Origin of the sequence: Xenorhabdus ishibashii (assembly GCF_002632755.1) — a bacterium.
Classification (GTDB): domain Bacteria; phylum Pseudomonadota; class Gammaproteobacteria; order Enterobacterales; family Enterobacteriaceae; genus Xenorhabdus; species Xenorhabdus ishibashii.
This window is the reverse complement of the sequence record NZ_NJAK01000001.1, coordinates 980,416-1,095,758: the sequence shown is the minus strand read 5'-3', so window position 1 is coordinate 1,095,758 and position 115,343 is coordinate 980,416. Positions and strand designations below refer to the sequence as shown.

The 115,343-nt window shown below is 42.7% G+C and carries 110 protein-coding genes, 1 tRNA gene and 7 pseudogenes (2 of these 118 only partly in view); 72 read left to right on the top strand and 46 right to left on the bottom strand.

Translation table 11 applies throughout. The annotated features are described in order from the left end of the window. From metA to aceK, 4 genes are all read left to right on the top strand, one after another. On the top strand, positions 1-709 hold the 3' portion of the coding sequence (gene metA / locus Xish_RS05125; RefSeq protein ID WP_099116989.1) for a homoserine O-acetyltransferase MetA. Its footprint begins 221 nt before the window's first position; the window shows 709 of its 930 coding nt (coding positions 222-930); the start codon falls outside the window, past its left edge; the stop codon is at positions 707-709. 310 nt (positions 710-1,019) lie between these two features. Then, on the top strand, positions 1,020-2,615 hold the full coding sequence (aceB, locus tag Xish_RS05120) for a malate synthase A (RefSeq protein ID WP_425274987.1): 1,596 nt from the start codon (positions 1,020-1,022) through the stop codon (positions 2,613-2,615). A 57-nt stretch (positions 2,616-2,672) separates the two neighbouring features. Then, positions 2,673-3,980: an isocitrate lyase gene (gene aceA / locus Xish_RS05115; RefSeq protein WP_099116988.1), complete on the top strand. Its 1,308-nt coding sequence runs from the start codon at positions 2,673-2,675 to the stop codon at positions 3,978-3,980. Positions 3,981-4,065: 85 nt separating this feature from the next. Continuing rightward, entirely contained in the window at positions 4,066-5,814 is a 1,749-nt protein-coding gene (aceK, locus tag Xish_RS05110; RefSeq protein ID WP_099116987.1) for a bifunctional isocitrate dehydrogenase kinase/phosphatase, read from the top strand. A 124-nt stretch (positions 5,815-5,938) separates the two neighbouring features. Here aceK and iclR read toward each other — a convergent pair whose 3' ends face one another. Together iclR and lysC are read right to left on the bottom strand one after the other, a co-directional pair. After that, positions 5,939-6,769, bottom strand: a complete 831-nt coding sequence (gene iclR, locus Xish_RS05105) for a glyoxylate bypass operon transcriptional repressor IclR (RefSeq protein WP_099116986.1) — start codon at positions 6,767-6,769, stop codon at positions 5,939-5,941. A 213-nt stretch (positions 6,770-6,982) separates the two neighbouring features. Continuing rightward, positions 6,983-8,356, bottom strand: coding sequence for a lysine-sensitive aspartokinase 3 (gene lysC, locus Xish_RS05100; RefSeq protein ID WP_099116985.1), 1,374 nt, complete (start codon positions 8,354-8,356; stop codon positions 6,983-6,985). Positions 8,357-8,633: 277 nt separating this feature from the next. Here lysC and pgi point away from each other — a divergent pair, with 277 nt between their 5' ends. The 3 genes and pseudogenes from pgi to ubiA all read left to right on the top strand — a co-directional run bounded on the left by pgi (position 8,634) and on the right by ubiA (position 11,872). After that, positions 8,634-10,280, top strand: coding sequence for a glucose-6-phosphate isomerase (gene pgi, locus Xish_RS05095; RefSeq protein ID WP_099116984.1), 1,647 nt, complete (start codon positions 8,634-8,636; stop codon positions 10,278-10,280). Positions 10,281-10,458: 178 nt separating this feature from the next. Continuing rightward, entirely contained in the window at positions 10,459-10,971 is a 513-nt protein-coding gene (gene ubiC, locus Xish_RS05090) for a chorismate lyase (RefSeq protein WP_099118675.1), read from the top strand. 47 nt (positions 10,972-11,018) lie between these two features. Beyond that, positions 11,019-11,872: pseudogene (gene ubiA, locus Xish_RS05085) on the top strand (4-hydroxybenzoate octaprenyltransferase). Positions 11,873-11,945: 73 nt separating this feature from the next. Here ubiA and plsB read toward each other — a convergent pair. Next, positions 11,946-14,414 carry a glycerol-3-phosphate 1-O-acyltransferase PlsB gene (gene plsB / locus Xish_RS05080; RefSeq protein ID WP_099116983.1) on the bottom strand — a complete coding sequence of 823 codons (2,469 nt, stop codon included), beginning with the start codon at positions 14,412-14,414 and terminating at the stop codon, positions 11,946-11,948. Positions 14,415-14,551: 137 nt separating this feature from the next. On the opposite strand from plsB, the gene Xish_RS05075 reads away from it, so the two are divergent. Together Xish_RS05075 and lexA are read left to right on the top strand one after the other, a co-directional pair. Then, on the top strand, positions 14,552-14,923 hold the full coding sequence (locus tag Xish_RS05075; protein ID WP_099116982.1) for a diacylglycerol kinase: 372 nt from the start codon (positions 14,552-14,554) through the stop codon (positions 14,921-14,923). Positions 14,924-15,041: 118 nt separating this feature from the next. After that, the gene (gene lexA / locus Xish_RS05070) at positions 15,042-15,659 is read left to right on the top strand and encodes a transcriptional repressor LexA (RefSeq protein WP_099116981.1); all 618 of its coding nucleotides are present in this window, start codon (positions 15,042-15,044) and stop codon (positions 15,657-15,659) included. A 148-nt stretch (positions 15,660-15,807) separates the two neighbouring features. On the opposite strand, the gene zur is transcribed toward lexA, so the two are convergent. Continuing rightward, a complete protein-coding gene (gene zur / locus Xish_RS05065) occupies positions 15,808-16,320 on the bottom strand; it encodes a zinc uptake transcriptional repressor Zur (RefSeq protein WP_099116980.1) in 513 nt (170 codons plus the stop codon). 465 nt (positions 16,321-16,785) lie between these two features. Here zur and Xish_RS05060 point away from each other — a divergent pair, with 465 nt between their 5' ends. Both Xish_RS05060 and Xish_RS05055 read left to right on the top strand, forming a co-directional pair. After that, positions 16,786-17,847: a DUF1266 domain-containing protein gene (locus Xish_RS05060; protein WP_167383223.1), complete on the top strand. Its 1,062-nt coding sequence runs from the start codon at positions 16,786-16,788 to the stop codon at positions 17,845-17,847. 29 nt (positions 17,848-17,876) lie between these two features. Beyond that, on the top strand, positions 17,877-18,875 hold the full coding sequence (locus Xish_RS05055) for a PDDEXK family nuclease (RefSeq protein WP_208614809.1): 999 nt from the start codon (positions 17,877-17,879) through the stop codon (positions 18,873-18,875). Positions 18,876-19,154: 279 nt separating this feature from the next. Here the strand turns inward: Xish_RS05055 and Xish_RS05050 are convergent, their stop codons facing one another. Beyond that, positions 19,155-19,406 carry a hypothetical protein gene (locus Xish_RS05050; protein ID WP_099116978.1) on the bottom strand — a complete coding sequence of 84 codons (252 nt, stop codon included), beginning with the start codon at positions 19,404-19,406 and terminating at the stop codon, positions 19,155-19,157. An 86-nt stretch (positions 19,407-19,492) separates the two neighbouring features. Here Xish_RS05050 and Xish_RS18545 point away from each other — a divergent pair, with 86 nt between their 5' ends. From Xish_RS18545 to Xish_RS05030, 4 genes are all read left to right on the top strand, one after another. After that, positions 19,493-19,936 carry a hypothetical protein gene (locus tag Xish_RS18545; RefSeq protein WP_167383222.1) on the top strand — a complete coding sequence of 148 codons (444 nt, stop codon included), beginning with the start codon at positions 19,493-19,495 and terminating at the stop codon, positions 19,934-19,936. 299 nt (positions 19,937-20,235) lie between these two features. After that, positions 20,236-20,745, top strand: a complete 510-nt coding sequence (locus Xish_RS05040) for a hypothetical protein (protein WP_244185934.1) — start codon at positions 20,236-20,238, stop codon at positions 20,743-20,745. A 532-nt stretch (positions 20,746-21,277) separates the two neighbouring features. After that, positions 21,278-22,708 (top strand): site-specific DNA-methyltransferase, encoded by a 1,431-nt coding sequence (locus tag Xish_RS05035; RefSeq protein ID WP_099118674.1) that lies wholly within the window; start codon positions 21,278-21,280, stop codon positions 22,706-22,708. Between the two features lie 39 nt (positions 22,709-22,747). Further along, a complete protein-coding gene (locus tag Xish_RS05030) occupies positions 22,748-23,065 on the top strand; it encodes a hypothetical protein (RefSeq protein ID WP_141553921.1) in 318 nt (105 codons plus the stop codon). 4 nt (positions 23,066-23,069) lie between these two features. Here the strand turns inward: Xish_RS05030 and Xish_RS05025 are convergent, their stop codons facing one another. Further along, entirely contained in the window at positions 23,070-23,291 is a 222-nt protein-coding gene (locus Xish_RS05025) for a hypothetical protein (protein WP_038193254.1), read from the bottom strand. Positions 23,292-23,452: 161 nt separating this feature from the next. Between Xish_RS05025 and Xish_RS05020 the strand changes: the two genes are divergently transcribed. The 6 genes and pseudogenes from Xish_RS05020 (at position 23,453) to Xish_RS04995 (ending at position 25,134) form a co-directional block, all read left to right on the top strand. Further along, positions 23,453-23,773: a phage holin, lambda family gene (locus Xish_RS05020; protein WP_244185927.1), complete on the top strand. Its 321-nt coding sequence runs from the start codon at positions 23,453-23,455 to the stop codon at positions 23,771-23,773. Further along, entirely contained in the window at positions 23,773-24,096 is a 324-nt protein-coding gene (locus tag Xish_RS05015) for a hypothetical protein (protein ID WP_099116975.1), read from the top strand. The genes Xish_RS05020 and Xish_RS05015 overlap by 1 nt, the downstream gene beginning before the upstream one ends. Continuing rightward, positions 24,093-24,296, top strand: coding sequence for a hypothetical protein (locus tag Xish_RS05010; protein WP_099116974.1), 204 nt, complete (start codon positions 24,093-24,095; stop codon positions 24,294-24,296). The genes Xish_RS05015 and Xish_RS05010 overlap by 4 nt, the downstream gene beginning before the upstream one ends. 4 nt (positions 24,297-24,300) lie before the next feature. After that, positions 24,301-24,558 (top strand): annotated as a pseudogene (locus Xish_RS05005) (structural protein); the annotation flags it as partial. 8 nt (positions 24,559-24,566) lie between these two features. After that, on the top strand, positions 24,567-24,767 hold the full coding sequence (locus tag Xish_RS05000; protein WP_167383221.1) for an Rz1 family lipoprotein: 201 nt from the start codon (positions 24,567-24,569) through the stop codon (positions 24,765-24,767). Between the two features lie 43 nt (positions 24,768-24,810). Continuing rightward, on the top strand, positions 24,811-25,134 hold the full coding sequence (locus Xish_RS04995; protein ID WP_099116972.1) for a hypothetical protein: 324 nt from the start codon (positions 24,811-24,813) through the stop codon (positions 25,132-25,134). An 88-nt stretch (positions 25,135-25,222) separates the two neighbouring features. Here Xish_RS04995 and Xish_RS18540 read toward each other — a convergent pair whose 3' ends face one another. Beyond that, positions 25,223-25,369 (bottom strand): hypothetical protein, encoded by a 147-nt coding sequence (locus tag Xish_RS18540; protein WP_167383220.1) that lies wholly within the window; start codon positions 25,367-25,369, stop codon positions 25,223-25,225. 156 nt (positions 25,370-25,525) lie between these two features. On the opposite strand from Xish_RS18540, the gene Xish_RS04990 reads away from it, so the two are divergent. The 20 genes from Xish_RS04990 to Xish_RS04900 all read left to right on the top strand — a co-directional run bounded on the left by Xish_RS04990 (position 25,526) and on the right by Xish_RS04900 (position 45,898). Then, positions 25,526-26,101, top strand: coding sequence for a Rha family transcriptional regulator (locus Xish_RS04990; RefSeq protein ID WP_099116971.1), 576 nt, complete (start codon positions 25,526-25,528; stop codon positions 26,099-26,101). Between the two features lie 31 nt (positions 26,102-26,132). Continuing rightward, positions 26,133-26,498 carry a hypothetical protein gene (locus Xish_RS04985; protein WP_244185925.1) on the top strand — a complete coding sequence of 122 codons (366 nt, stop codon included), beginning with the start codon at positions 26,133-26,135 and terminating at the stop codon, positions 26,496-26,498. Positions 26,499-26,650: 152 nt separating this feature from the next. After that, positions 26,651-27,523 (top strand): DUF2213 domain-containing protein, encoded by an 873-nt coding sequence (locus Xish_RS04980; protein ID WP_099116969.1) that lies wholly within the window; start codon positions 26,651-26,653, stop codon positions 27,521-27,523. Positions 27,524-27,532: 9 nt separating this feature from the next. Then, entirely contained in the window at positions 27,533-28,021 is a 489-nt protein-coding gene (locus Xish_RS04975) for a structural cement protein Gp24 (protein WP_099116398.1), read from the top strand. 78 nt (positions 28,022-28,099) lie between these two features. Continuing rightward, positions 28,100-28,225 (top strand): hypothetical protein, encoded by a 126-nt coding sequence (locus Xish_RS19125; protein ID WP_279625600.1) that lies wholly within the window; start codon positions 28,100-28,102, stop codon positions 28,223-28,225. A gap of 131 nt (positions 28,226-28,356) precedes the next feature. Further along, positions 28,357-29,946, top strand: a complete 1,590-nt coding sequence (gene prfC, locus Xish_RS04970; RefSeq protein ID WP_099116968.1) for a peptide chain release factor 3 — start codon at positions 28,357-28,359, stop codon at positions 29,944-29,946. Between the two features lie 206 nt (positions 29,947-30,152). Beyond that, complete coding sequence (locus tag Xish_RS04965) at positions 30,153-30,554, top strand: BON domain-containing protein (RefSeq protein WP_099116967.1); 402 nt, start codon at positions 30,153-30,155, stop codon at positions 30,552-30,554. Positions 30,555-30,849: 295 nt separating this feature from the next. After that, positions 30,850-31,968, top strand: a complete 1,119-nt coding sequence (locus tag Xish_RS04960) for a patatin-like phospholipase family protein (RefSeq protein ID WP_099116966.1) — start codon at positions 30,850-30,852, stop codon at positions 31,966-31,968. Next, positions 31,969-32,739: a TatD family hydrolase gene (locus Xish_RS04955; RefSeq protein ID WP_099116965.1), complete on the top strand. Its 771-nt coding sequence runs from the start codon at positions 31,969-31,971 to the stop codon at positions 32,737-32,739. 297 nt (positions 32,740-33,036) lie between these two features. After that, a complete protein-coding gene (locus tag Xish_RS04950; RefSeq protein WP_208614840.1) occupies positions 33,037-34,302 on the top strand; it encodes a NupC/NupG family nucleoside CNT transporter in 1,266 nt (421 codons plus the stop codon). A 108-nt stretch (positions 34,303-34,410) separates the two neighbouring features. Continuing rightward, complete coding sequence (deoC, locus tag Xish_RS04945) at positions 34,411-35,190, top strand: deoxyribose-phosphate aldolase (protein ID WP_099116963.1); 780 nt, start codon at positions 34,411-34,413, stop codon at positions 35,188-35,190. 84 nt (positions 35,191-35,274) lie between these two features. Continuing rightward, positions 35,275-36,630, top strand: coding sequence for a thymidine phosphorylase (deoA, locus tag Xish_RS04940; protein WP_099116962.1), 1,356 nt, complete (start codon positions 35,275-35,277; stop codon positions 36,628-36,630). Between the two features lie 77 nt (positions 36,631-36,707). Beyond that, positions 36,708-37,931, top strand: coding sequence for a phosphopentomutase (deoB, locus tag Xish_RS04935; RefSeq protein ID WP_099116961.1), 1,224 nt, complete (start codon positions 36,708-36,710; stop codon positions 37,929-37,931). Between the two features lie 73 nt (positions 37,932-38,004). Further along, positions 38,005-38,721 carry a purine-nucleoside phosphorylase gene (gene deoD, locus Xish_RS04930; protein WP_099116960.1) on the top strand — a complete coding sequence of 239 codons (717 nt, stop codon included), beginning with the start codon at positions 38,005-38,007 and terminating at the stop codon, positions 38,719-38,721. 726 nt (positions 38,722-39,447) lie between these two features. Further along, positions 39,448-39,987 carry a fimbrial protein gene (locus Xish_RS04925; RefSeq protein ID WP_099116959.1) on the top strand — a complete coding sequence of 180 codons (540 nt, stop codon included), beginning with the start codon at positions 39,448-39,450 and terminating at the stop codon, positions 39,985-39,987. Positions 39,988-40,485: 498 nt separating this feature from the next. Next, positions 40,486-43,128: an outer membrane usher protein gene (locus Xish_RS04920; RefSeq protein WP_099118672.1), complete on the top strand. Its 2,643-nt coding sequence runs from the start codon at positions 40,486-40,488 to the stop codon at positions 43,126-43,128. A 128-nt stretch (positions 43,129-43,256) separates the two neighbouring features. Further along, the gene (locus Xish_RS04915) at positions 43,257-44,015 is read left to right on the top strand and encodes a fimbria/pilus periplasmic chaperone (protein ID WP_099116958.1); all 759 of its coding nucleotides are present in this window, start codon (positions 43,257-43,259) and stop codon (positions 44,013-44,015) included. Positions 44,016-44,133: 118 nt separating this feature from the next. Beyond that, positions 44,134-44,697 carry a fimbrial protein gene (locus Xish_RS04910; protein ID WP_099116957.1) on the top strand — a complete coding sequence of 188 codons (564 nt, stop codon included), beginning with the start codon at positions 44,134-44,136 and terminating at the stop codon, positions 44,695-44,697. 64 nt (positions 44,698-44,761) lie between these two features. Then, positions 44,762-45,604, top strand: a complete 843-nt coding sequence (locus tag Xish_RS04905; protein ID WP_099116956.1) for an MrpH family fimbial adhesin — start codon at positions 44,762-44,764, stop codon at positions 45,602-45,604. A gap of 18 nt (positions 45,605-45,622) precedes the next feature. Further along, positions 45,623-45,898 (top strand): helix-turn-helix domain-containing protein, encoded by a 276-nt coding sequence (locus tag Xish_RS04900; RefSeq protein ID WP_099116955.1) that lies wholly within the window; start codon positions 45,623-45,625, stop codon positions 45,896-45,898. A gap of 108 nt (positions 45,899-46,006) precedes the next feature. Here the strand turns inward: Xish_RS04900 and carB are convergent, their stop codons facing one another. The 3 genes from carB to dapB form a co-directional block, all read right to left on the bottom strand. Next, positions 46,007-49,231, bottom strand: coding sequence for a carbamoyl-phosphate synthase large subunit (gene carB, locus Xish_RS04895; protein WP_099116954.1), 3,225 nt, complete (start codon positions 49,229-49,231; stop codon positions 46,007-46,009). Positions 49,232-49,247: 16 nt separating this feature from the next. Beyond that, positions 49,248-50,408: a glutamine-hydrolyzing carbamoyl-phosphate synthase small subunit gene (gene carA, locus Xish_RS04890; RefSeq protein ID WP_099116953.1), complete on the bottom strand. Its 1,161-nt coding sequence runs from the start codon at positions 50,406-50,408 to the stop codon at positions 49,248-49,250. 437 nt (positions 50,409-50,845) lie between these two features. Next, positions 50,846-51,667, bottom strand: a complete 822-nt coding sequence (gene dapB / locus Xish_RS04885; protein ID WP_099116952.1) for a 4-hydroxy-tetrahydrodipicolinate reductase — start codon at positions 51,665-51,667, stop codon at positions 50,846-50,848. 438 nt (positions 51,668-52,105) lie between these two features. Here dapB and Xish_RS04880 point away from each other — a divergent pair, with 438 nt between their 5' ends. Further along, complete coding sequence (locus tag Xish_RS04880; protein WP_099116951.1) at positions 52,106-52,762, top strand: GNAT family N-acetyltransferase; 657 nt, start codon at positions 52,106-52,108, stop codon at positions 52,760-52,762. Positions 52,763-52,912: 150 nt separating this feature from the next. On the opposite strand, the gene ispH is transcribed toward Xish_RS04880, so the two are convergent. From ispH to ribF, 5 genes are all read right to left on the bottom strand, one after another. Next, complete coding sequence (gene ispH / locus Xish_RS04875; protein WP_099116950.1) at positions 52,913-53,866, bottom strand: 4-hydroxy-3-methylbut-2-enyl diphosphate reductase; 954 nt, start codon at positions 53,864-53,866, stop codon at positions 52,913-52,915. Further along, on the bottom strand, positions 53,847-54,317 hold the full coding sequence (gene fkpB / locus Xish_RS04870; RefSeq protein WP_099116949.1) for an FKBP-type peptidyl-prolyl cis-trans isomerase: 471 nt from the start codon (positions 54,315-54,317) through the stop codon (positions 53,847-53,849). Before fkpB ends, ispH begins: the two co-directional genes overlap by 20 nt. 115 nt (positions 54,318-54,432) lie before the next feature. Continuing rightward, complete coding sequence (gene lspA / locus Xish_RS04865) at positions 54,433-54,945, bottom strand: signal peptidase II (RefSeq protein WP_099116948.1); 513 nt, start codon at positions 54,943-54,945, stop codon at positions 54,433-54,435. Next, complete coding sequence (gene ileS, locus Xish_RS04860) at positions 54,945-57,758, bottom strand: isoleucine--tRNA ligase (RefSeq protein WP_099116947.1); 2,814 nt, start codon at positions 57,756-57,758, stop codon at positions 54,945-54,947. The genes lspA and ileS overlap by 1 nt, the downstream gene beginning before the upstream one ends. A 26-nt stretch (positions 57,759-57,784) precedes the next feature. Further along, the gene (gene ribF, locus Xish_RS04855) at positions 57,785-58,729 is read right to left on the bottom strand and encodes a bifunctional riboflavin kinase/FAD synthetase (protein WP_099116946.1); all 945 of its coding nucleotides are present in this window, start codon (positions 58,727-58,729) and stop codon (positions 57,785-57,787) included. A gap of 348 nt (positions 58,730-59,077) precedes the next feature. Between ribF and rpsT the strand changes: the two genes are divergently transcribed. Further along, a complete protein-coding gene (rpsT, locus tag Xish_RS04845; RefSeq protein ID WP_038240544.1) occupies positions 59,078-59,338 on the top strand; it encodes a 30S ribosomal protein S20 in 261 nt (86 codons plus the stop codon). A 103-nt stretch (positions 59,339-59,441) separates the two neighbouring features. Here the strand turns inward: rpsT and nhaR are convergent, their stop codons facing one another. After that, positions 59,442-60,368 (bottom strand): transcriptional activator NhaR, encoded by a 927-nt coding sequence (gene nhaR, locus Xish_RS04840; protein WP_074023431.1) that lies wholly within the window; start codon positions 60,366-60,368, stop codon positions 59,442-59,444. Positions 60,369-60,599: 231 nt separating this feature from the next. Continuing rightward, positions 60,600-61,778, bottom strand: coding sequence for a Na+/H+ antiporter NhaA (gene nhaA / locus Xish_RS04835; protein ID WP_099116945.1), 1,179 nt, complete (start codon positions 61,776-61,778; stop codon positions 60,600-60,602). Between the two features lie 208 nt (positions 61,779-61,986). Between nhaA and Xish_RS04830 the strand changes: the two genes are divergently transcribed. Next, on the top strand, positions 61,987-62,832 hold the full coding sequence (locus Xish_RS04830; RefSeq protein WP_099116944.1) for a DMT family transporter: 846 nt from the start codon (positions 61,987-61,989) through the stop codon (positions 62,830-62,832). A gap of 111 nt (positions 62,833-62,943) precedes the next feature. On the opposite strand, the gene dnaJ is transcribed toward Xish_RS04830, so the two are convergent. Next, on the bottom strand, positions 62,944-64,080 hold the full coding sequence (dnaJ, locus tag Xish_RS04825; RefSeq protein ID WP_099116943.1) for a molecular chaperone DnaJ: 1,137 nt from the start codon (positions 64,078-64,080) through the stop codon (positions 62,944-62,946). 104 nt (positions 64,081-64,184) lie between these two features. Further along, positions 64,185-66,095 carry a molecular chaperone DnaK gene (gene dnaK / locus Xish_RS04820; protein WP_099116942.1) on the bottom strand — a complete coding sequence of 637 codons (1,911 nt, stop codon included), beginning with the start codon at positions 66,093-66,095 and terminating at the stop codon, positions 64,185-64,187. Positions 66,096-66,442: 347 nt separating this feature from the next. On the opposite strand from dnaK, the gene satP reads away from it, so the two are divergent. Beyond that, the gene (satP, locus tag Xish_RS04815; protein ID WP_099116941.1) at positions 66,443-67,015 is read left to right on the top strand and encodes an acetate uptake transporter; all 573 of its coding nucleotides are present in this window, start codon (positions 66,443-66,445) and stop codon (positions 67,013-67,015) included. 125 nt (positions 67,016-67,140) lie between these two features. Here satP and purK read toward each other — a convergent pair whose 3' ends face one another. The 4 genes from purK to ppiB form a co-directional block, all read right to left on the bottom strand. Then, positions 67,141-68,214, bottom strand: coding sequence for a 5-(carboxyamino)imidazole ribonucleotide synthase (gene purK / locus Xish_RS04810; RefSeq protein WP_099116940.1), 1,074 nt, complete (start codon positions 68,212-68,214; stop codon positions 67,141-67,143). Further along, positions 68,211-68,735: a 5-(carboxyamino)imidazole ribonucleotide mutase gene (purE, locus tag Xish_RS04805; protein ID WP_244186105.1), complete on the bottom strand. Its 525-nt coding sequence runs from the start codon at positions 68,733-68,735 to the stop codon at positions 68,211-68,213. The genes purK and purE overlap by 4 nt, the downstream gene beginning before the upstream one ends. Before the next feature lie 181 nt (positions 68,736-68,916). Beyond that, positions 68,917-69,639, bottom strand: coding sequence for a UDP-2,3-diacylglucosamine diphosphatase (locus Xish_RS04800; RefSeq protein WP_099116938.1), 723 nt, complete (start codon positions 69,637-69,639; stop codon positions 68,917-68,919). 17 nt (positions 69,640-69,656) lie between these two features. Beyond that, the gene (gene ppiB, locus Xish_RS04795; protein ID WP_099116937.1) at positions 69,657-70,151 is read right to left on the bottom strand and encodes a peptidylprolyl isomerase B; all 495 of its coding nucleotides are present in this window, start codon (positions 70,149-70,151) and stop codon (positions 69,657-69,659) included. A gap of 274 nt (positions 70,152-70,425) precedes the next feature. On the opposite strand from ppiB, the gene cysS reads away from it, so the two are divergent. After that, complete coding sequence (cysS, locus tag Xish_RS04790) at positions 70,426-71,808, top strand: cysteine--tRNA ligase (RefSeq protein WP_099116936.1); 1,383 nt, start codon at positions 70,426-70,428, stop codon at positions 71,806-71,808. Between the two features lie 136 nt (positions 71,809-71,944). Here the strand turns inward: cysS and sra are convergent, their stop codons facing one another. The 3 genes from sra to folD form a co-directional block, all read right to left on the bottom strand. Beyond that, positions 71,945-72,181: a stationary-phase-induced ribosome-associated protein gene (gene sra, locus Xish_RS04785; protein WP_099116935.1), complete on the bottom strand. Its 237-nt coding sequence runs from the start codon at positions 72,179-72,181 to the stop codon at positions 71,945-71,947. A gap of 406 nt (positions 72,182-72,587) precedes the next feature. Further along, positions 72,588-72,800, bottom strand: a complete 213-nt coding sequence (ybcJ, locus tag Xish_RS04780) for a ribosome-associated protein YbcJ (protein ID WP_099116934.1) — start codon at positions 72,798-72,800, stop codon at positions 72,588-72,590. Next, a complete protein-coding gene (gene folD, locus Xish_RS04775; RefSeq protein ID WP_099116933.1) occupies positions 72,800-73,675 on the bottom strand; it encodes a bifunctional methylenetetrahydrofolate dehydrogenase/methenyltetrahydrofolate cyclohydrolase FolD in 876 nt (291 codons plus the stop codon). The genes ybcJ and folD overlap by 1 nt, the downstream gene beginning before the upstream one ends. 190 nt (positions 73,676-73,865) lie before the next feature. On the opposite strand from folD, the gene Xish_RS04770 reads away from it, so the two are divergent. The 4 genes from Xish_RS04770 (at position 73,866) to Xish_RS04755 (ending at position 78,291) form a co-directional block, all read left to right on the top strand. Continuing rightward, positions 73,866-73,942 (top strand) — tRNA-Arg (locus tag Xish_RS04770). A 164-nt stretch (positions 73,943-74,106) separates the two neighbouring features. Then, positions 74,107-75,321, top strand: coding sequence for a tyrosine-type recombinase/integrase (locus Xish_RS04765; protein ID WP_099116932.1), 1,215 nt, complete (start codon positions 74,107-74,109; stop codon positions 75,319-75,321). A 216-nt stretch (positions 75,322-75,537) separates the two neighbouring features. Beyond that, complete coding sequence (locus tag Xish_RS04760) at positions 75,538-75,744, top strand: helix-turn-helix transcriptional regulator (protein WP_099116931.1); 207 nt, start codon at positions 75,538-75,540, stop codon at positions 75,742-75,744. A gap of 108 nt (positions 75,745-75,852) precedes the next feature. Next, positions 75,853-78,291 (top strand): DUF5906 domain-containing protein, encoded by a 2,439-nt coding sequence (locus Xish_RS04755; protein WP_099118671.1) that lies wholly within the window; start codon positions 75,853-75,855, stop codon positions 78,289-78,291. Positions 78,292-78,537: 246 nt separating this feature from the next. On the opposite strand, the gene Xish_RS04750 is transcribed toward Xish_RS04755, so the two are convergent. After that, the gene (locus Xish_RS04750; protein ID WP_099116351.1) at positions 78,538-79,437 is read right to left on the bottom strand and encodes an IS982 family transposase; all 900 of its coding nucleotides are present in this window, start codon (positions 79,435-79,437) and stop codon (positions 78,538-78,540) included. Between the two features lie 512 nt (positions 79,438-79,949). On the opposite strand from Xish_RS04750, the gene tssI reads away from it, so the two are divergent. The 7 genes from tssI (at position 79,950) to Xish_RS04715 (ending at position 88,015) form a co-directional block, all read left to right on the top strand. Then, a complete protein-coding gene (tssI, locus tag Xish_RS04745) occupies positions 79,950-81,983 on the top strand; it encodes a type VI secretion system tip protein TssI/VgrG (RefSeq protein ID WP_099116930.1) in 2,034 nt (677 codons plus the stop codon). Next, positions 81,980-82,810, top strand: a complete 831-nt coding sequence (locus Xish_RS04740; RefSeq protein WP_099116929.1) for a DUF4123 domain-containing protein — start codon at positions 81,980-81,982, stop codon at positions 82,808-82,810. The genes tssI and Xish_RS04740 overlap by 4 nt, the downstream gene beginning before the upstream one ends. A 20-nt stretch (positions 82,811-82,830) precedes the next feature. Continuing rightward, positions 82,831-83,100 (top strand): type VI secretion system PAAR protein, encoded by a 270-nt coding sequence (locus Xish_RS04735; protein ID WP_099116928.1) that lies wholly within the window; start codon positions 82,831-82,833, stop codon positions 83,098-83,100. Between the two features lie 11 nt (positions 83,101-83,111). After that, complete coding sequence (locus Xish_RS18885; protein WP_244185923.1) at positions 83,112-84,704, top strand: hypothetical protein; 1,593 nt, start codon at positions 83,112-83,114, stop codon at positions 84,702-84,704. Continuing rightward, positions 84,625-85,596, top strand: coding sequence for a hypothetical protein (locus Xish_RS04725; protein ID WP_141553948.1), 972 nt, complete (start codon positions 84,625-84,627; stop codon positions 85,594-85,596). The genes Xish_RS18885 and Xish_RS04725 overlap by 80 nt, the downstream gene beginning before the upstream one ends. Before the next feature lie 1,023 nt (positions 85,597-86,619). After that, positions 86,620-87,489 carry an integrase domain-containing protein gene (locus Xish_RS04720; protein WP_099116927.1) on the top strand — a complete coding sequence of 290 codons (870 nt, stop codon included), beginning with the start codon at positions 86,620-86,622 and terminating at the stop codon, positions 87,487-87,489. 256 nt (positions 87,490-87,745) lie between these two features. Then, positions 87,746-88,015, top strand: a complete 270-nt coding sequence (locus tag Xish_RS04715) for a helix-turn-helix domain-containing protein (RefSeq protein ID WP_141553947.1) — start codon at positions 87,746-87,748, stop codon at positions 88,013-88,015. A 315-nt stretch (positions 88,016-88,330) separates the two neighbouring features. Here the strand turns inward: Xish_RS04715 and Xish_RS04710 are convergent, their stop codons facing one another. Together Xish_RS04710 and Xish_RS04705 are read right to left on the bottom strand one after the other, a co-directional pair. Continuing rightward, entirely contained in the window at positions 88,331-89,368 is a 1,038-nt protein-coding gene (locus tag Xish_RS04710; protein WP_141553946.1) for an IS630 family transposase, read from the bottom strand. A gap of 32 nt (positions 89,369-89,400) precedes the next feature. Further along, positions 89,401-89,799, bottom strand: a complete 399-nt coding sequence (locus tag Xish_RS04705) for an NAD(P)H-dependent oxidoreductase (RefSeq protein WP_099116925.1) — start codon at positions 89,797-89,799, stop codon at positions 89,401-89,403. Positions 89,800-89,915: 116 nt separating this feature from the next. On the opposite strand from Xish_RS04705, the gene Xish_RS04700 reads away from it, so the two are divergent. Further along, on the top strand, positions 89,916-90,275 hold the full coding sequence (locus Xish_RS04700; protein WP_099116924.1) for a winged helix-turn-helix transcriptional regulator: 360 nt from the start codon (positions 89,916-89,918) through the stop codon (positions 90,273-90,275). A 242-nt stretch (positions 90,276-90,517) separates the two neighbouring features. Here the strand turns inward: Xish_RS04700 and Xish_RS04695 are convergent. The 4 genes and pseudogenes from Xish_RS04695 to Xish_RS04680 form a co-directional block, all read right to left on the bottom strand. Continuing rightward, positions 90,518-90,868, bottom strand: a pseudogene (locus tag Xish_RS04695) (site-specific integrase); the annotation flags it as partial. A 60-nt stretch (positions 90,869-90,928) separates the two neighbouring features. Beyond that, on the bottom strand, positions 90,929-91,120 hold the full coding sequence (locus Xish_RS04690; protein ID WP_141553945.1) for a hypothetical protein: 192 nt from the start codon (positions 91,118-91,120) through the stop codon (positions 90,929-90,931). Beyond that, the gene (locus Xish_RS04685; protein WP_099116922.1) at positions 91,107-91,379 is read right to left on the bottom strand and encodes a hypothetical protein; all 273 of its coding nucleotides are present in this window, start codon (positions 91,377-91,379) and stop codon (positions 91,107-91,109) included. The genes Xish_RS04690 and Xish_RS04685 overlap by 14 nt, the downstream gene beginning before the upstream one ends. Continuing rightward, positions 91,376-91,648, bottom strand: coding sequence for a zinc-finger-containing protein (locus tag Xish_RS04680; protein ID WP_279625654.1), 273 nt, complete (start codon positions 91,646-91,648; stop codon positions 91,376-91,378). The genes Xish_RS04685 and Xish_RS04680 overlap by 4 nt, the downstream gene beginning before the upstream one ends. A gap of 27 nt (positions 91,649-91,675) precedes the next feature. Here Xish_RS04680 and Xish_RS04675 point away from each other — a divergent pair, with 27 nt between their 5' ends. Further along, complete coding sequence (locus Xish_RS04675) at positions 91,676-93,064, top strand: hypothetical protein (RefSeq protein WP_141553944.1); 1,389 nt, start codon at positions 91,676-91,678, stop codon at positions 93,062-93,064. On the opposite strand, the gene Xish_RS04670 is transcribed toward Xish_RS04675, so the two are convergent. Continuing rightward, positions 93,048-93,911 (bottom strand): hypothetical protein, encoded by an 864-nt coding sequence (locus tag Xish_RS04670; protein ID WP_141553943.1) that lies wholly within the window; start codon positions 93,909-93,911, stop codon positions 93,048-93,050. The two genes, Xish_RS04675 and Xish_RS04670, sit on opposite strands and share 17 nt — an antisense overlap. 467 nt (positions 93,912-94,378) lie before the next feature. On the opposite strand from Xish_RS04670, the gene Xish_RS04665 reads away from it, so the two are divergent. Continuing rightward, entirely contained in the window at positions 94,379-94,762 is a 384-nt protein-coding gene (locus tag Xish_RS04665; RefSeq protein ID WP_099116918.1) for a hypothetical protein, read from the top strand. Between the two features lie 350 nt (positions 94,763-95,112). Here the strand turns inward: Xish_RS04665 and Xish_RS04660 are convergent, their stop codons facing one another. The 5 genes and pseudogenes from Xish_RS04660 to Xish_RS04645 all read right to left on the bottom strand — a co-directional run. Continuing rightward, complete coding sequence (locus Xish_RS04660) at positions 95,113-95,628, bottom strand: serine O-acetyltransferase (RefSeq protein WP_208614808.1); 516 nt, start codon at positions 95,626-95,628, stop codon at positions 95,113-95,115. Positions 95,629-95,966: 338 nt separating this feature from the next. After that, on the bottom strand, positions 95,967-97,106 hold the full coding sequence (locus Xish_RS04655) for a tyrosine-type recombinase/integrase (RefSeq protein ID WP_244186102.1): 1,140 nt from the start codon (positions 97,104-97,106) through the stop codon (positions 95,967-95,969). Next, positions 97,007-97,345, bottom strand: coding sequence for a helix-turn-helix domain-containing protein (locus Xish_RS18880; protein WP_141553942.1), 339 nt, complete (start codon positions 97,343-97,345; stop codon positions 97,007-97,009). Before Xish_RS18880 ends, Xish_RS04655 begins: the two co-directional genes overlap by 100 nt. Before the next feature lie 101 nt (positions 97,346-97,446). Further along, positions 97,447-97,632 carry a hypothetical protein gene (locus Xish_RS04650; protein WP_099116916.1) on the bottom strand — a complete coding sequence of 62 codons (186 nt, stop codon included), beginning with the start codon at positions 97,630-97,632 and terminating at the stop codon, positions 97,447-97,449. Continuing rightward, positions 97,629-97,982, bottom strand: a pseudogene (locus Xish_RS04645) (phage N-6-adenine-methyltransferase); the annotation flags it as partial. The gene Xish_RS04650 and the pseudogene Xish_RS04645, both read right to left, overlap by 4 nt. A gap of 14 nt (positions 97,983-97,996) precedes the next feature. On the opposite strand from Xish_RS04645, the gene Xish_RS04640 reads away from it, so the two are divergent. Next, positions 97,997-99,319 (top strand): phage tail tape measure protein, encoded by a 1,323-nt coding sequence (locus tag Xish_RS04640; protein ID WP_341865765.1) that lies wholly within the window; start codon positions 97,997-97,999, stop codon positions 99,317-99,319. Here Xish_RS04640 and Xish_RS04635 read toward each other — a convergent pair. After that, on the bottom strand, positions 99,316-100,200 hold the full coding sequence (locus Xish_RS04635) for an IS982 family transposase (RefSeq protein ID WP_099116568.1): 885 nt from the start codon (positions 100,198-100,200) through the stop codon (positions 99,316-99,318). The two genes, Xish_RS04640 and Xish_RS04635, sit on opposite strands and share 4 nt — an antisense overlap. A gap of 90 nt (positions 100,201-100,290) precedes the next feature. On the opposite strand from Xish_RS04635, the gene Xish_RS04630 reads away from it, so the two are divergent. Beyond that, entirely contained in the window at positions 100,291-101,229 is a 939-nt protein-coding gene (locus tag Xish_RS04630; RefSeq protein WP_141553941.1) for a phage tail tape measure protein, read from the top strand. Continuing rightward, positions 101,229-101,561 carry a phage tail protein gene (locus Xish_RS04625; protein WP_099116912.1) on the top strand — a complete coding sequence of 111 codons (333 nt, stop codon included), beginning with the start codon at positions 101,229-101,231 and terminating at the stop codon, positions 101,559-101,561. The genes Xish_RS04630 and Xish_RS04625 overlap by 1 nt, the downstream gene beginning before the upstream one ends. A gap of 117 nt (positions 101,562-101,678) precedes the next feature. Here the strand turns inward: Xish_RS04625 and Xish_RS04620 are convergent, their stop codons facing one another. Beyond that, a complete protein-coding gene (locus tag Xish_RS04620) occupies positions 101,679-102,563 on the bottom strand; it encodes an IS982 family transposase (protein ID WP_099116568.1) in 885 nt (294 codons plus the stop codon). Between the two features lie 317 nt (positions 102,564-102,880). Between Xish_RS04620 and Xish_RS19315 the strand changes: the two are divergent. Continuing rightward, positions 102,881-102,988 (top strand): annotated as a pseudogene (locus Xish_RS19315) (IS481 family transposase); the annotation flags it as partial. Next, positions 102,974-103,079 (top strand): annotated as a pseudogene (locus tag Xish_RS04610) (IS1 family transposase); the annotation flags it as partial. The pseudogenes Xish_RS19315 and Xish_RS04610, both read left to right, overlap by 15 nt. Before the next feature lie 54 nt (positions 103,080-103,133). On the opposite strand, the gene Xish_RS04605 reads toward Xish_RS04610, so the two are convergent. Beyond that, a complete protein-coding gene (locus Xish_RS04605) occupies positions 103,134-104,249 on the bottom strand; it encodes an acyltransferase family protein (RefSeq protein WP_167383218.1) in 1,116 nt (371 codons plus the stop codon). Positions 104,250-104,626: 377 nt separating this feature from the next. Here Xish_RS04605 and Xish_RS04600 point away from each other — a divergent pair, with 377 nt between their 5' ends. The 6 genes and pseudogenes from Xish_RS04600 (at position 104,627) to Xish_RS04575 (ending at position 109,726) form a co-directional block, all read left to right on the top strand. After that, a complete protein-coding gene (locus Xish_RS04600; protein ID WP_099116405.1) occupies positions 104,627-104,950 on the top strand; it encodes an IS630 transposase-related protein in 324 nt (107 codons plus the stop codon). After that, positions 104,919-105,464 (top strand): IS630 family transposase, encoded by a 546-nt coding sequence (locus tag Xish_RS04595; protein ID WP_341865764.1) that lies wholly within the window; start codon positions 104,919-104,921, stop codon positions 105,462-105,464. The genes Xish_RS04600 and Xish_RS04595 overlap by 32 nt, the downstream gene beginning before the upstream one ends. Positions 105,465-105,555: 91 nt before the next feature. Then, positions 105,556-105,723: pseudogene (locus Xish_RS04590) on the top strand (IS5/IS1182 family transposase); the annotation flags it as partial. Between the two features lie 160 nt (positions 105,724-105,883). Continuing rightward, the gene (gene dnaB, locus Xish_RS04585; protein ID WP_099116910.1) at positions 105,884-107,293 is read left to right on the top strand and encodes a replicative DNA helicase; all 1,410 of its coding nucleotides are present in this window, start codon (positions 105,884-105,886) and stop codon (positions 107,291-107,293) included. A 103-nt stretch (positions 107,294-107,396) separates the two neighbouring features. Continuing rightward, on the top strand, positions 107,397-108,476 hold the full coding sequence (gene alr, locus Xish_RS04580; protein WP_099116909.1) for an alanine racemase: 1,080 nt from the start codon (positions 107,397-107,399) through the stop codon (positions 108,474-108,476). Positions 108,477-108,529: 53 nt separating this feature from the next. Then, a complete protein-coding gene (locus Xish_RS04575; RefSeq protein ID WP_099116908.1) occupies positions 108,530-109,726 on the top strand; it encodes an amino acid aminotransferase in 1,197 nt (398 codons plus the stop codon). A gap of 386 nt (positions 109,727-110,112) precedes the next feature. Here Xish_RS04575 and Xish_RS04565 read toward each other — a convergent pair whose 3' ends face one another. From Xish_RS04565 to uvrA, 3 genes are all read right to left on the bottom strand, one after another. Further along, the gene (locus tag Xish_RS04565) at positions 110,113-110,679 is read right to left on the bottom strand and encodes a disulfide bond formation protein B (RefSeq protein ID WP_099116906.1); all 567 of its coding nucleotides are present in this window, start codon (positions 110,677-110,679) and stop codon (positions 110,113-110,115) included. A 12-nt stretch (positions 110,680-110,691) separates the two neighbouring features. After that, positions 110,692-110,850 carry a DUF5993 family protein gene (locus tag Xish_RS18535; protein ID WP_167383217.1) on the bottom strand — a complete coding sequence of 53 codons (159 nt, stop codon included), beginning with the start codon at positions 110,848-110,850 and terminating at the stop codon, positions 110,692-110,694. A 255-nt stretch (positions 110,851-111,105) separates the two neighbouring features. After that, a complete protein-coding gene (gene uvrA / locus Xish_RS04560) occupies positions 111,106-113,937 on the bottom strand; it encodes an excinuclease ABC subunit UvrA (protein WP_099116905.1) in 2,832 nt (943 codons plus the stop codon). Between the two features lie 250 nt (positions 113,938-114,187). Here uvrA and Xish_RS04555 point away from each other — a divergent pair, with 250 nt between their 5' ends. Next, complete coding sequence (locus Xish_RS04555) at positions 114,188-114,703, top strand: single-stranded DNA-binding protein (RefSeq protein ID WP_099116904.1); 516 nt, start codon at positions 114,188-114,190, stop codon at positions 114,701-114,703. 111 nt (positions 114,704-114,814) lie between these two features. Here the strand turns inward: Xish_RS04555 and Xish_RS04550 are convergent, their stop codons facing one another. After that, on the bottom strand, positions 114,815-115,343 hold the 3' portion of the coding sequence (locus Xish_RS04550; RefSeq protein WP_099116903.1) for an aminoglycoside adenylyltransferase family protein. Its footprint extends 254 nt past the window's final position; only the last 529 of its 783 coding nucleotides appear in the window; its start codon lies beyond the right edge, outside the window; its stop codon occupies positions 114,815-114,817.

Below are 115,343 nucleotides of genomic sequence, written 5' to 3'. Positions count from 1 at the left end.
TCGTCAATGTAAAAATACTCCTGCTGAACATTTAGATACCTTTTATTGTGATTTTGATTCAATAAAAGATCAAAATTTCGATGGATTGATTGTCACGGGCGCCCCTTTAGGACTCGTTGAATTTGAGGATGTGATCTATTGGAGTGAAGTTGAAAAAGTAGTGACTTGGGCAAAAGAACATGTTACATCGACACTTTTTGTCTGTTGGGCGGTTCAGGCTGCGTTAAAAGTACTTTATCACCTGCCTAAATATACACGAAAAACTAAACTATCTGGTGTTTATCTCCATTCAACTTTAGATCCTTTAGCATTATTAACCCGTGGATTTGACGAAACATTTTTTGCTCCTCACTCACGTTTTGCTGATTTTCCTGAATCGCTAATTCGTGAACATACGGATTTAGATATTTTAGCCTCTTCAGAAGAGGCTGGGGCTTATTTATTTGCCAGCAAAGACAAAAGATTAGTATTTGTGACAGGGCACCCTGAATATGATGCAGGTACATTAGCCGCGGAATATTGGCGTGATCGTGCTGCTGATCTGGAGCCAGAATTGCCTGTCAATTACTTTCCAAATAACGATCCTGCGAATAAACCTGTTGCGTCTTGGCGTAGTCATGGTCATTTACTGTTTTCAAATTGGTTGAATTATTATGTGTACCAAATTACGCCGTATGATCTCGCTTTTATGAACCCCACCTTAGATTAAGTCTAATTTAAGTTTTAGATAAAAATGAGAAGCTACTGAAGCGAGTCACTTCTCATTTTATTAATTTTCCTTCTGTTGTTGTCGTTCAATAGCCATTCGTTATTTTTCATGCATAACAAAAACTTAACATTGACGCATCCAATTTTTTGGAATTTACTTCCCTGATTGCTTTGTCTTTAATCTTAATTAACTTATTGATTTAAAAAAATTAATTTTCGTTATTGAAAATAATGGAAACTGTTTTTGATTTATTTTTTTAATTGATTACTCTTAAGCAGATGAATATTTAAAAGTGAGAAGTGGGGAGATTATGCAGCAGGTATTAACAACAAAATTAACTTTTATTAAACCTTTTGGAAAAGCCGAGAATCAGGTGTTACCACCTGAATCTATTCGATTTTTAGAGGATTTGATTATCGAATTTTCTGACAGACGTACAAAGTTATTGGATGAACGTGTACATTGGCAGGAAAAAATAGATAACGGCTTATTACCAAATTTTATTTCGGAAACAGATTCCATTAGAAATGGAGATTGGAAAATTCAGGGAATACCAAATGATCTAAAAGATCGTCGGGTTGAAATAACGGGACCTGTAGAACGGAAGATGGTTATCAATGCCTTAAATGCAAATGTGAAAGTATTTATGGCAGATTTTGAGGATTCATTAGCGCCTGAATGGGATAAGGTCATCAATGGGCAAATTAACTTACGGGATGCTGTCAATAATACGATCTCATATACCAATGAGCAGGGTAAGCGTTATGAATTGAAAGCTGACCCAGCAGTATTGATTGCTCGGGTTAGAGGTTTGCACTTGCCGGAAAAACACATTCTCTATAATAATGAACCGATTTCTGGCGGATTGTTTGATTTTGCTCTCTATTTCTACTTGAATCATAAGAAGTTACTGCAAAAAGGTAGTGGCCCTTATTTTTACCTACCCAAAATACAAAGCTACCATGAAGCACAATGGTGGAGTGATGTTTTCAGTTTTGCAGAATCACGTTTCAATTTGCCAATAGGTACGATTAAAGCAACGGTTTTGATTGAAACATTACCAGCCGTATTCCAGATGGATGAAATTCTCTATCACTTACGTCATCACATTGTTGGCTTAAATTGTGGGCGCTGGGATTATATTTTCAGTTATATCAAGACACTGAAAAATCATGCTGACCGCGTTTTGCCGGATCGTCAATCCGTTACGATGACACAACCTTTCTTAAGCGCCTATTCTCGCTTGCTGATTAAAACTTGTCATAAACGCGGTGCGTTTGCAATGGGAGGAATGTCGGCATTTATTCCGAGTAAAGATCCGGTGCAAAATCAGCAAGTTTTGGACAAAGTCAGAGCAGATAAAGAGTTAGAAGCTGATAACGGCCATGATGGTACATGGGTTGCGCATCCAGGGCTTGCGGATATTGTCATGGAGATATTTGACGCAAAATTGGGAGAGCATCAAAACCAATTAACCGTTTTGCGCGAAGAAGATGATGCGATTACGGCTGAACAATTGCTTGCTCCTTGTTTGGGAGAAAGAACGGAAGAGGGAATGCGCGCAAATATTCGTGTTGCAGTTCAGTACATAGAGGCCTGGATTTCGGGGAATGGATGTGTGCCGATTTACGGTTTGATGGAAGATGCTGCTACGGCAGAAATCTCCCGAACTTCTATTTGGCAATGGATTCGCCATGAAAAATCACTCTCTAATGGTAAAAAAGTGACAAAAGAACTGTTCAGAGAAATGTTGAAAGAAGAATTAGCTGTTATTAGACAGGAAGTCGGGGAGCAGCGCTTTAATCAAGGGCGATTTACAGAAGCTTCTGATTTGATGGAAAGAATTACCACTCAGGACAACTTAATTGATTTCCTGACATTACCTGGTTATCAGTTATTAGACTAACTTAAAGACAATAATGGCAAACATATCCGATTAATTAAGTATAGGAAGTAGAACATCATGACCATCTCCCGGAAACAACAAATCGCTCAACTGGAACAAGAGTGGCAACAACCGCGTTGGAAAGGTATCACTCGTCCATATAGTGCTGAAGATGTCGTTAAATTGCGTGGCTCTATCAACCCTGAATATACTTTGGCGCAGATAGGGGCGAAAAAGTTATGGAAGTTGCTGAATAGCAACTCGAAAAAAGGCTATGTGAACGCGCTTGGAGCACTGACTGGCGGTCAGGCACTTCAGCAAGCAAAAGCAGGTATTGAGGCGGTTTATCTTTCCGGCTGGCAAGTGGCGGCAGATGCAAATACCGCAGCCAGTATGTATCCTGATCAGTCATTGTACCCCGTTGATTCTGTTCCTAATGTCATCAAGCGTATCAATAATAGCTTCCGTCGGGCAGATCAAATCCAATGGTCAAATGGTATCGATCCAGACAGTCAGGAATATATTGATTATTTCCTGCCGATTGTCGCGGATGCGGAAGCCGGATTTGGTGGTGTACTCAACGCATTTGAACTGATGAAAGCGATGATCGAGGCTGGTGCTGCCGCAGTGCATTTTGAAGACCAGTTGGCAGCAGTAAAAAAATGTGGACACATGGGTGGCAAAGTCTTGGTTCCGACGCAAGAGGCTATTCAGAAGCTGATAGCTGCACGGTTGGCGGCGGATGTATCCGGTGTACCCACCTTGTTAATTGCGCGTACTGATGCAGATGCAGCGGATTTACTAACTTCAGATTGCGATCCTTATGACAAAGCCTTCATTACTGGTAAACGAACCGGTGAAGGTTTCTATTGTACACGTGCCGGCATTGAACAAGCGATTAGCCGTGGATTGGCTTATGCTCCTTACGCCGATGTTGTCTGGTGCGAAACCTCTACGCCAGATATTGAAGCGGCTCGTTGTTTTGCTGAGGCCATCCATAATAAATATCCTGGCAAGTTGTTGGCCTATAACTGTTCACCTTCTTTCAACTGGAAAAAGAATCTGGATGATAAAACGATCGCCAGTTTCCAGGATCAGTTATCTGATATGGGATATAAATTCCAGTTCATTACACTAGCGGGTATACATAGCATGTGGTTCAACATGTTTGATTTAGCCTACGATTATGCCCGTGGTGAAGGAATGAAACACTATGTTGAAAAAGTTCAGGAACAAGAGTTTGCTGCCCTTGAGCGTGGTTATACATTCTCCTCACATCAGCAGGAAGTGGGAACGGGATATTTTGATAAAGTGACCACGATTATTCAGGGAGAGAGTTCTTCTGTTACTGCATTAACCGGATCGACAGAAGAACAGCAATTCTAACTTCATTATATTGATGGAGATAATAAGCGATTGGGGGAATTCCATAAGGAATACCCCTTTACGTGTCGGATAAAGGTGGCTAAATATGGAAATAGATCTCGCACATTTAATTGCACAAACCATTTTGCAAGGATTTGATGCGCAATATGGTCGATTTCTGGAAGTCACTTCTGGGGCACAGCAACGTTTTGAACAGGCTGACTGGCAGGCTGTGCAACAGGCCATGAAAAAGAGAATTAACTTGTATGATCATCATGTTGGATTGGTGGTGGAGCAATTGAAGCGAATTCATACTCCATTACAATATGATGAAGATTATATTGCCGAAGTTAAAGCGGTTTATACCTGTTTATTGCCTGATTATCCGCGTTTTGAAATTGCAGAAAGTTTTTTTAATTCGGTTTATTGTCGTTTCTTTAAACATCGTAATTTGAAACCAGAAAATCTCTATATATTTTCTTCTCAACCCTCTTCCCGTTTTCGCCATATTTCTCGCCCATTATCACGGGATTTTTTTCCTAATGGGAATCTCTCATCAATGTTGCGCACTATCTTAAATGATTTACCATTGCGTCTTAAATGGGAAGATTTGGATCGGGATATTGGTTATATCATGCAATATTTACAGAATACATTTTCCCAATGCGATTTATTCTATTCCACGTTTCAAATCGCTAATGAACTGTTTTATCGTAATAAGGCCGCCTGGCTGGTAGGAAAAATCAGGATTGGAGCGACAGTTTATCCCTTTTTGTTGCCGATTCATCATAATGAGTCGGGAGGAATATTTATTGATACCTGCCTGACCAACCACGATGATGCCAGTATTGTTTTTGGTTTTGCTCGCTCCTATTTTATGGTTTACGCGCCTTTGCCCGCAGCTTTAGTTGAGTGGTTGCGTGAAATTCTTCCGACGAAATCCACGGCGGAGCTATACATGGCAATAGGCTGTCAAAAGCACGGTAAGACAGAATACTATCGTGAATATTTGACATTCATTAATTCCACTCAGGAACAGTTTACGATTGCGCCCGGTGTGAAGGGCATGGTAATGCTGGTTTTCACCTTCCCTTCATTTGATCGTGTCTTTAAAGTGATTAAAGACAAATTTGCGCCCCAGAAAGAGGTTTCTCAAGAGCGTGTTCAGGAGTGCTACCGTTTGGTAAAAGAGCATGATCGTGTTGGAAGAATGGCTGATACACAGGAATTCGAAAACTTTGTCATTGATAAATGCCATATTAGCCCTGAGTTAATGGAAGAATTGCAAAAAGAGATACCAGAAAAGTTAGAAGATTTTGGCGATAAAATCTTAATAAAGCATCTTTATATGGAGCGTAAGATGGTGCCATTGAATATTTATATGGAACACGTTAACGAGGCGCAATTGAAAGATGTGATCGAAGAATATGGAAATGCTATTAAACAATTGGCTGCCGCTAATATTTTTCCGGGTGATATGTTGTTTAAAAACTTCGGTGTAACACGTCACGGAAGGGTCATTTTTTACGATTATGATGAAATCTGCTATATGACCGAAGTAAACTTTCGGGATATTCCTCCACCACGTTATCCAGAAGATGAGTTGGCGAGTGAACCTTGGTACAGCGTTGCGGTTAACGATGTGTTTCCAGAAGAGTTTCGCTATTTTTTATGCACTGACAAACGTATTCAGTATTATTTTGAAGAAAGTCACAGTGATTTATTTAAAGCTGATTACTGGCGAGCATTACAAGAACGTATTAAGAACGGACATGTAGAAGATGTTTTTGCTTATCGCCGTAGACAGCGGTTTAGCCAGCGTACTGAAATGGACGAAATAAGCAATAATAAATAGCGGTATTATCACAGCTAAAGATAATGCTTATCATCCCAGTGAATGATAATCCCCGCAGATTTTGCCATGGCAATGAGATACATCGTCAGATTGCTTGATCCTCCGGTTGCCAGCAAGGCAAAAGTTACTTAATTCCACCGTATTCTCGGCTAATTGCTTTTGCTGCGCGCATGACAAGTGCGCCAAGTTCAGTTACCCGATCATTAGAAATACGTGATACTGGGCCGGAGATGGAAATAGCAGCAAAGGCTTCATGATGCTCATCATAGATACAGGCAGCAATACAGCGCAATCCTAACGCGTGTTCTTCATCATCAAATGAAAAACCTTGCTTGCGGATCTGTTCGAGATTTTCTGTTAATGCTGCGGCGGTGGTACAGGTATGTTGGGTATAAGCGTGCATCCCTTTTTTATGCAGCAATTGGAGGCGTTTTTGCTCAGATAGAGTAGACAGTAGGGCTTTTCCAGCGCCGGAAGCGTGCATCGGTAGCTTACCGCCAATAGGAGCGGACATTCTCATCAGCGCATTACATTGTACTTGATCGACAATGACGGCTTCATACTCATCAAGATTTAGGATAGCAAGGTTGACGGTTTCACCGGAATCTTCCATTAATTGGCGCAATATTGGATGAACCAGCACCATCAGATTACGGCTCTGTAAGAAACTACTGCCAACGACAAAAGCATGGGAAGCGATCACCCATAACCCTAGATCACCTATCTGGCGGACAAAACCATGTTGCTGCAAAGTGGTCAAAAGACGATGGGTGGTGGAGTTGGGCAGACCAGCTTGTATCGCCAGATCAGTCAAGGCAACACCAACAGGTGAATCGGAAATATATTCCAAAAGTGTCAGCCCTCGGCTTAAAGATTGAACCTGACCGCTTGCAGCGGCACTGTTTGTCATCATCTTAGTTTTTTTTATGCGTTTGCTAGCAACGGCTGTGTTCATAAGATTCCCTCTGAATAATAGTCTGCTTGCAACAATAGGCGCTGCGATAGACAAAAAATGGAATTTATTTTCGTTTTCTTATTATGGATGATAAAGAGGGGAAAAACACATCCGATGTGTTCATTCATAAGTTTGATTTATTATCTTCTCTGTAAGATCAAAAAAACCCGCTTCTCATGCGGGTTTTCTGGCACAATGTCTGACTTTATTTTGTTATTCTTCGAACAAACTCTGATGCAATGTCTGAATGACCTGTTCCGCATCGTTACCAGGAACGAGCAGACAGACATTATGGCTGCTTGCACCACAGCTAATCATCCGAATATTAAAGGGTTCCAACACACCAAAAATCCCTTTTCCCAATCCTTTTGATCGCGAAAGTTCATTACCGATAATCGCCACCAAAGCCATATCTTCTTCGACTTCCACACGGCACAATTTAGAAAGTTCAGTTAATAGCGCATTGGTGAGCAGGTTGCCATTAGTGCTGGTGGAACCTTTGGTATCCAGCGTCAGGGCGATACTGACTTCTGATGTGGTAATCAAATCCACCGAAATATTGTGGCGTGACAGTAGGGTAAAAACTTCTGCCAGAAATCCCCTGGCATGTAGCATTTTCAGGCTATGTAATGTCAGTAAAGTTTGTTTGCGGCGCAAGGCCAATGCACGAAACAGTGGGGGATTTCCGGTTTTATCACAGACTACTGTACCGCCTGCCTGTGGCTCTTTGCTGGAGCCGACAAATACCGGAATGCCACAGCGAACCGCCGGTAACAGGGTGGCAGGATGGAGGATTTTGGCACCAAAAGTTGCCATTTCTGCTGCTTCATCAAAGGCAATTTTATTGATGCGCTTAGCTGTAGAAACAATACGGGGATCAGTCGTGTAGATGCCTGGAACATCTGTCCAGATATCAACACGCTGTAAACCCAGCGCTTCACCCAGTAAGGCTGCGGTATAATCACTGCCACCTCGCCCCAGTGTAGTTGTACGACCTTTTTCTTCTCTGCCAATAAACCCCTGAGTGATGACGATTGTATCGTTCAGGCGAGGATGAAGGTATTCTATTGCCAAAGTATGGAGTTGGAGTATATCCGGCTCTGCTTGCCCAAAGTTATCATTGGTTCGCATGATCCGACGGATATCAAACCATTCGGCACCCGTATTACGTTGACGTAGCAACTCTACAAACAATAAGGTGGACATGACTTCACCGTGGCTCACCAATTCATCGGTCAATGCTTCTGAAGTAGCAAGCGATGCTGCTTCTGACAGCATCTCAATATTTTCCAGAAGACGATCAATTTCTTCACGGATCACATCCGCTTCACTCAATCGGTCAATAATGGCGTATTGAATGTCACGGATCTGTTTCAGATAGCTCTCCCGTTTATCGTTATTGCAGCCAGCCGCCAATGCAACCAGCAAATTAGTTACGCCAGCGGAAGCTGACAGAACGACCACACGGACATTTGTATCTGCCAAAATAATGTCGGCGCAATTATTCATGGCATCAAAATCTGCCACACTAGTACCACCAAATTTTGCTACCACATACTGCGAATTAGGAGATGAAACAGCACACATGGATGATAACCTTTTGTTCGGAGAATAGTTCAGAGAATAGGCTTTTAGAAATATCGGGTTAGGCGTACGGAGTCAATGTTTGACGATAAAACATAAATAATTTTCATGATGGAAATGAAATTATCGTTTTTGCCTATCTCAACAATTAGAGCTGGAAATTATGGGCTATTTTGACCAATATCAGGAATTACAAGGAAAGGGAGATAAATCACAGCATTAAACCGTTACAATCTGTGAATTCTTATTGTTTATTGACAGTTGATAGAGAGCATTATTCATGAAAAACATCAACCCTAGCCAGACCGAAGCCTGGAAAGCATTACAGCAGCATTTTGAGCAAATGAAAAATGTGCATTTACGGGATCTGTTTGAACAGGATAAAGGACGGTTTACGGCGTTTTCTGCGACGTTTGATCAGCAGATGCTGGTGGATTACTCCAAAAACCGTATGACCGCAGAAACACTGGAGAAATTACAAGCATTGGCGCAAGAAACTGATTTAGCCAGCGCTATTCGCAGTATGTTCTCTGGTGAAAAAATCAATCGTAGCGAAGATCGTGCAGTATTGCATATTGCCCTACGTAACCGTAGTAATACCCCGATTATGGTGGATGGGGAAAACGTGATGCCGCAAGTTAATGCGGTGTTGGCGAAAATGAAATCATTCAGTGAACGTATCATCGGTGGAGAGTGGAAAGGTTATACCGGCAAAGCTATTACAGATGTCGTCAATATTGGCATTGGTGGCTCTGATCTTGGCCCTTATATGGTGACTGAGGCACTGAAAGCGTATAAGAATCACCTGAATATGCATTTTGTTTCCAATGTTGATGGAACCCACATTGCCGAAACGCTAAAAAACTTAGATCCAGAAACTACCTTGTTCTTGGTTGCTTCTAAGACGTTTACTACGCAAGAAACGATGACTAATGCACATTCTGCCCGTCATTGGTTCCTGCAAAGTGCTATTGATGAAGCGCATATTGCGAAACATTTTGCGGCATTATCTACCAATGAACATGAAGTGAAAAAATTCGGTATCGATCCCCAAAACATGTTTGAGTTTTGGGATTGGGTAGGGGGACGTTATTCGCTTTGGTCTGCAATTGGCTTATCCATTGCGCTTTCTATTGGTTATGAAAATTTCGTACAGTTGTTGAGTGGCGCTCATGCAATGGATAAACACTTTGAGCAAACCGCCTTCGAGCAAAACATTCCTGTTTTATTGGCACTGATCGGCATCTGGTACAACAATTTCTTTGGTGCAGAAACTGAAGCGATTCTGCCCTATGATCAATACATGCACCGTTTTGCGGCCTACTTCCAACAAGGCAACATGGAATCAAATGGTAAGTACATCGATCGTGATGGCAATCCCGTGAATTACCAGACAGGGCCGATTATCTGGGGTGAGCCTGGCACCAATGGTCAACATGCATTCTACCAGCTTATCCATCAGGGAACTAAATTGATCCCGTGTGATTTTATTGCACCAGCAATTAGCCATAACCCAGTGAGTGATCACCATAGCAAACTGCTCTCCAACTTCTTTGCACAAACGGAAGCACTGGCATTTGGTAAAACACAGGCTCAGGTAGAAGCTGAATTTGTGCAAGCAGGAAAAGCTGCCGAAGAGGTGGCAAATGTTGTGCCATTCAAAGTGTTTGAAGGTAACCGTCCGACCAACTCCATTTTATTACGTGAAATTACCCCATTCAGTTTGGGAGCATTAATTGCGATGTATGAACATAAAATCTTTGTTCAAGGTGCCATTCTGAATATCTTCTCATTTGATCAATGGGGTGTAGAATTGGGCAAACAATTGGCGAATCGTATTCTGCCTGAACTGCACGATGCAGAAGTTGTAACTAGCCATGACAGTTCCACAAATGGCCTGATTAACCAATTTAAAGAGTGGCGTTAATCTGAACCTCCATATTATCTAATATTTTCTCACCTTAATAACAATAGTTATTAAGGTGAGTTTTTTTGTGATTTACATAATTTGTTATCAACTTTTAATTTTATTGGTCTGCAACATGATATCCTCACTCCCCATTCGTTGTGCTGTCGGGGAAATTGATATTCCCCGCAATGGGAAAATAATAATGGCAGATGACACAATATTAAATTCAACCCCCATCCACTGGTTATCATCAAATGAGACTGACCTTCTGCCTGGATCTGTTTTAGATTGGCTGATGGAAGTAGGCTCTATGACACATCGCTTTGAACAACATTGCCAGCATGTATCGGTTGCTCCTTTTAGGGAGAATTTTATCACTCTGGAAGAGTTAAATGATGAAAGTGAGCACTTACCTGTAAGTGAAAAATATTGGTTACGTGAAATTGTCTTGTATGGGGATAACATCCCGTGGCTTTTGGGACGCACAGTTATTCCTGAGGAAACCCTCACTGGCCCAGATGAAAAATTGGTGGATGTGGGAACTGTTCCTCTTGGACGTTATCTTTTTAGTGGTAATAATTTAACACGAGATTATATTCAAATAGGCCGGCAGGGCGAGCGTTGGGCACGCCGTTCTTTATTGAGGCTGTCGGGCAAGCCACTGCTGCTCACAGAGGTTTTTTTACCGAATTCACCTGTATATAAATAGAATTAAGTTCCACAGAACTAAAGGGGAGAAATAGATTGAAGGTCAGTATGACGCGGAATAAATGGCGTGCTTATTGCCGTTTAATGCGTATCGATAAACCCATTGGCACATTATTACTATTATGGCCAACATATTGGGCATTGTGGATCGCCACAAAAGGTATGCCAGATTTGCACATAGGGTTAGTGTTTACTCTCGGTGTGTTTTTCATGCGCGCGGCGGGATGTTGCATTAATGATTTCGCAGACAGAAAATTTGATGGGTATGTAGAACGGACAAAATCTCGTCCTCTTCCCAGTGGGGATGTTACCGAAAAAGAAAGCAAAATCTTGTTTGCCACACTGATACTCATTTCTTTTGCGCTGGTTCTGACACTGAATAAAATGACAATTGCATTGTCGGTTGTTGGTCTGGCACTGGCGTGGATTTACCCTTTTGTCAAGCGCGTTAGTCACTTGCCACAAGTTGTGTTAGGTGCTGCTTACGGCTGGTCAATTCCTATGGCATTTTCCGCAGTAAGTGAGTCCTTACCATTAGAATGCTGGCTACTATTTTTCGCCAATATTATTTGGTCTGTAATTTATGATACGCAGTATGCAATGGTTGATCGTAACGATGACCTGAAAATTGGCGTGAAATCGACCGCTGTGCTTTTCGGACGCTTTGATAAACTGATAATTGGCATTCTGCAATTCATCATGCTGGGCATATTGGTCTTAGTTGGTGGGATAGCGAATCTGGGGGAATATATTATTGGACAGTATTGCTGGCAACAGCATTATTCGTTTATCAGCAGAAACTGATCACAAATCGGGAAAGATCTGCCTGTTTTCAGTCATTTATGAACAATAACTACGTTGGTTTAGTTCTATTCCTCGGCATCTTTTTTAGCTATATCTAGTATGGCGTAGCTTTAATATAACGGGCGTTTATCCGCCCGTTAATTTCTTGCTTCCATAACCAGTTTGGCATCGTTATGGTTGATCTTGCGCTATCTGTACAGGTTCATTCTGTTCTGGTGGCATACTGACACTTTCAATCGTCAAGCGAATTTCAGGTGACATTAGCTCACTCAATACATGATAGAGTTCCTGAGCACTGGTTGTAATCATATCGCCGCTGTCTTGAATATAACCTTCTTCGCGTAGTGTATTGACCGAGCAAGCAAAAACTGCCTTGTCAAAGAACTCCGGCGCATTGATGCCATGCAGAACTGACAGACGTTGTGCCAGCATCCTGCTCTCTTTTTCCAGTACACCACGGCTGATTTCAGGGGTAGCATTCAACAAAGAGAGCGTAATAGCATAACGTTGCAGCGTTTCCCTGATGCCGGCTGCCAGCAATTGCAGTGGGCGAATACGTGCAGGATTCAGTACCAGCATACCTTGCTCTTTGTTGCAGATAAGGCCTTGGCGTGCCAGCTCATCAATCAAGGTATTGACGACGTCGGAGAGCGTTTCCTTACTGTAACGCATGAAAAGTTCCTGCTTGATCAGCGGATAAATCAGCGCTACCTGTCTAAGCAATTCACTGCGACTGATACGGCGGTGATGCATAACAATGCTGGTAATCAAGGATGGTAGGATCAATAAGTGCTGGATATTATTACGATAATAAGTCATCAATACCGCGCTTTCACGTGGCAGGATAATAATATCTCCTAGACCGTCCTTCTCGACTTCAAACTTATTCATCATAAGAGCATGATCTAGCAACTCTTCTGCTGTTTGGTTTGGCACAGTGATATCGTCAGTGTAAGGCACATTACGCAGTAATTGCAGATAGCAATCTAACTGTTCAATAAGTTGTTCACGAGTAAGTGCTCGCTGACGTGATGACAATAATGCCGTAGTGCATAAATTGATAGCATTGGCTGCGGCAGCATTATTGATATTGACCATAATATTGTCAGCCAATTTACTGACTGTTGGAGTCAGCCATGTTGGACGCTGAGATTCTATTGGGTCAATGGAGTCACGCCATTCTGGTACATGCTGGTTCAGGTATTGTATCAACGGGATCGGTTCACCGAAATTAACGTAACCTTGTCCCAGATTACGTAATTTGCGCAACCCGCGCACCATCTGGAAAAAGCCTTCTTTTTCCTTGGTTGCACCGCGCAGCTCTTTAGCATAAGTTGCCACTTCCATCACATGTTCATAACCGATATAGATAGGCACAATCGTGATTGGACGAGACTCCCCTCGTAGCATGGCTTGCAAGGTCATGGAGAGCGTACCCGTTTTGGGATCAAGCAAACGGCCGGTACGGGAGCGTCCTCCTTCGACAAAGTATTCAACCGAATAACCGCGGGTAAACAATTCACCAAGATATTCACGAAAGATGGTTGAATAGAGCTTATTGCCTTTAAACGTGCGGCGGATAAAGAACGCTCCGAGACGACGGAATATCGGGCCGGCAGGCCAGAAATTCAGGTTAATGCCCGCCGCAATGTGCGGTGGAACCAGCCCTTGGTGATAGAGTACATAAGAGAGCAAAAGGTAGTCCATATGGCTACGATGACATGGAACATAAACCAGTTCATGGCCGTCTTGTGCCAACTGGCGAACTCGCTCGGCGTTATGAACATTGATGCCTTGATACAAACGGTTCCAGGTCCAACTTAAAACCCGATCGGTCAAGCGTACTGTTTCATAGGAAAAATCTGCCGCAATCTCTTCCAGCATATTGATGGCGTTCTGCTTGGCCTTTTCTGGAGAAATTTTCTTGCTACGAGCTTCATCAGCAATCGCTTTTTCTATTGCTTTTGATGTCAGTAACTTGTTGAACAGATCTTGTCTGGCAGGCAAACGAGGCCCAACAGCCGCAAGACGTTGGCGGGAATAGTGCATTCTAGCCACACGGGCGAGCTTATTGGCGATGATATTATCTGTACCATGTTCATCGGCCATACGGCGTAAAGACACAGGTGTGGAGAAACGGACAAAACTATCGCGTCCAAGCCATAAGATCGCAAAAAACTTCTGCACGCCATTTAGCAAACGTAATTGTGGGGTTGTATGCCCTTCTTGCCCTTCGCGTCCTGGGGAGCGACCAAACATGACGGAAACTGGCACCATCTGGATATCCAGATCGGGATTATTATGATGCAAGTCCAGATAAGAGTGAAAAATTCTCACAGATTCATGTTTTGGCGCATAACAACGGAATACACGTGGTCCGTTATCGATAAAGACACAACTAGGAAGCTGTGTGTCACCAATTTCCAAAGGATTTAACGGATCAGGCAAATCTTGCGCCAGACATTGTTGACGTAGAGTCAATAAGTCTGTTTTTGAGTGATACGGCAATATGTACAAAATAGGCCGAGTCGTATCAAGACGCAGTTCCGCAATGGGATCCGTAGGGATTAGTTTACTTTTTACTAATAATTTTAGTGGTAAATTCAATAATTTATAATATATTTTACGCCAACCTGACATAACTGCTTTAAGCCTCTTGTTAGCAATGCATCGCAAGGATACCAGAAACAGGTTTTGAGATCTGTGGAAATAAGACAATAATAAGAGCTAAAAGTTATATAACCATACAATTATTAAGTTCATTAAAGAAAATTTTTATGGCAAATCAATCAACAGGTTTGAGCCGCATCATTAAAGCGGCTGGATATTCGGCGAAAGGAATCAAGGCAGCATGGCAAAATGAAGCGGCATTCCGGCAAGAAGCAATTGCTGCCATATTTGCGATCATCATTGCATTTTCTTTAGACATTGGCTTACTTGAGAGGCTCCTCCTGATTGGTTCTGTTATGCTGGTGGTCATTGTCGAAATCCTCAATAGTGCCATAGAAGCAGTCGTGGATCGCATCGGTAGTGAATATCATGAATTATCAGGTAGAGCGAAAGATATGGGGTCAGCGGCTGTATTGCTCACCATACTCTTGGCGCTGTTCACTTGGGGAATGATCTTTTGGTCGCATTTTGTGCGCTGAGGTGGCGTATTTTTTCATCAAATACGTTATTTAGCTGCTTTTACATGCTGACAGGTTCCCAATTCGATTTTACCTGTATATACTCACAGCTTGACTGTATAAACAAACAGGGGGCGAAATGAAAGCATTAACTGCCAGGCAGCAGCAAGTCTATGACTTGGTGCGTGACCATATTTCGCAAACGGGTATGCCACCAACACGTGCTGAAATTGCAGCGCGTCTTGGTTTTCGTTCACCTAACGCAGCAGAAGAGCATTTAAAGGCACTTGCGCGTAAAGGGGTGATAGAGATTATCTCTGGTGCATCCAGAGGTATCCGTTTGCTGCTTGAAGAGCAAGATGCAGGGGCAGGATTGCCGTTGATCGGTCGTGTTGCTGCTGGGGAACCACTGCTGGCTCAGGAACACATCGAAAGTCACTATAAGGTTGATCCTGAATTATTCAAACCAAGCGCTGATTTTCTGTTACGTGTCAGTGGTATGTCCATGAAAGACATTGGGATTATGGACGGAGATTTACTGGCTGTGCATAAAACCCAGGATGTTCATAATGGGCAAGTCATTGTGGCGCGGATTGAAGATGAAGTTACAGTAAAACGCTTCAGACAAACAGGAAACAAAATTGAACTGATTGCTGAGAATCCGGAATTTAAACCCATTGTTGTTGATTTGAGCGAACAGAATTTCACTATTGAAGGATTGGCCGTTGGCGTTATTCGTAGCGGAGACTGGTTCTGATTGTAAAGGCGGATGATTGCAGTTTGCCATTCTGGGGCGGTCATTTTTCCCAAAACCCGTTAAACTTAAGTTTAGCGGGAACCTGAAAATATATGATTATATCAGTTATGACCGCCTCATTACTCAATTTGGCCTCAAGCGTTTTTTCTTATTTCTTTTTATTTTCTTCAACCGAATGATTGTGCTGGCATGTATCACGCTTTGTGCAGGATTCAATCTCATGGCAGGAAGAACACATACCATGAACTTCTATCACACTATTTCGCAAGTGAAATCCCGTACCCTGAGCTAACTGTTGAATAGCTGATTCAATATCCTTTGCATCCTTTTCGGTTACCGAACCACAAAATTCACAGATAAACATTGCCGAAGTATGACATGGCTCTTCAAAATGATGACACAGCACATAGCTGTTTGTGGATTCTATTTTGTGAATAAAGCCTTGTTCCAGCAGAAACTCCAATCCACGATAAACCGTTGGAGGCTTGGCTTGTGGCTCGACTTCACGCAATAAATCCAGCAGATCATAAGCGCTTATCGCACTAGGCTGTTCAGTGATTAAACGAAGAATTTCAAGGCGTTGAGGTGTCAAACGAACCCCTCTTGACAGGCAGATTGCTTCAGCCTGTGCCAATAACTTTTTTTGATTGATAGTTTTCATTACACCTCTCACACCTACACGATGCTAATGACTTTAATGTTATCATGTTTTTTAACCTGAGAGTGGTATCGATATGATGTTCAGTTCTCGTCTGATGTGTAATATACCCGTGAAAAAGAGTGGTTATCTTGTCATGATGAGATACTTGAAAATAAAGTTAATCCGTGGATAAGAACAATAAAATGGGCTAAAAAACGGAGAAAATAAAGTTGAAAATATTGGATAATATCTGCGAGATCAAGTTGATTGATTTGAATAATTATGTTTCTTGGATTGAAACTACATGTAGTTAAATATAGTTTATTCATAATTAACAACGGAAATGGTATTTTAAATATTCTAAATACATCTTATTTAATTAATGGATTAAAAATGAAAGAATTATTGCAAAACCACCCGAATAATAGAAGATTTCCTGTTAATGGCTTTCGGATAATCAAAAATATCCTTAAGGAAAGAAAAAGGGTGACATTTCTCAAACCTATTCAGGTAGTGGGTTTAGGTGTTCTTTGGATTGCAACACTTTTTCTGAGTGTATTATCTGTCGGAGTAACGATACTGATCTTTGATGTTAATAACGTACCTTCAAAGGGATATATACTTTGGGCTAGCTTAATTGGCTTGAGCTTACTTGGGATATATTTCTCTATTTATAGTTTCCAACGCATCAAAAATCTCCCGATTACCGAACAGAAACGTTATTACTTACAGGCAAAGTGTTCTGTTTTGCCGGAAGAAAAGCGTCAGGCATTGCGATTGCATATAATTAGTTGTTATTACGATGGTTTTTGGATAGAAACATTAGAGCATTACCCTTTAAAAAGCCGTGTTTCCCACGATAATTACCAATATCGTATCTTACCTTTATCAGATGCAGAACCTCACCAATCTCGGATCTATAAAGATTGGGGAATACTTGATGAAAAAGATTATTGGAAAATATTGCATAATTTATGGGCGGGAATGCACTCAGAGCGTTTTGCGGTTGATGCAGTTTTTACCGATGGGGACATGTTTAAGGTACTTGGCAGTTTAATTGAAGAGCCAGAGGAATATGTACAGCAATGTTCTCGTTCAATTAATGGACGCCCTCCCGCCTTACTTTGGGGGTTTGATCTTTGGCGGGCGATTGTACTCAGCCGAAATTGTTTTGCTGCGGGCTATATTAGTGAAGCAACGGCGTGGAAAAATATACTCAAAACAGCCGATTATGTTTATGAAATTTTTGGCAGCTTTGATGAATTCTACACGAATTATCGGTTAGGTAATGCTTACTGGAGTCGGGATTTTGACAAAGTAAAAGGGCGCCTGAAAGAATTTTTGTTTTACAAAGAGTATTGTGACTGGCCGATGGCTAAATTACCTTGGCCAAACCCGAAAGGTATTTTTATGGAGCAATATATGAAAGATGGTTTTGCTGATGTTGTAAATTCCATATTGCGCGATCAACAAATGGAAGGTTCACTCGACGACGATGAAGTAATGGATGAGGATAATAACCATATTGAAATTCGTGTCTTGCATTAATAGCCTGTAGGGATAGTTATGTATACTATATGGCACAAAGGAACAATAACAAGAAATATAGTGTAAGTACAAACATGGCAATATATGAGTTAGCACAGGATTCGTTAATAAAAGTTGAAATGACTTCATTTGAAGCAGAAAAGCTGAAAGAACGACAAGACATTCAGCGCTTTTTAAAATCACAAATTGAAGCCATCAGCCCAGATACATTAGTGATTGCTGAAGAATATAGTCACTTTGTTGGCTCTAATCGCCGTCTTGATTTACTTGGTATCGATAAGTCTGCCAATCTCGTCGTTATCGAGCTTAAACGGGATGACGATGGTGGTCATATGGAACTTCAGGCGATCCGGTACGCTGCTATGGTTTCGAATCTAACGTGGGAACAGGCTGTTAGTGCTTACAGGGAATTTTTGAGTCAAACAGGGCAAGATATTGATGCTGAAAGTTCGCTGTTGGATTTTCTGGCATGGGACTCTCCACAGCATAGTGATTTTGCTAAAGAAACGCGTATCGTTTTAGCTGCTTCTAGCTTTTCTAAAGAGATTACAACATCAGTTTTGTGGATGAATGATATAGGTATGGATATAACTTGTGTTCGTCTTCAGCCTTTTCGAGTAAATGGAAAACTTTTATTAAATATTGAGCAAATTGTTCCTCTTCCCGAAGCGATGGATTACCAGATAGAGGTACGTCATAAAAAGCGTGAAAAGAGAGTTGCTAGCAATGAAAAAGATCACTCATCACTTAATCTGTATGTTAATGGAATACCTTACCAGCAAGGATTCCGTAAGTCAGACATTGGTTTTTATACAGTTAAAGCACTTGAGGAGCATCAATTAATTGATGAGTCTGGTTTTAGCTATCTTCGAAATAATAAAACTTGTTCGTTTCAGTTACTGAAAAAATATGAAGAAATTAAAGGAACTGAAGATAAATACAAAAAGTATCGTACTCAGCTATGTTTAACCACATCAGGCGGTAGTGGTTCCTCGAATTCCCCAACGCGCAGAAATCGGTTAGAATAAATTCCCTACAATAATGAGAATAAAATTTAATCTATGGATAGAAATAAATGGAAAAAGGTTGTTGGTTGGTTGGGTAAGCAAGCTAACAAATCGAACTTTGCTTTTTTGGGTTACATCCTGTTAATAGCGTTTCGTCCTGAGCCACTCGAATTATGGCTACGCGAGCACTATCCTAGTGTTTCGCCAGAAACCTTTGCTTATTTCGTTACGATGTACCTTATAAGCGCGGCTATAGTTTATATTCCATCAATGCTGATTAAATATCTGAGAAAGAAAATCTCACCCCCTCACCGTCAACCCGCCTGACTCCAATCTACGGCGGGACTTGGTTTTGGTTGAAACTGACTTTTTCGATGGAACGCTATTTACTGTCGTAATGAAACTGGTTAATGCGTTAACAGTGTCGCGTTCCTGCTTGGTCATGCGTTGTTTGGGTTGGCGATTATTTCGGAAATTCTCGCATTGTTTTTGCCGAGACTGAAAAAAGAAATTGTCGAGAGTATTTTCCAGCCAGTAATCTTTCTCGTTCATAGAAATTTCCCCTGTAATTAGCTCACCATAGATCACTCAGTGAATGATCTATGGTCAGTTACCACACTCTCGCAGTGGTCGCGCTCATGCCCTTGAGTTCCTGTCGCATCTTTGCCGCTGATAACCGGTGCAAGTTTGGCTTTCTTGCTGCCTTACCGTGGTGGCTCTATTTGGCCTGCGGTCTATCCGCTTTGGTTTACATAAATTCTCCTTGGTTAATGGCTGGGTATGATTACACGCTTGGGGATGTAATTTGTTCTCAATTAAATCGCATTTTAAGGTCAATAAAATACGTACTCAGCAGAGATGGAGTAGATGATTTTTTAGATTGTGAGATTAGGCAGTTACCTGAATTTATAGTAAAGCTAATAACGTTCTTATTACTTATCACCTTGTATCCCACATGCTTCTGGCTTTTTGCCATTATCCAAATGCACTATCACAGAAAAACCAGAGAGAAATATAAAAATGGTTTATCCGACGATGAGAATTATCACATTATTGGTTGGTTAAGGGGATTTAATAAATGAAATGCCAAATCACAGCCACTATCACATTTGTGAATGCCGTTATTTGCTCCTGAGATTAACACAGGGGCGATTAAATGCCATAAGTGGTAACGTTGGGTTGGTTTAAATTAAAACCCGCCAGAATTAGCTACATCGCGCCTTGTGTGGTGATTAAATAATGGTCGAATTAATAATTTATTCAGGAATGGAACCGGAGGGTAGCCAATGCGCCAAGGAAATCATACCTAGGCAAAGTGCGCAGATTAACGCCAGCACAGGAGCGATGGGTCAAAGCAATCTTATCACTATGGGCTGATGAAATGGGTGGCTCAGCCTATTCTGGAAGATATGGCGGTGGTGGCTGCGATGGAATATGGCGATTTGTAAGTGGGTGGTCAGGAGAGCAGCAAGAGAAGTTTATGGATGTATTCGATAGCCTAAGAACTGCCGGATATAGAGGGGAGGAATTACTGAAAAAAGCCCACATGATTTTATTTCCCAAGCAATCACTCAGCGACATGTTTCAACGCGCCAACGATGTAGATGAAGCTGATTTTGTAGAGCAGGCTATCTTAAAAGCTTTTAGTAAGTCCAACCCTGTATATGTCCTCGCCACTGATTATTATCTTCGCAGAAACACCGTGCAAACTCTCGCAAATTATATGCAGAGTGACATTGCTCCGTGGTTGACCATCAAACAATGTATTGATCGGGTGAAATGGTGTATTAGTTTATTTCATGCCAAAGTTTATATGGTGTTGCAGGATGAAATAGTGCGAGAGCGCTCACAAAAAGGAATAGAAACAATAAATATTTCTGAAATAACTTGAAAAAAAGTTATGGGAGTGTATATTTTAGGTATGCTCGGAGCAAGAAGCGAAAGAGCGGGTAACAAGGCAAATCGGGGCGGCGCTTGTTATCGATTCCGCCCAGTTGGTTACTTCGACTTAGGTCTGGGACTCCAACCACTCCGGCTGAGAGGTCGGAATAAATTCCAAACCTCGCACTCGCGGGGTTTTTTGCTATCTACCCGTAGTAAATCCAACTACCTAAGAATCCTCGGTAGTTCAAAATCCCGATATGGGAATTCCGGCATCGGAACAAATTCAAATAGTTAGGAATTCCGAGCGGTTCAAATTCAAGGCTGCGCATGGCGTGGCTTTTTGTTTTTTGGTCGCCAACTACCGAGAAAGTGTTGGGTGCGTTGCGGATTTACCTATTCCAGCCGATCGCAAACGCTCATATTGGCAGGATCACAATTTAGCATCTGAAATCATACAGGCACGGCCTGTTATCAATACGCGCTGCGTATCTACCGCCCTCGATTCTGAGGGCAACCTATTCATTACAGGGAACTCGTTGATGGCAATTGAAGAATGCTATAACTTCACTTGGCAGGGTAAGGCTCGCGCACGTCAAATAGCCCAAATGCCACCAACAGGCACTTTGTGCCCTTGTAAAGAAGAGAGTGTGAATTGGGATACCACAGAGAACCTGTTTATTGAAGGTGACAATCTTGAAGTGCTTAAGATATTGCAAAAGTCTTATCACAAAAAAATAAAGATGATTTATATCGACCCGCCTTACAATACGGGCAAGGATTTTATCTATAAAGACCGGTTCAGTGATACATCGGGTCGGCGTCATACAAATTGGCTGAATATGATGTTTCCGCGGTTGCTCGTTGCTAAAAACTTACTTCACCCAGAAGGAATGATATATATCTCTATAGATGATAATGAAGTCTTTAATTTAGTGAAGGTTTGCGAAGAAATATTTGGATACGACGCCATTAAAGTTATTGTCATTAAAATGAGTGAAGCCAGCGGCCTCAAAATGGCCAGCGTCAAAAAGCAAGGTACTATTCCAAAATTAAAAGAATATATCATTGCTATAAAACCGAGTGGTATCAATAATATTGAATTCACCCCCATAAAGAAGTCTGGGTGGGACTCGGAGTATAATATATATTTGGATAATTTTAGCAGGGAGAATAGGGACTTTTACGACGCGATAAAAGATTCGGCGTATCTTAGTGACGAGCAGTTAAAAAAATTAGATGAAATTTTATCAGGGGTAACCTTAAGGTCTTTGTCCGAAGTATATAAAGGACCCGTTTCCAAAAAGAATGAATGGCTTTTCGATAATAGCTGGCGAATATGTCAGTGCGTCAAATCCAGTAGTGTTTACAAACTAAGCGAAGAAAAGAAGAAGAAGAACAAGAAAGTAAGTGGCGTTTTCTCTGTTAAGTCAGCTCAGGGGTTAGTGTATCTTGTACGCGGAACATATCCAGAAACCAGCCAAAACCCCAGACTGCAATTAATATTTGCCTCTGATAACCTGTTTGTTCATCCTGGCGATCTTTGGTCTCACATTAAAACTACAGGGCTTAATAACGAAGGTGGTGTACCTTTCAAAAATGGGAAAAAGCCATTAAAGCTCGTAACTGAACTGATTGGCTCTTTAAAATCCCTTAATGATGGCGATATCGTTTTAGACTTCTTCGCGGGTTCAGCAACGACGGGCGAAGCGGCAATGATAGTGAGTAAAAATAAAAATATTAAATTAAATTACATACTGGTTCAGTTGCCCGAAAATTTAGAGGACACTTACAAATTAGCCAGTACTGAGATGAAAAAGCAAATAAAAGCGTCTATGGATTACTTAAATGAATCGGGTAAGCCACTTAACTTAACAGAATTGGGAAAGCAAAGAATGAGAATAAGTATTGAAAAATACAAAGCTGAATCTCAAATGGGTGGGTTTAAGGTATTTAAGCTTGATCAAGCTTAACACTCCAATCTTACCCCTATTAACTCACTAGCGAGGTGAATGATGAAGATTATAGTAAATTTTCCTAAAGTGAATTCGAGATTGGAATTTAAAAACAATGATGGCATGAAACAGCAAAGCATATTGTCTTTTTCTTCTAAACGAGTGGCAACACTAGAAGCTGATGTTTATGTTTGCCTGCAAAAAGAAGATGAAGTCCTTTTTCATGAAACGCCTCATGTAAAATTATTTTATGTCGAAGACTATAATGAAAGATCGACGTTTTCAGATTTTGAACTCAGAGCAACAGAGTGGGCTAAAAGTAAGTCGTTAGAATTTGTGAGTCATATTAATAAGGTGCAATCACTTGCACCTTGATTTGCTATTTCAGAAGGTTGATTAAGTCCTTGCCAGCATGTCCCCTTGCGTGACTTGAGACGTGTTTTAATACCATCTTTTCTAACTTCTTCTTTGTCTCTTCTGGATTAGCGGATTCTGAGATAAGAAACTCAATTATTGCAACAGTTAATTCATAGCTTAATTGGGACTTGTCATAAAGAAAATTTTGTTCTGGTGACATTCTATGCCCGCCAATGACAATCATATTTTTTCCTTTTTAGAGGTAATCAGCCATCCCTCTATTGATTGGTTGATTTTTGGCTGATCTAACAGCTTACCTTAACTATCAACCCATTACTTTTAACCGACTCACAGGGGTAACCATCGTTCACCCCACGGACGCCCATTGTTCAGATGGGGTGGAATATGAAGATGAAAGAAAATCCTGATTTATGGGCTGACATATTAAACGGCCTGAAAAACTCATGGCCGCAAATATCCGGCTCTGTTTTGGCGGCATTAATTTGTTACGGGCGCCTGATTTATGACGGCGTGGAACGAAAGAACCGCTGGGTCGAGGCACTACTGTGTGGTGCGCTGTCATGGAGTGTATCCAGTGGATTGGAGATGTTCGGCATTCCTGCCAATTTTGCACCGGCTATCGGGGGTGCCATTGGGTTTATTGGTGTTGAGAAGCTGCGTGAGTTTGCTGTTCGTGCCATTAATAAACGCTTGGGGGATAAATAATGACAAGAGACCAAAATTACACGGATGCCGTTCTGTCATTTGATTTATTTTGGGGTGATTTTGGTGACGGTTCTGAACGCTGCCTGAAAGACAAAATCGGTATAACCCGCAAATCGGCTCGCTGTCATATCTGCGATGAAATCATCCCCCTGAAATCCATCGCCAGATTATCAACATGGGTATTTGATGGTGAAATCATACACTATCGTTGTTGCACAATTTGTTGTGATGCGATGGCGAAATTCAATAGTGATGATGACGAACTCATCGATGATCGGTATGAAATTGGCGAAACATCCCGAATGAATAGGAATGCATCATGAATACCTATAATTTTCCGCCCTATGGCGTCAGTAGCCGGATGTATTCCACCACGGTTGTTTTAGAACGTATTACGCATTTTCAGCCCATTGACTATAACGGTAATAATGGAACAGCTATTTTTCTGGATACAGGAGTAGAGGTTTGTACCAGTATGCGCAGTTGGGATATTGAAAAATTGCTGAACGACCATGAGGGATAATCTGATGATCAGAGGCATTAGGAATCACAATCCGGGCAATATTGATCACAACCCAAAGAACAAATGGCAAGGCCAGTTGCCTCATAACCCGAAGATTGAAAAGCGGTTCTGTCGGTTCGAGTCACCAGAGTATGGCATTCGGGCACTCATGAAGTTGCTGACCAATTACCACAAAGGCGGTCATAACAGCGTGTCTAAAATCATCAACCGCTGGGCGCCCAACATAGAAAACAACACCTCAGCCTATATCAAGGGTGTTGCTACTCGCCCATGCCAAGACTGAAATCGATACTCTTCGGGCTGATGTTGCCTCTGGCCGTCGCAAGCTGCGCATCAAAGCCACCTGCCCCGTGTCTGAAACCGTTACCTCCAGCGGCGTGGGCGATGCAACCACCGTCGAACTCACTGGAGAAACTGGATCAACTGTTCTCGATATCCGAGAAGGCGTCATCAACGACCGGGCAAAACTGAGATATTTGCAGGATTATGTAAATACTGAATGCAGGTGGGATAAATGAAAACAGACGTTGACTTGATTTACTTTGAGAAAGATCGGGAAGAGCGAACACAACTCAGTAAATACTATGTATCACACAACAACTTAGAAACAGTTCTTGACCAAAGACTTCTCATCAACAAAGACGAATTCGGTCGATATATCGCAAGAATGGAATTTACTAATTTTCCTAAACTGAAATCAGAGAAAGAGGCGGCACTAAAACTGGCTGATTGGATGCGTCGCATGAGTGAAGCGATTGAAAATCACTGGCAGGATAAGACGCAGCATCCAGAGGTAGACCCTCTTGTTCAGGATGCATTACCACCTCAGAGCAAATGATTCTGGGGTGGCAGGAGTAGGTTAAGGGCAGTGTCAGTGAGATAGTTTCTCTATGTAATCGCTCCGCGATTATATCCAATCGAAATGATTAAAAAGCGATCTGCATAACACTTACTGCCACCACCTCGCGTGATGGCTTTTTTATTCCTATACCCATTCCCTGAGTGGCTACAGGAATAACCCATGCTGCCACCTCGTTCCCATCGCGTACCCAACGCACACGGGATGGTGGCATTTTTATATCTGAATTTCACCGTGCATTCACACGCATACCAATAAAAACGCAGAGCCTTACAGAAAGTCGAGCCTGAGAAAACCGTTATTAATAGGGTATTTCTGCGGGCGGTTTTTCTGTGTGAACAGGTTCGGCTTTCTATAAGGAAAATACCCGATGAAATTAGTCAAAACGAATAAAGCCAATCTTCCCGTAACAGAAGCACCGACCATGACCAGCTTGGAAATGGTGGATTACATCAACGCTGACCGTAAGGCTAAAGCAGAGGCAGAGGGATTAACGTTCCCGTGCAAAAAGTACAAAAAATTACGTCATTCAGATTTCACTAAAAAGGTGCCAAAAGTGCTTGGTGAGGGGTGTGCGAAAAATTTCTCACACCCCATAAAGAACCAACAGAACGGCGAGATTTACCCAGGATATAAATTCCCCAAGCGTGAGTCTTGTCTGATGGCAATGAGCTATAGCTATGAGTTACAAGCTCAGGTGTTCGATCACATGACTGATCTTGAGGTGAAATCTGGCTTCGGATTTACCATCCAACAACTACAAGACATGCTTGTTTTGGCAAAAAAGGCGTCTGACGAGGATTCCTCTGATGCTGGCCGCAGACTGAGAAAGCGACAAGATGACCTGATTACCCTCAATAAGGCTGAAAAGCTGATTAATGACCTCGGTCAGGTGGCTCTTGGGTTGATTGGTGGCGGTAAAGAGGTAATCACTCATGAAAGATAATATATCACCATGCGATTTCTTTTGTAGCCGAGTGGCCGAGGCGTACTTACTTCATTTAGTGGCGACATGGCGTCGCCCTATTTATCGGTATGAAACTGGCGACATTGAAGTCTGCAAACATTTTCTATGGGGCCTGTTAGATGGATACCCCAAAGACAGAATGAATGATGGCTATCGAGCGCGATTCTACTCAAAGCTATTGAAAGAATTTGACGCCACTCCGATTAAGGGAGTTGTTATTTGCGGTGGCAAAGTGCCGGAATTGAACAGTAGAGGGATTAAGTACATGAATGCTCTCGTTCATCAATATGGTGACATGCTAACTGACATTGGTGTGCAAGATGAATATGGAACGCTGATCCCGCCAGAGAGTTACAAAGGTATAAATTTAGAGTGATTACCCATTATACAAAATTCTGCAAAGCATCCATATTCGGGTGCTTGATAGAGGTTTGTGTCAGTTTTGGGCTGAAATGGTCTCGCTCCGATAGGGGGTTTATATAAATAGAGCCAGTTGTTTATTCTGAATTCAACCAAAGAGAGGTAAATATGCCTGAGCACCAGATACCACCGGGACTGCGCCCGATCAGACCTTTGCCTGATATCGCTCCTAAAGAAGAAGCCAAGGCTAAGATGTTGCTGGATATCCGAGGGAATCATGTAGCACTGGTCAAAGAAGGTCGGGCTGGTCCCGATGTGTACGTACATGACGGTTTACCGTCTCAATTACAGGAACAGACAATGCCACAGGAAAACCAAGTGCCCGGTAGTGTTGAGAATAACACCGCGATTACACAGGACGATCCTAATGCGGCTCAGTCAACTGAAAACCAGAAGCCGACTGAGTTCGTAATAGATAACGATGCCGTCAGAAAAAAAATGACGGAGTTAGGATTGGCAACAGATGATGAAGCTGCTGTACAGACCTTTATTGGTGGTATGCAGTTTGCCCATGAACTGGCAGAAGGCGAATCAACCTCAGCGCCCGTTGGGGACAACGGTCAGGAAAAACCCAATTCGGTGAACGATAATCCGGTTGGGGAAAATTCGGGAGAAAACAAGGAGAATACAACCGCCATGGATCATAAGCCGAAAATCACAATGGATGCTAACGCTATTCGCCAGCAGGCCATTGAACAAACTAAGGTGCATTTTAAGGCACTCAATGAAGCTGGGCAAAAAGTCCGTTCGCTGGTGGGAGAGCTGGACATCATGGCTTTTGATAGTGCCGAAGCGATTTATGCGCATGCATTGAAAAATAAAGGCTATGACCCCAAGAAATACGACAAAACCGCATATAAAGGCATGGTAGATATACTAGCAACACAAAAGCCCTCTGCATTCACACAGAATCCGGTTATGGATGCCGCGCCAAGTAGTCTAGAAGGTCCATTTGCGGGTTTGAAAAACATTAAAATCTAAGAGGTTATCATGGCATTACAAAAACAGGTTGGACTGTACTACGCTCCGGCGGTTCCCGGTGACAGAGCCACACAAAACCCCGTGATTTACACGCAGGGCAATCCGCGAGCAGAAGGCGAGATCACCATCGGTCATTTCGTGTTTGCAGGCACGGATCCATTCCGGCAGGTCAAAGCCTCCACAACAGGCAAAAGCGCACCGGTGGGCTTTGTTGAGCGCATACTAGCGTATTACAACTATAACCTGACATCGCCTGCAACAATGACTATCCCAGACCAGACAGACGTTACAATTGCAGCTCGTGGTGATTTCTGGTGTGCGCCAACCAATCAGAGTGCGTCCACTGGTCAGACGGTGTTTGCATCTACGACTGATGGCAGTATTCAAACAGGTGATGCAAAAACCCCGATTGAAGGTCACGTCAAAACCGACTGGATTGTCAAATACTACGACACTGACAGCAACCTCGCCCTAATTTCTAACTGGCAGACTGCCTAATTACCTGACTGAAATTATTCACGCATGACAACACCCTGTAATAACGGGTGGAATTTGTCATGCGTACTGGAGAATAGAATGAGTAAACTCTCTTTTGAGCAGGCCAAAAAATACGGCTTTGTTTTTAACGGTGCCCGTGAATGGATCACCCGCGACAATATGCCGCGATTGATTCAAGATGCGGCGTTAGCTATGCAATCATAGGGCAGTAGTATCATGTTGGTGGATTTTGGTGTCGAATGGTAAGTTGTAATTTGCAAAGGCGACTTAGCAGTGTAAAATTTTCGCAAATTTATTTTCTGTACATGTTATTGTACATAATTGGAAAAATCCCCATGCAAAATCCAATTTTCGCCAGTGAAGTCGCCAAGCGAAGAACGTTTGCAATAATTTCTCACCCGGATGCGGGTAAAACAACCATTACCGAAAAAGTATTATTGTTCGGACAGGCGATCCAGAAAGCGGGAACGGTAAAAGGCCGAGGCTCCAACCAACACGCTAAATCAGACTGGATGGAGATGGAAAAACAGCGTGGTATTTCCATTACCACTTCCGTGATGCAGTTTCCTTATGCTGATTGTTTGGTTAACTTACTGGATACCCCAGGACACGAAGACTTCTCGGAAGATACTTACCGTACCTTGACTGCCGTTGACTGCTGTTTGATGGTCATTGATGCCGCGAAAGGGGTTGAGGATCGTACCCGTAAGTTGATGGAAGTCACTCGCCTGCGTGATACGCCGATCCTGACATTCATGAACAAGCTCGACCGTGATATTCGTGATCCAATGGAGCTAATGGATGAAGTGGAAAATGAGCTGAATATTGCCTGTAGCCCAATCACATGGCCAATCGGCTGTGGTAAATCCTTTAAAGGTGTCTATCACCTCTACCTTGATGAAACTTACCTGTACCAATCAGGTCAGGGGCATACCATTCAGGAAGTTCGCGCTATCAAAGGATTGGACAACCCTGAACTGGATGCAGCGGTGGGTGACGAGCTGGCGAATCAATTGCGCGAAGAGCTGGAACTTGTCAAAGGCGCATCCCATGAATTTGATCAGGAAGCCTTTTTACAGGGAGAATTAACACCTGTCTTCTTTGGTACTGCATTGGGTAACTTTGGTGTTGATCATATGCTGGATGGCCTGGTTAAATGGGCTCCAACCCCAATGCCTCGTCAGACTGATGCGCGTGAGGTGGCTGCCGGTGAAGAAAAATTCACCGGTTTTGTTTTCAAAATTCAGGCGAATATGGATCCGAAACACCGTGACCGTGTGGCATTTTTGCGGGTTGTTTCCGGTAAATATGAAAAAGGCATGAAATTGCGTCAGGTTCGCATTAAGAAAGACGTTGTCATTTCTGATGCACTGACCTTTATGGCCGGAGATCGCTCTCATGTCGAACATGCTTATCCAGGGGACATTATCGGTCTGCATAATCATGGCACCATTCAGATTGGCGATACCTTTACCCAAGGTGAAGAGCTGAAGTTTACCGGTATTCCTAACTTTGCTCCTGAATTGTTCCGTCGTATTCGTCTGCGTGATCCGTTGAAGCAGAAACAATTGCTGAAAGGTCTGGTGCAACTATCAGAAGAAGGTGCTGTGCAGGTATTCCGTCCGCTGTCTAATAACGATTTGATCGTCGGGGCGGTAGGTGTGCTTCAGTTCGATGTTGTTGTTGCCCGTTTGAAGAGTGAATACAACGTTGAAGCGCTGTATGAACCGGTTAACGTTTCTACGGCTCGCTGGGTCGAGTGCAGCGATGCGAAGAAGTTGGAAGAGTTCAAGCGCAAAAATGAGCAAAATCTGGCTTTCGATGGCGGTGATAACTTAACTTACATTGCACCAACTATGGTCAATTTAAACTTGACCAGTGAGCGCTATCCTGACGTTTCCTTCCGTAAGACACGGGAACATTAATATTCTTTCAGGGCCAGCTATCCTGTTGGCCCTTATCTTTATTTTATCCATATATTCTGTTGCTCGTGCAAATAAAAGAATAACTCTCTGGATTAATGAAAATATACGTTATTTTTTGTAAATCTCATTTTATCACCATTGCCTAATTGACATACTGTTTTGGTAACGGTTCAGGCTGAAGTTAAAAAATTTAAAAAGGTGGTAGGATGAAAAATATCAAGTTCACACATTCACTACTGGCTGTTGTTTTAGGCTCGGCATTGGTCAGTAGTAGTGCTCTGGCGGCGGATCTTTCTGTGGGAAAAACGCTGGAGAGTACAGGGCAACAACTCGATAAATCTATCGATAGTGCAGGGAAAAAAATTGATCAATCCTTGCAAAAAGCAGATGCTTATTTAGACGATAGTGCCATTACAGCAAAAGTGAAAGAAAAACTGCTGGAACATAAGGGTATCAATAGTCATGACATTTCGGTGAAAACTGAAAAAGGTGTTGTCCATCTTTCCGGTGTTGTCAAAAACAAACATCAAGCAGCGAAAATAGTGAAGATTGTTCATGGAATAAAAGGTGTCAAATCAATAAAAAGTACGATAGAGATTAAGAAATAATCTTAATCTGAAAAATAATAGACATCGTTAATAGAGTGGTTGATGATAGCCACTCTTTCCGTTTCTTTTCCTCAGATAATATCTTGTTAAGTAATGAGATTATTCATAGGAATGTTATTCGCTGACGGCATTCCGATAACTTGCTATTTTCATATCAGTTTAACTATTGATGCTCTATTTTTTCAATTTTTATAAAAATGTTACAAGCAAGTTGTTTGGGTAACGATATACTGATAGATATTCGGCTAATGTGCTATGGCTTGGTGCTGCCATTGACTTTCAGAGGAAGAGAAAAATGGGGAAACATATTTCAATAACATTGGGTAACATCGAACCTTTAGCTTATAAACCACAGATCAAACCTGGGAAAATTGCACTCGTTTGTGAAGGTGGTGGTCAGAGAGGTATTTTTACCGCCGGTGTTTTGGATGAATTTCTCCGTCTTGGCTTTAACCCGTTTGAACTGTTCCTTGGGACATCTGCGGGAGCGCAAAATCTTTCTGCCTATATTTGTGGTCAGAGGGGATATGCACGCAAGGTAATCAACCGTTATACGACCGACCCCGCTTTTTTTAATCCATTACGCTTTGTGCGCGGTGGGCATCTGGTCGATTTAGATTGGTATATTGATACCGTGTCTGAGCAGTTACCACTCAATCTTTCCGTCGCAATGCGACAGTTTGATGCTGGACGTGAATTCTACATGTGCGCTTGTCGTTCGGATAATTTTGAACCGAATTACCTGCATCCTGATGATAAAAACTGGATGGATATTATCAAAGCTTCAAGTGCCATTCCGGGGTTCTATCGTAATGGGGTTACTCTGGGGGATGTGGTTTATCAGGATGGCGGCATTTGTGATGCAATCCCAGTGCAGGAAGCTTATCGTCGAGGTGCGGATACTATAGTGGTGATCCGTACCGTTCCTTCACAGCTTTACTACACTCCCCAGTGGTTCAAGCGCGTAGAGCGCTGGTTAGAGGCCAGCAGCTTGCAAAAAATGGTCAAGATGCTCAACCTCCATGCACAGAGTTATCGCCGGACACAGAAATTTATCGAAAATCCACCGGATGGCGTGCAGATCTTCGAAATTTATCCACCAGCACCATTGGCTACAATGGCTTTGGGCAGTCGGCTTAGTGCGTTAAATCAGGATTATCATTTGGGACGGCGTTGCGGGCGATATTTTCTGGCAACGATTGGGCACACTTTTGTTGAAGGAAAATTTGGGGATGCAGAACGTAATAGCTATGGAGTATGCCGTACAGGGTTAAGTTCTGAACACCACTGTTTTCGGCGAAACCATTTCCTAAACAGTGGCAATCATTGCCCGTCAGCGGAATCTCCTGCACCTGATGTGATGGAACATAGACAAACAACAGGAACTTTTATGATGGATAATCTGGATAATTAAATGTTTATTGATACACATTGCCATTTTGATTTTCCCCCTTTTACTGGTGATGAAATAGCAAGCCTGCAACAAGCCAGACAAGTGGGCGTGGAAAAAATTATTATCCCCACAGTAAGTCAAATGAACTTCCAGAGAGTTTCTGCGTTGGCTGAGGCTTATGCGCCAATTTATGCCGCATTTGGTTTACATCCACTCTATATTGCTGAACATCAAGAGGTTCACTTGGATGAGTTGGAGCAAAAACTACAGAAAAAAGAGGCCAAATGCGTAGCGGTAGGTGAAATTGGCCTTGACCTTTATATGCCAGATCCGCAGTTTGAAAAGCAGAAAAGTATGTTAGAAGCACAGCTAAAACGCGCTAAACAATATGATCTACCTGTCATCCTCCATTCCAGAAAAAGCCATGATCAATTAGCGGCAATATTGAGAATACATAAGTTACCACGAGCAGGGGTTATTCATGGTTTTGCGGGGAGTTTATCCCAGGCTCAAGCTTTTATTCGCCTGGGGTTTTACATTGGTGTCGGCGGAACAATTACCTATGACAGGGCGCAAAAGACACGTAACACCATTTCACAATTACCCCTGTCATCTTTGGTATTAGAAACGGATGCGCCTGATATGCCGTTATCAGGGTTTCAGGGGCAGCCAAATCGGCCAGAAAGAGTTGCACAGGTTTTCGCCGCATTGTGTGAGTTACGAAGAGAGCCGTCAGATGAAATCGCCAATCAAATTTACCAAAATAGTCTGACCTTATTTGCACTGCGTTGACTTATAACACATTAATAATACTTAATTTATATTCTTTGCCTATTTATCCCGTTTTTCATCTTTTTCTCCGTTAAATTATCTAATTCCATCGAAATTAGGTGGTTTTGTGTGATGAATATCTCATTTTTAGTTTTTATATTACTTTTTGTAGCATTAATTTGTGATGTTAGTTGCTTGTTCCTTTTTAGTCCTAGGTATAATCGGCTCGCACACAATGTCAGTAGGAACTTATCGAATAACTGACATATTTTCTTATTATTTATTCAGTGAACAGGGATTCTTCCAATGCAACTCCTTATGAGCCTGATCGGGATGGTAGTGCTGGTTTTTATCGCAGTACTTTTTTCCAGTAATTATCGAGCTATTAAAATCCGCACTGTCCTGGGCGCCTTTCTGATTCAGGTTGCTGTTGGGGCATTTGTACTTTACGTACCAGCCGGTAAAGACATTCTGGAAGGAATGTCAGCAGGTGTTTCCAATGTGATTGGATATGGCCAAAAAGGGACAGATTTTATTTTTGGCGGACTGGTTTCCGACAAAATGTTTGAATTGTTTGGTGGTGGTGGCTTTATCTTTGCCCTGCGTGTTCTGCCCGTGATTGTTTTCTTCTCATCACTTATTGCGGTGCTGTATTACATGGGCATTATGCAGATTATCATCAAAATATTAGGTGGTGGATTGCAGAAAATATTGGGAACATCACGAACTGAATCTTTGTCTGCGACTGCGAATATTTTCGTAGGTCAAACTGAGGCTCCTCTGGTTGTACGCCCATATATTTCGACCATGACACAGTCTGAGTTGTTTGCCGTTATGTGTGGCGGTTTAGCTTCAGTTGCGGGTTCAGTTCTGGCAGGCTATGCATCCATGGGCGTTCCATTGGAATACCTGATCGCAGCTTCATTTATGGCTGCACCAGGTGGTTTGCTGTTTGCGAAATTGATCGTGCCAGAAACAGAAAAAACCCATGATACGGCTGATGCCATGTCGTTGGTTGCCGCAGAAGAGCGCCCGGCAAACGTAATTGATGCTGCGGCATCGGGGGCGGCATCGGGTATGCAGTTAGCCTTGAATGTTGGTGCAATGCTGTTGGCATTCACCGCATTGATTGCGTTGCTGAACGGTATCTTAGGTGGTATTGGCGGCTGGTTCGATTATCCTCAATTATCGATGGAACTGATTTTGGGTTGGGTCTTTGCACCAATCGCCTACCTGATCGGTGTTCCATGGAATGAAGCAACAATTGCAGGCTCTTTTATCGGGCAGAAATTAGTGGTCAACGAGTTCGTGGCATTTATGAACTTTGGTGAATACCTGAAAGCGGATGATGTTGTTCAGGCCGCAGGTCTACAGGTGCTTTCTGACCATACTAAGGCAATTATCTCTTTTGCCCTTTGTGGCTTTGCTAACTTGTCTTCTGTCGCGATCCTGTTGGGCGGCTTAGGTGGTATGGCACCAAACCGTCGCGGTGACATTGCCCGTTTCGGCTTGAAAGCTGTATTGGCAGGTTCACTCTCTAACTTGATGAGTGCAACAATTGCCGGATTCTTCCTCTCGTTGTAAGACGCAGGAAATCTATATCAAATTGAATGCAGGTGAGATTTCTCACCTGCTTTTGTTTTAAGTCTGTTGTCTGATTCAGTGACGATAATAATACCGTTGGAGAGTTTTATGACCGATTTAACTGCCGCCGCTCAGCGTGCGCTGGGTTTGATGGATTTAACTACACTTAATGATGATGATACAGATGAGAAAGTGACTGCACTTTGTCGTCAGGCAAACAGTCCAGCCGGACATACGGCAGCTATCTGTATCTACCCACGTTTTATCCCTGTGGCACGTAAGGTATTGCGCGAGCAAGGAACTCCTGATATTCGCATTGCCACGGTGACTAATTTCCCACATGGCAATGATGATATCGACATTGCACTGGCTGAAACTCGTGCTGCCATAGCTTATGGTGCTGATGAAGTGGATGTTGTTTTCCCTTATCGCGCTTTGATGGCGGGTAATGAGCAGATTGGTTTTGACTTGGTAAAAGCCTGTAAAACAGCCTGTTCTGAATCAGGCGTCTGGCTAAAAGTCATTATTGAAACGGGTGAATTAAAAGAAGCAGCTTTGATTCGTAAAGCATCGGAAATTTCAATTAAGGCTGGAGCGGATTTCATCAAAACCTCAACCGGTAAGGTTCCTGTTAATGCAACACTGGAAAGTGCCGAAATTATGTTGAGTGTGATCCGTGATATGGACGCAGGAGATCGCGTTGGCTTTAAACCGGCAGGCGGTGTGCGCACTAGCGAAGAAGCGGCACAATATTTGGCGTTGGCAGAACGTATTATGGGAGACAGATGGGTTGATTCCCGTCATTTCCGTTTCGGAGCTTCCAGTTTGTTGGGGAGTTTGCTGACTACGCTTGGACATCAGAACCAAAAGCAGAGTAGTGGTTATTGAGATCAATAATGACTGATTGCACACACGTTAAGATAGTGTGCGTTACTGCCATTCTTTTCAGATAATCATGATTGGGAGGTAGCTTTGTTTCTGGCACAGGAAATTATCCGCAAAAAACGTGATGGTCATCCATTGAATGAAGAAGAGATCCGCTTCTTTATTAACGGTATCCGCGATAATACGGTTTCCGAAGGGCAGATTGCTGCACTGGCAATGACTATCTATTTCCATGATATGACGATGGCGGAGCGTGTCGCACTGACATTAGCGATGCGTGATTCTGGAACTGTTTTAGATTGGAAAAAATTAAATTTACCCGGACCGATTGTCGATAAACATTCGACGGGCGGTGTGGGAGATGTCACTTCCCTGATACTTGGCCCAATGGTGGCGGCTTGTGGGGGATATGTGCCGATGATATCGGGACGTGGCTTGGGGCATACCGGAGGAACGCTGGATAAATTAGGATCCATTCCCGACTTTGATATTTTCCCTGATGAGCACCGTTTCCGCGATATTATTCGCGACGTAGGTATTGCCATTATCGGGCAAACAAATTTGCTGGCACCTGCGGATAAACGTTTTTATGCGACACGTGATATTACGGCAACTGTTGATTCTATTCCTTTGATCACTGCCTCCATCTTGGGTAAAAAACTGGCCGAAGGACTGGATGCTTTGGTCATGGATGTGAAAGTGGGTTCCGGGGCATTTATGCCAACCTACGAACAGTCGGAACAACTGGCAGAAGCTATCGTTAAAGTCGCTAATGGTGCAGGTTGTAAAACCACGGCACTATTGACGGATATGAATCAAGTTTTGGCATCCAGCGCGGGTAATGCTTTGGAAGTGCGTGAAGCCGTTCAATTCTTGACGGGAGAATACCGTAACCCTCGGTTATTTGAAGTTACTATGGCACTATCTGCTGAGATGCTGGTTTCAGGTAATTTGGCTATCGGTCGTGACGATGCATACCGTAAGCTACAGGCAGCACTGGACAGTGGACGGGCGGCGGAAACATTTGGTCGTATGGTGGCAGCGCAGAAAGGGCCGACTGATTTTGTCGAAAATTATCCCCGCTACCTCCCGACTGCGGAATTCGTCAGGCCAGTATTGGCTGGAGAAGTATTGTCTGAACAGATATTAGCGGGAAAAAATTGCATCGTTGCAGAAATGGATACCAGAGCCTTAGGCATGTCTGTTGTTGCATTGGGCGGAGGACGTCGTAAGGCGACAGATCCGATTAATTACAGTGTGGGGCTGAGTGATATCGTTGCGCTGGGCACAAAAGTGAACGCGGATACTCCCTTAGCAATCGTTCATGCCAATAGCGAGAGTGCCTGGCATGAAGCCGCAGAAGCAGTACGTAAGGCGCTTGTTTTTAAGGAAAGCGAGACACAAGCCACCACACCTATGGTTTATCGTTATATCCGTGGATAAATCATACAAGCATTTAAATTGATTTTAATAGCTGGCAGTTTCCGCATTGATAGCGTGAATTGACGCAGGAGAACATTATGAAACGTACATTTATCATGGTATTGGATTCCTTTGGTATCGGTGCAACGGCTGATGCTGAAAAGTTTGGTGACGAGGGATCTAACACTTTGGGTCATATTGCAGAACGTTGTGCCCTTGGTGAGGCTGATATTGGCCGTAAGGGGCAGCTACACTTGCCAAACCTGAGCCGTTTGGGATTGGGTAAGGCAGCGGAAGAGTCTTGCGGAACGTTCCCAATTGGCCTGGATAAAGATGCCGAAATTATCGGTGCTTATGGTTACGCGAGTGAACTTTCTTCTGGTAAAGACACGCCGTCAGGACACTGGGAAATTGCAGGCGTTCCGGTGCTGTTTGACTGGGGTTATTTCCGTGACGAAGAAAACAGCTTCCCACAGGAATTGCTGGATAAACTGGTTGAACGGGCAAATCTGCCGGGGTATCTGGGTAACTGTCACTCTTCCGGTACCGTGATTTTGGACAAGTTGGGTGAAGAGCATATGAAAACCGGTAAACCGATTTTCTATACCTCTGCGGATTCTGTTTTCCAGATTGCTTGCCATGAAGAGACATTTGGCTTGGATCGTCTGTACGAGCTGTGTGAAATTGCTCGTGAAGAGTTGAATATTGGCGAATATAACATTGGTCGTGTTATTGCCCGTCCATTTGTGGGTGATAAAGCCGGCAATTTCCAGCGTACTGGCAATCGTCATGATTTGGCCGTTGAGCCACCCGCCCCAACTGTCCTGAAAAAATTGGTTGATGAAAAGAAGGGGGAAGTGGTTTCCATTGGCAAAATTGCAGATATTTACGCAAATGTCGGGATCACCAAAAAAGTCAAGGCGACAGGAATTGATGCCCTGTTTGATGCTTCGCTGATTGAAATGGAGCAAGCGGGAGATAACACCATCGTATTTACCAATTTTGTTGATTTTGACTCTTCCTACGGTCACCGCCGTGATGTTGCCGGTTACGCGGCAGCGCTGGAGTTGTTCGATCGTCGTTTACCTGAAATGCTGAAATTAGTTAAAGAAGATGACATTCTGATTTTAACCGCTGACCATGGTTGTGACCCGACTTGGGCGGGAACAGATCACACACGTGAACATGTTCCGGTTCTGGTTTACGGCCAAAAAGTTAAGCCAGGTTCACTAGGACATCGTGAAACATTCGCCGACATGGGGCAGACAGTAGCAAAATACTTCGATCTGACACCAATGGATTACGGTAAAGCGATGTTTTAATTTTTGGTGGAGACCTCAGCGTCTCCCCATTTTCATCTATTTTGATACGTAATAAAAACAAGGAAATAAAATTATGGCCACCCCACATATTAATGCTGAGATGGGCGATTTTGCTGATGTTGTTTTGATGCCAGGTGACCCACTGCGTGCAAAATACATTGCAGAAACTTTCTTGGAAGATGCCCGTCAGGTTAACAATGTCCGCGGTATGCTGGGTTTCACCGGTACTTACAAAGGCCGCCGCATCTCTGTTATGGGCCATGGAATGGGTATCCCATCTTGCTCTATCTACGCCAAAGAGCTGATCACGGAATTTGGTGTCAAAAAAATCATCCGTATTGGTTCCTGTGGTGCGGTCAGCAAAGACGTTAAGATCCGTGATGTTGTGATCGGTATGGGTGCATGTACTGATTCCAAAGTAAACCGCCTGCGTTTTAAAGATCACGATTTCGCAGCGATTGCTGACTTTGATCTGGTTCGTCATGCAGTGGATGCAGCGAAGGCGAAGAATATCAATACGCGTGTCGGTAATATCTTCTCTGCGGATCTGTTTTATACACCAGATCCTCAAATGTTCGACGTAATGGAAAAATATGGCATCCTGGGGGTTGAAATGGAAGCCGCGGGTATTTACGGTGTTGCTGCTGAATTTGGGGCAAAAGCGTTGGCGATTTGTACTGTGTCTGATCATATCCGTACTGGTGAACAAACCACCGCGGAAGAGCGGCAGAATACATTTAATGACATGATCGAGATTGCGCTTGAATCCATTTTGCTGGGCGATAATTAAAAAATTGTAAATAATTTACGCGTTTGATTAAAAAATCACAAGCCCTTTCCGTCATTGGAAAGGGCTTTTTGTTTATAAATTATATGTCAATTTATGCCTATTATTAAGAATAGGCTTTAGTCGTTTATTTAATAGGTGTTTTCTATTTTCTAATTTGATTAGAAAATGAATAAAAAGATAATAATCTTAATATAATTTAAACAGTATTTTTAAGAAATATTTTCAATTAATAATTAGCTTGTTAATCATATTTATTGGATAAATATTCTGTTTTTATCTTAACTTTCCAGATAATCATGATAATAAAAACTAAATGTTATGATTATATCAGGATAATAAAATGAACCTTCCTTTCAGGTAGATAAAATAGAGCAATAAAACAACGCCAATTAAGATGCTGAATTACTAAACATTGCTCGATATAACTCAGGGGAATAACCCAAAATTGAGAGATAATTAGTAATATATACTACTCGTTATGCGTACTTTTTTGCAAAAACTCATATTTCATATGACGTTAAGGAGCATAAGTAGTTTTATTATCTGAAATTTGACTTAAGGTTTATTATGTAGAATGATATTGCCGGTTTGGTTTATTTTGACAGATTATGATCCATGTCAAAAAACTAAATAATCATTTGCCTAAGTGTCAGAAATTAATTTCTGTGCTTCGGCTTCCTTTTGGTTATTAATATCTATTTTTCGATTAAAGGAATAAGTAAAATTATGAAACTGAACAAATTAGCGATGGTTGTAGGTTTTGGTGTGGCTTTAGCTGCTGGTGCGGCAAGTGCGACTAATCAAGGTAGTGGTACAGTTAAATTCAGAGGTTCTATCATTGATGCGCCTTGCTCAATCAAAAACACCAATGTTGAAGTTGATCTGGGCGCTGTTTCCAGTCACGTTCTGAAAGATGGCGGCCGCTCAGCTTCCAAATCTTTCAAAATTGAATTAGAAGGTTGTACTACTGAGACTCAAAAAAGCGTGAAAACCACCTTTACTGGCGCAGAAGCGAGTGAGAAAGGTTTACTGGCTATCGAAGGTACAGCACAAGGTGCAGCAATCGCAATCACTAACCACGGAAACAAAGTGATTCCTTTGGGGACAGAATCAGACGCAATGTCTCTGCATGATGGCAACAACGATCTGAACTTCGCGGCACATCTGAAAGGTTTGACAGTAGTAGGGGAAGACGGTAAAGGCACTGGAGAAGTGAAACCTGGTGATTTCACTGCTATCGCAAACTTTACTTTAAACTACCTATAATATTACAAGCTATCTGATAATTTTTATTGCTTGAATATCAGGAAATTCACTTTAATTGTTAATCTTGACTTTCCTGATAATATATTTAGGGTATTTCTGGGATATAACGTGTAAGTAAGGTATGACTACAATATTCTGTAACAAGATCTATTTTATTGATGTAAATCAATATTATTCATGATTGAGTAAACAGATTGTGTCATTAACAAAATGATCCCTATAGTGGTAAACTGAAATACCCTTTTTTTATTTATTTAATCAGTGAAATATAAACAGAGAACGTAACATATTACGGCTAGGCAGGACATGTGGCTATCTCTGCAACTTCAGTATCGGTCAGGCTCCTCAATTTAGATCGATGAACTTTAATGACGCCATGTATGAGGTAAGAACTCCTGTACGCTTACAGACTTGGTTATGTCTGACAGCGGCTAATTTCAAACTGGATGATTAACGATTCATTGTTCAGAGGGTGCTATGGCTTTGTTTTCAGATTCTATGAATCATGGTTTTTTATTTGATAATAGAAAAGTAATCAGTAATAAAAAGACAAACAGTAATAGAGATAATGTGATTAATCAAAAAAGAGTAACTAATAAAATAAAAAAGGAGCACCTACTATTCGGAATTAATCCTCTTTTTTCTCTTATACTGTTTGCATTGTCTGGCGTTCAGGTTGCTCATTCCAGATCATCAGTTGAATTCAATATTGGTGCATTAGATATCAGTGAACGTGCCAATATTGATTTGGATAAATTTGCCCGTGCAGGTTATATCATGCCGGGGAATTATATGATGAGTGTTCGGATGAATCAGCATGAACTTTCGGATACCTATTCTATCGATTTTATTGCACCGACTGATGAGCCAAAAGGTAGTGAAGCCTGTATATCTCCTGAATTGGTGAAACAAATCGCCCTGAAACAAAACTGGATAGAAAAATTAGTCTGGCAGAATGAGGGGAAATGCCTTGATTTTAATTCGTTGCCTGGTATGTCAGCCAGAGGTGATCTCGCCACTTATACGCTTTATTTGATCATACCCAAAATTTATCTGGAATATGACTTACCCGATTGGGACCCCCCTGCTCGTTGGGATAATGGGATACCCGGACTACTGTTTGATTATAACGTTAACGCACAAACCTCTAAACCTGTTCACGGTAGTAGCAACCAGCAGATAAGTGCTATTGGAACAGCAGGAATGAATGTCGGGGAGTGGCGTTTTCGGGCAGACTGGCAGGCCAGATATAACCATTTCAAAAGCCAGGATGGTGATAAATGGGGGAATTCTGAGGGAAGAAAGCGTGATTGGGATTGGAGTCGTTACTATGTATATCGTGCTATCCCTCGTCTGGAAGCGAAATTGACATTGGGTGAGGATTACCTCAATTCCAGCATCTTCGATAGTTTCCGCTATACGGGTGTCAGTTTAGTGACTGATGAAAATATGTTACCACCGAATTTACGTGGATATGCGCCTGAAGTCACAGGTGTAGCACGGACTAATGCCAAGGTGACAGTCAGACAACAGGGGAGAGTGCTGTATGAAACTCAGGTCGCTTCTGGTCCATTCCGTATTCAGGATCTTAGTGATGCAGTAGTAGGAACATTGGACGTCAGAGTCGAAGAGCAAGACGGTAGTGTACAAGAGTTTCAGGTTAATACTGCGACTATTCCTTATCTGACCCGTCCCGGACGAGTACAGTACAAACTTGTTGGTGGCCAATCCACTAATGATAAACACCGTCGCGAAGGGCCTGCGTTCGGTCTGGGTGAATTCTCGTGGGGAATTAACAATGGCTGGTCGCTGTATGGTGGTCTTTTAGCTGCGGGAGATTATAACGCCTTATCACTGGGGATCGGCCGCGACCTGGTGATGTTTGGTGCATTGTCGTTTGATATGACGGAATCGAGGGCAAGATTACCGGGAGAAAACAAAACGCTGACAGGTGGATCTTATCGTCTTAGTTATTCGAAACGTTTTGATCAATATAACAGTCAGGTGACATTTGCCGGATATCGTTTCTCTGAGCGCAATTTCATGAATATGGGGCAGTATATCGATCGCCGCTATCGCAACGTTTCTTCCAATAGCGGTAAGGAGATGTACACCATTACCTTCAATAAGCAATTTATAGATATTGGTTTAACTGCTTACCTTAACTATAGCCATCAAACTTACTGGAATCGGCCAACAAACGATCGCTATAACATTTCCTTATCCAAGTATTTTGATATTGGGCGTTATAAAAATATCAGCGTCAATCTGTCAGCCTATCGTAACAATTTTGACAATAAAAAAGATGATGGCATGTATCTGAATCTTTCCATCCCGTGGGGAGAAAGTGGCACTGTCAGCTACAACGGATTGGTTAATCGTCAGGGCAATGCACATACAGTGGGTTATTTTGATCGTATTGATGATCGCAATAACTATCGTATTTCAATGGGTACGAGTGTCGATGGCAGGGCATCCGTTGATGGCTATTATAACCATTATGGTGATCAGACATTACTCACTGCCAGTGCCAGTTATCGGGATGGTGGCAATACTACGGCAGCCCTTGGCCTGCAAGGTGGCGTAACGGTAACGGCAAAAGGGGCTGCCCTGCACCGTACTAATATGCCTGGCGCAACTCGCCTGATGGTAGATACAGAAGGGGTTCGCAATGTGCCTATTCGAGGATTTGGTTCAGCGGTACATACTAACTATTTTGGTAAAGCTGTGTTGGCTGATGTGAATAGCTACTATCGTAACAGAGCGAATATTGATTTAGATAACTTACCTGATGATGTAGAGGCACTGCGTTCTGTTCAGCAGGCAACATTAACGGAAGGTGCGATTGGTTATCGTCAATTCCAAGTGATATCAGGAAGTAAAGCGATGACAATTATCCGGTTACCGGACGGCTCATTCCCACCTTTTGGTGCTTCTGTCTTGAATTCTGTTCAGCGTGAAATCGGGATTGTCAGTGATGAAGGATATGCTTATCTGAGTGGAATAAATCAGGGGGAAAAACTGCAAGTGCATTGGGATGGACAAACCCAGTGCGAGATTACCGTGCCAGATGAAATGACGTCAGAGTCTTTAACTTCACTTTTGCTACCTTGCCAGTTTTTAACAGATGATAATAAGTAAATTGGAATGAAACTATCCGAAAAATCGTTATTTAATAAAGTATTATATTTGTTTGATTTGAAAAATGCGGTGATTGGCTAGTGCAGCACATAAACATGAGTCTCTTTTGAGCTTGAGCAAATTACACTATGAAACTGAAAAATATTCTAATGATAACCGCTATGACGGTAAGCTGCTTGATGCCGATTCATCAGGCAACGGCAGCGATAGCGTTAGATCGCACTCGTGTGATTTTTAATGGAAACACAAAATCTGTCAGCCTGAATATTGAAAATCAGCATCTTGATTTGCCTTATTTGGCACAGGCATGGATTGAAGATGATAAGGGAAATAAGATCAATAGTCCGATTGTGGTTGTTCCACCGGTACAACGTGTTGAGGCTGGTGCGAAGAGTCAGGTCAAAATTCAAACACTGCCGGCGATAGCCCAATTGCCACAAGATCGGGAAAGTCTGTTCTATTTCAACATACGTGAAATTCCACCACGCAGTGAAAAATCAAACGTGCTGCAAATCGCTTTGCAGACCCGTGTCAAATTGTTTTATCGCCCTGACGCTGTGATTGCACGCCGTATTGATCTTGATAATCCCTGGCAGGAAAAACTCACCCTAACCCGTGAAGGTAATCAATATATGGTGAATAACCCGACACCTTATTACATCACTATTTCAGAAGCATCGAACAAGGTGGACGGTAAAAGTGTAGAGGAATTTACACCTCTTATGTTGGCACCCAGAAGTAGTGAAAAACTTGGAGGCACCGCTAATTCATTAGGTAATACCCCAGTACTGACTTATGTCAATGATTATGGTGGACGTCCACAGTTAACATTTACTTGTAGTGGCAATACCTGTGCAGTGACAAAAGTTGTGACTAATGGAAACTGATTGAGTTGTATTGATGACGCGCCGTCAATCAAGGTGTTGGCGGGGCATCAACACAGAATTAGCCGAAATATGGTGAGTTTTTTCGGTAACTAGTTGGATAAATGTAGGGTAAATAATAATGAATCCGTTAAGCATCAGATTATCCAGATATGTATTGCCGATACTGTTTCTTTTCGGCATTGGTAGCCAGCAAAGTGCATATGCACGGGATAATCTGCGTCAGGATGTCAGAATTACGCTAACTGTACTTGCTCCCGCTTGTTCGATTAAGACAGAAAGTCAAAACATAGAAGTGGATTTTGAAAACATTCTTAACAACGATCTTTATCTGAAGCATCGTACAAAGGGTAAGCCATTTTATCTGTATTTAACGGATTGTGATCCTCAGATGATAAAACGGTTAAAGATCAAATTTTTGGGAGAAATGAGCCAAGAGCTACCGGGGTTGTTGGCAGTGAGATCTAACGATCGTCTTCATGGCATTGCTATTGGTATGGAAAAAATTGATGGTACACCGATGCCGTTTAATAAAACCAGTGAATTTCCATTATTAGCTAATAGCAGAGATAACAAGATTACATTCCAGGCGTATGTACAAGCTACTCCTCGCGTTATTCAAGAGAAAAAGATTGGTTTTGGTCCATTTACTGCAATCGCGACTTTTGAAGTTAATTATGACTAGTCATGCTGACTGGTTTTTCATCCACGATCTTTAGTTAAAGTTTAATGCTATTGGAAAATAAGTTATGCACCATATTAAAAAATCGTTGTTGAAGCTAGCAGCCCTGTTGTTTTTGGTCAGTGCCATAAATGCCTATGGTGGGGCTTATGTTATGCCGGTTAATACGATCCCATCAGGTAATCAAGCGATTACAACTATGGAAATCATTGCATGGACAGAGGAAGAAGGGATCCCCAATCCTTGCTATGAAAGGAATCCATGCTATGTTGGCCCAGATGTTCAATATAGGGGCGAGTGGAAAAAGCCAGGAATGCATGGCTCCTGTAGAGAGGCAGAGGTGTGCCTGAGTGATGCTCATCAATACCCGACAACCGCTGACGTTATGCGAGCTTATAAACAAAAATTTGGCATTCCTCTACGGGTAACGTTTACCATCATGAGCACAAATGCGGATTGTATTGGTTTGTTTTATACAACTGATATAAAAGAGGGATATGGTTGGGCTGAACAATTTCCCAATTCCACTTGCAATAAAATGCCGCCTCCAAATCAAAGTTGTGAAATTAATTTACCTTCTGAAATTGCTTATGGGGAATTAACCGCGACAGAAATAAATAATGCGACCCGATCAATTGACGGTAAATTTAAATGTACTGCTTATAGTAACGCAATTATATTGCATGCCAAATCAACTGATAATGAAGACAAGGTTTACCTCGATTCCAATAAACAAATGTATTCAACGTTGCAAATTAATGGAAAGAATGCGGCAAACGGCGTGAGGGTCACAACACAAAGGCCAAATGAATACACGAATTTCAAACTGACGTCAGTATTGCACACACTAACTCCCCCGAAAGCCGGAAAATATGAAGGTACTGCAATAGTTTATTTAACTTATTTATAAATTGAGAGTAGAAATATTATGCAAGTCAGTATGCTGGTAGGAAAAAGAATCCAAATGAAAAGAAAAGAAATTGGAGTGACAGCAGCAGAGCTGGCAGACAACATTGGAGTTAGCCATCAGCAATTGTCACGTTATGAACGCGGAACCAATAAAATAAGCCTGGAGCATTTGGTTGCTATTTCTATCGCCCTGCAAACGCCGGCAAATTGGTTTTTAGAGGATTGTTTTACTCCCCCTAAGGTTCATATGAATAACCAATATACTTGTGTAGCAGAAACAATTCTGGGTTTATAATATTGAGTTTAATTGATAGTAGCCATTCCCATTCAGGAATGGCTTTTTTTCAGAAAGATACCGCCAAAAATGACGGTATCTTATTTGGTAGCGTTATTTTAGGTATATTTATTTGGCAATTTTAGCATGCATCTCTTGTACAGAAATAACCTGCTCAGTAGGATCAGCACTCAGTGCCATCGTCGTTGCAAAACCACCATTCAAGGTTGTGTCATAGTGCACTTTATATTGCAATGCACTGCGACGCAGCAGTTTTGAATCTTCAATCGCCTGGCGACCCGCAGTGGTATTAACGATATAGTCGTATTCACCATTTTTGATCCTGTCCTGAATATGCGGGCGTCCTTCATGAACTTTATTTACCAAACGTGGATTGATCCCTGCTTCTCCCAATACAATGGCTGTACCGTGTGTCGCGTCCAGTTCAAAGCCGTGTTTAAGTAATTTAGCTGCCAAATCGACAACACGCTCTTTATCACCTTCGCGTACAGACAATAGCGCCCGGCCTTGCTTACGCATGGTGGAATTACTGCCTAACATCGCTTTTGAAAAGGCTTCGGCAAAAGTACGGCCAACTCCCATGACTTCACCGGTAGAACGCATTTCTGGTCCCAGAATGGGGTCAACGCCTGGGAATTTATTGAATGGCAGTACGACTTCTTTCACGGAGTAGTAAGGTGGAATGATCTCTTCAATAGTACCTTGCTCAAGCAGAGATTGGCCTGCCATCACACGTGCTGCTATTTTTGCCAGCGGCATACCCGTTGCTTTGGAAACAAATGGGACGGTACGTGCTGCACGTGGGTTTACTTCAATCAGATAAACTTCGTTGTCTTTCACCGCAAACTGGACGTTCATCAGACCACGGACACGCAGTTCAAAGGCCAGTTTTTCAACTTGCTGGCGCATAACATCCTGAATTTCTTTGCTTAAGGTATAAGCTGGTAAAGAACAAGCTGAGTCACCGGAGTGAACACCCGCTTGCTCGATATGTTCCATAATGCCGCCAATCAGGACACGTTCACCATCACAGATAGCATCCACATCAACTTCAACAGCATCATCAAGGAAACGATCCAGCAGAACCGGCGCATCGTTAGATACACTCACCGCAGTTTGGAAGTAACGGCGCAAGTCTGACTCGTCGTATACGATTTCCATTGCACGTCCCCCCAGCACATAAGATGGGCGGACGACCAGTGGATAGCCAATCTCATTACCTTTTTCAACCGCCTGCTCGATAGCGGATACAGTGGCATTGGCTGGTTGTTTCAGGCCAAGACGATTAACGGCTTGCTGGAAACGCTCACGGTCTTCTGCACGGTCAATGGCATCAGGGCTGGTGCCAATAATGGGTACACCGGCTGCTTCCAGTTCACGAGCCAGTTTCAGCGGCGTCTGGCCGCCATACTGGACGATAACGCCTTTTGGTTGTTCAACCCGCACGATTTCCAGTACGTCTTCCAGTGTAACAGGTTCAAAATAAAGACGATCGGAAGTGTCATAATCGGTAGAAACTGTTTCTGGGTTACAGTTCACCATGATGGTCTCAAAACCATCTTCACGCAGAGCCAGAGCAGCATGTACGCAGCAATAATCGAACTCAATGCCTTGCCCGATGCGGTTCGGGCCTCCGCCCAATACCATGATTTTCGGTTTGTCGCTGTTCGGATTGGCTTCACATTCGTCTTCGTATGTGGAGTACATGTAAGCAGTATCTGTAGCAAATTCTGCCGCACAGGTATCAACACGCTTATAAACTGGATATAACTTGTAGTCATAGCGGAGTTTACGGATCTCTTTATCAGAGACTCCCACCAGTTTCGCCAGACGCGCATCAGCAAAACCTTTACGCTTAAGGTGGCGCAGGAAATCAAGGGTAAGGCCGTTAATACCTTGTTCTGCAACTTGTTCTTCCAGACGAATCAACTCTTCAATTTGTATCAAGAACCAGCGGTCGATATTGGTCAGGTTAAAGAGTCCGTCAACGGACATACCAGCACGGAAAGCATCAGCGATATACCAAATACGCTCAGCACCTGCATCTTTCAATTCACTGCGGATTTTGGTCAGGGATTGTGGATCATCCAGATTAACTTTGGCATCAAATCCGGTCGCACCGACTTCCAGACCGCGCAGAGCTTTCTGCATGGACTCTTGGAAAGTACGGCCAATTGCCATCACCTCACCAACAGATTTCATCTGAGTGGTTAGGCGGTCATTGCTGCCGGCAAATTTCTCAAAGTTGAAGCGAGGAATTTTCGTCACAACATAATCGATGGAAGGCTCGAAAGACGCTGGGGTGAGTCCGCCCGTGATATCGTTCATCAATTCATCAAGGGTATAACCGATAGCCAGTTTTGCGGCGATTTTCGCGATTGGGAAACCTGTTGCCTTGGAAGCCAATGCTGATGAACGGGAAACTCGTGGGTTCATTTCAATGACGATCAGGCGGCCATTTTTCGGGTTCACTGCAAACTGAACGTTTGAACCACCGGTTTCCACACCAATTTCACGCAATACCGCCATCGAAGCGTTACGCATGACTTGGTATTCTTTGTCGGTCAGTGTCTGTGCTGGCGCTACGGTGATGGAATCACCGGTATGGATACCCATTGGATCGAAGTTTTCAATCGAACAGACGATAATGCAGTTATCGTTTTTATCCCGCACCACTTCCATTTCATACTCTTTCCAGCCAATCAGGGATTCATCGATCAATAATTCATTGGTTGGAGAAAGATCTAAGCCACGTTCACAAATTTCTTCAAATTCTTCACGGTTGTAGGCGATACCGCCACCGGTTCCGCCCATCGTAAAAGAAGGGCGAATAATGCAAGGAAAACCTACGTCTTCAGCGACTGCCAGTGCTTCTTCCATCGTGTGGGCAATGCCAGAACGAGCAGTGTCCAAACCGATTTTCTTCATCGCCTTGTCAAAACGCTGGCGGTCTTCTGCTTTATCAATGGCATCAGCGGTAGCACCAATCATGGTGACATCAAATTCTTTTAGTACGCCCTGGCGCTCCAGCTCCAGTGCACAGTTTAGTGCCGTCTGCCCACCCATTGTTGGCAGGATGGCATCAGGACGCTCTTTTTCAATGATTTTGCGCACGACTTCCCAATGGATCGGCTCGATATAAGTTGCATCAGCCATTTCAGGATCGGTCATTATCGTTGCTGGGTTCGAGTTTACCAGAATGACGCGATAACCTTCTTCCCGCAGCGCTTTACAAGCCTGTGCGCCGGAGTAGTCAAATTCACAAGCCTGTCCAATAACGATTGGGCCAGCACCTAAGATCAGGATACTTTTAATATCAGTACGTTTTGCCATTTTTTTCTTCTCCTGATTATTTGGTGTTCTGAACGTTTGTCAGGCGATATTGCTCAATTAACTCGATAAAGTGATCGAACAGCGAAGCGGCTTCATGTGGGCCAGGGCTGGCTTCCGGGTGCCCCTGAAAACTGAATGCTGGCTTGTCAGTACGATGAATGCCTTGCAATGTGCCGTCAAAAAGTGACTTATGTGTTACACGCAGATTGGCTGGCAGTGAACTTTCATCAACCGCAAAACCGTGGTTCTGTGCAGTGATCATGACAACATTGCGATCCAGATCTTTAACTGGATGATTTCCGCCATGATGACCAAACTTCATTTTCACTGTTTTTGCGCCACTGGCGAGAGCCAGCAATTGATGTCCCAAACAGATACCAAACACAGGAATTTCGGTATTCAGGAACGTTTTAATTGCTTCAATAGCATAATCGCATGGCTCTGGGTCACCAGGCCCATTGGACAGGAAAATGCCATCCGGTGCCATTTTCAGCACTTCATCTGCGGGGGTTTTTGCCGGCACAACGGTAACGCGGCAACCGCGATCTACCAACATACGCAGGATATTGCGTTTGACCCCAAAATCATAGGCCACAATGTGGTAAGGCAATTCTTGCTCTTTGCGAGCTTCGGGTAGCCCATCCTCTAATGTCCAGCTTCCTTGTACCCATTGGTAAGATTGTGTTGTCGTGACTTCTTTTGCCAAATCCATACCTTTCAGGCCAGGAAATGCTTTTGCTTTTTCCAGTGCAATTTGAGCATCTGTCTCATGACCTGCAATGATACAGCCGTTCTGTGCCCCTTTTTCTCTTAACAGGCGGGTCAGTTTACGGGTATCGATATCTGCGATAGCAACGATATTATGACGTTTCAGGTAATCAGACAGGTTTTCTTCACTGCGGAAGTTACTGGTCACTAAGGGTAAATCACGAATAACTAAGCCTTGGGCTTGAATGGCGGGGGATTCTTCATCAGCGGCATTGATGCCGACATTACCAATATGGGGATAAGTAAGAGTAACAATTTGGCGGGAATAGGAAGGGTCGGTAAGTATTTCTTGATATCCGGTCATTGAGGTATTGAAGACCACTTCCCCAACAGCCACACCTTCAGCACCAATGGCGCGACCGTGAAATTGGGTTCCATCTTCTAGAACCAATATAGCTGACTTAATCAAAACGCCCTCCAAGATGAATAATAAGTCGCATCCGATGCATATTAATTCAGAATTAATCCTTAAAATCAATGCCAATCATGATTTTTGTCAAAATTTTGGCAAATTGCGCGCATTCTAATGATGAGAAAGGGGGTTGTCTATAAAAAATGGCATTTTTATTGGCTTTTTTACAACTCTTGATCTGAGTTTGAATAAATGTAGCTGAAAAATATAAGGAAAGGGTGAGCAGATAAACGATTATGGTGAGAGAAAACTTGAAAATAGAAAAAACATATGGTTTTTTTCGTATTTATGGGAAAAAAATAATAAAAAGGCTAAGTATTATTATATAAATAGTAATTAAATTAGGTTTTCAATCATAATTTATTCATATGTCGTTATTACACAATTATTTTAAAAATAATTGTGTAATAATATATGGTTATGATATTTTATAATTAAATTTCATCAAGATTTAGCACGTCTTTCATATCATAAAGACCTTTATTTTTTCCTGTTAGCCACATTGCTGCCTTAATTGCGCCATTAGCAAATGTCATACGGCTTGAAGCCTTGTGGCTTATCTCTACACGTTCACCGATATCAGCAAAGATCGCGGTATGCTCTCCCACAATATCACCTGCTCGTATGGTGGCAAATCCAATGCTTTTAGGATTTCGCTCTCCTGTATGGCCTTCACGGGCATAAACTGCGCTTTCTTTGAGATCGCGACCCAATGTATTAGCGATGGACTCACCCATTGCTAATGCTGTTCCTGATGGAGCATCTACCTTATGGCGATGGTGGGCTTCAATAATCTCGATGTCAGTATATTCCCCCATAACTACAGCGGCTTTTTCCAGCAATTTTAGTACCAGATTGACGCCGACACTAAAATTCGCGGCAAAAACAATGGGGATCTCACGGGAGGCTTCTGCAATGGCTTGTTTACCGGCATCATCAAAACCTGTTGTGCCGATAACCATTGATTTGCGATATTGGCGGCAAATGGAGAGGTAAGCCAATGTGCCTTCAGGGCGAGTAAAATCAACCAGTACATCAAAGTGTTCAATGACCTGATGCAGGTCATCACTGATAATCACGCCGTTTTTACCAATCCCAGCCAGCTCTCCAGCATCGGTTCCCACCAATGAAGAACCGGAACGCTCTAATGCTGCGCCAAGTGTAACCCCCTCCAACAACTGGACAGCCTGAATAAGGTGGCGTCCCATGCGCCCGCCAGCGCCCACGATAGCAACACGAATATCTGCATCAGCCATAAGGCCCTCTCTGTAAATCATTTTTAATTGAGGTAACAAAGGAAAGTTCTACAGCTTAACTGTCAGGAGACGGTTGCGCCAGACTTAGGTAAAGGTCATTAGAAAAACAGCGATCAGACAGTCAGTTATAAAAAATACTGAACAGCAGATAGTGTGCTACATGGCGTTATTTCTCTGACTAGATAATCAGAATGACAAGGAGCATGGTAATCAGAATTAAATTGCTATAAAAAAAGTGCTACCTTGGGGGTATTTTCTCATTTAATATAGTTGAGTCGTTATCGAAAATACATTTCTATTCATATTATTAATTAAACAATTTAAGTGCAAATATTATGTTTATTAATGTAAATAAAAGGATGGATAGAAACTCATTGTAAAAATGGCGTTATATTTTTATTTGGTAATTAAATAATTTTATTCATTGGAGATAACATTATGTTCAGATCAAAATCTTTTAATATTCATCAACCTTTAGTATCTGGCTCTTTAATCCGAGCTCAATCCTTTTCGGAGAAGTGGCCAAGCTCAGTCAATATAAGAGCATCCATAGTCATTAACGAAGTTAGTCCAGAAGAAGCATCAAGAGCAATGACGAAAATAAGAACGGATATGAAGGATAATAGTTGGAAATATCTTGTTGATTCAATTGGTTGCGATGATGAGCAAAAAAAATGGAATAGCCGGTTTACTAAGGCGTTTGAAATATTGGGTAGTATATCACTTAATGCAAAACTACGTACAAAAGAGTCGGGAATGTCATTTTTTGTTGCTTATTTCAGGGGGATTCCTATAGGGGGATTGTTGCTTTCCACGGGAGATAATTACTTCCCTGCTCTTCCTAAAGTTATTTATTTAGCAATTCATTGCGGTATTCGAGGTTGTGGTGCTTTACTGATTGAACAGGCAGTAAATAAATCACAAAAATGGGGGAAGAACGGTAATCTACAACTTAATCCATTACGTGAAGCTATACGGGCATATTTGGATATGGGATTTGTTGAGACAGAAACTCACATGGAATTACATCCTGAGAGAAATGACAAATGGAAATATAATGAGGCAACTGATACTTATAGATATATGTTTAGCTAAATTTCAGACTGAGTACTCAAGACATCGTAATGTATTCGGATTTTTGTGGGAGATCGGGTCGGGATTAATTTCTTATCCCTCCCAACCCATCTTCCAACCTGAAAAAAACCGAGTTTGAATTTGCTTAATTTTGAAAGCGTTGGGCTTAAGCTAATTAACCTCTTTCACTTCAACCCGTAACTCTTTCGGTACTTCAAAAACAATATTTTCTTCTCGACCATGCAGTTCGTTAACTGTTTCTGCGCCGAAAGTTTTCAAGCGTTCAATCACCTGTTGTACCAAAATATCAGGTGCCGATGCCCCCGCCGTGACACCCACTGCGCTGACACCTGTGATCCACTCTGGCTGGATATCTTCGGCAGAATCAATCAAATAGGCAGGCTTGCCTACGCGTTGCGCAAGTTCCGCCAGACGATTTGAATTTGATGAGTTTTTAGAACCAACAACTAACACTACATCAGTCCCTAATGCCAAATCACGTACCGCTTCCTGGCGGTTAGTTGTGGCATAGCAGATATCATCTTTGCGTGGGCCGACAATCTTGGGGAACCTTGCATTAAGTGCATCAATCACTTCTGAGGTGTCATCAACAGAAAGTGTTGTTTGGGTCATAAAACAGAGGTTATTTTCATCTTTAACTTGCAGTTTCCACACATCTGCCGGTGATTCCACCAGATACATTCCCCCGTTGGGGTTATTGTATTGCCCCATTGTGCCTTCTACTTCAGGGTGACCAGCATGTCCGATTAAAATCGCCTCTTTGCCTTTGCGACTTGCCCTTGCTACTTCCATATGAACTTTGGTGACCAGCGGACAGGTAGCATCAAACAGCATAGTTAAATGACGGGAACGGGCTTCTGCACGAATGGCCTGGGAAACACCATGTGCAGAGAAGATCAAAATGGCACCATCAGGCACTTCTGAAATTTCTTCAATGAAAATGGCACCACGCTTCCTAAGGTTGTCAACCACATAACGGTTGTGTACCACTTCATGGCGAACATAGATGGGGGCACCGTACAATTCCAGTGCGCGTTCCACGATGCTGATGGCACGATCAACACCAGCACAGAAACCACGAGGGTTAGCCAGCAATATTTGCATGGGTTTCCTCCAACTGAGGGTCAATTTCCAGCACTTCAATTTCAAAAGTGATGTTTTGTTCAGCCAGCGGATGGTTAAAATCAACAGTAATGGAACCTTCAGCCACTTCTTTGACAAATCCCGGCATTTCACTGCCGTTCATGGCTGTAAATAACATGATGGTTCCTACTTCTGGGACACCGGCATCGGAAAAATCGCGAGGGGTGAAGTATTGGACTAAATCGGGGTTGTGTTTGCCAAAAATAGTTTCCCCAGCCAGCGTAAATTGGTGCTTATCACCAACTTTCAACCCAAGAAGCTGCTCTTCCAGTGGGGCAGAGAGGCTACCATCACCGAGACGGAATAATGCGGGTTTACCTTGACTATAAGTCGAGTCTGCCGTAGAGCCATCATCCAGCTTTAATGTGAAATGTAATAAAACTGCACTGTGCGTTTGCACCTGCATTGACATGTTGCTCAAGCCTTTTACTTAAAAATGATTGCTAGTATACCGCTATTAGGTATAGACGAAGTTACCAGCCCCAGTTAACCATGCTGGGGCTGGTTTATTATCATTCTTTCAATGACTAAGTTTTTGAGACTGCTTGCTTGTCCTTGTCATCAGGGCTGATAAAGCTCTCGATGATAATGAGAACAGCCCCGATGCAAATTGCAGAATCTGCAATATTAAAGGTAGGCCAGTGCCATTCTCCGACATAAAAATCGATGAAGTCGACAACAAAGCCATGCACCAGCCTATCAAACAAATTTCCCAAAGCACCACCAATCACTAAGGCGTAGGCAATATTGCTCAGTTTTTGCTTGGCATTGGAACGATACATCATTACCAGCAGTACAACTGTGATGGCAACGGCCACCAATGCAAAGAACCAACGCTGCCAACCCCCCTTATCGGCCAGAAAACTAAAGGCTGCCCCTAAATTCTGGGCGTAAGTCAGATTGAAATAAGGTATCAATGGCATGGATTCGTACAGCGTGAAATGCTGCAACACTAAGAGCTTGCTTCCCAAATCCAGGATTAATACCACAACAACCAGCCAAAGCCAGCGAAGTCCGGTGGAACAAATGGGTTTACTCATCAGGCAAATTTACGCTCTTCGCCGTTACCGGCAACGTTAGTCACACAGCGGCCGCAAAGTTCTGCATGTTCCGCCACCAGGCCCACGTTTTTAGCATAGTGCCAGCAACGTGGACATTTTTCGCCGTCTGCTTTGCGCAAAGCCACTTTAAGACCGGCAATTTCGCTTTGTTGCGCATCATCACCGGAGGCTGCATAAGCAGCAACTTCAACCTGAGAGGTCAGCAGGACAAAGCGCAGTTCGTCAGACAATTTGTTGAGTTTTTCCGCCAGAGCTTCATCTGCATAGAGTGTGACAGCCGCTTCCAGTGAACTGCGGATATGTTTATCATTACGAGCCTGTTCCAGCACTTTATTCACTTCGCTACGTACTGACAACAGATCAGCCCAGAAAGTATCGTTCATATCTTCGCCATCTGCCAGACCAAACAGTCCGTCATACCACTCTTCGGTAAAGACGTATTGAGCACGTTTACCTGGCAATTCATGCCAAATTTCATCAGCAGTAAACGACAGAATCGGCATCATCCAGCGAACCAGTGCTTCTGCGATATGGAATAATGCAGTCTGGCAGCTACGACGAGCAAGGCCATCACTTTTCGCGGTATATTGGCGATCTTTGATGATATCCAGATAGAACGAACCCATTTCCACGGAACAGAATTGCATCAGGCGTTGAACTACAGAGTGGAAATCATACTCTTCATAGTATTTAAGGATATCTGCTTGTGCGGCTTGAGCGCGACCTACAGCCCAGCGATCCAGAACAACCATATCTTCTGCTTTTACCATGTGCTCTTCTGGGTTGAAACCATTCAGGTTTGCCAACAGGAAGCGGGCGGTGTTGCGGATACGGCGGTAAGCATCAGCAGAACGTTTCAAGATCTCATCAGAAACAGCGATTTCGCCAGTATAGTCAGTAGCTGCTACCCATAAACGCAGGATATCTGCGCCCAGTTTGTTCATCACATCTTGCGGACTGACAGTATTGCCGATGGATTTGGACATTTTACGCCCTTGTTCATCAACGGTGAAACCATGAGTCAGAACCTGACGGTAAGGAGCTTTGCCTTTGATTGCTGTGGACAGCATCAGTGAAGACATGAACCAGCCACGGTGCTGGTCAGAACCTTCCAGATACAGATCGGCTGAATTGCCGTTGAATTCTGGACGGGCATCCACAACCGAAGAATGGGTACTGCCTGAATCAAACCAGACATCCAGTGTATCTGGCGCCTTGGTGTAATCTGCGGCTTCATCACCCAACAGGTCTGCTGCGTCCAGATCCCACCATGCCTGAATGCCATCGACTTCAACGCGTTTAGCGACTTCTTCGATCAATTCAACGGTACGAGGATGTGGCTCTTGTGTCTCTTTATGAATGAACAGAGACATGGGTACGCCCCATGTACGCTGGCGAGAAATACACCAGTCTGGACGATTTTCTACCATTGACTCGATACGCGCTTGTCCCCAACCAGGTATCCACTGAACGTCTTTGATCTCTTTTAGAGATTGTGCACGTAAACCATTTTTGTCCATGCTGATGAACCATTGTGGTGTTGCACGGAAGATGATGGGTTTTTTGTGGCGCCAGCAACACGGGTAGCTGTGTTGGATTTTTGCCAGACTTAGCAATGTGCCTTTCTCTTTCAGCAATTCAACAATGATGTCATTGGCTTTAAAGACAAATTGTCCATCCAGAGCAGGATAAGTGCCAGAGAGATAGCAGCCATTCGGGCCAACCGGATTGGCGATTTCAAGGCCATATTTTAAGCTGATAGAATAATCGTCTGGACCGTGACCACCCGCGGTATGTACTGCACCTGTCCCTGCTTCAAGCGTTACGTGATCACCGAGGATGGCGGGAACATCGTAGCTCATGAATGGATGGTTGAAGCGCAACAGCTCCAGAGCTGCGCCCGTGCAATCGCCTAAAACTTCCCATGCAGTGATACCCGCGCGCTGCATAACGCTTTCGACAAGTTCAGCCGCCAGAATGACGCATTCATCATTGACTTTGACCAACTGGTAGGTAATTTCCGCACCTAAGGCAATTGCACGGTTTGCTGGTAATGTCCACGGAGTGGTTGTCCAGATGATTAAAGAAACAGGAAGCCCTTGTGGTTGTACATCAAATTTGGCGTACACGGCACCAGCATCAACAGCCGTGAAACGCACGTCGATAGAAGGGGAGGTTTTATCGTAATATTCCACTTCCGCTTCGGCGAGGGAGGAACCGCAGTCAGTACACCAATGAACGGGTTTTACGCCTTTCAGCAAGTGCCCATTTTTGATAATACGGCCTAGTGCACGAATGATGTCAGCTTCGGTTTTGAAATCCATGGTCAGGTAAGGTTTATCCCAATCGCCCAGTACCCCCAGACGTTTGAAGTCCGCTTTCTGTGCTTCGACCTGAGTCATGGCATATTTACGGCACTCAGCACGGAATTCAGCGGCGGAAAATTTTTCCCCTGGCTTGCCGATAATCTGCTCAACCTTGAGCTCAATAGGCAAACCGTGGCAGTCCCAACCCGGAATATAAGGCGAGTCGAAGCCTGATAACCCCTTGGACTTAATGACAATATCTTTGAGAATTTTATTAACTGAGTGACCAATATGAATATCGCCGTTTGCATAGGGAGGGCCATCATGCAAAATAAACGTTTTCTTGCCAGATTTTGCTTTTCTAATTGCCTGATACAAACCTTCTTTGTACCAACGTTTCAACATATCTGGTTCGCGCTTAGCTAAATCCCCGCGCATAGGGAACCCTGTTTCCGGTAAGTTCAGGGTGTCTTTATAGTCACTCATTATCGATTCTCAATTCCAATTTTCCGCTAGATACATGACTTGGATTGCTGCAAGAGATAGTCCCTCGCAGTAACCACATCATTTGCGATTTGCTGTTTAAGCGCATCAAGCGAAGCAAATCGCTGCTCATTACGCAATTTTTTACGTAATACCACATCAATATGACGCCCATACAGATCCATTTGGGTATCAATCAAATGCACTTCAAGTTGCAGGCCAAGGCCGGCAACTGTGGGGCGATTGCCTATGTTTGCAACACCCGGTAGGGGGATATCGCCCAGTCCGTGGACTTCAACAGCATAAACGCCCTTAACGGGCGCAACGAGACGTTTCAACGGTAAGTTGGCAGTGGGAAAACCGATAGTGCGTCCCAATTGCTTACCGTGAACAACTCTGCCGCTTATACTGTAAGGGTGCCCCAGTAATATTTCAGCCAAGGCCAGATCATCACTTTGCAGTGCCTGACGAATGGCTGTACTGCTGATCCTAAGACCGCTGTCACAAAAACTGTCTGTGCTGGCGACATCAAAACGGTATTGTTGGCCTGCTTGCTGTAAATAGTGGAAATCTCCGCGGCGATTTTTGCCAAAACGGAAATCATCTCCTATTGCCAGAAACTTAACACCCAGTTTTTCAACGAGCAACTGTGAAACAAAGGTTTCAGGTGAATTGGCTGCAAAATGTTTGTCAAATTTCACACATAACAGATAATCAACGCCATTTTGGGCTAGATACTTTATTTTATCTCTCAGCCTGGTCAGGCGAGCTGGCGCTTTATCTGCCACAAAAACTTCCAGAGGCTGCGGTTCGAAAATCATAACCATTGTCGGTAATCCGAGACGCTGCCCTTCTTGCTTCAAGTGTTTTAATAAAGCTTGATGCCCGCGATGGACACCATCAAAATTACCAATCGTCAGCACGCAACCATGGTGACGCGCCCGGATATTGTGTATACCGCGAATTAGCTCCATAGCTGGCTCAATACCGTGGAAATTGTCGGATTATACCTTGTACAACGCTCAAGGTTAACCCACGATCACAAAGGGTTTTAATTAATAACCTGATTCATACAATAAAAATAGGCTAGATGCCCGAAAAATATTTAATTTATCGCATTTCTCTGTGGTTCATTCAGTTTTTTATTGCGAAAGACTGTATTCCCTCTGAGTAAGCTGATAAAATCCCGCCCCATCACAACGTAACCAGCGTCGCTGTACAACGACGCTTATTTGCACAAATCCATTGACAAAAGAAGGCTGAACAGGCATATTCCTCGGCCTTTGAATTGTCCTCGATAGAATATATTTGGGAGTTGGACCTTGGCTAATATCAAATCAGCTAAGAAACGCGCCGTACAGTCTGAGAAACGCCGTCAGCACAATGCGAGCCGTCGTTCTATGGTGCGCACTTTTATCAAGAAAGTATACGCGGCTATCGCTGCTGGCGATAAAGAAGCTGCACAGAAAGCATTCAATGACATGCAACCAATTGTTGATCGTCACGCCTGCAAAGGTCTGATCCACAAAAACAAAGCAGCACGTCATAAATCTGCTCTGGCAGCACAAATCAAAGCGATGTAATCATACGTTTTGATAATGCTAAAAAAACCGGCTTTACGCCGGTTTTTTTGTCTCTGCTGGTTTTGATGTGCTAGTTTTAATCTGCTGATTTTAAATGATAATTTTAATATAATTTTTCAGGGCGACTTTTTGGCGGTGAGCTAAATAAAGCAGAAAAGTCTTTGTTACACACGCGCTGGACTGCCGGATGCTGAATCATACGCTCGGCGAAGATGACGTAATATTCTTCCTGTACAGTATCCAATCGGCCTATCTCAACAATATCACTATCAGCAAAAATATCATTGGCGTAGAAAGAAGGCGCAATGAAAATGGCGTTGTGATACAGACCAAATGCTTTCATCAAAGCGGCATCATCAAATTCGCCCAGCACTTCAACTTCAAGATTTTTATTACGTATCCATGTCAGGAGCTTTCTGCCTAACATAGAGCGGCGCCCCGGAATTAATAAACGGCGCTCTTCCAAACATGCTGGAAAGGGTTTTTCTGGGATCGGTTGGCGGCAGTAAAAACTGATATTACATTCCCCCAATTTCACTGAAAACAATCCTTCCTGTTGAGAAGAATCCACTGGGCAATCGGATAGGATCATATCCAGCTTATGCTGGCTAAGTTGTTCAAGCAGCATTTCATGTGTCGATTCAAAACAACGCAAGTGGATCTTTTCGTGCTCTACAACGGTTGTTTCCAGTACCTTACTCACTAAACGTTTAGACAGTGCATCAGCGACACCCACATCAAACAGCAGATTTGATTCTCGGCTGTAAGTAACGATATCCATCATTTCCTGACTGAGTGTAAACATCTTATCCGCATAGCGAAAAATTAATTGCCCCAGTTCTGAGGGTACTAATCCTCTTCCTTGCCGCTTGAATAATTTCCCATCCAGACGTTCTTCCAACGCCTTTATCTGTCCTGTAATGGTTTGTGGTGTCAGGTATAGCGCTTCTGCCGCTCCTACAACAGAGCCTTCCTTGCAAACGTGCCAAAAATAATAGAGGTGGTTAAAATTTAAATGTGAAACCCGCATATATTTATCCTTGTGTATTGCCCCACATCTGTATAACAGCCGTGACCATACATTTCAGGTCGCCAGATTATGGCGTTTTCCTATTTTTCTATCACTATTTTTTATTACTATGAAAATATTCGCGGTATCGCAGTTATAGCATCGCAGTTATAAAAGTTTTACCGCGAATATTAAGAGAATGTATTACCTCGGAAATTCTTTCTATATCTGTGCTTAAATTAGACTATTCATCTATTTTTGACCACGTTTTTTCTTCGGTAACAGTATGGTGAGTAATCCATAACCAACAACAGCCGCGGTTGTGGAACCAATCAATATACCTAAGCGGGAATAAGTGTTGAAGGTATCATTGAGGCCTTCAAACGCCAGACCGGAGATAAAGATAGACATGGTAAAACCGATTCCACACAATACGGAAACAGCGAAGATTTGTCTCATGCCAATTTTTTCCGGCAATTTGGCGATCCCCAGTTTTACCGAAATCCAGCTAAACAGGAAAATGCCCAACGGTTTACCAATAAACAGACCAAGTGCAATGCCTATCGGCAATATACTGGTTAAACCATCTAATGTAACACCCTGTAGTGAGACACCTGCATTGGCAAAAGCAAATAGTGGCAGAATGAGATAAGCAACCCATGAATGCAGTTCATGCTCCAGAGTTTCAGAGGGTGACTCACCTTTTTTATCTCTAAGGGGGATCAAGAATCCAACAATCACGCCGGCCAGTGTGGCATGAACACCTGATTTCAAGATGCACACCCATAAAACAGCACCAACAATCAGATAAGCGGATGTTTTAGCTATTCCTTTCCAATTCATCCAGGCCAATAATCCAATCATGGCTGTAGCCAAGCCTAATGCTGCGAGGGATACTGTTTTGGTATAGAACAAAGCGATAATGATGATGACACCCAAATCATCAATGATCGCCAGCGCAAGCAAAAAGACTTTTAATGCGGTGGGAACACGTTTCCCCAACAACGCCATGATCCCTAGTGCAAAAGCAATATCTGTTGCGCAGGGAATTGCCCAACCTTGTTGGGTGATTTCATCACTGCCATTAAACAGCAGATAGATCAATGCCGGAGCTAACATCCCCCCAAGTGCAGCAATGGCGGGGAAAATGGCTTTGTCGCGACCAGCAAGTGAGCCTTCCATGAGTTCCCGTTTCACTTCCAGCCCGACAATGAGAAAAAATACGGACATTAACCCATCATTGATCCAGAGTAATAATGGTTTGTTGATTTCCAGCGCTGCGAATTGCACTGCAACAGGAAGGTTGAGAAATTGATGATAAATACCCTGCAATGGCGTATTCGCCATAACCAGCGCAATAATGGCCGCTATAATGAGAAGGATCCCTCCAGCAGCTTCTAATTTCAAAAATTGGCGAATGATTGCAGTCATGGATAAATTAACTTATGAAATTGAATCAAGGTCATGCATGTTATGCTAGTCATGACATCGGAAAAAGAAGGTTATTTGTGCGATATAAATCGCAATATCCGAATTGTAACATAATGAAATAATATTTTTCGAAATTTTGATAAATTACACTGCATAACAGAAGAAATTTTAATCATTATTTGTGCTAACAATATGAGTAAAATACTCCATGACAACGTTACTTTTCCTGTTTGTCCTTGGCGCTGCGTTGTTACATGCCAGTTGGAATGCTTTAGTTAAAATTAGCGCAGATCGGTTCTTGGGCATTTCAATCATTGTCTTCTTTGCCGGAATTATCGCCACATTGGGACTGTTTTGGGTTGGATTGCCATCATTATCCTCTCTGCCGTGGTTAATCGTCTCTGCTGTTTTACATACGGCTTATTGTCTGTTTTTAAGCCGCTCTTATGCTACTGGAGATTTGGGTCAGGTATATCCAATTGCCAGAGGTTGTGCGCCACTCATTACCGCTTTATTTAGTTGGGTCATCTTGCAGGAAATATTGCCGCCCCTTGCCATGTTGGGAGTAGGGCTAATTATCGTGGGGATTATGTTAATTGCTTTTCCATACGGGAAAAATTCTCTTCAACTGGATCGCAAAACGTTAATTGCAGCAATCACAACATCGGTATTTACCGCTGGTTATACTTTATCCGATGGAGCAGGCTCCAGAGCCAGCGATAATGCTTTGACCTATATCTTATGGCTGTTTGCGATTAATGGCTGGGTAATGGGCGCGATTATGTATTTCCGATATTGGAATACTGCCGGAAGGTTGCTTCATCAACACTGGAAACAGGGAATATTGGGTGGGCTGATGCAATTACTAAGTTATGGTATCGTGATTTGGGCAATGGGGCATGCGCCCATCGTGCTGATTGCGGCATTGCGCGAAACTAGCGTGTTATTTGCAATGTTGTTGTCTGTCGTTATCTTGCGGGAACCGTTTAACAAAATGCGATTATTAGCTTGTATTGTGATTGTGGCTGGGGTTATTGGTACGAAGCTAGGATAACTTCCCTTTAAAATTGAAGGTAATTTAATAGATTAGAAATCCCGCCTGATTATCAATACATTAGAAAGATAATCAGGCGGGATTTATGCGAGATCTCACAAAAGCATTAAATTACTTAGTCAGATCATCAAAAAATTTCTTCACGCCATCAAGGAAACTTTTGGAGCGAGGGCTGTTGGTTTCACCGCTTTTCCCGCCAAAAGATTCGCCCAGTTTACGCATCAGCTCTTTCTGCTCTTCATTCAGCTTAACCGGTGTTTCTACTACGACACGGCAAAGCAAGTCGCCCTGAACACCGCCACGGACGGATTTAACACCTTTCCCTTTCATACGGAACAACTTGCCAGTTTGGGTTTCCGCAGGGATTTTTAGGCTGACACGGCCATCAAGGGTTGGAACTTCAATTTCGCCACCCAATGCAGCGGTTGCGAAGTTGATTGGAACTTCACAATAGAGGTTGCTGCCATCGCGTTCGAAGATATGGTGAGGTTTGACTTGCACCTGAACGTACAGATCGCCGGATGGTGCACCGTGTTCACCTGCTTCACCTTCACCACTCAAACGAATACGATCGCCGGTGTCGACGCCTGATGGAATTTTAACAGACAGTGTCTTGTATTTTTCAACCCGACCATGCCCATGACATTTAGCGCAAGGCTCTTTGATGATTTTTCCGCGTCCATGACACTGCGGACAAGCCTGCTGGACTGCGAAGAACCCTTGACGCATTTGTACCTGACCTGCCCCGTGACAGGTTGGGCAAGTTTCTGGGCTGGTGCCCGCTTTAGCTCCGCTACCGTGACAGGTATCACAAGATTCCAGTGTAGGGATGCGGATCTCTTTGGTCACACCACGGACAGCTTCTTCCAGGGTTAATTCCATGCTGTAACGCAGGTCTGAGCCACGGCTAGGACGCTGCTGACGACGACCACCACCGAAAATATCTCCGAAAACGTCACCAAAGATATCGCTAAAGTCAGCTCCGCCACCGAAACCACCGGCGCCACCGCCCATGCCACCCTGTTCAAAGGCAGCGTGACCATATTGGTCATAAGCAGCTCGTTTCTGAGAATCTGTCAGGATCTCATACGCTTCTTTAATTTCTTTGAATTTACTTTCTGATTCTTTATCACCCTGATTACGGTCTGGATGATATTTCATTGCCAGCCGTTTATAGGCTTTTTTGATCTCTTTTTCGTCTGCAGTTTTGGAAACTCCCAAAACTTCATAATAATCTTTTTTTGCCATCGTATTGTTTACCCTTAACACGCACGCACGGGCGTAGAGTTACCTCAACGCCCGTGCCAGTTAACAAGTAACAGGCGCCCTGTTACTTTGCCCGCTAAGGGCTATTATTTTTTGTCTTTAACTTCTTCGAATTCAGCGTCTACAACGTCGTCGTCTTTCTTCGCGTTGCTTGCGCCAGCATCGGCAGCACCAGCCTGGGCTTGCTGTTGTGCAATTTCCAGCAGTTTCTTGGATGCTTCAACCAGGGCTTGGATCTTCGCTTCAATTTCAGCTTTATCTTCACCTTTCGCAGCCGTTTCCAGCTCAGAAGTTGCTTTCTCGATTGCCGCTTTATCATCCGCAGTGAGTTTGTCACCCGCTTCTTCAACTTGCTTACGCGTGCCGTGGATCAATTGGTCAGCCTGGTTACGGATCTGAACCAACTCTTCAAACTTACGGTCAGCTTCTGCGTTTGCTTCTGCGTCACGTACCATCTGTTGGATTTCTTCTTCGTTCAACCCAGAAGATGCCTTGATGGTGATGTTTTGCTCACGACCTGAGTTTTTGTCTTTCGCAGAAACGTGCAGGATGCCGTCAGCATCGATATCGAAAGTCACTTCGATCTGCGGAGTGCCGCGCATTGCTGGCTGAATACCATCCAGGTTGAACTGACCCAGAGATTTGTTATCACTGGCACGCTTACGCTCACCCTGTAGTACATGGATCGTTACCGCAGACTGGTTGTCTTCCGCTGTAGAGAACACTTGACTATGTTTAGTTGGAATAGTGGTGTTCTTAGAAATCAGGGAAGTCATCACGCCGCCCATGGTTTCAATACCCAGAGACAGTGGAGTGACGTCCAGCAGCAGAACGTCTTTCACGTCACCTGCCAGTACACCGCCCTGAACTGCTGCACCCATTGCAACTGCTTCGTCTGGGTTCACGTCTTTACGTGGCTCTTTGCCGAAGAAATCTGCCACGGCTTTCTGCACCATTGGCATACGAGTCTGACCACCAACCAGAATAACGTCGTTGACGTCAGAGACAGACAGGCCAGCATCATTCAGTGCGACTTTCAGAGGCTCGATAGAACGTTTAACCAAGTCTTCAACCAGAGATTCCAGTTTTGCACGAGTCACTTTAATGTTCATGTGCTTAGGACCGGTTGCATCTGCTGTGATGTATGGCAGATTTACATCAGTCTGCTGTGCAGAAGAAAGTTCGATCTTCGCTTTTTCTGCTGCTTCTTTCAGACGCTGCATTGCCAGTGGGTCATTACGCAGGTCAATGCCTTGTTCTTTCTTAAATTCATCAACCAGATAGTTGATCATACGGCTATCGAAGTCTTCACCACCTAAGTGGGTATCACCATTGGTTGCCAGAACTTCATACGTTTTTTCGCCATCAACTTCATCGATTTCGATGATAGAGATATCGAAAGTACCACCACCCAAGTCATAAACCGCGATGGTGCGGTTGCCCACTTCTCTATCCAGGCCGTAAGCCAGTGCAGCCGCAGTTGGTTCGTTGATGATACGCTTAACTTCCAGACCTGCGATACGGCCAGCATCTTTAGTTGCCTGACGCTGTGCATCGTTGAAGTATGCAGGAACAGTGATAACAGCTTCGGTTACTGGCTCACCCAGATAGTCTTCCGCTGTTTTCTTCATTTTTTTCAGAACTTCAGCAGAAACCTGAGGTGGTGCTATTTTTTGGCCTTTCACTTCCAGCCACGCATCGCCGTTATCCGCACCCATGATTTTGTATGGCATGATAGATACGTCACGCTGTACTTCTTCATCCTGGAAACGACGGCCAATCAAGCGCTTAATGGCGAACAGGGTGTTTTGCGGGTTAGTAACAGCCTGACGTTTAGCTGGTTGACCAACCAGAGTTTCACCATCCTGAGTATATGCGATGATAGAAGGTGTGGTACGGTCACCTTCGCTGTTTTCAAGCACACGAGTCGTTGTGCCGTCCATAATTGCTACACAAGAGTTGGTAGTTCCCAAGTCGATACCAATAATTTTACCCATCTAAACGCCTCCACAAAAAATTCATATATTCGGTCAAGTTACTAGCTATATGAGGGCGAATGTTTGCTTTTCAATGGCTTTATTTGCCAGAAATTCCTCATTTTATTTTTCAGCTAATGCTGAAATATTCAGTAGTAACTGTAGTTGAGACTTAGATGGGGTCATTCATCTCATCATCAAGGGGAGAATTGAAAAAAAAGTGAGATTTAATAAAAAAATTTTTCACAGGCCATTGTGTAGTTGATGTCATCACATTATGATCCGCCGCCTTTTCTGATTTATTGGTGCAGGAAAGCGCCACGATAAATTTTTTAACATTTTGTTTTATTTAAGTTTTTAGGGGAAATATGCATTCTAATCAGTTGGCAAACCCAGGCCCACTGGGTTTAATGGGTTTTGGCATGACAACCATTTTGTTGAATCTGCACAATGCAGGTTTTTTCCCATTAGCCTCGGCAATTTTGAGCATGGGAATTTTTTACGGTGGTTTGGCTCAGGTTCTGGCCGGTATTTTTGAGTACAAAAAAGGAAATACGTTTGCTGCAACCGCATTTACCTCTTACGGTCTGTTTTGGTTGAGCCTGATCGCTTTGCTCTTCCTGCCAAAGATGGGATTGGCTGAAGCAACCAGCCAAGAGTTCCTTGGCGTTTATCTCGCTCTGTGGGGAATTTTCACGCTGTTTATGTTCTTTGGTACATTGAAAGCTAACCGTGTCCTGCAATTTGTCTTTGGTAGCCTGACGTTGCTGTTTGCATTGCTGGCAATTGGTAATATCACTGGCAACGCCAATATCTTGACCTTCGCGGGTTTTGAAGGCGTTATCTGTGGTGCGAGTGCTTTTTATCTGGCAATGGCTGAAGTTCTGAATGAACAATATGGTCGTACTGTCCTGCCGATTGGTGAAGTGAAACACGCTTAACTGTTTTTAGACAGGATGAGTGATCTATGCTCATCCTGTATTTGACTCATCCCCCTAACCCTACAGCAGTAATCACTTTTCTGCCGAGTTTGGTGGTGACCCCATTTTCTTTAGTTGGCAATTGATCAACTTAATTTCTCTTGTACCCAATTAAGACTGCTTTGATATTCTGTTGGTAATAGTGAGGCTAATGTTTGCAACGTTGTTTTCAATGTCCCCTTATCTGTATGGGTCACATTTAAGTGCCCCACCTTACGTGCCGGACGAACCTCTTTTTCATACCAATGTAAACGAACCAGCGGCAAACTCAGCCACGCAGGATTTATCTCCGTACCGATCAGGTTGATCATAACGGATGGTGCAAAGATTTTTGGTTGTGGCATAGGAAGATTCAATATTGCCCGCAGGTGAAGTTCAAACTGGCTGATAGAAGCGCCGTTTTGCGTCCAGTGACCGCTATTGTGAACTCGTGGCGCCAATTCATTGATCAACAAATTATTGCCAACAATAAAACATTCCATCGCCATAACACCAACATAGTTCAGTTGATTCATAATGGCAGATAGCATCTGTTCTGCTTGTTGTTGAAATGGTTTATCGTCACCATTATCAGGCAAAGCAACGCTGGTACGTAAAATACCTTCCTGATGCAAATTGTGAGTTAGCGTATAGAATACTGATTCACCTTTGGCATTACGGGCACCCACCAGCGATACTTCCCCCGAAAATGGAATGCCCTGTTCTACAATACATTCACCGTAAATTTCAGGAGGAAGAGTTGTTTCATCACCCGGCCGGATACGCCATTGACCACGCCCGTCATAGCCTCCTGTCCGTCGTTTCACAATGATGAAATTCCCTAATTCCGCAAATAACTGTGGCCATTGTTCGGGCGTGGAAAGCAGTTTCCACGGTGCGGTTGCCAGGCCCAACATATCCATGAGCTGCTTTTGTGGCAAGCGATCCGCCAGTTGAGGGAAAATATCACGATTGATAAAAGCCTTATGATGAGCCAATTCGCGGGTTAATGCGGTTTCTGGCCAACGTTCAATTTCTGCGGTGATAATGCTGTTTTGATAAGGCACTGCTTCCGGTTCGGCATCCAAGCCGACAGGATAGACAGCAATTCCCAATGGTTCACCGGCTTGACGCAGCATTCTGCCTAACTGACCATTTCCCAATACACAAACGGGCTTCATGCATCCTCCCGTGGATCTGGGTTATCCAAAACAGTCTGGGTTTGTGCGCTACGCCAATCGGACAAACGTTGAAACAGCGCACTGTCATGCAAGGCCAGAATCTGGGCAGCCAGCAATGCGGCATTCGCTGCTCCTGCCTTGCCGATAGCCAGTGTACCTACGGGGATACCTTTTGGCATTTGAACGATAGAATACAGGCTATCAACACCACTAAGCGCCGCGCTTTGTACAGGAACTCCAAACACAGGCACTAAGGTCTTGGCTGCCAGCATCCCCGGTAAATGTGCTGCCCCACCTGCACCAGCGATAATCACATCAAAACCGTTTTCTTTCGCCTGTTCTGCAAAATGAAAAAGTTTATCTGGTGTTCGGTGTGCCGAAACAATTTCAACATGAAAAGGAATAGCGAGTTCGGTCAGGATATCGGCTGTATGTTGCATCGTTGCCCAGTCGCTTTTAGAACCCATAACAATGGCAATTTTGGTGTGTTTTTGGGGTTCTATTTCTGTTGGAAGAGTCATTGTCGGAGTTATAGCTGTTGTGGGATGATCAGAGCTGGACGTCATAAATCAGATGCTCCTGTATTGGGTGTCTACCAGAACAAAGTGAAATTTCAGACGGCGGATCATATCATGCTAATAGCCCAGGGAAAACGTTTGCGTCGTTTGATTTGTCGATTTTTGCAAAATAGGCGGAAGGTGTTTATAAGGGGAAGGATATCAACTCAATCGCCGTTTCTGTCACTTTGAACATTGAACCTTGCTCATGCCATGCCCCTAATACACCGCGATGCACGGTTTTATCGCCAAACTGAATATCGTGTATTGCGGGGCGGTGAGTATGCCCGTGAATTATCCAATCTGCCTGATATCTTTTAAAATGCTCGATAACCGCCTCTTGATTAACATCCATAATAGATGTGGATTTTTGGCTGTTAGCATATTCGCTACCTGCTCGCATTTTAGCTGCAATTTTCAAGCGGATAAATAAAGGGAGAAGCAGGAATAGCCGTTGTATCCACGGAGTATGTACTCGCTTACGGTACTGCTGATAGTTGATATCATCGGTGCATAGCGTGTCACCATGCAAAATCAGAATACGTTTATCGTGTAGTTCCAGCACTTTTTCCTGTGGCAGCAGAATCAAGCCGCTCTCTCTGGCAAAACGGGAGCCGAGCAGAAAATCACGATTGCCGTGAATGAAATAACAGGGAATACCTTTTTGTTTCAATTCATTAAGTGCTTTGGCGATTTTAATATGCAATGGGTTGGGGTCATCATCACCAATCCAGTAATCAAAAAAATCACCGAGGATATAGAGACTTTCAGCGTGGATTGCATCCTCACGTAAAAAACGCAGAAAACCGGCAGTAATTGCCGGCTCTTGTTCACTGAGATGCAAGTCTGCAATAAACAGTGTACTCATATAGCGTCTAACAGTAATTATTCGCCAACGGTGACACGTTCAATGATCACATCTTCATGTGGCACATCTTGGTGCATACCGCTGCGGCCAGTGGAAACGCCTTTGATTTTATCAACAACGTCCATGCCTTCAACGACTTCGGCAAATACGCAATAACCCCATCCATCTGGACGCTCTGAACGGAAGTTAAGAAAATCATTATCGACAACGTTAATGAAGAACTGAGCTGTTGCAGAGTGTGGATCATTGGTGCGTGCCATTGCGAGGGTGCCACGGCTGTTTTTCAGGCCATTGTTGGCTTCGTTTTTGATAGGATCCTTAGCCATTTTCTGCTTCATACCTGGTTCAAAGCCACCGCCTTGAATCATAAAGCCATTGATAACACGATGAAAAATCGTGTTGTTGTAAAAACCTTCCGAGCAGTAACTCAGGAAGTTTTCAACAGTGACAGGCGCTTTATCAGCGAATGTTTTGATTACGATATCGCCAAAATTGGTGTGGAAAGTCACCATAATAAAAATCCTAGTAATAGTTTTGATTGGCCCTGTAATTAGGGGATTCGGAACAACCGCTGTTATATCATATCTCAGATTTTGAGTCAGTATTCAGGAATCGTATCAGAACAAGGTGGCTTACAGCACTTGCAAACCATTACATATCAAGGTGAAATATCGTGTCGGGCTTCTCCATATCCTCGTTTATTTATCTTGCTGATAAAGAAGCCTATAATCAGCCAATTCACTTAATTTTATTGCACGTACATTAATTTTTACGGAAAACCCACTGATGCTAAAAATTTTCAACACTCTCAGCCGTCAAAAAGAAGAATTTAAGCCGATTCACGAAGGAAAGGTGGGCATGTACGTGTGTGGCATTACCATTTATGACTTGTGTCATATCGGTCATGGCAGAACATTTGTGGCATTCGACGTTATTGCTCGTTACCTGCGTTATCTGGGATATGATCTGACGTATGTCCGTAACGTCACTGATGTGGATGACAAAATTATTAAGCGTGCTATCGAAAATAATGAAGGTTGTGACGATTTAACCGCGCGTATGTTGACAGAAATGTATAGCGACTTTGATGCATTGAATATTCTGCGCCCTGATTTAGAGCCTCGTGCCACACAACATATATCGGAAATCATTGAAATCACGGAAGAGCTTATCAAGCGCGGTCACGCTTATGTTGCTGCTAATGGTGATGTTATGTTTTCCATTGACACCAATCCTGATTATGGCCTGCTTTCCCGTCAGGATCTGGAACAATTGCAGGCTGGTGCTCGTGTTGAAGTGGCAGAGGTAAAACGTAACCCGATGGATTTTGTGTTGTGGAAAATGTCCAAACCGGGTGAGCCGAGTTGGGAATCTCCGTGGGGAGCAGGCCGTCCGGGTTGGCATATTGAATGCTCCGCTATGAATAGCAAAACGCTGGGTCACCACTTTGATATCCACGGTGGTGGTTCTGATTTGATGTTCCCACACCACGAAAACGAGATTGCACAATCAACCTGTGCCCATGATGGTCCTTACGTCAATTATTGGATGCATTCCGGCATGGTCATGGTGGATAAAGAGAAGATGTCCAAATCATTGAACAACTTCTTTACTATCCGTGATGTGCTGGAGTATTACGATGCTGAAACCGTGCGTTATTTTTTATTATCCGGTCACTATCGCAGCCAGTTGAATTATACGGAAGAGAACCTGAAACAGGCACGCACTTCCCTTGAACGTCTGTATACTTCCTTGCGTGGTACAGATAAATCTGCCCAACCTGCTGGTGGAGAAACATTTGAAGCTCGTTTCGTTGAAGCAATGAACGATGATTTCAACACACCGGAAGCGTATTCAACCTTATTTGATATGGCGCGTGAGCTTAATCGTCTGAAAACAGAAGACATGGTTGCGGCTAACGGTCTGGCGGCTACTCTGCGTAAATTGGCAGGCATTCTTGGTCTTTTAGAACAAGAGCCAGAACACTTTTTGCAAGGCGGGGCACAGGCAGACGACGATGTTGCCCAAATCGAAGCGCTAATTAAGCAACGTAATGATGCGCGTAAAAATAAAGAATGGGCATTGGCCGATGCGGCGCGTGGCCAGTTAAATGACATGGGAATTGAGCTGGAAGATGGTCCGCAAGGAACAACATGGCGCCGTAAGTAATCGATTTTTAATTTATTGAACACAAGAACCGCCCCTTAGATGGGCGGTTTAGTTTTTAATGCCGTCGCGCTTTCATAGCGAGGTTTTTTAGTTGTAGTTTTTGTTGGATAAATGAGCGGAATGAAAACCGGCAGATTTATTGGTGACGACTTAAGTACTCAGGATAGAAAACATTTCCAGCGTGATATGTGGCTTTTCCAGAAACTACATCCCGTTTTATAGCAACGAAAGAAGAATTACTTAGATGCTCTGGTATTTGATGGGTACTATCATTGGAAGCAGGATTAAGAAGAGAAATTTTTACTCTACGTTTAGAATTACTTAATTTATAAGGCAAACCTAACAACCTTCTTGCAGCTCTATTACTTAACATAATTAACTCCGTTTCAGTTGTACATAAGCTTCCCAGTATAGCGACTTATTAGAAAATTGATATGATTGTTTGTCAATATATCGTCAATGTCACATATCTTGCGAATAAAGCCTGATAGCTCTCAACTAGAAAAATAATATTATGGTACTTATTTTTATCTGCTCGTACTATGGGTTTCTTGGGGATCTTTATATTAGAATAAGTTTTAAATCAGGATAGTAAGGATATCAGCTAATAATATTGGCCTTATATTGTCTAATATTTATATATCACCTTATTTTGGCTTATATAAATTGGTGATAAAAAACAATCAATTTCTATTTATAAAATAAAAAAAACAGCACCTTAATATACAAGATACTGTCTTTCTGAAACGTATTAATAGTAATGTTTACTACCTACTGATTTACTCTTCAACGCGAACTGATTTGCCATTAAAGGCAACAACTTTACCGGTGGTAATTTTGCAGCGTTTACGAGTTTCGAGTTGGCTATCAACTTGTACCAAACCTTCTGCAATCACGGCCTTCGCTGCAGCACCACTCTCACACCATCCTTGAAATTTCAACAAGTCACATAACTCGACATAAGGGTGGCCATCTAAATAAAAAATTTCCATCAATAACCTTCAGTTGTATCTACATCATGATATTCCTCGCAAGCTTGCAAGGTATTTTGAATCAGTGTTGCAACGGTCATCGGCCCGACACCACCAGGTACAGGGGAGATCCAACTTGCGCGTTCTGATGCCTTATCGAAATCCACATCACCGATAACTTTGCCATTTTCCAGCCGATTAATGCCAACATCAACCACAATTGCACCTGGCTTAATCCACTCACCGGGAATAAAGTTTGGCTTACCAACAGCAACGACCAGTAAATCCGCCTGTTCGATATGCTGACGCAAATTTTTGGTAAAGCGATGCGTTACTGTGGTTGTACAGCCTGCCAATAGCAATTCAAGGCTCATCGGGCGCCCAACGATATTAGAAGCACCGATAATAACGGCATTTAGTCCATAGGTATTGATATTGCAGCGTTCAAGTAGAGTTACAATTCCACGGGGAGTACAAGGGCGCAGTTTCGGGGCGCGCTGGCACAGACGACCGATATTATAAGGGTGGAAACCATCCACATCCTTATCAGGATGAATGCGTTCCAGTACTTTGACATTATCAATGCCGGCAGGTAAAGGGAGTTGAACCAAAATACCATCGATTTGCGCATCGGCGTTCAGATCATCTATCAGGGAGAGTAATTCAGCTTCGCTGGTAGTATCAGGCAGGTCATAAGAGCGGGACATAAACCCGACTTCTTCACAAGCGCGGCGTTTGCTGGCGACATAAATTTGAGAAGCAGGATTTTCTCCCACTAAAACGACGGCAAGACCTGGCGCTCGTTTTCCGGCGGCAACACGTTGCCTGACTTTTTCTGCAACTTCGTTTCTGATTGTCTGCGCAATCGTTTTCCCATCAATAATTTTTGCTGACATGTATTTAAGATTCCACTATCAAGTATAGGAATGCGTGCTATTTTGTCAGAACATGAACCGCCTGTCAGTTTTATTAATAATCATAAAATGAACATATGAGCGAAAAGGGCATTGACTCATTCCATTATGCCCGTATAATCCGGTGCTGCGTTAAGGCATTAATAATGTTTCTTATTCTATATACCATAATGCGCCCTTAGCTCAGTTGGATAGAGCAACGGCCTTCTAAGCCGTAGGTCACAGGTTCGAATCCTGTAGGGCGTGCCATCCCTTCATATTGTAACGTCTTCCGAAGTCTACAAAACCCCAGTAAATACGCAGTGTTGGCCTTTTCCCGTTCTCCTATAGTCTAGTAAGGTATGTTGAAATCTACGATCTTATAGGGGTATATTTAGGGGTACATTCAGGTTCAATGAAGTGAGATACCCCCCATGAAGCTAACAGCCCGACAGGTGGACACTGCAAAGCCGAAAGAAAAACCCTACAAACTTGCAGATGGTGGCGGACTATATCTATTAGTTAACCCTAATGGCTCTCGCTACTGGCGGTTAAAGTATCGGATCGCTGGCAAAGAAAAATTGCTCGCGTTAGGGGTATATCCTGAAATCTCCCTTGCCGAAGCTCGAACCAAGAGAAATGATGCGCGGCGGACGCTATCGGATGGTCATGATCCGATAGAGGAAAAAAGGGCTGAAAAAGCAGCCAAAGTATTTGCGGTCAGCAATAGTTTTGAATCCATCGCTATTGAATGGCACGAATATAAATGCCCAAACTGGTCACAAGGGTATGCCGAAGACATACTGGAATATCTGAAAAAAGACATCTTCCCGTATATTGGTAAACGTGCTGTTACCGAGATTAAACCTGCTGAAATGCTGGCTGTGCTCCGAAAAATGGAGCAACGCGGTGTTTTGGATAAACTGAAGAAAACCAGACAGGCGTGTCGGCAAATTTTTACCTATGCCGTTATTACCGGACGGGCTGAATTCAATCCCGTTACTGACCTTGCCAGCGCACTGAAAACTCCCAAACAAAAGCACTTCCCACACCTTTTAGCCGACCAACTGCATGATTTTCTTATCGCCCTGAGTGGTTATAGTGGTAGCCAAGTGACGCAATCAGCAACACGTATGCTGATGCTGACCGGAGTACGTACTATTGAGCTGAGAGAATCGGAATGGGCTGAATTTGATTTCGATAACGATCTCTGGCAAATCCCCGCCGAGCGAATGAAAATGCGTCGCCCTCATATTGTCCCACTGTCAAATCAGGTTAAAAGCATTCTTATTAAACTGCATGAGATTACAGGACGCGGGAAATACGTTTTCCCCGGTCGTAACGATGCGGGTAAGCCAATGAGTGAGGCAGCCATCAATCAGGTTATTAAGCGTATTGGTTATGACGGCAGGGCAACAGGCCACGGTTTCCGCCATACCATGAGTACTATCCTGCATGAGCAAGGCTATAACACAGCTTGGATTGAAACTCAGCTTGCTCATGTTGACAAGAATAGCATTCGTGGTACTTACAACCACGCTCAGTATCTGGATGGTCGCCGGGAAATGCTGCAATGGTATGCGGATCATATGGAGATGCTGGAACGAGGCGAAAATGTGCTGATTGAAAAATTTGGCAAAAGGGCGTAAATATATGATGATTTTTTGCGCAAGTGTGCTCGTGGCACACGAGCTTGTTTTTTATACATAATGCCAATTAAAAGCCAATATTTCCTGAAAAAATAAATTCAACAAATTGGAAAAACAATTAACGCTGTTCATTTAGTCTTGCTTTTTAAATAATCCGCCTGTCATCAAACAACGTCCACGATGAGCGCTCAAGGACTCGGTAACAGGAGAAAAAATATGACAATGACAGCACCGAAGGAAAACCTTATTCGTTTGCCGGAAGTTCAACGCAGAACGGGTTATAGCAAAGCGTGGATCTACAAATTGATTAGTACCGGAGAATTTCCGAAACAAGTCAAACTCGGCTCCCGTTCCGTCGCCTTTGTTGAATCAGAAATTAATAACTGGATTGCGCAGCGGATCGCGGAATCGCGAGCGGCATAACAGATAAAAGCACATGACATAAGAAACGTAATATAAAAAAACAACGCCCCAGTGTGGTGAGACACATCTGAGGCGTCTGACCAACAACCGTTATCCGGAGTAACGATGATGGCTGATATACAGCATACCCAAACTCGCCCTATATTTACATCTTCAGATATCACAGGCAACCAAAAACCGCTTGACCTGATCCAGACCGTGAAAAAATCCGCTATGTATCATTGGGAAAACCTATTGCCTGCCTGTGGTATCGATATCCCAGCGAAGGGCAAACATAGTGCTTGCCCTGTCTGCGGTGGCACCGACCGTTTTCACTTTATTGATGATCACCATCATGGCAACTGGCATTGCCGCCAGTGTGATTATCCAAACTATGGTGATGGACTGGATTTAGTGGCAAGAACCAAAGGAATTTCCATCACTGAGGCAGCAAAAATCATTGCAGGCGTACTGGCATTGCCTTTGCCAGAACCCAAGCCCTCCAGAGAAACCATTCAAACTACGCAGTCAATTGCCGAAAAAGTGGCATCACTAATGGCACAAACTGTCGCTGGTCAATCGCCCTATCTGGCTGCAAAAGGGCTGGATTTTCCTAATCAGCGGCTATTGCTCAATAATTCGACTTTGTTGGCACTGACAACACTGGATAAAAAAGTAACAGGTGCGCAGATTATCACACCCAATGGAGAGAAAAAATTACTGTCTGGCAGCCAGAAAAAAGGTGCATTTATTTCTGTCTCAGAACTGGAAGATCATCCCGATACAGTGCTCATTACCGAAGGTTACGCCACAGCGCTCACAGCTAACTTGCTCTATAAAGGTACTGTTCTGGCAGCATTGGATGCAGGTAATTTGTATTCTGTCGCTAAAGCGATTCGGGAACGTTGGTCAGACACAAAAATTATTTTGGCAGCAGATAATGACTGGCATCATCCCGACGAACTGGATAAGCACGGCAAACTCAAAGTAAATATCGGCAAGATTTCAGCAGAAAAAGCAGCTCTTGCGGTTAAGGGTTGGGTCACGTTACCACCGACAGAGTATACAGCCGACTGGGACGATTACCGCCAACAACATGATGTGGAAAGGGCAAAGCTGGCCTTTTCTCAGGGGCTTTATCAACCCGTACCAACAAAGAAAAAAGCAACCACTCAGCCCAATGATACCGAATCTTCCAAGCTGACATTATGCCAAATGGGAGCCAGCCAGCGCGGAGAAGTATTACTGGCACGTTATGACGGGGATTTAGCACTGGATGGGTCTTCGGAAACCGTTCATCACTATGACGGCATTGTCTGGCGTCCGGTTAGTGACCGCGATTTAAAACGGGAAATGGTGGCTGCTTTCATGGAAGAGAAACTGCCGTATTCACCGCATGGTATCAGTTCTGCCGTAGATGCCCTGAAATTGCAGCTTCCCATGATGCAACCACCAGAACGCCACTTAATCGGATTCAGTAACGGCGTGTTTGACCTGAAAGCCTGCCAGTTCCGACCTCATCGTAAAAGTGACTGGTTACTGCTTGCCAATGATGTTGCGTTTAATCCCCCTGTTTCGGGGGAGACTCTGAAAAATCATGCACCGCAGTTCTGGCGCTGGCTTAACCGGGCAACAGCCAACTGTGAGCACAAATTTGATCGGGTACTGGCAGCCCTGTTTATGGTGCTGGCGAACCGTTACGACTGGCAGCTATTTCTGGAAGTTACCGGGGCTGGAGGCAGTGGCAAAAGTATTTTTGCTGAAATCTGTTCCATGCTGGCAGGCAAAGGCAACACGGTTTCTGCAAGCATGGCAGCACTGGAAAACCCACGGGAAAGGGCGTTGATTGTCGGTTATTCTCTGATTATCCTGCCAGACCAGACCCGCTATGTAGGCGATGGCTCTGGAATCAAGGCAATCACCGGCGGCGATGAAGTTGCTATCGATCCGAAGCATAAACAACCCTATTCAACCCGTATTCCTGCGGTCGTACTGGCAGTAAACAATAATGCCATGAGTTTTAGCGATCGCAGTGGTGGTGTGTCACGGCGTCGGGTAATTTTCAATTTTTCTGAGATTGTACCGGAAAATGAACGTGACCCACATCTGCGGGATAAAATTGCAGCAGAATTGCCCGTCATTATCCGGCATCTACTGCATAAATTCGCTGATCCACAAATTGCAAGGCGATTACTGGCAGAGCAACAGAAATCGGAAGAAGCACTGGATATCAAACGTGGCACCGATCCACTGGTCGATTTCTGCGGCCACTTGATTGCATCTGATGAAGCTGACGGCCTGTTAATCGGTAATGCGGAAATTATGCCGTTCAATCCCCGCAAATACCTTTATCATGCCTACCTTGCTTACATGAAAGGCAATAACCTGAATAAACCCGTTTCCGTAACCCGCTTTGGCATGGATATGCCGGGCGCACTGGCAGAATACAATCAGCAATACCTGCGCAATAAAAGCAAACACGGCATTCGCAGCAATTTGAGCCTGAACATTGAAACCGCTATCGAGTGGATGCCAAAACTGACAAGGAATAACCTGCCAGAAGAATAATTTTTTTCTTTATTGCTGATAATTTTCAAAGGAATATAAAAAAGTGTTCACTACTGTTCACCCTGTAATTTAAATCAGATATATCAACCTATTATAGGGTGAAGAGTTATTTTTAAACTGTTCACAACTATTCAACCCTGTTCACCTTTTTTCAGCTTTGGGGTGAACGGTTGGGTGAAGAGTGGTGATGAGTTCAATTTCAAGTCATCACCCTTTAATAATATGAATTTAACGCGATGCTCGACTTTAACACCCTATAACCTTGGCTTGTTGGAGCCAGTCGCGTTGATTTTTTCCTTGTTTAAAATTGGCAAAAATACCCAACGTGTGAGAAAGCAGTTTTCTGGCTATTCGATTACTCAAGTGCCACAAGTCCCGTGCCCAGCACTTTTCGATAGCAAATTGCCCGGCGAGTTGGCCAATGACGGTTTCAATTAAACGTCGCCTGGCATTAATGCGCTTTCTCGTCTCTCTGGGGACAGGGTCATCCATATTGGCACGCACCGGGGTTATCATTTCAATGCCTTCTTTTTTCATTTCTTGTTTAAATTCAGTACCTAAATACCCTTTATCACCCAGCAAATAGCCTTTTATCGGGCCGATTACATCCCAGGTTGCTTCACGCTCACTGACATTGGCGGGTGTCAGCGTAAACCCCGTTACCACGCCGGTTTCATCTATCATAAGATGCCCTTTAAAGCCGTAGTAAGTTTCGTTTTTGGCGGCGCAGTACCCATAATCGGCTTGTCCTTTAAAGTTGGCACTGCCTTTTGCTCTTTTGAATCCACAGACGGACAGCGGAAATCCGTCGATAATATGTACCGGCTTGTCGAACGCGCCCAATAATCTCGCCAGCTTTTCTTGCAGTTTTTGTTTGACAACCCAAAGATTAGAGGCTTGTTTGGCAAAGTTAGCGCGTGAACCTAACCCCGGAAACCATGCGCGCCAGTGGGTACAAAAATACGTCCAAATGCCTTTATCTGTTGAAAATCCTAAGAATTCACCAATCACTTCCATCGCGATGACTTCCGCATCACTCAACTTAGGTGGGATCCCCCGGCTCCTCAATCGTGTGCCTTGCTGTAACGCTGTTAAATTATCGTCTACCCAACAAAACACCCAAATGATAAAATCTTGCTGTGACATAGCCCTTGTTCCTTTATTTCTCTCAGTTTGGCGACTTAAAGTTATAAAGGAGTGGCTATGTCATTTCAACTCACCTCGAAAGTCGAGCATCGCGTGAATTTAAATAAAATATTTAAAGGTGAACAGGGTGAACAGTTTTATCCCTATTTCTTTAATACGGTGGGGGTAAACAAAAAAGTTTTCTCTGGCAGGTGTTTTTCAACTCTCCGATTTACCGGGGTAATGTATTAGCCCGGTAAATCGGAGAAGACAAGCGCAGCGCGTCAGTGCGGTTTAAATATGTTTCGCTTTGTGAAATTAACACTAAGTAATTTCCTGGTTTTATTTAAGAAGAGTGATTAATCACAATTTATCGGATGTACTTTTATTCATCGTTGTATGTGTAAATAATTCTACTGTATCCTGCTAAATAACGTACCTAAAGTCTGCAACAATGATTTCATCATTACATGACTTTTGATAGTCAGACTCTCATTAAGGATTGATATACCCAAAGATTATGGAGCGTACAAATGAACAGGGTAATTGATAAAGTCAGTCAGCGACTTGATCGCTCTGGTTTAGTATTTACGCTGATTACAGAAAATCTACCCGAACAAACCTTTGCTGTTGTTGATTTTTCCCTACACGAATCACTTTCTTCCCTCTTCCGTCTGGAAGCGACCTTGACCTGTAAAACACCGAATCTGGTCAGCCAAAAACCGGGCATTAACGTTGCCGATGTTCTTGACCGGAATGCTGCTTTTGCCGTTCACCGTAACGGGCAGATTGAACGACAAATCACCGGAATGGTGACGCACTTTTCACACATGTCTACCGGGCGACATACCAGCCACTACCATATCACTATTCAGCCTCTGTTATGGCGCGCCTCGCTGCGGGTCAATAGCCGGATTTTCCAGAACCAGTCCGTGATGGATATTGTGGAAACCCTGCTTAAAGAAAATGGGGTACGCAATGCTACATTTTTGGTGGGTTACAAACACCCGCCACGGGAATTCTGCGTTCAGTACGATGAAAGTGATCTGGCTTTTATGCAGCGTTTGCTGGCTGATGAGGGCATTTTCTATTATTTCACGTTCGACCAGGAACAGCATGAGCAACGCATCGTTTTTCATGATTCCTGCCTGTCGCTTAATAACGTGATCACTGTTCCTTATCGTCCTGAAGCTGATGTTACTGGCTCAACAACAAGCATTCAGCAGGTTAGCTGGTCAGAACAGGTTGGTGTTGCCACCGTGACAACCAAAGACCGGACATTCAAGAATCCACGTATGAACCGCGAGTTCTGGTATGAAGGGCATAATCTAGCCAACCAGCGCACGCTGAAAAACTACCACTATTACGATTTTCCCAGCCGTTATAAAGATGAAAATTTGGGGCAACAAGTCAGCCAGTATCGTCTGGAATACCTGCGCCGGGATACGCAGCTAGGAAACGGCAATGGTGACTGTTTTGCTATGTGGCCGGGGCAACTGGTTAATTTTGAAGATCATCCCAATGAAACCTTGAATGACCAATGGCAATTAATTCAGATAACCCACTCAGGCCAACAACCTCAAGCTGATGAAACCCAGCACGGCGGCAGTGGCACGTGGCTTTCCAACCAGTTTACTTTCACCAGCCGCAAAAACTCCTATCGCCCTTCTCCCTATCCGAAACCCAAAATGGAAGGGCCGCATATTGCTACTGTCGTCGGGCCGGAAGGCGAAGAAATTTTTTGCGATGAATATGGGCGCGTCCGTATCCAATTTGACTGGGATCGGTACGGTAAACTTGATGACAGCAGTTCTTGTTGGGTGCGTGTCAGTCAGGCATGGGCAGGGCCATTGATGGGCATGATCGCTATTCCCCGCATTGGTCACGAAGTTTTGGTGGATTTTATCCACGGTGACCCTGACCAGCCGATTATTGTTGGTCGGGCATATCACGCCAATAATCTTCCGCCGAATCGACTGCCGATGGCAAAAACACAAATGTCAATCCGCTCGAAGACGCATAAGGGGCAAGGATTTAACGAACTGCGTTTTGAGGATGAAAAAGATCGTGAAGAGGTCTTTATCCATGCTCAGAAAAACCTCGCCATTCAGGTGCTCAATTCACGCGACGAACGCATCAACTATAACCGCACAACCAGCATCGGGCATGACGATGAATTGGTTATCGCCAATAACCGTAAAGTCACGGTTGAAGGCCAACAGGAGCATAAAACTGCCGGCAGCTATCTGGAACAGATTGACGGCGACCGTGCGTTACAAATCAAAGGCGATTTGTCTGAAAAAATTCAGGGTATTGTCAGTATTGATGCGCAGGGAGATTTGACATTACAAAGTGGCAGTAAGCTGACTTTGCGTGTCGGTGGGAGTTTTGTGGTGCTTCATGCTGGCGGCATCGATATTAAGGGTGCCGCCATTAATCTGAACTCCGGCGGTAGCCCCGGTGATTTATTGGCGCCTGCCAACCCTGCTATTTTGCTCGCGGCAGCCAGTGAAGGTTCAATGTTCGTCGCGCACTGTCCTCTGAAAGATAAGGAGAATCAGCAATGAGTCAGGAAAAACTCTACGCCATTATTGATGGGGCAGCAGAACCGGATTTATTTTTAGCCTTAGAGCGTTACGATCCGCCTTCTGCCTGCCTTTATGGTGAACCGCTCCAGCCTGAGCTGGTTAAAATCGCACCCTATCTGGTACAGGTTACTGAAGAAGTTAAAATCTGGCTGGAATGCCGCAGAACGCCGTGGGGTATTTTTGTTCACAGCGAAGCGGACATGAAAACCGTGCGGCAACATTTACGCAAATACCTGCAAGTATTGCTACCTAAACAGGAAAAACCCGTTTTTTTTCGCTTTTACGATCCGCGTAATATCTGGGATTTTCTCGGCATCTTGAGTGACTGGGAGCTGCATTGTTTTTTAGGGCCGATATCGCGCATTACGACACTTTATCTTGAGGCTGAACGCACGGATAACTTTGCTAAGGTGAGAGAACCTTTTCCCGTTGGTGCAACCAGCAAACGAAAAATGCTTGTTATCAACGAAGTTCAGTTGGAAAAAATACAGGCCATTTTCACTGAACGTTATATCGAAAAATTAGCCGGGTTTATCCCTGACTGGCTGGAAAAAGCGCCTTTTAACTTTATTCCTCACATCGATACGGTGGAATGTGCCCGGCAATTTTTTGACTGGTTCAGTGAAAACGGCATTACAGATGATCGTAATGTTCGTGGATTACTCCAGTTCTTTATCCTCCGGCATTACCTCACACTTGATGATCTGCCGAAAGCAATCTATTCCCAATTAACTGAGTACGGTCAATCGGGGCATATGCGTGCCGAACGTTTGTTAATTCAAGAATTGGGTCAAGTACCGCTTTAATCAAAAACAGAGAAATTACTATGGGTAACGCAGTTAAAATTGGCGATATCGGCACAGAACACGGCAATTGTTCCGCAACGCCTGTTATTACCGGAGCCAGTACCGTCAAAATTGATGGTGCTTATCTTGCGCGACAAGGTGATGCATTAGTACCTCACAATTCTCATCCACGAGCCATTTCCGGTGGTTCAGGTTCTGTATTTATTGAGGGAAAGCCTGCCGCCAGAACAGGTGATGCAGTGGATTGTGGTGGCGTTGTGATTGGCGGCGGCAGCGTCAATATTGGTTAAGGAGAAATAAAATGACATCAACAAAAGCAGGGTCAGCAGTCTGTGATTGTGATAACCCGGATGATTGTACTCATAAGATTGATGTAACACTGGGAGATAAAACGTTTAGTTATGAACAACTGTTTCCTTTTCCTGCTACATTGTATTATGTGGTTCCTAAACCGGAAGATAAAGCGGATAAACCTAAAATTCCTATAAAGTTAAGTGCCGTTAGTAAGGGCTGTATTTCGCACAATCCAAACTGCCCCATTGGGAATTTATCGGGTGAAAATGGAATGCCTGTAGCACAATTCTCACCTAATAAACCGTATGCAGGAGAGTTGGTCTATTCAAAGAAAATTAGTGATTTTTCCCTTATGGAAAATAGTCCGATAGTTATTTTACAGCGTTTTTTGAGCAGAGACTTTGGCTCACATATTGAAGAAGAACGTTTTTATGTCAGAGCAGATGAATGCTCAGGAAAACCATTGATAGATAAAAAATACAAACTGGCGGATAAAATTTTGACCGCCACAATAGGTAATAAGGCGATTCTTGGTTCAGACATTCACCTTGTCCTGAATGAAAAACAGGAATTTAATGTTGCTATTGGTGCATCAGAGGAAATTGAAAAACTTACCGATGAGCAGAGAAGGCAACAACAAAAAGAGACCAACAGAAATAATGGAATGCGACATAAAGGTTCACAAGGATGGCGCAGAAATACAAAACCTTATGAAGTTCGTAATTCACTAACTATCGAGGGAAAAATCACGGCCGAAAAAGGCACTGAAACACGTAGCTGGTCAAAGGAACTTGAGTTTGAGTTCAAAAAAGGGAAAAAGAAATTAGGGCCAATTGATACTGCCATCGATAGTATTGGTAAATTCAATGATCTTCTTGCGTTCGGGCATGATCAAGATAAGTTCCGGGTCATTAATTTAGATCTTATTTATCCTTTAATTAATATTAGTGGCAGTTATGAGCTTGCGCACAGTGATAAATATGAAATTTTCTATAAATATAATGCTGATATTACGGCTACACCCTTAGTAGGTTTAGAATTACGCGCCGATGTTATTCAGATATTTGCTGCCTATTTTAAAGTCAATAAATTGGTGGCTAAAATACGTGAAAAGGGAGAAGAACTCGAACAAGAAGTTAAGCAAGGTAAAAATGGAGCATTCTATGGTGCACAATTAGATTTAATTCTCAGTGGCGATTTGAGTGTTATGTTTGGTTGGGAGTCTGATGATAAAGGTGATTGGTCTTTTAAAAAAGATACGATGTTAGAAACTGGATTTGGTATCAGAGCTGAAACCAATATTCGTGGGGGTGTTCGCTATTATGCTGTTAATGGCTATTTTGATGCTTCTGCACAAATAGCAGCCAAAGTATTAGTGGCACTAGAATCTACAGAAAAAAGTATGGAGTTAATACTTTATCATGATGGAATACAAGCGTCAGCGAGTATTAAATATGGGGCAAGCATTAAACTCAAAAAAGATGATGAAAATCAATGGGAAGTACCTATAGAAGATGAATATGAACCAATGGAAAAACCTTGGGTGTTTCAAGACCCACTACCAAAAGAAAAATCTACTTACAGGATCTCTTTGGGGTAGCTTGTTATTTTTTGCATTATTAATGACAATAAAAACCGCATTAGGGAAACCAACAATGGAACATAAATATCTCGTCTCATTTAATACTCAGCGTAGTTTATGTATTTTAAAAGTAAATGGGATGTTAATGCTAGAAAACACATCCTCACGGACAGGAACAGAATCAAGTGGTTATAATATATCGGCTTTTTTGGAGAATGGATCTAATACAATAGAATTATTAATGGGTCGTATATCAATTGATAGAGATACAGAAAAATTTCATCCTGAATCATGGTGTGAAGCGACAATTAGAAAAGTTGCTTCACATGATGAACAAGGTGAAATTATTAGTAATATCAAGTTAACTGTGGATGATAACAGAAACGTTATAACGAAAAATTCGATAAATTTAAATGAAAAATTTGATTATGCAAATTTATCCACAAAAAAAGGAGAGAAAAATTTATTTTCGGCTCAAAAAACATTTTCAGTAAATAGTTTACCAAATTGGATGTGGATAAAAGCGCAGCCAGTTACTGATAATGATTTACCAGCTATAAAAGCATTTTATCAAGAGATTAGTAGTGCTTTTTCTCATCGTGATCTGGATAAGGTATGGAAAATGAGCCAGCCAGCATGGGAGGAATGGGCTATAGCAGACAATAGTAGCGCAAAAATATTTTTTGATTCGATGGATTTTGACGAAGATATAAGTGGTAATTTTTTTATTAAAGAACCTGAGTGGAATAAATATAAACTGGTTAGTTATAAAAATGGTCGTCTATTCCGTTTAGAAAAAGGTGTTTTTGGTTCTTCTCCTGTCATCTTTCACAACAAGGAAAATGGGAGAAATACGACTTATAATCCTTACTTATCTATAATCAATGGCAAAATCGTTATTTCAAGGTAATTAATTTATTAGGCTGGTCAGTTATTAATAATACTGGCTGGCCTTGTTTATACTAATTTAATAAAATTATTAAATCATCATTAACATGGTTTTAATAATGATTTCGTTAGATAAATCATATGATGAAATATATTATAACAATATGGTTAGTTTTCACTTTAATAGTATTTTCCCGTTATAATAAATGATTTTTATCAAATAGCAATATCTATTATTGCCACAATTATAAAAATCAGGTAGTCTAAATCAACTTAAACGCTTTTTAGCGACAGTAAAACTCCCGTAGCCTGAAAGGGAGAGCAAAATTGCGGTACATCTGCCCACCTTTGGAAGCAGATATTGCCAAGACATCTAAACCCTCGTCTGGCAATGAAGGTCTCTTAAACTAAAAATACGCCCAAAAGGTGTTTTATCTTGTCACTGAAGTGTGTTGAACGTGGGTTCGTACACTGGCGTTTCAAATCAACATAAATCCTATTTCTCTTCAATGAACAACAGGATAGCTTTTGCGTATCTGTTCATACTTTTATCTATCCCTGTTTGAATTATTCAACAGACAATTTTTCTACAGCTAATCCATCAACATGACTACCGTTTGACATTTAACCTTACGGCGTTTTGCTGTGCCTGATGGCACTTCAACGTTCGCACGATTTTTGTTGATTGTTTACAGAACTCAAGGCGTCACTTTTTGCGGATTTATCGCTGAAAGTGACGCCGCAACCAAAGGATAACACAGCTCTGACAGGCTCATGCCTGCTTAACCACACAGTGAATCTGAAACTGCATTTTTAGATTGAAAAAGGAGAACTTGACGATATCGAGGCTGGCTTTTCGCCAGTGGGGATGACCTGCTTATACAGGCGGCAGTACAGCGTACTCAACCGATACCCCGCAATACCTCAACCTGCGTTCACTCTGGCGCACAGATATTCGTCAAGGATAAAGCAGATATTTTCTGTTTTGTCCGCATTGTCGCGCGCCAGAGATCGCATGTTGTCAGGTATCAATAAGGGGAAGCCAATGAGCCGATTGATTAAGGAATTAAAATTTTTTGCCCGGAAAGGTGGAGGCAGTCATAAGACCTGTCACGACCGTATTCGGATCGCCGGGCGTTTGGGTGCGCTGTTATTGAGCCTGAATATTCAGGTGAAAAGTCTCAGCCATTTGAAAGCCAAACATGTAGAACAGTATGTTGATGCTCGCTTATCTCAGGGAATTGCCAAACGTACGGTGCAAAATGAAATGTCCGCACTGCGTAATATCTTCCGCATGGCAGGCCGGGAGAAACTTGAAACCTCGCTGCGTTTGAGTAATCAGGCATTGGGATTAAGCGGCACCAGCCGCGCTGGGACAAAACAAGCGATCTCTGATGCCATGTTTCAGATGGTTTATCAGAAGGCGCTTGAACGTGATGCCGGATTTGCCGTCACATTGAAACTTACTCGTTTGATGGGCTTACGTTCTCAGGAAGCGGTGCAGTGTAGTGCTTCGTTGAAAAGCTGGCGGAAACAATTAGAGCAGCCAGAACCAAAACTGCATGTTGTCTTCGGTACAAAAGGCGGCCGACCAAGACAAACCTGTGTACTGAATGTTACAGCGGTAAAAGAAGCTGTAGAACAGGCAATTGCCATTGCAGAGCAACGTGACGGCAGGTTGATTGATAAGCCGGATCTCAGGCAGGCCATGAACTACTGGCGAGCACACACCACAAAAATTGGTTTAACCGGTTGCCATTCTCCCCACAGCCTGCGCTATGCGTGGGCGCAGGATGCTCTACGTTTTTACCAGCAAAATAGTTTTAACCGTCAGGAAGCACGGGCACTGGTTTCAATGGATTTGGGTCATGGTGATGGTCGGGGGCGTTATGTCGAACGGGTTTATAGTCGTTAAACTTAGCCGTTCGGTTATTGAGTCCGATAATACAATCAGTTAAAGTATTCACGCCATTAGCAAAATCTAATGGTCAAGGCGTCGCGGCCTTGTCACTCATAGACACTGGCAGAAATTTTGCCAGTGTGCCTGTTATCGCCTTTTCAATGGTGATTCAGGTGGGGGAGACGTAAGTCTCGCTGGTTATGAGTGCCAGTCCGCGAACCCTGTCTGAATCGCCACCATTAATGATTAAATTATGGAAGGGGTAACAGGAATGAATAACAACAATGTTCAAAATGACTGGCACCAAGCTGATATCATCGCTGCATTACGTAAACGTGGTACAACCTTAGCAGCTCTTTCTCGTGAAGCGGGACTGAGTTCATCGACACTGGCAAATGCACTCAGCAGGCAGTGGCCTAAAGGCGAATGGATAATTGCGGATTATCTTGGAATCCACCCTTCGGAAATCTGGCCGAGTCGGTATTTTGATATGTACGGCCAGCTCATTGAGCGCAAGGTTCGTAAAGTTTCTGTTGAATAGCTTTTAATGTTTATGAAATAGCCATGAAGCAAAGTAATGTTTATATCTATTTTTTGGTTGCCTTGGCTATTCATTTTTTTAGCTTATTTGTATAAAGATAGTGTTGAAATACTAAAAGGTATTTAAATAATTAATATCCCATGTATCTTTGAATTATCTTCTGTAGTTTTCTACTATGAATTTTAGCTTTTTCTTTTATTTCGTATTCACTCTGCCCATTAACTGTTGCTATATCATAAAGAATAATTGGCTCGATATATTTCATTTGAGAGTATTCTGCTGATCTTTTAATTGATTTAAGAAAGCTATACCAATCTAACTTGAAGATGCAGGTTTTAAAATCTGAAAATTATCAGTCAGTCGAGTCGTGAGCTCTTTCGCTTTTTCTGGCAAAGTGACATGAAAAAAGTGACGAAGAGTTTCACGGAAGGTCTTCGCATCCGGAAAATAGATATTGTTACGCACTTGCTCATTCATATACTTCCACAATCGCTCTATCGGATTGAGGTTTGGGCTGTAAGGTGGGAGGTAATGCAATTCAATATTCAGGACATACGCAATATCTTTCACCAACTCGGCTCGATGGTAACCCGCTCCATCCAAAATGAGGTGGATTTTTTGCGAAAGCGGGTAAGTTTCCCGGAGCGCACCGAAGAAATAGGCGATATTTTCGGCATTGATGCGCGGATATTCACGGATCACGGTGTCTTCAATCCGTTGTAAATTCAGGGCGCCCAGAATATTGAGACGGGTACGACTGCCGGTGGTTTCGATCCCTTTTACCTGATTTTTTCCTGCTTTCATCCAGCCATAGCTGAGCTTTGTGGACTGTGAAGGATGCACCGCATCAATAAATAGGATCGGTTCGTTCTGCCCCGCTTCCTCTTTCAGCGCCTTGTAGTCATCAATAAATTGTTGCTGTTTGTGCGCATCGAATTTATGAGGAACACCCTTGGGTTTTTTATAGCTGAAACCTTGCCGGTGAAGCCATTTTGTCATTCCGCCCACGCTGAAAGAAACCTGCCAACGGGCTTGGACATAGGCCACAATTTGGGTTGTGGTATGCATCAAATTGGCGGTCAAATAATCAATCAGGGCGGCGGTTTGTTCGGCAGAGAGATGGCTTTCAGAGCCGCCATTTTCTGGGGTGAGCTTTTCCTGCGCGATAAAATCTTTCAGGTGACGGCTGACCGTACTTTCATGAATACGCAAGGCCTGTGCAATCATCTGAGCAGTCCAACCTTCTGAGGCCAAAAGCACCGCCTTAATGCGATCACAGACTCGACTGTCGCGAGTAGTATCATGCATCAATTCAAGGGCGTGTTTTTGTTCTGGTGTCAGAGGAATTTTCATGGTTGCAAGCATGATCTGGTTTGAATAAGAAATCAAGCATCTTCAATGGCGATTGGTATATCTATAAGAGATAGGTTGTTATCTTTTTTAAAGTTTTTTTCTGGTTGTCCTATTGTAAGACTGGGCAGAAGTCTTTTATTTTTTAATTTATCTCCCTTTGAACCATAAGCAAATTGATAGGTGAAAACTTCATCAAACCAAATTTTAAGGATTGCAGGCATATTAAACCAGTACATTGGATATTGTAAAATGATTAAATCATGTCTTAATAATGCCTCTTGCTCAGAATTAACATCGATATTGTAATTTGGATTTAATTGATAAATGTTACGAATTTCAAGATCAATGTTGCTATTTTTCAATTCATCAATAATTGTTTTGTTCGCAATTGATTGTTCAAAATTTGGATGAGACAATATCATTAAAGGCATATTCAATTTCCTTGGTTTTATTTTTAAAAACTATCAATTTGATAGTTGCTATAATTAGTTTATGATGATTTTTTTCTATTACAATAACTATCCAGTTAGATAGTAGAGCGGAATTTATGGTTGAGGTTACAAAAGGTGAAGCCTGCCAAGTTTCATTGAATGGGAAGAATTATCCTTGCCCTGTGAGTATGGCTATGGATTTGATAGGCGGTAAATGGAAAGGTGTGATTTTGTACTATTTGAAAGATAAAAATAAGAGATTCAGTGAGTTAAAAAAAGATATGCCTCACATTACGGAGATGACGTTAAGTATACAACTTAAAAAGTTAGAGAAAGATGGATTGGTTTTAAGAGAAGTATATGGAGATAAACCACCAATTAAGGTTATTTACTCTTTGACGGATTTTGGGGAGTCATTTAAACCCGTTTTGGAAGCTGTATCGGTATGGTCACATGAGATATCAAGAGATGCATAGGTTATCTTGATATGACTATTTCATTTTTAGCAAAAATTACTTTATTGATGATATTTTTGCAATAAAAGACCTGCTCTCAACAGTGCCAGTCAAACAGAAATTAGACAAACAGAGGCAAAATAATATGGGGGTATTAGAGGGGGTACGATAGAAAATTGAACTAACTAAAATCATTTAAAAACAACAAAATAATGAATTTTATCGAATCCTGTAGGGTACCATTAAAAATCAAGCACTTATCCCTACTTTGCAACTACTATTTTTCCCGATTGGGACGGATTTGGGACGAGATTTCCAAAAAGCTCATCAATTTGACGTGCGTGTTCAGTCAAATGATTAGGCGCTAAATGAGCATATCGCCTGACCATTTCAATTGACTCCCATCCGCCCATCTCTTGTAAAATTGATAATGGAACGTCTGACTGAACCAGCCAGCTAGCCCACGTATGCCTCAGATCATGGAATCGGAAATCTTCTATTCCAGCTCGCTTTAATGCGGAGTTCCATGCTGTGTTATCATCAACACGCATCTTTCTGATATTAGGCATTACTATTCCATCGGGATTAGTTGATGATTTAGTATGGACGAACATGAGATATATTCAGCTCATTTAATTCATTCGCTGCGTCGATAATATCCATGTTATTTCTCGCTATTTTCTGGGGTGGGTAATATCATTACTTGCTTCCCATCCAGCCTTAAATGCTTCCCAATAATTCTGGGCTGGCATGTTAAAATAATTTCCATTACTATCTTTTTCTAATGCATTTTCAAAATAACGAAACTCAGTTAAAAGAAATTTCTCAAACGATTCTCTACATAAATCTGAATTAGTGGTCATCATTCCTCCGTGTTGCTGAAAATACTGGTTCGAATTCCATTTCAATATTAAATGTTCCGAATAATTCGCCATTATTAAATATGGTCATCTCAATAGGCCAGCTATCCTCAAATCCATCAAGATTGGCATAATAATCATCGGCACATTCCTCAGCCAAATAATCGGGATATGAATCATCCCATATTGGATTTTCTAATTCATATCGGTCTGTCGGATCTGCTAAATCATTATCGCCTGTTACTGCGTATTCTATTTTTCTCATCTAAACTTCCTGCATATATTCGCTGCCCGTTCGCACATATCAGTATCAAACCAGCCGAAGTGACAGGTGTTGAAACTGATGTCCAATTGACTTGCTAACCATTGATACGCTTCCGTGCGCTCTAAATTACGACTCCTCACGACATCATCGAAATACCGATGTGCCGATGCTCTGGCCTGTCGGGTTTTCTTATCTGCCAGTGACCCCATTGGGATATCGGTTTCCGGATGAATACTGACACGCGCACCACATGTCCAGCAGTGATATATCCAACCCCAAATGAAGACTGGATTTGTGTGGGAACTTTAGATAGGTATGGTGTCGATAACGTATTAAATTACATGACTCCTGGTGCCAGAACGATAGATGGATTTAACCTAGCCAGAGATAGTAAGAGAAGAAGGGGTGGAGGGACTATTTTTATTCCTGCTGGTGATTATTATTTAGAGGACGAATTAGTTTTAGTCGATTTTGTTAAGTTTGAAGGGGAAAGCGATAGAATAACCCGCTTATTTGGTTCCCCTAATGTTAATGGTGAAGGACGGGCGGTAGTTAGATCATGTTCAATTCCAATTACAAGTAAAGATTTGCCAGAACCTTTATCCCATACAGGAATAAGTAACTGCACAATTAATGGTAGTAATACATGGGATTGTTGCCTATATGTTAGGTTAACTACAAACGAATCCAGATTTAATAATGTAACCACTCAGTCTGCAAAACTTGTTAATACAAATATAATATATAGTTGGTATGTGAGTATGAATAATCATGCATCTCGTGATGCAATGAATTATGGTATCATTATTGGTAGGGCAATATTTAATGAATCTGGTTCAGAAGAAGTTAATGCATGCAGCTTTTTAAATATGAGAAGCAATTACTCCGGACAAAATGACAAGTATCATCCAACTAATAACCCATTTGCTGGTGCAGGAATAACAATATGGATAGCTAATTCATGTGCGTTTGATTATCTGGGTGCTGAGAATTCATATGGGGTTGGAATTTTGGCTAGAAAGGGAATCAATTCAACATTAGGTGATATATACACCGAAGCCAATGGTAAAGGTAGTAAAGCAACTGAAAAAATTGGTTTATATGTCATAAATGCTGATTCAGCACCATTACTAATCAATTATTTAAACCTGACATCAGAACAGAAAGTTTTTTTAGATTTAAATTCATTATTATCGCTTGGTTATATATATCGTCATAGCTTTGAAAGTGGTTGTTTTTTAGGCGGTGGTGAGGTGTTTTTGAGAAATCCTAGAAACGCAAACCTTTTATCAAATAATGACTTAGCATACGTGAGCAATATTAAATCATTGACACTGTGTTCTTTTGCTAATGTATCAATGACTAGTTATACAGCACTTGATAGTTTAGTTTTCTATAATGCTCTGGAGAGAATTTCTGTTTCATTTATTTTTAATCCACGTGTGACGTTTAGCCACACGGATTCGATTATCATCAGAATACTAGTTGATGGAAATAACATTGATATCAATTTCGGTCAGTCTTTTACTAAAGACATACAAGTGACAAAAAAGGTTATCATACCAAAGGGTGTTGTTCACTTTAAACAGCAAAGTAATTCATTGCCTGACACATCAACCGGAGCTAGCGCAGATATGTTTCTTGAATATTACCATATTGACGGTTTCCCTATTTATAACTATTAGCAACAATGATAGTCGCGGAAATTTTATTCCGCGACTCTTTTGGCTTGACTAGCGCTGGAATGATAGCTAAATATAGAACAGGGAACACGAAGGAAATTTTACTGATCAAAATGCAGCAAAACAATATTTTCATTGAAGCCCCTTTAATCTTCCAAAAAAGGTACACTATTGGAATTATTATAAGCACACCGAACTTTAACACCAAATAACTTATAAGCCCTGCATCATTAAGGGCTGCGACAGAATATTCACCTAATGTAATTTCTTTATATAAGCTATTTGGAATATTGAAATATCCAGCACCAAAAATATTAACCAAGCCATGTTTGTCGAAGTAAATTATAGATATTAAATTGTATCTAGAGCCTGATGTTACATCAAATTTATATATCAAATCATTAATAAATTTAAAAATAAAATCATAATTTATTGACGATAGGAGAAGTGCTAACAGGAATAAGAATACAGCATATTTTATTTTTATTTTATTGAAAAACAAGGCAAACATGATCCCTATGAACAACAGAACTCCAATTGTAGAAAAATTAAGGAGTATAGTAATGGTTGCTATATATATTAATGATTTTTTTACGTTTAGTGATATTCCAGCCATTATAATGCATGTAATGGCTGATGCATATGTTGATGGTTCAACATATAATCCGGTAGCTCTGTAATTCAATTTTCCTGATAGCTCGCCGCCAAGTATGTAGTTGATGTACCTTGATGGCTCTCCGGTGATTGGATGAATAAAATCAATATAATAATCAGTCAAATACACAATTATCATTTGAGTAAAAAATAAAACTACATGGATAGCAAGGACGGCAGAAACAGCAAATTTCAAATCACTGATACCTGCTTTTTTTGAGCATATCCTATACAAAGAAAAAATTATGACGTATAAAATGAAGGAAAACAATAAGTTGTTATAGAATGACTCGACAGATGCGTCAGATTTGTCATCAGAAATGACTAGAAAATAAAGGGCTGAAATGATTATGAAACCAGTATAACATGATGCTAACATCAGCTCCTGTTTTGACACACTAATTGTTTTTGCCTTTTTTATAGTATAAAAAACCAACAAAAGCATAGCTGGAACATAGGCATATGTAGTATGATTTAATAGAGATAATAGGAATATTGATATGAACAGTAAATATTTCATTTTTCCAAAATTTACTATATTGATGTTAAAATCACTGCATTATAGACTATGATTTAGCTTTTTCCCAATTTTAATGAAAAAGGTTAGATCTAAAGCTATCTGTAGATTTATTTTTAGACCTAAAAAATATAATGGTAAAGAAAATGCTTATTATTACTGGCGAACCGAAAGATTACTATCACGTTGATGGTGATAGCATAATTATAGATTTGCAGCCAATCATTGATGGTATAACTAAGTCTATTAACAATGAAATGGATAGAAGATCGGTTGATGATTACATATTAATATGTAAAAATTTTTTTTCTTCTGAACCCGAATCAGTACAAAAGGCAGTTGAGGAAAAATTGATGCAGGTATCTAACGATTTTGCTCATGAAGCTGAGTCAGCCACAAAACTGACGAGTCTTACTGAGATACCAAAAACATGGAAAGAGTGGTTTTTGGTTGTCGGGTTTGCGTTTTTGTTTTGTGTTGCATTTGTTGTGCTTTCTGTTATTGCCCTTCCTTTTATCGATCACCCGTAATCGCACCCCGGCTATAGTCGGGGATATTCATTCGAATCCGGAAACCTTTTTCTCACAACGACACGCGATTTTTCGTTTTCCTTCTTTTCTTTCACCACTTTATGTTAGGCATCCTATCAATGTAATTGGCTATCTGCTGGGCCGAATGGGTGGGCGTAGGATAGCCGGAGGATTCTGTGTGGAATTTGAGGCAGGGGGATTAGCTGAATCAAGGCCTAAATCGCCGAAGTGATTAAAAGAACATAGCACCCCTGATGGATGAGTTATGTCCATTACCCCATAATCATGAAACAATGCTACAAATTTATTTATGTTACAAATTATATCGCCTAGTGATTAAATCGTTCTCATTAATTATCTTTGATAAATCTCGCGGGAACTCCAGCGTAAACGCTGTTGCTAGGGATATCCTTTGTTACTACGGCACCAGCTCCTATTTTTACTTCATTCCCTATTTTTACATCTTCAACAATGCAAACACTAGGCCCAATATAAACGTTGTCACCAATAGTAGCTGCTTGACCTTCATTTGATCCAATGGTAGTAAATTGACTGATGTTTACATTATTTCCTATAATAGCTGTTGGATTGATAACTATGCATCCTCCATGCCCAATGTAAAATCCATGACCGATCTTTGTCCCTCTAGGTATATCTAACATGTGTTTTTTAGATATACGGCGATGCATTAAGATGGCAATAAGTTTTAAACATTTATTTTTAGATTCACATAAACGGAACCAAAACATAAACTTAAAGCCTGTATTTAGTAAATAGTGTCTAATAATTTGCTTTTTACTTACTTTATCTTTGCCAATGTAGCGACATAAATCACTTTTTATCAATTCTGAAATGCTCATTTCCATTTAATGAAACCCATTAGTAAAAATTATCATTTATAATTATTACAGTAAATATTATCACTAATAAAATATATGGTCAGCTAATATATATGTGATCCACTTCAAGATCTCATCAATGTAGTCGGCGAGCTGGTGGGTGGGGTTGTTTGGGTGAATTGATTGGGACGGATCTGGGACAGGCATTGAAAAGCAAGAAGAAGTAACAAGGGGTAAGTTTGGGTAAGGTGGGACGTGTGAGCGCCGATAAATGCGGTAATTGGTTGATTTAGATAGTGACTCTACTCACTTCTAAGCCGTAGGTCACAGGTTCGAATCCTGTAGGGCCATTTAAAATCAATGAGTTACGCCAATTTCAGCCCTGCTTGATTTTTCCCTTGTGTCGTATTTGTGTCGTTATCTTCAAAAAGTACATCAATTTTGCAGGCATGTTCACTCAAATGGTTGGGCGCTAAATGTGCATATCTTCTAACCATTTCGATTGATTCCCAACCGCCCATTTCTTGAAGTGCGGAAAGTGGAACCCCTGATTGTATCAACCAGCTTGCCCATGTGTGGCGTAGGTCGTGAAAACGGAAATCTTCTATGCCTGCTTTCTTAAGGCCGATATTCCAAGCACTATTATCATCAACCCTCATCTTTCTCACTGCAGGGGTTAATGTTCCGTCTGGTCGGTGCTTGGCTTTGGTATGCACAAATATCCACCTTGAGTGCTTGCCTATCTGATCCCGTAACACCCGGCATGCGGTATCATTCAGAGCGACACCTATCGCTTTCCCTGCTTTTGCGTTCTCTGGATTTATCCATGCCACTTTTCTTTGCATATCGACCTGTTGCCACTCCAGATCTATGATATTAGAACGCCGGAGTCCTGTTGCTAACGCAAAGATAACAATCGGTTTGATACTTTCAGGCATACACTCAATGAGCCTTGCAGCTTCATCTTTTGTCAGCCATCTTATGCGCTTACTTACTGGCTTCTTAGTTTTGATAACAGGCGCTGATTTAATCCAGTTCCACTCATTAGCGGCTGCTCTTAACAGCGATCTGATGAATGATAAATGCTGGCTTTTTGTTGCCTGACTAACAGGAATGGCCTCATACACAGGAGGCTTTTCCCCTTTTTTCAGTGCTGCATCTCTTTTACTCTCCCAGACTTGATAATGTTTACGATTCTTCATGTTTGAAACTGCATCATAAATCTCATCTGCCGTTATTGTTGAAACATCTCGACCTGAAAAGTGTTGTAGGAAAAACTCAATCTTCGTTTTGTCATCATCAAGTGACCTTTTATGCTCTTTTTCCCTAAGCCAGCGAATGCAACACTCTTCAAATGTACGAGTTGGCAGATCATCAAGCTGGTCTACTCTCCAAGCCTCAGCTCTTAATTTGTCATACAACTCCTGCGCTTGCTTTTTGTCCCTCGTGCCAAGAGATTTCCTAACTCTCTTTCCTGACGGTGTAAAGAAATGACAGTGCCATATTCCGTTTCTTTGGGTGATTGACATGATTTACCTCCACTACGATCACCCTTGCTCGCTCCATGAGTTTGCATCGGGCTTTTAATATAAGCAAGAACAGCGGACTTAGTCGTTTTGTATCCTTTGCCGATCCGTTTGCCATCTATAACACCTGTAGCTATTAAACTGGCAACAGTTCTTGATGATACGTTAAGTTCCTCTGCTGCCTTTTTTGTATCCCAAATGTCATCTTCAATATTCATTTTTTATTTCCCTTAACTATGCCTAATTGAGGTATTTTTTGATATTTATCCCTTATGTTTGGCAATCCCTCGCCACCTTCCTCCTTGCGTTCTCGAATTCGCTAGTCATCGGTAAGTGTGGTTTTTATTTCCGAAGCTGGAAACTCAATATCATTTAATGCATCCTGTACAATATCAGTTATGGACAAAACCAAACTTTCATCAGATAACTTGTCATCACCATAAAAATCACAAAACTCTTTAGCTGATTTACGAGATATTTCAATTGATATTTTTGGTATATTCACGTTATTTTCCTTATTTCGTTATTACCTATATTGAATAGGTGTTCTTTATCTACAGTAGTTATTAACTTGCGCGGAGTAATAAATGGTCGCCATATTAAAAACATGGAACCTTTTGTATTCCTGCTGACTTTTATTTTTAAGTTCGCTGGAATAAATGAAATCCTACCACCTGTTATTAATCTGACCTCATCCGCTGTTTCTCTTGCTAATTTAAACCAACCCACAGAAGTATCAGAAGGGACTAACATAACGATTGGTTGTAATTGCTTCTGGCATTCAATCGCCGCTTTTTCTACCCACGGCGTAATATTAGAATAGGGTGGATTACAGAATATAGAACCGTAGCTCAACCCTTAAGCGTAATATCGATGCCCGAACGGCCGCACAGGACAGGCTGAACAAAGTCACCTCAATGGGATCGCGCGTGATGAGCGGTGCGCTGGGGTTAATCGGGGGAATACCCGGTGCGTTGATAATGGCAGCCGGTGCCGCCTATCTTCTGTATCAGAATCAAAAACAAGCCAAAGAAGAGGCGCGGGAGCACGCAAAAGAAGCGGCCAACATCAAGAAAGAATTGAGCAAGATGACCCCGATTCAGCTTGGTGATACAAAGGGAAAGCTGCAAGAAGATCTTAAAGTAGCCAAAGCTGACATGGAAGAATACGGCAAGTTGGTTAAGCGTAATCAATATAGTGTTGATGAGTTTACCAGAAGACAAGCGAAAGGAATGAATGTTGGTGATAGCCTCAAAAAATACAGTATAGCGCTATCTGAAAATAACGCTAAATACGAAGAGGCAAGGCAGAGAGTTGTTGAGTTAAGAGCTGTATTATCAAATGTTTACGACAAGCAAGCTGAAAATGCCGAGAAAGAAAGGAAAATCGTCGCTGCGATCAATGAGGCGAGGAAAACTGGAAACGTAACCATAGCCCTTCAAAATCAAGGTCTTGCCCTGACTGTTGACCTCATGGAGCGGCTAAAGCGGGCTGCAATTGATGTGTCCGGTCTTCATATTCCCGTACCGGAAGTGAAATTTGAACCCAATGATAAATTAAAATCGCTTTTTGCGGATCAGGAACGAGACATTGATCTCTCCAACAGAAAGGGATTAGACAAAGTTCAGCGTGAGGCGTATTACAAGGCGGTCGATTCGGGGTTAAACCCGAATGACAAGCAACAAAAGCCTTACGTGGATCGGGTGATTAACAACGCCACACAGATATACCAGAATGCCGAGGCGATACGTAAACAGGATGAAGCCGACCGGGAGGCTCGTAACGCGGCAGAAAGAGCTACACGGAAAGCAGCCAGTGCGCAGGAAAACTACCGCAATAAAGTCGCTGATCTGAATCGGGAAATTCAAGTCGAGCAGGTACGCATGAAAGACGGCGAGGTTGCCGCGTCACTTTTTGCCGCTTCGATGGAAATCAGCGCCAAACACACAGGACAGCAACGCGACGCACTGATCGGACTCAGTCAGGCCAGCATTCTGGCTAAACAGCGCACCCAAGATCTGCATGACGCCATCGAGTCCGACCCGTACCGCAAGGCCACACATGCCCGTTTAGAAGCCGAAAAGCAGTTGCAGCGCCAGATTGCGGACAGGGCTATACAGAATGCCGAAGAGGTTGAGCGCCGTAAACAGGATATTGCGGCGAAATACCTGAGTAACCCGAATTCTGCTTAAGCCATCATTGGAACAGCGTCTTCTGAGTAGAAAACTTTCAGTGATGGTTTTTTCAATTTAAGGCAGTAAGCGATCAGTCCACCTAAAACGGTCAACATAAATCCTCTTATACTTCGGTGGCGAGAGTGCTCTATCTGAGAAATTAATTTTAATTGTCCATTAATCGTTTCAATGATAAAACGCTTTTTTAACATTATCTTATCCCACTCAGCTTGCATACGGGCTTTCATGTTACGCCGTTTTTTCGTGATGAAAGTGACACCGCTGTTGGCTAAATCGTCCGCCAATTCCTGACTCAGATAACCTTTATCGCCGTAAAGAGAACCCATTAATTCTGTGGTTAATTCGCGAACCGGTTCCCGATCATCCACATTACCGGCCGTGACTTTAAGCGCGAGAATTTCCCCCTGATGATTGACAACCAAGTGTAATTTGAAACCATAAAACCATCCCATTGAATTTTTTCCACGCTGTGCGATCCCCGCAAAGACCTTATGTCGAGGGATGCGAATGTTATGGCAGACACTCAAACTGGTGGAATCAATAAAAGCAATGCCTGTGGGTTTCCCTTTTAATTGAGTCAGATAGCTGCATAATGGCACCAAAACGGAAGGGGCAACGCTGATAAAACGGGTATAACTGAGTAAAGTGGCGAAGTCGCGGTGGTGGTATTGCCAAATATGTTTCAAATAAAAATTTTTAAAATCACGGTAATGCGACATATGAAAAAGGATCAAAATGGTCATGATTTCACTGGGATACATATGACCTTGTCGGCGGCGTAAACGATGCCCACTCTCAAGGCAAAATTGTTCCCATTGAGGAATGAAAAAACGGCAAAAATCATCGACATCACAGAAAATTTCAACTAACTTGTCCATAGCCTGTTCCCCCTCGGAGTTGTTTTCGGTGTGCACCAAAACTTTGCTCCTGGAACAGGCTTCTCGTCAATTTCTTATCCAGAATTCGGGTTGAGTAGTATCGCGGAAGCTAATCAGCGTTATGCCGTTTCGCCTGCGGCGGAATTAGTGGGCAATGTTGACCCTCTGCAAGACCTGCAAAACCAACTGGCAAAACGCAAGGCACTGATTCAGACCTATGCGACCGAGGAGCTTATCACTGAGCAGCGCAAAAATGAGCTGTTGATAGCCGCTGATAATGAAACCAATCAACGTCGCTATGAGGTTGCGATGCAATTGTATTCTGCTCAGGGGCGAATGCAGAAAATGGCAATGGATTTGCTTAATGCCACCAAAGAGCGCATGAGCAACATGATGACGGGCATGTTAACAGGCACACAGACTTTTAAAGAAGGTATGGTGAGCCTGTTTTCCTCTTTAACCCAAAGTATTATCCAAAACCTGATTGACATGGCGGCGCAGGCCATTCTGACCAATACTATTTTGAAGTCAATCATGGGGGTTGCGGGTGGTTTTGCTGGTGGTGTGGCAGGAGTAGGAGGCGCAGCGGCAGGAACGGTGGCCAATACAGGGGCAATGGGAATGTCTACCAGTTGGTCATCCTACGTCGCTAATGCCAAAGGCGGCGTCTATACCTCGTCAAACTTGAGTCAGTACAGCGGGCAGATTGTCAGTAGTCCCACCATGTTTGCTTTTGCGAAAGGCGCTGGCTTGATGGGTGAAGCGGGTCCCGAAGCTATTATGCCGCTCAAGCGTAGCGCCGATGGTTCACTTGGTGTTCGGGCTATCTTCCCTACCGGAAATATGGGCGGCGCACCGAATATTCAGGTTTATATCACGGATTCCGGTGGCAGAAGTCAGGTCGCCAATGGTGCTGATGCGGCATTTGGTGAGAGTCTGGCACGTGCTTTTACTCAGGTCTATCAAGCTGAACGGGATAAAGATCTGCGTTCGGGCGGGGCGATTTTTAGAGCAATCAGAGGGCGATAATGGAAATCTTTCATTGGAGCCCCCGAACGAGCGCTTCTTCAACGGTGAATTTTGCTATCCGAAAGGCTCAGTTCGGGGATGGCTACACGCAAGTATCGGGGGATGGCATTCATCCCCGTAGTCAAAAATGGTCAGTGGATTTTATCGGTAAGGAATCTTATATCCGTGCGATTCTGGAGTTTTTAGATCGCCACCAAGGCTACAAATCGTTTGTCTGGACACCACCGCTTTCTGATAAAGGGTTATATCGCTGTGAAGGCTACAAGACCAGTGCATTGGGTGGTAACAAATATTCATTATCGGCGGAATTTACTCAGGCACACCACCCCTAGGAGACACCATGTTTAGTGTAGATAAGCGCTATATTACGGCATCATTAAAACGAGAATATGCCAGTGAAAATGGTACAGAGCTAAACTCAACGCTACCTAAGTTAACCCGAATTCTGCTTAAGCCATCATTGGAACAGCGTCTTCTGAGTAGAAAACTTTCAGTGATGGTTTTTTCAATTTAAGGCAGTAAGCGATCAGTCCACCTAAAACGGTCAACATAAATCCTCTTATACTTCGGTGGCGAGAGTGCTCTATCTGAGAAATTAATTTTAATTGTCCATTAATCGTTTCAATGATAAAACGCTTTTTTAACATTATCTTATCCCACTCAGCTTGCATACGGGCTTTCATGTTACGCCGTTTTTTCGTGATGAAAGTGACACCGCTGTTGGCTAAATCGTCCGCCAATTCCTGACTCAGATAACCTTTATCGCCGTAAAGAGAACCCATTAATTCTGTGGTTAATTCGCGAACCGGTTCCCGATCATCCACATTACCGGCCGTGACTTTAAGCGCGAGAATTTCCCCCTGATGATTGACAACCAAGTGTAATTTGAAACCATAAAACCATCCCATTGAATTTTTTCCACGCTGTGCGATCCCCGCAAAGACCTTATGTCGAGGGATGCGAATGTTATGGCAGACACTCAAACTGGTGGAATCAATAAAAGCAATGCCTGTGGGTTTCCCTTTTAATTGAGTCAGATAGCTGCATAATGGCACCAAAACGGAAGGGGCAACGCTGATAAAACGGGTATAACTGAGTAAAGTGGCGAAGTCGCGGTGGTGGTATTGCCAAATATGTTTCAAATAAAAATTTTTAAAATCACGGTAATGCGACATATGAAAAAGGATCAAAATGGTCATGATTTCACTGGGATACATATGACCTTGTCGGCGGCGTAAACGATGCCCACTCTCAAGGCAAAATTGTTCCCATTGAGGAATGAAAAAACGGCAAAAATCATCGACATCACAGAAAATTTCAACTAACTTGTCCATAGCCTGTTCCCCCTCGGAGTTGTTTTCGGTGTGCACCAAAACTTTGCTCCTGGAACAGGCTTCTCGTCAATTTCTTATCCAGAATTCGGGTTAAGTTAAGTCCACTTAACCCGGAATATAGAACGAAAAAGCAGGCTGTTTTCCAGAAAATTGCTGCATTTGTTGAGAAGTTTAAGGGGGTAGGTGGGCAAATATAGGTGTGAGCTAATATGTACTAGTTGCAATCAGATTTGACACTTCGATTTGAAAAGAAGAGAGTTACCCACTTTGATTAAAGGTGCTGAATCTTAAGTCAAAGACACTATGAGGTAACTCTCATGCTACATACTAACAATCCCATTATTAAATACAAAGCCGGTCTTCTCAACCTTGCAGAGGAGCCAGGTAATGTGTCCAGAGCCTGTAAAGTTAACCGAATAAAGCGCCTGAACCGTAAAAACACTCGGTTATTCAAAATCACCTGAAATGCATGACAAAATCATCGGCATTTTCATTGAGCGTGAATATTATGGTTGAGGGCGATTAACGCTTTAAATACATGACCGGATTGCCTAGTAATCTATGCCAATATTACTGGCTACTAGATGAAAATTTAATTCTATATTTCATAAATTTTGCTTCAACATTGTTGTATGTTATGGTTGCGGTAGCGATGACGATGAAATAGATGCTTAATGCAAGAAAATTATTGAGAAAGATATTTCCTGTGGTCAAATTCCGCCTTCCTTCTATGAGCAGAGTCAGCTCTATACCTGTTCTTTTTTGAATAATAAACATTACTGTTGTGATAATTAATATTATTGCAACATGAACCATATAAATAGAATAAGATATCTTTCCTAGATGCTGCATGTGTCTATTAAGTAAAAAAGAGGAAATAACACCTCTTTGATATGCCAAAATAAAGATAGTAAGGCAATAAACGATAGTGCAAATTATTTGTTTTGCTTCGTACTGTGATCTAACAAAATAAATGAGAAGCGCCACACAGATAATTTCTAAAATAGTTGCCGTAATAACACTTATTTTTATATCAGAGAAAATTCTGAAAATGCTATAGGTAAATGCCCCAGCAAAAAAACTTGATACCCCTCGAGTAACTGCTTGTTGTAACGTATGGTTGCCACTGACAAGCAACCATAAAGTGGTCACAGATATTAATAGCCATATTATAGGGACGATATTCATTTTTCTAAAAGTGATAATTGTTAAATACAGTATAATATATGTATAAAATTCGACGCTGAGACTCCAAGTAGGGTAATTAAAGGTCAGATTGATATTATGTGTTGTGGGAGTCCATGATTGAATTAGAAAGAGATTGGGTAAAATCTCGGAGGGCGCTGTTCTTCCTGTAAATGGAGTTGCATCAAAATGAATTCCGGTATTCTTTTGAATCAATAATCGACAAAATTCCAGAAATATAAATATCAATAACATGAATATGTGAAGAGGAAAGATTCTAAAGAACCGAGAAGATATATATGGAGTAAATTTTACGTCTCTATATGCATAGGTATGTGTCAGCACAAACCCACTGAGTACAAAGAAAAGCTCTACAATAATATAACAGTAGCGAAAAAAGTAAAGGTCAGTAAATGTATTAACAATATGTAAGTGACCAGTCACGACCATTAAAGCACCGATTCCTCTGATCGCATCCAAAGATTCAAATCGCTTCATCATGCCCATCTCATTCAATATTTAAGTTTTAACTATGTACAATTACAATTAATTGTTTTTTTAATAAAATTAATGTGTTTGGTGATTTCATAGTATGTAAAAAGAAGATTACTCATCGCTATAAAAGAGGTGGCTGGGGTTATTTTTTATCTTAATCTGTTTTATCGTTAGCTTGTGGCATCCTGAACAGGGATTGAAATCATTATCCGCATAATGCCCATAAACTTCTGGTATGGTCAAGTTTTATTTTGTGATAATAACTTTAATTTATAATTAAATTAAATTAAATTAATTGTTTTTTCTTAATGTGACGGTTCTATAGCTAAATCATATCAATATGACATAATATCTAAACCTAAGATGACAAGGCATAAAATGAGATGGGCTACAGTTTAGATTTTCGAAAGAGAGTATTGGCATACAAAGACAAGCATTCGTTGACTTTTGAACAAACGAGTGCACATTTTGAAGTCTCCATGCGCACCTTGTTCCGGTGGTGCAATCAGATAGAACCTTGCATGACCCGCAATAAACCTGCCACGAAAATCCCTGATGCAGTGCTCATGGCGGATGTCCAACACTTTCCCGATGACTATCAATGGGAAAGAGCAAAACGTTTAGGTGTCTCACAATCGGCTATTCATTATGCCTTGAAACGGCTTCGGATCACCCATAAAAAAAACGTTAAAACACCCTCGCGCTGATCTTCAGGCTCGTCAGGCATTTATCGAGCGCATCAGCGACTATGAGCGGGCTGGCAGGCCGATTGTGTATTTGGATGAAAGTGGTTTTGCTCAGGCGATGCCACGTCAACATGGCTATTCGGAAAAAGGGTTACGCTGTTTTGGTTCGCATGACTGGCACGCAAAAGGCCGTATCAACGTCATTGGTGCCATTCTCGAAAATACCTTCGTCACCTTAAGCTTGTTTACCGAGAATATTAATGCCGATGTTTTTTATGCGTGGATGACACAAGATTTGCTGCCAAAGCTTCCACACGGCGCCGTGATAGTGATGGACAATGCATCTTTCCATAAACGGAATGATACGGCACAAGCGATAGCAGACAGCAGATGTCAACTGGAATGGCTTCCCGCTTATAGTCCGGATTTGAACCCAATAGAACACAAATGGGGCGGAGCAAAAGCGATCAGGAGGCAAAAAAGATGTTCGGTTGATGAGTTGTTTACGGAGCATATTGAATATGTCAGGTTATGATGATTCTGCTATATATGATAATTCGGAATAACTTGACAGCTTATTCAGAATCTTTTTTCAAGCGTGACTATTTTTCATGTATCCTGTTGGGATGAAAAAAGCCTACATGGGTGACATCAGTCGAGAAGTCTTTCAGGAAATTGAACCCTTGTTGCTCAGCAGGCGAAAACACACCCGCCCTCAGAAAGTCAATGTGTATGAGGTGTTTTGCGTACTGCTGTATATACTCAACAGCGGTGACTATAGATCTTTTTGGCCATCTGTCAGAATAATTTTTATGGGCGCGATCTTGATCTGATACGAATAAAAAAATCAAGCATCTTCAATTACGATGGGTATATATACTTACTCAAGGCTGTTTTCATGGCGTATACTGGTGTCCTATTTCGTTTTTTATTTAGTAGATTGATGCGGTATACATGACTGGAAAAAAACCAACTAACAACAGTATGGCTGAACCAAAAGATCGCCAAGTGGAAGGGCTGAAACTTCCACCACACTCTTTGGAAGCAGAGCAATCCGTGTTAGGCGGTTTGATGCTGGATAATGAACGTTGGGACAATGTGTCCGAACGGGTTACCAGTAATGACTTTTTCAGCCGACCACACCGACGTATTTTCGCCGAAATGCAGCGTTTGCTTGAAACGGGTAAGCCTATCGATCTGATTACATTATCGGAATCTCTTGAACAGAATGGCGAACTCGATAATGTTGGGGGGTTCGCTTATCTTGCCGAATTATCGAAAAATACCCCAAGTGCTGCGAATATCAATGCTTATGCTGATATTGTCCGTGAACGTGCGGTAGTACGCGATATGATCGCGGTAGCAAATGAAATTGCTGATGCGGGATATGATCCACAAGGACGAACCAGCGAAGAGCTGTTGGACTTGGCTGAATCACGCGTATTCCAGATCGCAGAAAATCGGGCAAGTAAGGATGAAGGACCAAAAGGCATTGAACAGATCCTGGAAGAAACCGTTGAACGAATTGAGCAACTTTATCAGCGCCCACATGATGGTGTGACCGGGGTTTCTACCGGCTATCAAGATCTGGATAAAAAGACCGCAGGTTTACAGAAATCAGACTTAGTTATCGTGGCGGCACGTCCTTCAATGGGTAAAACGACCTTTGCGATGAACCTGTGCGAAAACGCGGCTATGATGCAGGATAAACCGGTTCTGATTTTTAGCCTTGAGATGCCCGGCAACCAGATTATGATGCGTATGCTAGCGTCCCTGTCCCGTGTAGACCAAACACGTATTCGTACTGGTCAGCTTGATGATGAGGATTGGGCGCGAATTTCCAGCACGATGGGCATTTTGCTGGAAAAACGTAATATGTATATCGATGACTCATCCGGTTTGACGCCAACAGAAGTTCGTTCCCGTGCGCGACGAGTTTTCCGCGAACACGGCGGACTCAGTATGATTATGATCGACTACCTGCAATTGATGCGAGTTCCTTCTTTATCTGACAACCGAACACTGGAAATTGCGGAAATATCCCGCTCACTGAAAGCATTGGCAAAAGAGCTTCAGGTGCCGGTTGTTGCACTCTCCCAGCTTAACCGTAGTTTGGAACAGCGAGCCGATAAGCGTCCGGTTAATTCCGATTTGCGCGAATCAGGCTCTATCGAACAGGATGCTGACTTGATCATGTTTATTTATCGTGACGAGGTTTATCACGATAACAGCGAACTGAAAGGCGTAGCTGAAATCATCATCGGTAAACAGCGTAACGGCCCTATCGGCACAATAAGGCTAACGTTTAATGGTCAATGGTCACGATTCGATAATTATGCTGGACCAAGTTACAGTGACGAATAAATCCAAGTGCCTATCGTTCATGTTCTAATGACTTCAATAATCAACATCGAAGATAGGCTGTTATTTATCAAACCTGACTGAAAAATTATAAAAAGGGGATGGAATGAAAGCGGCAACTGCTGTTATCGACCGCCGCGCTCTGCGACACAATTTGCAACAGGTAGGAGTACAAGCTCCTGACAGTAAAATAATTGCAGTTGTGAAAGCAAACGCCTATGGACATGGTTTATTAGAAACTGCACACACAATGGAAGATGCTGATTGCTTCGGTGTCGCTCGTATTGGAGAAGCACTTGCCCTGCGCAGTGGAGGGATCGTCAAGCCAATCTTGCTATTAGAAGGTTTTTTTGACGCGGCAGATCTACCCATTTTAGTCGTCAATCATATTGAAACTGTGGTGCATAGCATTGAGCAGCTTGAAGCATTGGAACAAGTTGATTTGTCCCATCCGATTAAAGTGTGGATGAAAATCGATACAGGTATGCATCGTCTGGGGATCAGGATCGATGAAGCAGACGCATTTTATCAACGTCTGAGCCGTTGTCGTAACGTTGAGCAACCCGTTAATATCATCAGCCATTTTAGTCGTGCAGATGAGCCTACAGTTGAAACGACCCAACAACAAATTGAGTGCTTTACGGCATTTATTGCGGATAAATCTGGTGAGAAATCCATCTCTGCATCAGGAGGGATTTTATTATGGCCAAAGGCGCATTTAGACTGGGTTCGTCCTGGTATCATGATGTATGGTGCCTCACCGATAGCAGATAAAACTGCGGCTGATTTTAACCTACTTCCTGCCATGACACTCAAATCTAGCTTAATCGCCGTACGTAAGCACAAAGCGGGTGAATCTGTGGGATATGGTGGTACGTGGAGCAGCGAACGAGACACATGTCTTGGCGTTGTGGCGATGGGATATGGTGATGGTTATCCCCGCAGTGCTCCTGTTGGTACACCCGTATTTATCAATGGTCGTGAAGTACCGCTTGTTGGCCGTGTATCTATGGATATGATTACTGTGGATCTGGGGCCAACATGCCAGGATAAAGTTGGGGATGAAGTGATCCTGTGGGGAAATACTCTGCCAGTTGAAAAAATTGCGAAACATTCGGGGATCAGCGCTTATGAGCTGATTACGAAACTGACTTCACGTGTTGCAATGGAATATCTAGACGAATAATCAGCGTAAGTTATATTGTCTTTTATCTCACTTGTAGTAAGGAATATAACGTCATGTTTCAAAATGTTGATGCGTACGCGGGTGATCCTATCCTGTCATTAATGGAAGAATTTAAAAACGATCCCCGCACAGAAAAAATTAATTTGAGCATCGGGCTGTATTATGATGAACAGGGTATAACCCCAAAATTGCAGGCTGTTGCAACTGCTGAAGTACAAATGAAGGCTTTGCCACCGTCTGCTTCTCTTTACCTCCCAATGGAAGGATTGCTTGCCTATCGCACAGCAGTTCAGGAGTTGCTGTTCGGCAAAGATCACCCACTGTTAAGTCAGCAACGTATTGCCACCATTCAAACATTGGGTGGTTCAGGCGCATTAAAAGTAGGGGCTGATTTTTTACACCGTTATTTCCCTGATTCTGAAGTATGGTGCAGTGATCCGACGTGGGAAAATCATGCCGCTATTTTTGCCGGAGCAGGCATCAAGGTGAATTATTACCCTTATTTTGATGATAAAACCAAAGGGGTAAAATTTGATGAAATGTTGGCAACATTCAAGCAATTGCCGGCAAAAAGTATTATTTTGATGCACCCTTGCTGCCATAACCCAACAGGGTCAGATCTCACCAATGAACAATGGGATCAGGTCGTCCAGGTTGCCAAAGAGCGGGAATTACTCCCTTTCCTTGATATCGCTTATCAGGGATTTGCCGATGGTATGGAAGAAGATGCTTACGCGATCCGTGCAATGGCAAATACGGGTCTGCCTTGTTTGGTCAGCAACTCATTCTCGAAAATTTTCTCGCTGTATGGTGAGCGCGTTGGTGGTTTATCGGTTACCTGTGACGATGCAAAAGTAGCTGAGCGTGTCTTGGGGCAATTGAAAGCGGCGGTGCGCCGTATTTACTCCAGCCCTCCAAATTTTGGGGCGCAGATTGTTGCCAGAGTATTGAGTAACTCTGAATTAAAAAACCAATGGCTGGATGAAGTTGAACGGATGCGCTTGCGTATTCTGGAAATGCGGACAGTATTGGTAAATGCCCTACAGCAAGCACTACCGGAGAAAAACTTTAACCATTTACTGAAACAGCGTGGGATGTTCAGTTATACCGGATTTAGTCAAACGCAAGTTGATAGATTACGTGAAGAATTTGGCGTCTATCTGGTCGGTTCTGGCCGCGTTTGCATGGCTGGCGTGAATCATCACAACGTGCAACGCATTGCGGAAGCATTTGCTGCGGTGAGTCAGTAATTTTATTGTCTGCTCACAAAGAAAATTAGAAAAACAATTGATAATTACAATTGTTAACTATTCCAAGCCGTTCAGTGAACGGCTTTATAGAATAATAGTTGGAGACTTTATATCTTAATAAGGCATATCATAATGAAAGAGTATGATTTTACATTAGTTGCAATCTATCCAGAAAAAAATTGACCCAGAATTCTTATGTCAGGTAGCCAATTTTATTTATGGCGTGGGTGCGGATGATTTTACTGTTTTATCCCGTGACAATGCATTTATTATTGAATTTGATAGAGAAGCTGACTCATACAAAAAGTCTATCCATTCAATTGAAAAAATAGAAGGCTGCCGGAATTATGCGGCCTTCTGTCTTAATGGTTCAATATAAATAAAGACTACTTTTGCAATAATTGATAGAACGTTGGGTTGTCATCACATTGCCCGCTACCACACTCCAATATGGTGGAAACCAGATTAGCTGCAATTAAAAATGCGAACAAGCTCATGGCAATTTTGCCCAATGTTGGTGGGGTGTATCTTGCCGAATCAACATAACCTGCCTTCAGTGGCATGATAGCTGCGATGGCAATAATAGTCAGAATAGACAGGATGGCAGCCCAAGTATAAAAATGCAGGCCGAAGAAAGTTGAACCATATCCCATATCTCCCGGCATGATATGGAGAGAAACCTGACGCATGGCGATGAAACCAGTCACAATACAGCCAAGAAGTGAAAGGCTATAATGGGCATTTTTTATGCCGAAGTAAATATTAAACAAAAAACCAAAACCAATCATGATAATACCTGCTCGCTGCAATAAACATAATGGGCAGGGAAGTTCAAAACGCGCTAATTGATAATAAAACGCGACTATCAAAACCACACTAATACCGAACAATCCCAGAATATTCAGAGCCATTGCAAGGTTAATATTACGTGGTGCTGACATTGTATTATTCATTACGGCCTCCGATTAAAAAGAAAGGTTCAATGCATCAGTTGCATGATATTTAAACCAAAATACCGTGATGATGAATAAAGCAAACCAAAGAGTATACGCCAGCTTTTTCTTGCCGGTCATGATGGTGACAATGATAACTAGCGCAATTAAGAACGGTAAAAACATATACATGTTTAATCTCCATTATAAGTTTAAAGCATATGTTATGCCATTATGGCATTAATACCTTGTAAACGTGAGAATTAATAATATTAGATCAACAATACAATACTAATTCATTAAAGATTGTTTCACCTAAATTGACTGTAAAAAAAGATTTACTGCCCATAGTAAATTGAATTTAATTAATAATATTCTAGAAGATAAATAGAAAACTCCCCACGTAGTGAGGAGAATTATAGATAATTCAGTTTTAAAGTTAATAAATTAACCTTGTCCAAGTATTGGCTTCAAAAAACGAGCTGTGTGAGATATTTCGCAGTGAACCACTTCTTCTGGTGTTCCTGATACCAATATTTCACCACCACCGTTACCACCTTCAGGGCCAAGATCGACAATCCAGTCAGCAGTTTTAATTACATCCAAATTATGTTCGATAACAACAATAGTATTTCCTTGATCCCGCAATTGATGCAAAACGGACAGTAGTTGCTGAATATCGGCAAAATGCAGGCCAGTTGTTGGCTCATCAAGGATATACAGTGTCTGGCCTGTACCCCGTTTAGATAATTCCCGTGCCAGTTTTACTCGTTGTGCTTCCCCGCCGGAAAGTGTCGTTGCAGATTGCCCCAGACGAATATAGGAAAGACCGACATCTATCAAAGTTTGCAGTTTACGGGAAAGAGCAGGAATAGCATCAAAAAACTCACGGGCTTCTTCGATGGTCATATTCAGCACTTCATCAATATTCTTGCCTTTATATTTGATTTCCAACGTTTCGCGATTGTAACGCTTGCCTTTGCATTGATCACAAGGCACATAAACATCAGGCAAGAAATGCATCTCAACTTTAATGACCCCATCGCCCTGACAGGCTTCGCAACGTCCACCCTTGACGTTGAAGCTGAAACGCCCTGGTGTATAACCACGGGTACGAGATTCAGGAACGCCTGAGAATAACTCCCTGACCGGCGTGAACACGCCAGTATAAGTGGCGGGATTAGAACGGGGGGTTCTGCCGATCGGACTTTGGTCAATATCGATCACCTTGTCAAAATGTTCAAGACCCTGAATATCGATATAAGGGGCGGGATTAATATTTGTTGCTCCGTTTAACTGACGCTGTGCAATAGGGAACAACGTATCATTGATCAACGTGGATTTACCAGAGCCAGAAACCCCTGTAATGCAAGTAAACAGGCCAACAGGTAGATTTAATGTCACTTTTTTCAGGTTATTGCCTTTTGCACCAATTAATTTCAGCATTTTATCTGGATTAGCAGGCACGCGCTGCTCTGGAATAGCAATTTTACGTTCACCACTGAGGAATCGTCCTGTGAGCGATTTTGGGTTTTCCATGATAGCGGTAATCGTTCCTTCGGCAACAATCTCACCACCATGTACGCCCGCACCTGGCCCGATATCAATAATATGGTCAGCCGCACGAATGGCATCTTCGTCATGTTCGACAACGATAACCGTGTTACCCAAATTGCGCAGATGCAGCAATGTTTCCAGCAAACGCTCATTATCCCTTTGATGCAGGCCAATGGACGGCTCATCCAGCACATACATCACACCGACAAGACCGGCACCAATCTGGCTCGCCAAACGGATACGCTGGGCCTCCCCACCTGAAAGCGTTTCTGCTGAACGAGAAAGTGTCAGGTAATTTAATCCAACATTAACCAGGAATTTCAGGCGATCACGGATCTCTTTCAGGACTTTTTCAGCAATTTGGGCACGTTGTCCACTCAGTTTGATATTTTGGAAAAACTCCATCGCATGGCCGATGCTGAAATCCGAAATTTGTGGCAGCGTAGTATCTTCGATAAAGACATAACGTGCTTCCTTACGCAATCGTGTTCCGTCGCAGGCAATACAAGATCGATTACTGATATATTTTGCCAACTCTTCCCGTACTGCGGTGGATTCTGTCTCTTTATAGCGGCGTTCCATATTATGCAGTACACCTTCGAACGGATGGTGACGAACCGTCACATCACCACGATCATTGGTGTATTTAAATTCGATAGATTCTTTACCTGAACCGTATAAAACCACTTTGTGAATGGCTGGGCCTAACTGATTAAACGGTGTTTCGATATCGAATTTGTAGTGTTCTGCCAGTGATCTCAGCATCTGGAAGTAATAGAAGTTACGGCGATCCCAACCACGGATCGCACCTCCGGCAAGGGAAATATCTTCATTCTGGATAACTCGTTCGGGGTCAAAAAATTGCTGAACCCCTAAACCATCACAAGTAGGACAAGCGCCAGCGGGATTGTTGAAGGAAAATAGACGAGGTTCCAATTCGCTCATGCTATAGCCACAGGTTGGACAAGCAAAATTGGCGGAGAAGACCAGCTCTTCGGCCTGTGTATCATCCATATTGGCAATGACGGCAGTACCACCGGAAAGCTCCAATGCGGTTTCGAATGATTCCGCCAATCGCTGGGCGAGGTCAGCACGCACTTTAAAGCGGTCTATGACGACTTCGATAGTGTGTTTTTTCTGTAATTCGAGTTTTGGTGGATCAGAAAGGTCGCACACTTCGCCATCAATACGGGCGCGGATATAGCCTTGTGCAGCGAGATTATCCAGCAGCTTGCTATGTTCACCTTTACGCTCTTTGACGACAGGAGCCAGTAGCATCAGGCGTTGGCCTTCTGGCAATGTCAAGACGTTATCTACCATCTGGCTTATCGTTTGCGCCGCCAGCGTGATATTGTGCTCAGGACAACGTGGTTCACCTACTCGTGCAAATAGCAGACGGAGATAATCGTGAATTTCCGTTATCGTTCCCACCGTAGAGCGTGGGTTATGGGAAGTAGATTTTTGCTCAATGGAAATGGCTGGGGATAGCCCCTCAATATGGTCGACATCTGGTTTTTCCATCAGTGACAAAAACTGGCGAGCATAGGCAGAGAGAGATTCAACATAGCGACGTTGCCCTTCCGCATACAGGGTATCGAAAGCCAAAGATGACTTACCGGAGCCAGATAGCCCAGTAATGACTATCAGCTTGTCACGGGGAATTATTAAATTGATATTCTTAAGATTATGGGTGCGGGCGCCCCGAACTTCGATGTTATCCATATACCATTTCCCAGATTATTGATAGTGCAAAACTCATAAGCGCGTTATTATTGCACAAACATTGCTGAATGGATATACAGTGTTTAACGGACAATTGTGCTGTAACCATGACAATGTAAAGTACGATGCGCTTCGCAAAGTATAATATAACGGCTCTCTGTTTAAACTTATCCCTCGCATGGTAAACTACTTTGCTTATAATTAGAGAAATCCGTTTTTAGCAAAATTCATTTCATCAGGAGTATTTCCAATGGCCAGCAGAGGCATAAACAAAGTTATTTTAGTGGGTAATTTGGGACAGGACCCAGAAGTTCGCTATATGCCGAATGGCGGTGCAGTTACCAACGTTACTCTGGCAACGTCTGAGAGCTGGCGTGATAAGCAAACCGGTGAGATGAGAGAGAAAACTGAATGGCATCGTGTCGTATTTTTCGGCAAATTGGCAGAAGTCGCCGGTGAATATCTGCGCAAAGGTTCTCAGGTTTATATCGAAGGTTCTTTGCAGACACGTAAATGGCAGGATCAAAACGGTCAGGATCGTTACACCACGGAAATTGTAGTCAATCCTATCGGTGGAGTAATGCAGATGCTGGGCAGCCGCAGTGGCGCAGCACAGGATGCGCCAGCGCAAGGTGGTTGGGGGCAACCACAGCAACCACAAGCGGCTCAGCAATTCAGTGGCGGTGCGCCATCTCGTCCAGCACAGTCTCCTATGCCACAGAGCAATGAGCCACCGATGGATTTCGATGATGATATTCCGTTCTGAGTGGACTGAAAAAGCGGCTTGATATCTGGTCAGAGCTAGTCGTTATTTTGCAATCTGTAGTCGTTTAAATTTGATCTGGCAATTGTTTGTTTTGTTTCAGTGATTGTCAGATCAAGTCTGAGTCAATACACATAGATTCGTTAGTACACAATCGTGCAGCAAACTTACTGTGAGCCGGAGTTCTTGCTGGCGATTTCGCCAATCTTCTTCACATCCTCTCAAATAGGCCTCCCGCGCATCGGTTAAAACTGCGGCCTGTATAGCTGGAAGGCGAGCAGCCGCCCAATCGGCAGCAACATCCTTAGAGACAAATTCTCCAGTCACTAATGTTCGCCACATACGCGCTAGTGTTAGCAGAACATTGCGTTCATCTCCCTGTAGTGTCTCAATTAAAGCCGGCAAGACATCTTTAATAGCACGGTAAATATCCGATCTTGGAATAGCGGGCAGAAGGCTGCTGGCGTTAGGGCCGACCAGAGGAATCGCTTCCTGTCGTGATTGAGCCAATACCAAGGTAAGTTCTGGATCACAAACCGGCTTGGGAATTTCTCCTGCCTCATATTCGTGACGCAACCACTCGCCGTAAATAAATTCGCTCCGGGCAGGGTAAAGCGATGCGGCGAGATCGGCGTGCAATAAA

Excerpts from the sequence above, each read along its gene's own strand:
- aceB (WP_425274987.1), top strand. The coding sequence starts at position 1,020 with ATGCAGCAGGTATTAACAACAAAATTAACTTTTATTAAACCTTTTGGA.
- aceA (WP_099116988.1), top strand. The coding sequence starts at position 2,673 with ATGACCATCTCCCGGAAACAACAAATCGCTCAACTGGAACAAGAGTGG.
- aceK (WP_099116987.1), top strand. The coding sequence starts at position 4,066 with ATGGAAATAGATCTCGCACATTTAATTGCACAAACCATTTTGCAAGGA.
- iclR (WP_099116986.1), bottom strand. The coding sequence starts at position 6,769 with ATGAACACAGCCGTTGCTAGCAAACGCATAAAAAAAACTAAGATGATG.
- lysC (WP_099116985.1), bottom strand. The coding sequence starts at position 8,356 with ATGTGTGCTGTTTCATCTCCTAATTCGCAGTATGTGGTAGCAAAATTT.
- pgi (WP_099116984.1), top strand. The coding sequence starts at position 8,634 with ATGAAAAACATCAACCCTAGCCAGACCGAAGCCTGGAAAGCATTACAG.
- plsB (WP_099116983.1), bottom strand. The coding sequence starts at position 14,414 with ATGTCAGGTTGGCGTAAAATATATTATAAATTATTGAATTTACCACTA.
- Xish_RS05075 (WP_099116982.1), top strand. The coding sequence starts at position 14,552 with ATGGCAAATCAATCAACAGGTTTGAGCCGCATCATTAAAGCGGCTGGA.
- lexA (WP_099116981.1), top strand. The coding sequence starts at position 15,042 with ATGAAAGCATTAACTGCCAGGCAGCAGCAAGTCTATGACTTGGTGCGT.
- zur (WP_099116980.1), bottom strand. The coding sequence starts at position 16,320 with ATGAAAACTATCAATCAAAAAAAGTTATTGGCACAGGCTGAAGCAATC.
- Xish_RS05055 (WP_208614809.1), top strand. The coding sequence starts at position 17,877 with ATGGCACAAAGGAACAATAACAAGAAATATAGTGTAAGTACAAACATG.
- Xish_RS05050 (WP_099116978.1), bottom strand. The coding sequence starts at position 19,406 with ATGAACGAGAAAGATTACTGGCTGGAAAATACTCTCGACAATTTCTTT.
- Xish_RS18545 (WP_167383222.1), top strand. The coding sequence starts at position 19,493 with ATGCCCTTGAGTTCCTGTCGCATCTTTGCCGCTGATAACCGGTGCAAG.
- Xish_RS05040 (WP_244185934.1), top strand. The coding sequence starts at position 20,236 with ATGGGTGGCTCAGCCTATTCTGGAAGATATGGCGGTGGTGGCTGCGAT.
- Xish_RS05035 (WP_099118674.1), top strand. The coding sequence starts at position 21,278 with ATGGCAATTGAAGAATGCTATAACTTCACTTGGCAGGGTAAGGCTCGC.
- Xish_RS05030 (WP_141553921.1), top strand. The coding sequence starts at position 22,748 with ATGATGAAGATTATAGTAAATTTTCCTAAAGTGAATTCGAGATTGGAA.
- Xish_RS05025 (WP_038193254.1), bottom strand. The coding sequence starts at position 23,291 with ATGATTGTCATTGGCGGGCATAGAATGTCACCAGAACAAAATTTTCTT.
- Xish_RS05020 (WP_244185927.1), top strand. The coding sequence starts at position 23,453 with ATGAAGATGAAAGAAAATCCTGATTTATGGGCTGACATATTAAACGGC.
- Xish_RS05015 (WP_099116975.1), top strand. The coding sequence starts at position 23,773 with ATGACAAGAGACCAAAATTACACGGATGCCGTTCTGTCATTTGATTTA.
- Xish_RS05010 (WP_099116974.1), top strand. The coding sequence starts at position 24,093 with ATGAATACCTATAATTTTCCGCCCTATGGCGTCAGTAGCCGGATGTAT.
- Xish_RS05000 (WP_167383221.1), top strand. The coding sequence starts at position 24,567 with ATGCCAAGACTGAAATCGATACTCTTCGGGCTGATGTTGCCTCTGGCC.
- Xish_RS04995 (WP_099116972.1), top strand. The coding sequence starts at position 24,811 with ATGAAAACAGACGTTGACTTGATTTACTTTGAGAAAGATCGGGAAGAG.
- Xish_RS18540 (WP_167383220.1), bottom strand. The coding sequence starts at position 25,369 with ATGCCACCATCCCGTGTGCGTTGGGTACGCGATGGGAACGAGGTGGCA.
- Xish_RS04990 (WP_099116971.1), top strand. The coding sequence starts at position 25,526 with ATGAAATTAGTCAAAACGAATAAAGCCAATCTTCCCGTAACAGAAGCA.
- Xish_RS04980 (WP_099116969.1), top strand. The coding sequence starts at position 26,651 with ATGCCTGAGCACCAGATACCACCGGGACTGCGCCCGATCAGACCTTTG.
- Xish_RS04975 (WP_099116398.1), top strand. The coding sequence starts at position 27,533 with ATGGCATTACAAAAACAGGTTGGACTGTACTACGCTCCGGCGGTTCCC.
- Xish_RS19125 (WP_279625600.1), top strand. The coding sequence starts at position 28,100 with ATGAGTAAACTCTCTTTTGAGCAGGCCAAAAAATACGGCTTTGTTTTT.
- prfC (WP_099116968.1), top strand. The coding sequence starts at position 28,357 with ATGCAAAATCCAATTTTCGCCAGTGAAGTCGCCAAGCGAAGAACGTTT.
- Xish_RS04965 (WP_099116967.1), top strand. The coding sequence starts at position 30,153 with ATGAAAAATATCAAGTTCACACATTCACTACTGGCTGTTGTTTTAGGC.
- Xish_RS04960 (WP_099116966.1), top strand. The coding sequence starts at position 30,850 with ATGGGGAAACATATTTCAATAACATTGGGTAACATCGAACCTTTAGCT.
- Xish_RS04955 (WP_099116965.1), top strand. The coding sequence starts at position 31,969 with ATGTTTATTGATACACATTGCCATTTTGATTTTCCCCCTTTTACTGGT.
- Xish_RS04950 (WP_208614840.1), top strand. The coding sequence starts at position 33,037 with ATGAGCCTGATCGGGATGGTAGTGCTGGTTTTTATCGCAGTACTTTTT.
- deoC (WP_099116963.1), top strand. The coding sequence starts at position 34,411 with ATGACCGATTTAACTGCCGCCGCTCAGCGTGCGCTGGGTTTGATGGAT.
- deoB (WP_099116961.1), top strand. The coding sequence starts at position 36,708 with ATGAAACGTACATTTATCATGGTATTGGATTCCTTTGGTATCGGTGCA.
- deoD (WP_099116960.1), top strand. The coding sequence starts at position 38,005 with ATGGCCACCCCACATATTAATGCTGAGATGGGCGATTTTGCTGATGTT.
- Xish_RS04925 (WP_099116959.1), top strand. The coding sequence starts at position 39,448 with ATGAAACTGAACAAATTAGCGATGGTTGTAGGTTTTGGTGTGGCTTTA.
- Xish_RS04920 (WP_099118672.1), top strand. The coding sequence starts at position 40,486 with ATGAATCATGGTTTTTTATTTGATAATAGAAAAGTAATCAGTAATAAA.
- Xish_RS04915 (WP_099116958.1), top strand. The coding sequence starts at position 43,257 with ATGAAACTGAAAAATATTCTAATGATAACCGCTATGACGGTAAGCTGC.
- Xish_RS04910 (WP_099116957.1), top strand. The coding sequence starts at position 44,134 with ATGAATCCGTTAAGCATCAGATTATCCAGATATGTATTGCCGATACTG.
- Xish_RS04905 (WP_099116956.1), top strand. The coding sequence starts at position 44,762 with ATGCACCATATTAAAAAATCGTTGTTGAAGCTAGCAGCCCTGTTGTTT.
- Xish_RS04900 (WP_099116955.1), top strand. The coding sequence starts at position 45,623 with ATGCAAGTCAGTATGCTGGTAGGAAAAAGAATCCAAATGAAAAGAAAA.
- carB (WP_099116954.1), bottom strand. The coding sequence starts at position 49,231 with ATGGCAAAACGTACTGATATTAAAAGTATCCTGATCTTAGGTGCTGGC.
- dapB (WP_099116952.1), bottom strand. The coding sequence starts at position 51,667 with ATGGCTGATGCAGATATTCGTGTTGCTATCGTGGGCGCTGGCGGGCGC.
- Xish_RS04880 (WP_099116951.1), top strand. The coding sequence starts at position 52,106 with ATGTTCAGATCAAAATCTTTTAATATTCATCAACCTTTAGTATCTGGC.
- ispH (WP_099116950.1), bottom strand. The coding sequence starts at position 53,866 with ATGCAAATATTGCTGGCTAACCCTCGTGGTTTCTGTGCTGGTGTTGAT.
- fkpB (WP_099116949.1), bottom strand. The coding sequence starts at position 54,317 with ATGTCAATGCAGGTGCAAACGCACAGTGCAGTTTTATTACATTTCACA.
- lspA (WP_099116948.1), bottom strand. The coding sequence starts at position 54,945 with ATGAGTAAACCCATTTGTTCCACCGGACTTCGCTGGCTTTGGCTGGTT.
- ileS (WP_099116947.1), bottom strand. The coding sequence starts at position 57,758 with ATGAGTGACTATAAAGACACCCTGAACTTACCGGAAACAGGGTTCCCT.
- ribF (WP_099116946.1), bottom strand. The coding sequence starts at position 58,729 with ATGGAGCTAATTCGCGGTATACACAATATCCGGGCGCGTCACCATGGT.
- nhaR (WP_074023431.1), bottom strand. The coding sequence starts at position 60,368 with ATGCGGGTTTCACATTTAAATTTTAACCACCTCTATTATTTTTGGCAC.
- nhaA (WP_099116945.1), bottom strand. The coding sequence starts at position 61,778 with ATGACTGCAATCATTCGCCAATTTTTGAAATTAGAAGCTGCTGGAGGG.
- Xish_RS04830 (WP_099116944.1), top strand. The coding sequence starts at position 61,987 with ATGACAACGTTACTTTTCCTGTTTGTCCTTGGCGCTGCGTTGTTACAT.
- dnaJ (WP_099116943.1), bottom strand. The coding sequence starts at position 64,080 with ATGGCAAAAAAAGATTATTATGAAGTTTTGGGAGTTTCCAAAACTGCA.
- dnaK (WP_099116942.1), bottom strand. The coding sequence starts at position 66,095 with ATGGGTAAAATTATTGGTATCGACTTGGGAACTACCAACTCTTGTGTA.
- satP (WP_099116941.1), top strand. The coding sequence starts at position 66,443 with ATGCATTCTAATCAGTTGGCAAACCCAGGCCCACTGGGTTTAATGGGT.
- purK (WP_099116940.1), bottom strand. The coding sequence starts at position 68,214 with ATGAAGCCCGTTTGTGTATTGGGAAATGGTCAGTTAGGCAGAATGCTG.
- purE (WP_244186105.1), bottom strand. The coding sequence starts at position 68,735 with ATGACTCTTCCAACAGAAATAGAACCCCAAAAACACACCAAAATTGCC.
- Xish_RS04800 (WP_099116938.1), bottom strand. The coding sequence starts at position 69,639 with ATGAGTACACTGTTTATTGCAGACTTGCATCTCAGTGAACAAGAGCCG.
- ppiB (WP_099116937.1), bottom strand. The coding sequence starts at position 70,151 with ATGGTGACTTTCCACACCAATTTTGGCGATATCGTAATCAAAACATTC.
- cysS (WP_099116936.1), top strand. The coding sequence starts at position 70,426 with ATGCTAAAAATTTTCAACACTCTCAGCCGTCAAAAAGAAGAATTTAAG.
- sra (WP_099116935.1), bottom strand. The coding sequence starts at position 72,181 with ATGTTAAGTAATAGAGCTGCAAGAAGGTTGTTAGGTTTGCCTTATAAA.
- ybcJ (WP_099116934.1), bottom strand. The coding sequence starts at position 72,800 with ATGGAAATTTTTTATTTAGATGGCCACCCTTATGTCGAGTTATGTGAC.
- folD (WP_099116933.1), bottom strand. The coding sequence starts at position 73,675 with ATGTCAGCAAAAATTATTGATGGGAAAACGATTGCGCAGACAATCAGA.
- Xish_RS04765 (WP_099116932.1), top strand. The coding sequence starts at position 74,107 with ATGAAGCTAACAGCCCGACAGGTGGACACTGCAAAGCCGAAAGAAAAA.
- Xish_RS04760 (WP_099116931.1), top strand. The coding sequence starts at position 75,538 with ATGACAATGACAGCACCGAAGGAAAACCTTATTCGTTTGCCGGAAGTT.
- Xish_RS04755 (WP_099118671.1), top strand. The coding sequence starts at position 75,853 with ATGGCTGATATACAGCATACCCAAACTCGCCCTATATTTACATCTTCA.
- Xish_RS04750 (WP_099116351.1), bottom strand. The coding sequence starts at position 79,437 with ATGTCACAGCAAGATTTTATCATTTGGGTGTTTTGTTGGGTAGACGAT.
- tssI (WP_099116930.1), top strand. The coding sequence starts at position 79,950 with ATGAACAGGGTAATTGATAAAGTCAGTCAGCGACTTGATCGCTCTGGT.
- Xish_RS04740 (WP_099116929.1), top strand. The coding sequence starts at position 81,980 with ATGAGTCAGGAAAAACTCTACGCCATTATTGATGGGGCAGCAGAACCG.
- Xish_RS04735 (WP_099116928.1), top strand. The coding sequence starts at position 82,831 with ATGGGTAACGCAGTTAAAATTGGCGATATCGGCACAGAACACGGCAAT.
- Xish_RS18885 (WP_244185923.1), top strand. The coding sequence starts at position 83,112 with ATGACATCAACAAAAGCAGGGTCAGCAGTCTGTGATTGTGATAACCCG.
- Xish_RS04725 (WP_141553948.1), top strand. The coding sequence starts at position 84,625 with ATGAACCAATGGAAAAACCTTGGGTGTTTCAAGACCCACTACCAAAAG.
- Xish_RS04720 (WP_099116927.1), top strand. The coding sequence starts at position 86,620 with ATGAGCCGATTGATTAAGGAATTAAAATTTTTTGCCCGGAAAGGTGGA.
- Xish_RS04715 (WP_141553947.1), top strand. The coding sequence starts at position 87,746 with ATGAATAACAACAATGTTCAAAATGACTGGCACCAAGCTGATATCATC.
- Xish_RS04710 (WP_141553946.1), bottom strand. The coding sequence starts at position 89,368 with ATGAAAATTCCTCTGACACCAGAACAAAAACACGCCCTTGAATTGATG.
- Xish_RS04705 (WP_099116925.1), bottom strand. The coding sequence starts at position 89,799 with ATGCCTTTAATGATATTGTCTCATCCAAATTTTGAACAATCAATTGCG.
- Xish_RS04700 (WP_099116924.1), top strand. The coding sequence starts at position 89,916 with ATGGTTGAGGTTACAAAAGGTGAAGCCTGCCAAGTTTCATTGAATGGG.
- Xish_RS04690 (WP_141553945.1), bottom strand. The coding sequence starts at position 91,120 with ATGATGACCACTAATTCAGATTTATGTAGAGAATCGTTTGAGAAATTT.
- Xish_RS04685 (WP_099116922.1), bottom strand. The coding sequence starts at position 91,379 with ATGAGAAAAATAGAATACGCAGTAACAGGCGATAATGATTTAGCAGAT.
- Xish_RS04665 (WP_099116918.1), top strand. The coding sequence starts at position 94,379 with ATGCTTATTATTACTGGCGAACCGAAAGATTACTATCACGTTGATGGT.
- Xish_RS04660 (WP_208614808.1), bottom strand. The coding sequence starts at position 95,628 with ATGGAAATGAGCATTTCAGAATTGATAAAAAGTGATTTATGTCGCTAC.
- Xish_RS18880 (WP_141553942.1), bottom strand. The coding sequence starts at position 97,345 with ATGAATATTGAAGATGACATTTGGGATACAAAAAAGGCAGCAGAGGAA.
- Xish_RS04635 (WP_099116568.1), bottom strand. The coding sequence starts at position 100,200 with ATGGACAAGTTAGTTGAAATTTTCTGTGATGTCGATGATTTTTGCCGT.
- Xish_RS04625 (WP_099116912.1), top strand. The coding sequence starts at position 101,229 with ATGGAAATCTTTCATTGGAGCCCCCGAACGAGCGCTTCTTCAACGGTG.
- Xish_RS04620 (WP_099116568.1), bottom strand. The coding sequence starts at position 102,563 with ATGGACAAGTTAGTTGAAATTTTCTGTGATGTCGATGATTTTTGCCGT.
- Xish_RS04605 (WP_167383218.1), bottom strand. The coding sequence starts at position 104,249 with ATGATGAAGCGATTTGAATCTTTGGATGCGATCAGAGGAATCGGTGCT.
- Xish_RS04600 (WP_099116405.1), top strand. The coding sequence starts at position 104,627 with ATGGGCTACAGTTTAGATTTTCGAAAGAGAGTATTGGCATACAAAGAC.
- dnaB (WP_099116910.1), top strand. The coding sequence starts at position 105,884 with ATGACTGGAAAAAAACCAACTAACAACAGTATGGCTGAACCAAAAGAT.
- alr (WP_099116909.1), top strand. The coding sequence starts at position 107,397 with ATGAAAGCGGCAACTGCTGTTATCGACCGCCGCGCTCTGCGACACAAT.
- Xish_RS04575 (WP_099116908.1), top strand. The coding sequence starts at position 108,530 with ATGTTTCAAAATGTTGATGCGTACGCGGGTGATCCTATCCTGTCATTA.
- Xish_RS04565 (WP_099116906.1), bottom strand. The coding sequence starts at position 110,679 with ATGAATAATACAATGTCAGCACCACGTAATATTAACCTTGCAATGGCT.
- Xish_RS18535 (WP_167383217.1), bottom strand. The coding sequence starts at position 110,850 with ATGTATATGTTTTTACCGTTCTTAATTGCGCTAGTTATCATTGTCACC.
- uvrA (WP_099116905.1), bottom strand. The coding sequence starts at position 113,937 with ATGGATAACATCGAAGTTCGGGGCGCCCGCACCCATAATCTTAAGAAT.
- Xish_RS04555 (WP_099116904.1), top strand. The coding sequence starts at position 114,188 with ATGGCCAGCAGAGGCATAAACAAAGTTATTTTAGTGGGTAATTTGGGA.